The organism is Actinomycetota bacterium (assembly GCA_018333515.1).
Classification (GTDB): Bacteria; Actinomycetota; Aquicultoria; order Aquicultorales; family Aquicultoraceae; genus Aquicultor.
The window spans coordinates 1-112,220 of sequence record JAGXSZ010000001.1 but is presented as its reverse complement, the minus strand read 5'-3'; the positions used below and the strand labels follow the sequence as shown (position 1 = coordinate 112,220).

105 protein-coding genes, 1 pseudogene and 1 riboswitch are annotated in these 112,220 nt (G+C 54.2%); of the genes and pseudogenes, 91 read left to right on the top strand and 15 right to left on the bottom strand.

Annotated elements, in window-relative coordinates:
- The 7 genes from KGZ93_00530 to rlmH form a co-directional block, all read left to right on the top strand.
- The coding region (locus KGZ93_00530) for a glutamate--tRNA ligase (GenBank protein MBS3908111.1) at positions 1-462 on the top strand (462 nt) is incomplete at its 5' end.
- 127 nt (positions 463-589) lie between these two features.
- Positions 590-2,098 carry a cysteine--tRNA ligase gene (gene cysS / locus KGZ93_00525; GenBank protein MBS3908110.1) on the top strand — a complete coding sequence of 503 codons (1,509 nt, stop codon included), beginning with the start codon at positions 590-592 and terminating at the stop codon, positions 2,096-2,098.
- Positions 2,099-2,109: 11 nt separating this feature from the next.
- Complete coding sequence (gene rlmB, locus KGZ93_00520; protein MBS3908109.1) at positions 2,110-2,877, top strand: 23S rRNA (guanosine(2251)-2'-O)-methyltransferase RlmB; 768 nt, start codon at positions 2,110-2,112, stop codon at positions 2,875-2,877.
- Positions 2,874-3,380 carry an NYN domain-containing protein gene (locus tag KGZ93_00515; GenBank protein ID MBS3908108.1) on the top strand — a complete coding sequence of 169 codons (507 nt, stop codon included), beginning with the start codon at positions 2,874-2,876 and terminating at the stop codon, positions 3,378-3,380. The genes rlmB and KGZ93_00515 overlap by 4 nt, the downstream gene beginning before the upstream one ends.
- 239 nt (positions 3,381-3,619) lie before the next feature.
- Positions 3,620-4,243, top strand: a complete 624-nt coding sequence (gene sigH / locus KGZ93_00510) for an RNA polymerase sporulation sigma factor SigH (protein ID MBS3908107.1) — start codon at positions 3,620-3,622, stop codon at positions 4,241-4,243.
- 391 nt (positions 4,244-4,634) lie between these two features.
- A complete protein-coding gene (locus KGZ93_00505) occupies positions 4,635-5,888 on the top strand; it encodes a trypsin-like peptidase domain-containing protein (protein ID MBS3908106.1) in 1,254 nt (417 codons plus the stop codon).
- A gap of 10 nt (positions 5,889-5,898) precedes the next feature.
- Positions 5,899-6,366, top strand: coding sequence for a 23S rRNA (pseudouridine(1915)-N(3))-methyltransferase RlmH (gene rlmH, locus KGZ93_00500; GenBank protein MBS3908105.1), 468 nt, complete (start codon positions 5,899-5,901; stop codon positions 6,364-6,366).
- Between the two features lie 125 nt (positions 6,367-6,491).
- Here rlmH and KGZ93_00495 read toward each other — a convergent pair whose 3' ends face one another.
- From KGZ93_00495 to KGZ93_00485, 3 genes are all read right to left on the bottom strand, one after another.
- Positions 6,492-6,917, bottom strand: coding sequence for a BlaI/MecI/CopY family transcriptional regulator (locus KGZ93_00495; GenBank protein ID MBS3908104.1), 426 nt, complete (start codon positions 6,915-6,917; stop codon positions 6,492-6,494).
- Between the two features lie 168 nt (positions 6,918-7,085).
- Entirely contained in the window at positions 7,086-7,979 is an 894-nt protein-coding gene (locus KGZ93_00490; protein MBS3908103.1) for a deoxyribonuclease IV, read from the bottom strand.
- A 7-nt stretch (positions 7,980-7,986) separates the two neighbouring features.
- Positions 7,987-9,645, bottom strand: coding sequence for an arginine--tRNA ligase (locus tag KGZ93_00485; GenBank protein ID MBS3908102.1), 1,659 nt, complete (start codon positions 9,643-9,645; stop codon positions 7,987-7,989).
- 223 nt (positions 9,646-9,868) lie between these two features.
- Here KGZ93_00485 and lysA point away from each other — a divergent pair, with 223 nt between their 5' ends.
- From lysA to KGZ93_00315, 34 genes are all read left to right on the top strand, one after another.
- Positions 9,869-11,170: a diaminopimelate decarboxylase gene (gene lysA / locus KGZ93_00480; GenBank protein ID MBS3908101.1), complete on the top strand. Its 1,302-nt coding sequence runs from the start codon at positions 9,869-9,871 to the stop codon at positions 11,168-11,170.
- A 44-nt stretch (positions 11,171-11,214) separates the two neighbouring features.
- Positions 11,215-12,498 carry a homoserine dehydrogenase gene (locus KGZ93_00475; protein ID MBS3908100.1) on the top strand — a complete coding sequence of 428 codons (1,284 nt, stop codon included), beginning with the start codon at positions 11,215-11,217 and terminating at the stop codon, positions 12,496-12,498.
- A gap of 3 nt (positions 12,499-12,501) precedes the next feature.
- Positions 12,502-13,557 (top strand): threonine synthase, encoded by a 1,056-nt coding sequence (locus KGZ93_00470; protein ID MBS3908099.1) that lies wholly within the window; start codon positions 12,502-12,504, stop codon positions 13,555-13,557.
- An 82-nt stretch (positions 13,558-13,639) separates the two neighbouring features.
- On the top strand, positions 13,640-14,539 hold the full coding sequence (locus KGZ93_00465) for a homoserine kinase (GenBank protein ID MBS3908098.1): 900 nt from the start codon (positions 13,640-13,642) through the stop codon (positions 14,537-14,539).
- A gap of 599 nt (positions 14,540-15,138) precedes the next feature.
- Positions 15,139-15,948, top strand: a complete 810-nt coding sequence (locus KGZ93_00460; GenBank protein ID MBS3908097.1) for a metallophosphoesterase — start codon at positions 15,139-15,141, stop codon at positions 15,946-15,948.
- The gene (locus KGZ93_00455; GenBank protein MBS3908096.1) at positions 15,927-17,303 is read left to right on the top strand and encodes a 2,3-diphosphoglycerate synthetase; all 1,377 of its coding nucleotides are present in this window, start codon (positions 15,927-15,929) and stop codon (positions 17,301-17,303) included. The genes KGZ93_00460 and KGZ93_00455 overlap by 22 nt, the downstream gene beginning before the upstream one ends.
- Positions 17,296-18,249, top strand: a complete 954-nt coding sequence (locus KGZ93_00450) for a 2-phosphoglycerate kinase (protein MBS3908095.1) — start codon at positions 17,296-17,298, stop codon at positions 18,247-18,249. The genes KGZ93_00455 and KGZ93_00450 overlap by 8 nt, the downstream gene beginning before the upstream one ends.
- Positions 18,250-18,906: a fructose-6-phosphate aldolase gene (gene fsa / locus KGZ93_00445; protein MBS3908094.1), complete on the top strand. Its 657-nt coding sequence runs from the start codon at positions 18,250-18,252 to the stop codon at positions 18,904-18,906.
- A gap of 67 nt (positions 18,907-18,973) precedes the next feature.
- Entirely contained in the window at positions 18,974-20,377 is a 1,404-nt protein-coding gene (gene rho / locus KGZ93_00440) for a transcription termination factor Rho (protein ID MBS3908093.1), read from the top strand.
- A 185-nt stretch (positions 20,378-20,562) separates the two neighbouring features.
- Positions 20,563-20,811, top strand: a complete 249-nt coding sequence (gene rpmE / locus KGZ93_00435; protein ID MBS3908092.1) for a 50S ribosomal protein L31 — start codon at positions 20,563-20,565, stop codon at positions 20,809-20,811.
- A 57-nt stretch (positions 20,812-20,868) separates the two neighbouring features.
- On the top strand, positions 20,869-21,813 hold the full coding sequence (locus tag KGZ93_00430) for a DUF1385 domain-containing protein (protein ID MBS3908091.1): 945 nt from the start codon (positions 20,869-20,871) through the stop codon (positions 21,811-21,813).
- Positions 21,814-22,111: 298 nt separating this feature from the next.
- A complete protein-coding gene (gene prfA / locus KGZ93_00425) occupies positions 22,112-23,179 on the top strand; it encodes a peptide chain release factor 1 (protein ID MBS3908090.1) in 1,068 nt (355 codons plus the stop codon).
- Positions 23,179-24,054, top strand: a complete 876-nt coding sequence (gene prmC, locus KGZ93_00420) for a peptide chain release factor N(5)-glutamine methyltransferase (GenBank protein MBS3908089.1) — start codon at positions 23,179-23,181, stop codon at positions 24,052-24,054. The genes prfA and prmC overlap by 1 nt, the downstream gene beginning before the upstream one ends.
- A 1-nt stretch (position 24,055) precedes the next feature.
- A complete protein-coding gene (locus KGZ93_00415) occupies positions 24,056-24,709 on the top strand; it encodes a threonylcarbamoyl-AMP synthase (protein ID MBS3908088.1) in 654 nt (217 codons plus the stop codon).
- 114 nt (positions 24,710-24,823) lie between these two features.
- Entirely contained in the window at positions 24,824-25,282 is a 459-nt protein-coding gene (gene rpiB, locus KGZ93_00410) for a ribose 5-phosphate isomerase B (protein MBS3908087.1), read from the top strand.
- Entirely contained in the window at positions 25,279-26,532 is a 1,254-nt protein-coding gene (locus KGZ93_00405; GenBank protein ID MBS3908086.1) for a serine hydroxymethyltransferase, read from the top strand. The genes rpiB and KGZ93_00405 overlap by 4 nt, the downstream gene beginning before the upstream one ends.
- 107 nt (positions 26,533-26,639) lie before the next feature.
- Positions 26,640-27,149: a cytidine/deoxycytidylate deaminase family protein gene (locus tag KGZ93_00400; protein MBS3908085.1), complete on the top strand. Its 510-nt coding sequence runs from the start codon at positions 26,640-26,642 to the stop codon at positions 27,147-27,149.
- Positions 27,150-27,287: 138 nt separating this feature from the next.
- Positions 27,288-27,662, top strand: coding sequence for an AtpZ/AtpI family protein (locus tag KGZ93_00395; protein MBS3908084.1), 375 nt, complete (start codon positions 27,288-27,290; stop codon positions 27,660-27,662).
- Positions 27,663-27,774: 112 nt separating this feature from the next.
- Positions 27,775-28,047, top strand: a complete 273-nt coding sequence (locus KGZ93_00390) for a hypothetical protein (GenBank protein ID MBS3908083.1) — start codon at positions 27,775-27,777, stop codon at positions 28,045-28,047.
- A 31-nt stretch (positions 28,048-28,078) separates the two neighbouring features.
- Positions 28,079-28,915, top strand: coding sequence for a F0F1 ATP synthase subunit A (atpB, locus tag KGZ93_00385; GenBank protein ID MBS3908082.1), 837 nt, complete (start codon positions 28,079-28,081; stop codon positions 28,913-28,915).
- Between the two features lie 24 nt (positions 28,916-28,939).
- Positions 28,940-29,164 (top strand): ATP synthase F0 subunit C, encoded by a 225-nt coding sequence (atpE, locus tag KGZ93_00380; protein ID MBS3908081.1) that lies wholly within the window; start codon positions 28,940-28,942, stop codon positions 29,162-29,164.
- A 42-nt stretch (positions 29,165-29,206) separates the two neighbouring features.
- Complete coding sequence (atpF, locus tag KGZ93_00375; protein MBS3908080.1) at positions 29,207-29,695, top strand: F0F1 ATP synthase subunit B; 489 nt, start codon at positions 29,207-29,209, stop codon at positions 29,693-29,695.
- Complete coding sequence (atpH, locus tag KGZ93_00370; GenBank protein MBS3908079.1) at positions 29,692-30,231, top strand: ATP synthase F1 subunit delta; 540 nt, start codon at positions 29,692-29,694, stop codon at positions 30,229-30,231. Before atpF ends, atpH begins: the two co-directional genes overlap by 4 nt.
- Before the next feature lie 11 nt (positions 30,232-30,242).
- A complete protein-coding gene (gene atpA / locus KGZ93_00365; protein MBS3908078.1) occupies positions 30,243-31,760 on the top strand; it encodes a F0F1 ATP synthase subunit alpha in 1,518 nt (505 codons plus the stop codon).
- A 17-nt stretch (positions 31,761-31,777) separates the two neighbouring features.
- Positions 31,778-32,674, top strand: a complete 897-nt coding sequence (gene atpG, locus KGZ93_00360) for an ATP synthase F1 subunit gamma (protein MBS3908077.1) — start codon at positions 31,778-31,780, stop codon at positions 32,672-32,674.
- Between the two features lie 63 nt (positions 32,675-32,737).
- On the top strand, positions 32,738-34,150 hold the full coding sequence (gene atpD, locus KGZ93_00355) for a F0F1 ATP synthase subunit beta (GenBank protein MBS3908076.1): 1,413 nt from the start codon (positions 32,738-32,740) through the stop codon (positions 34,148-34,150).
- A 22-nt stretch (positions 34,151-34,172) separates the two neighbouring features.
- Positions 34,173-34,583: an ATP synthase F1 subunit epsilon gene (gene atpC / locus KGZ93_00350; GenBank protein MBS3908075.1), complete on the top strand. Its 411-nt coding sequence runs from the start codon at positions 34,173-34,175 to the stop codon at positions 34,581-34,583.
- 143 nt (positions 34,584-34,726) lie between these two features.
- The gene (gene murA, locus KGZ93_00345) at positions 34,727-35,986 is read left to right on the top strand and encodes a UDP-N-acetylglucosamine 1-carboxyvinyltransferase (GenBank protein MBS3908074.1); all 1,260 of its coding nucleotides are present in this window, start codon (positions 34,727-34,729) and stop codon (positions 35,984-35,986) included.
- Between the two features lie 379 nt (positions 35,987-36,365).
- Complete coding sequence (locus KGZ93_00340; GenBank protein MBS3908073.1) at positions 36,366-37,247, top strand: Fic family protein; 882 nt, start codon at positions 36,366-36,368, stop codon at positions 37,245-37,247.
- Positions 37,248-37,737: 490 nt separating this feature from the next.
- Positions 37,738-38,334: a hypothetical protein gene (locus tag KGZ93_00335; protein ID MBS3908072.1), complete on the top strand. Its 597-nt coding sequence runs from the start codon at positions 37,738-37,740 to the stop codon at positions 38,332-38,334.
- On the top strand, positions 38,331-38,735 hold the full coding sequence (locus tag KGZ93_00330) for a hypothetical protein (protein MBS3908071.1): 405 nt from the start codon (positions 38,331-38,333) through the stop codon (positions 38,733-38,735). Before KGZ93_00335 ends, KGZ93_00330 begins: the two co-directional genes overlap by 4 nt.
- 107 nt (positions 38,736-38,842) lie before the next feature.
- Positions 38,843-39,040, top strand: a complete 198-nt coding sequence (locus KGZ93_00325; GenBank protein MBS3908070.1) for a hypothetical protein — start codon at positions 38,843-38,845, stop codon at positions 39,038-39,040.
- A gap of 2 nt (positions 39,041-39,042) precedes the next feature.
- A complete protein-coding gene (locus KGZ93_00320) occupies positions 39,043-39,297 on the top strand; it encodes a type II toxin-antitoxin system RelE/ParE family toxin (GenBank protein MBS3908069.1) in 255 nt (84 codons plus the stop codon).
- Positions 39,298-39,678: 381 nt separating this feature from the next.
- Entirely contained in the window at positions 39,679-40,830 is a 1,152-nt protein-coding gene (locus KGZ93_00315) for a Fic family protein (protein ID MBS3908068.1), read from the top strand.
- 217 nt (positions 40,831-41,047) lie between these two features.
- On the opposite strand, the gene KGZ93_00310 is transcribed toward KGZ93_00315, so the two are convergent.
- Positions 41,048-42,109 carry a DUF3048 domain-containing protein gene (locus KGZ93_00310; protein ID MBS3908067.1) on the bottom strand — a complete coding sequence of 354 codons (1,062 nt, stop codon included), beginning with the start codon at positions 42,107-42,109 and terminating at the stop codon, positions 41,048-41,050.
- Positions 42,110-42,321: 212 nt separating this feature from the next.
- Between KGZ93_00310 and fabZ the strand changes: the two genes are divergently transcribed.
- From fabZ to KGZ93_00260, 10 genes are all read left to right on the top strand, one after another.
- Positions 42,322-42,744: a 3-hydroxyacyl-ACP dehydratase FabZ gene (fabZ, locus tag KGZ93_00305; protein MBS3908066.1), complete on the top strand. Its 423-nt coding sequence runs from the start codon at positions 42,322-42,324 to the stop codon at positions 42,742-42,744.
- A gap of 138 nt (positions 42,745-42,882) precedes the next feature.
- Positions 42,883-44,178, top strand: coding sequence for a nucleotide sugar dehydrogenase (locus tag KGZ93_00300; protein MBS3908065.1), 1,296 nt, complete (start codon positions 42,883-42,885; stop codon positions 44,176-44,178).
- Between the two features lie 22 nt (positions 44,179-44,200).
- Positions 44,201-45,217, top strand: a complete 1,017-nt coding sequence (locus KGZ93_00295) for a Gfo/Idh/MocA family oxidoreductase (GenBank protein MBS3908064.1) — start codon at positions 44,201-44,203, stop codon at positions 45,215-45,217.
- Positions 45,218-45,266: 49 nt separating this feature from the next.
- Positions 45,267-45,977, top strand: coding sequence for an N-acetyltransferase (locus KGZ93_00290; protein MBS3908063.1), 711 nt, complete (start codon positions 45,267-45,269; stop codon positions 45,975-45,977).
- 9 nt (positions 45,978-45,986) lie between these two features.
- On the top strand, positions 45,987-47,099 hold the full coding sequence (locus KGZ93_00285) for a DegT/DnrJ/EryC1/StrS family aminotransferase (protein ID MBS3908062.1): 1,113 nt from the start codon (positions 45,987-45,989) through the stop codon (positions 47,097-47,099).
- Between the two features lie 52 nt (positions 47,100-47,151).
- On the top strand, positions 47,152-48,216 hold the full coding sequence (gene wecB, locus KGZ93_00280; protein ID MBS3908061.1) for a UDP-N-acetylglucosamine 2-epimerase (non-hydrolyzing): 1,065 nt from the start codon (positions 47,152-47,154) through the stop codon (positions 48,214-48,216).
- Between the two features lie 49 nt (positions 48,217-48,265).
- Complete coding sequence (locus KGZ93_00275) at positions 48,266-49,303, top strand: DUF354 domain-containing protein (protein ID MBS3908060.1); 1,038 nt, start codon at positions 48,266-48,268, stop codon at positions 49,301-49,303.
- A gap of 16 nt (positions 49,304-49,319) precedes the next feature.
- Positions 49,320-49,817 carry a DUF4330 domain-containing protein gene (locus KGZ93_00270; protein MBS3908059.1) on the top strand — a complete coding sequence of 166 codons (498 nt, stop codon included), beginning with the start codon at positions 49,320-49,322 and terminating at the stop codon, positions 49,815-49,817.
- Positions 49,818-49,838: 21 nt separating this feature from the next.
- Positions 49,839-51,581 carry an O-antigen ligase family protein gene (locus KGZ93_00265; GenBank protein ID MBS3908058.1) on the top strand — a complete coding sequence of 581 codons (1,743 nt, stop codon included), beginning with the start codon at positions 49,839-49,841 and terminating at the stop codon, positions 51,579-51,581.
- A complete protein-coding gene (locus tag KGZ93_00260; protein MBS3908057.1) occupies positions 51,578-52,882 on the top strand; it encodes a hypothetical protein in 1,305 nt (434 codons plus the stop codon). Before KGZ93_00265 ends, KGZ93_00260 begins: the two co-directional genes overlap by 4 nt.
- A gap of 8 nt (positions 52,883-52,890) precedes the next feature.
- On the opposite strand, the gene KGZ93_00255 is transcribed toward KGZ93_00260, so the two are convergent.
- Positions 52,891-54,588, bottom strand: a complete 1,698-nt coding sequence (locus KGZ93_00255; protein MBS3908056.1) for an S-layer homology domain-containing protein — start codon at positions 54,586-54,588, stop codon at positions 52,891-52,893.
- Positions 54,589-54,650: 62 nt separating this feature from the next.
- Positions 54,651-55,667, bottom strand: a complete 1,017-nt coding sequence (locus KGZ93_00250; GenBank protein ID MBS3908055.1) for a sugar transferase — start codon at positions 55,665-55,667, stop codon at positions 54,651-54,653.
- 151 nt (positions 55,668-55,818) lie between these two features.
- Between KGZ93_00250 and KGZ93_00245 the strand changes: the two genes are divergently transcribed.
- Positions 55,819-57,081, top strand: a complete 1,263-nt coding sequence (locus KGZ93_00245) for an LCP family protein (protein MBS3908054.1) — start codon at positions 55,819-55,821, stop codon at positions 57,079-57,081.
- A 3-nt stretch (positions 57,082-57,084) separates the two neighbouring features.
- Here KGZ93_00245 and KGZ93_00240 read toward each other — a convergent pair whose 3' ends face one another.
- Positions 57,085-58,062 (bottom strand): glycosyltransferase family 4 protein, encoded by a 978-nt coding sequence (locus KGZ93_00240; GenBank protein ID MBS3908053.1) that lies wholly within the window; start codon positions 58,060-58,062, stop codon positions 57,085-57,087.
- A 411-nt stretch (positions 58,063-58,473) separates the two neighbouring features.
- Here KGZ93_00240 and KGZ93_00235 point away from each other — a divergent pair, with 411 nt between their 5' ends.
- The 14 genes and pseudogenes from KGZ93_00235 to KGZ93_00170 all read left to right on the top strand — a co-directional run bounded on the left by KGZ93_00235 (position 58,474) and on the right by KGZ93_00170 (position 70,797).
- Positions 58,474-59,679, top strand: a complete 1,206-nt coding sequence (locus tag KGZ93_00235) for an N-acetylmuramoyl-L-alanine amidase (protein ID MBS3908052.1) — start codon at positions 58,474-58,476, stop codon at positions 59,677-59,679.
- A gap of 80 nt (positions 59,680-59,759) precedes the next feature.
- The gene (locus KGZ93_00230; protein ID MBS3908051.1) at positions 59,760-60,374 is read left to right on the top strand and encodes a GerMN domain-containing protein; all 615 of its coding nucleotides are present in this window, start codon (positions 59,760-59,762) and stop codon (positions 60,372-60,374) included.
- Positions 60,375-60,459: 85 nt separating this feature from the next.
- Positions 60,460-62,187, top strand: a complete 1,728-nt coding sequence (locus KGZ93_00225) for a SpoIID/LytB domain-containing protein (protein ID MBS3908050.1) — start codon at positions 60,460-60,462, stop codon at positions 62,185-62,187.
- A 147-nt stretch (positions 62,188-62,334) separates the two neighbouring features.
- Positions 62,335-62,547 carry a hypothetical protein gene (locus tag KGZ93_00220; protein ID MBS3908049.1) on the top strand — a complete coding sequence of 71 codons (213 nt, stop codon included), beginning with the start codon at positions 62,335-62,337 and terminating at the stop codon, positions 62,545-62,547.
- Positions 62,548-62,575: 28 nt separating this feature from the next.
- On the top strand, positions 62,576-62,908 hold the full coding sequence (locus tag KGZ93_00215) for a hypothetical protein (GenBank protein ID MBS3908048.1): 333 nt from the start codon (positions 62,576-62,578) through the stop codon (positions 62,906-62,908).
- 505 nt (positions 62,909-63,413) lie between these two features.
- Positions 63,414-64,040 carry a sigma-70 family RNA polymerase sigma factor gene (locus KGZ93_00210; GenBank protein ID MBS3908047.1) on the top strand — a complete coding sequence of 209 codons (627 nt, stop codon included), beginning with the start codon at positions 63,414-63,416 and terminating at the stop codon, positions 64,038-64,040.
- 122 nt (positions 64,041-64,162) lie between these two features.
- Positions 64,163-65,680, top strand: a complete 1,518-nt coding sequence (locus KGZ93_00205; GenBank protein ID MBS3908046.1) for a hypothetical protein — start codon at positions 64,163-64,165, stop codon at positions 65,678-65,680.
- Positions 65,681-65,890: 210 nt separating this feature from the next.
- Positions 65,891-68,188, top strand: coding sequence for an S-layer homology domain-containing protein (locus KGZ93_00200; GenBank protein ID MBS3908045.1), 2,298 nt, complete (start codon positions 65,891-65,893; stop codon positions 68,186-68,188).
- Between the two features lie 182 nt (positions 68,189-68,370).
- Positions 68,371-69,078: an ATP-binding protein gene (locus KGZ93_00195; GenBank protein MBS3908044.1), complete on the top strand. Its 708-nt coding sequence runs from the start codon at positions 68,371-68,373 to the stop codon at positions 69,076-69,078.
- A 169-nt stretch (positions 69,079-69,247) separates the two neighbouring features.
- Positions 69,248-69,481 (top strand): CopG family transcriptional regulator, encoded by a 234-nt coding sequence (locus KGZ93_00190; GenBank protein MBS3908043.1) that lies wholly within the window; start codon positions 69,248-69,250, stop codon positions 69,479-69,481.
- A complete protein-coding gene (locus KGZ93_00185; protein ID MBS3908042.1) occupies positions 69,468-69,725 on the top strand; it encodes a type II toxin-antitoxin system RelE/ParE family toxin in 258 nt (85 codons plus the stop codon). The genes KGZ93_00190 and KGZ93_00185 overlap by 14 nt, the downstream gene beginning before the upstream one ends.
- A 37-nt stretch (positions 69,726-69,762) precedes the next feature.
- Positions 69,763-69,965, top strand: a pseudogene (locus KGZ93_00180) (DUF2283 domain-containing protein).
- 333 nt (positions 69,966-70,298) lie between these two features.
- Entirely contained in the window at positions 70,299-70,502 is a 204-nt protein-coding gene (locus KGZ93_00175; GenBank protein ID MBS3908041.1) for a type II toxin-antitoxin system RelE/ParE family toxin, read from the top strand.
- Positions 70,468-70,797, top strand: a complete 330-nt coding sequence (locus tag KGZ93_00170) for a helix-turn-helix transcriptional regulator (GenBank protein ID MBS3908040.1) — start codon at positions 70,468-70,470, stop codon at positions 70,795-70,797. The genes KGZ93_00175 and KGZ93_00170 overlap by 35 nt, the downstream gene beginning before the upstream one ends.
- A gap of 148 nt (positions 70,798-70,945) precedes the next feature.
- Here the strand turns inward: KGZ93_00170 and KGZ93_00165 are convergent, their stop codons facing one another.
- The 4 genes from KGZ93_00165 to KGZ93_00150 form a co-directional block, all read right to left on the bottom strand.
- Entirely contained in the window at positions 70,946-71,356 is a 411-nt protein-coding gene (locus KGZ93_00165) for a HEPN domain-containing protein (GenBank protein MBS3908039.1), read from the bottom strand.
- Positions 71,299-71,988 (bottom strand): nucleotidyltransferase domain-containing protein, encoded by a 690-nt coding sequence (locus KGZ93_00160; GenBank protein MBS3908038.1) that lies wholly within the window; start codon positions 71,986-71,988, stop codon positions 71,299-71,301. Before KGZ93_00160 ends, KGZ93_00165 begins: the two co-directional genes overlap by 58 nt.
- 741 nt (positions 71,989-72,729) lie before the next feature.
- Positions 72,730-73,092 carry a DUF5615 family PIN-like protein gene (locus KGZ93_00155; protein ID MBS3908037.1) on the bottom strand — a complete coding sequence of 121 codons (363 nt, stop codon included), beginning with the start codon at positions 73,090-73,092 and terminating at the stop codon, positions 72,730-72,732.
- Between the two features lie 2 nt (positions 73,093-73,094).
- A complete protein-coding gene (locus tag KGZ93_00150) occupies positions 73,095-73,340 on the bottom strand; it encodes a DUF433 domain-containing protein (GenBank protein MBS3908036.1) in 246 nt (81 codons plus the stop codon).
- Between the two features lie 303 nt (positions 73,341-73,643).
- On the opposite strand from KGZ93_00150, the gene KGZ93_00145 reads away from it, so the two are divergent.
- The 7 genes from KGZ93_00145 to KGZ93_00115 all read left to right on the top strand — a co-directional run bounded on the left by KGZ93_00145 (position 73,644) and on the right by KGZ93_00115 (position 88,480).
- Positions 73,644-75,731 carry a hypothetical protein gene (locus tag KGZ93_00145; protein ID MBS3908035.1) on the top strand — a complete coding sequence of 696 codons (2,088 nt, stop codon included), beginning with the start codon at positions 73,644-73,646 and terminating at the stop codon, positions 75,729-75,731.
- Between the two features lie 381 nt (positions 75,732-76,112).
- Positions 76,113-76,196: riboswitch (cyclic di-GMP riboswitch) on the top strand.
- Positions 76,197-76,358: 162 nt separating this feature from the next.
- The gene (locus tag KGZ93_00140; protein ID MBS3908034.1) at positions 76,359-79,991 is read left to right on the top strand and encodes an S-layer homology domain-containing protein; all 3,633 of its coding nucleotides are present in this window, start codon (positions 76,359-76,361) and stop codon (positions 79,989-79,991) included.
- Positions 79,992-80,073: 82 nt separating this feature from the next.
- Complete coding sequence (locus KGZ93_00135) at positions 80,074-80,643, top strand: hypothetical protein (GenBank protein ID MBS3908033.1); 570 nt, start codon at positions 80,074-80,076, stop codon at positions 80,641-80,643.
- A 358-nt stretch (positions 80,644-81,001) separates the two neighbouring features.
- Entirely contained in the window at positions 81,002-84,241 is a 3,240-nt protein-coding gene (locus KGZ93_00130; protein ID MBS3908032.1) for an S-layer homology domain-containing protein, read from the top strand.
- A 181-nt stretch (positions 84,242-84,422) separates the two neighbouring features.
- Positions 84,423-86,066, top strand: a complete 1,644-nt coding sequence (locus KGZ93_00125) for an S-layer homology domain-containing protein (GenBank protein MBS3908031.1) — start codon at positions 84,423-84,425, stop codon at positions 86,064-86,066.
- Between the two features lie 85 nt (positions 86,067-86,151).
- Positions 86,152-87,273 (top strand): S-layer homology domain-containing protein, encoded by a 1,122-nt coding sequence (locus KGZ93_00120; GenBank protein ID MBS3908030.1) that lies wholly within the window; start codon positions 86,152-86,154, stop codon positions 87,271-87,273.
- A gap of 172 nt (positions 87,274-87,445) precedes the next feature.
- Positions 87,446-88,480, top strand: a complete 1,035-nt coding sequence (locus KGZ93_00115) for an S-layer homology domain-containing protein (GenBank protein MBS3908029.1) — start codon at positions 87,446-87,448, stop codon at positions 88,478-88,480.
- Here the strand turns inward: KGZ93_00115 and KGZ93_00110 are convergent.
- Complete coding sequence (locus KGZ93_00110) at positions 88,477-90,156, bottom strand: S-layer homology domain-containing protein (GenBank protein MBS3908028.1); 1,680 nt, start codon at positions 90,154-90,156, stop codon at positions 88,477-88,479. The genes KGZ93_00115 and KGZ93_00110 overlap by 4 nt on opposite strands.
- Before the next feature lie 332 nt (positions 90,157-90,488).
- On the opposite strand from KGZ93_00110, the gene KGZ93_00105 reads away from it, so the two are divergent.
- Positions 90,489-92,627 (top strand): S8 family serine peptidase, encoded by a 2,139-nt coding sequence (locus tag KGZ93_00105; protein MBS3908027.1) that lies wholly within the window; start codon positions 90,489-90,491, stop codon positions 92,625-92,627.
- Positions 92,628-92,670: 43 nt separating this feature from the next.
- Here KGZ93_00105 and KGZ93_00100 read toward each other — a convergent pair whose 3' ends face one another.
- On the bottom strand, positions 92,671-93,549 hold the full coding sequence (locus KGZ93_00100) for a hypothetical protein (protein MBS3908026.1): 879 nt from the start codon (positions 93,547-93,549) through the stop codon (positions 92,671-92,673).
- 292 nt (positions 93,550-93,841) lie between these two features.
- Here KGZ93_00100 and csaB point away from each other — a divergent pair, with 292 nt between their 5' ends.
- The 6 genes from csaB to KGZ93_00070 all read left to right on the top strand — a co-directional run bounded on the left by csaB (position 93,842) and on the right by KGZ93_00070 (position 101,429).
- The gene (gene csaB / locus KGZ93_00095) at positions 93,842-95,587 is read left to right on the top strand and encodes a polysaccharide pyruvyl transferase CsaB (protein MBS3908025.1); all 1,746 of its coding nucleotides are present in this window, start codon (positions 93,842-93,844) and stop codon (positions 95,585-95,587) included.
- A 49-nt stretch (positions 95,588-95,636) separates the two neighbouring features.
- Positions 95,637-97,223: a murein biosynthesis integral membrane protein MurJ gene (murJ, locus tag KGZ93_00090; protein MBS3908024.1), complete on the top strand. Its 1,587-nt coding sequence runs from the start codon at positions 95,637-95,639 to the stop codon at positions 97,221-97,223.
- Positions 97,224-97,340: 117 nt separating this feature from the next.
- A complete protein-coding gene (locus tag KGZ93_00085) occupies positions 97,341-98,162 on the top strand; it encodes a purine-nucleoside phosphorylase (protein MBS3908023.1) in 822 nt (273 codons plus the stop codon).
- Between the two features lie 19 nt (positions 98,163-98,181).
- A complete protein-coding gene (locus KGZ93_00080; protein ID MBS3908022.1) occupies positions 98,182-99,438 on the top strand; it encodes an adenosylhomocysteinase in 1,257 nt (418 codons plus the stop codon).
- Between the two features lie 33 nt (positions 99,439-99,471).
- Positions 99,472-100,506 (top strand): S-methyl-5-thioribose-1-phosphate isomerase, encoded by a 1,035-nt coding sequence (gene mtnA / locus KGZ93_00075; GenBank protein MBS3908021.1) that lies wholly within the window; start codon positions 99,472-99,474, stop codon positions 100,504-100,506.
- Between the two features lie 107 nt (positions 100,507-100,613).
- Complete coding sequence (locus KGZ93_00070) at positions 100,614-101,429, top strand: AEC family transporter (protein MBS3908020.1); 816 nt, start codon at positions 100,614-100,616, stop codon at positions 101,427-101,429.
- A gap of 355 nt (positions 101,430-101,784) precedes the next feature.
- Here KGZ93_00070 and KGZ93_00065 read toward each other — a convergent pair whose 3' ends face one another.
- Both KGZ93_00065 and KGZ93_00060 read right to left on the bottom strand, forming a co-directional pair.
- On the bottom strand, positions 101,785-102,588 hold the full coding sequence (locus KGZ93_00065; protein MBS3908019.1) for a ComF family protein: 804 nt from the start codon (positions 102,586-102,588) through the stop codon (positions 101,785-101,787).
- Positions 102,581-102,832 (bottom strand): hypothetical protein, encoded by a 252-nt coding sequence (locus KGZ93_00060; protein ID MBS3908018.1) that lies wholly within the window; start codon positions 102,830-102,832, stop codon positions 102,581-102,583. Before KGZ93_00060 ends, KGZ93_00065 begins: the two co-directional genes overlap by 8 nt.
- Before the next feature lie 224 nt (positions 102,833-103,056).
- Here KGZ93_00060 and KGZ93_00055 point away from each other — a divergent pair, with 224 nt between their 5' ends.
- The 11 genes from KGZ93_00055 to secA all read left to right on the top strand — a co-directional run.
- Entirely contained in the window at positions 103,057-103,260 is a 204-nt protein-coding gene (locus KGZ93_00055) for a cold shock domain-containing protein (GenBank protein MBS3908017.1), read from the top strand.
- A gap of 205 nt (positions 103,261-103,465) precedes the next feature.
- A complete protein-coding gene (gene raiA, locus KGZ93_00050; protein ID MBS3908016.1) occupies positions 103,466-104,023 on the top strand; it encodes a ribosome-associated translation inhibitor RaiA in 558 nt (185 codons plus the stop codon).
- Between the two features lie 86 nt (positions 104,024-104,109).
- Positions 104,110-104,757, top strand: coding sequence for a hypothetical protein (locus KGZ93_00045; GenBank protein MBS3908015.1), 648 nt, complete (start codon positions 104,110-104,112; stop codon positions 104,755-104,757).
- Positions 104,758-105,060: 303 nt separating this feature from the next.
- Positions 105,061-106,365, top strand: coding sequence for an HD-GYP domain-containing protein (locus KGZ93_00040; GenBank protein MBS3908014.1), 1,305 nt, complete (start codon positions 105,061-105,063; stop codon positions 106,363-106,365).
- Entirely contained in the window at positions 106,343-107,587 is a 1,245-nt protein-coding gene (locus KGZ93_00035) for an HD domain-containing protein (GenBank protein ID MBS3908013.1), read from the top strand. Before KGZ93_00040 ends, KGZ93_00035 begins: the two co-directional genes overlap by 23 nt.
- A 114-nt stretch (positions 107,588-107,701) precedes the next feature.
- Entirely contained in the window at positions 107,702-107,953 is a 252-nt protein-coding gene (locus KGZ93_00030) for an AbrB/MazE/SpoVT family DNA-binding domain-containing protein (protein ID MBS3908012.1), read from the top strand.
- Positions 107,950-108,225, top strand: coding sequence for a hypothetical protein (locus KGZ93_00025; protein MBS3908011.1), 276 nt, complete (start codon positions 107,950-107,952; stop codon positions 108,223-108,225). The genes KGZ93_00030 and KGZ93_00025 overlap by 4 nt, the downstream gene beginning before the upstream one ends.
- Before the next feature lie 94 nt (positions 108,226-108,319).
- Positions 108,320-108,565 carry a response regulator transcription factor gene (locus KGZ93_00020; protein ID MBS3908010.1) on the top strand — a complete coding sequence of 82 codons (246 nt, stop codon included), beginning with the start codon at positions 108,320-108,322 and terminating at the stop codon, positions 108,563-108,565.
- A 202-nt stretch (positions 108,566-108,767) separates the two neighbouring features.
- On the top strand, positions 108,768-109,439 hold the full coding sequence (locus KGZ93_00015; GenBank protein ID MBS3908009.1) for a hypothetical protein: 672 nt from the start codon (positions 108,768-108,770) through the stop codon (positions 109,437-109,439).
- Between the two features lie 43 nt (positions 109,440-109,482).
- Positions 109,483-110,154 carry a hypothetical protein gene (locus KGZ93_00010; GenBank protein MBS3908008.1) on the top strand — a complete coding sequence of 224 codons (672 nt, stop codon included), beginning with the start codon at positions 109,483-109,485 and terminating at the stop codon, positions 110,152-110,154.
- Between the two features lie 333 nt (positions 110,155-110,487).
- Positions 110,488-112,220: preprotein translocase subunit SecA (gene secA, locus KGZ93_00005; GenBank protein ID MBS3908007.1), on the top strand; the 1,733-nt coding region annotated here is incomplete at its 3' end.

The following is a 112,220-nucleotide window of genomic DNA, read 5'->3' as shown; positions in this document are numbered from 1 at the left end:
CTGCCGTACCTGCGAGAAGCGGGCCTTATCGACGGGGACGAGCCGCTCGAAGACGAATTCGCGCACCTCGTCCAAATTGTCGAGGCGGTCCGCGGCAACCTAACCGTTCTCGCCGAGATACCGGCCTATGCTAAAATATTTCTGAGCGAGTTCGAGATAGAGCCGGAAGCGCGCGAGTGGCTCTCCCGACCCGGCCTGCTGGAAGTCCTCAACGAGCTGCGCGACACCCTTGTCGCGCGCGGCGAACTCGATTTCGATGCCGGCAAAGAGGTCGTCTTAAGCTTGCGCGAGCGTTTTAAGGAGCGCGGCATAACCGGAAAAAACCTGTTCATGCCGGTGCGCGTAGCTCTGACCGGCAGCGCAAAGGGACCGGAGCTGCCTTACATCCTCGATATCTTAAGCAAAGAAGAGGCGCTGGGGCGAATAGATACGGTCGTCGAAGAAGCCGAGAAGGCCCGGTAACAGGCCTAAATGAGAGTAATCGTTGAGCCAAAAATGAGAGGCGTGTTATCGTTTGCCGGTTCGATATTATGCCGTGTTGTGTCAATAATGAACAGAACGAAAATCAATCAGGTGGTGTCGATAGATAATGTCGCTTAAAGTCTTTAACACGATGACCCGGAAGAAAGAAGATTTCGTGCCGCGCGACGCGGGCAAGGTCGGCATGTATATCTGCGGCCCGACGGTGTACAATTTCATCCATGTCGGAAACGCGCGGACGTACCTCTCTTTCGACATTATCTATCGCTATCTTAGATATAAGGGGTATGATGTCACATATGTTCGCAATCTGACCGATGTGGACGACAAGATAATAAATAAGGCGCGTGAGGAGGGGGTCTCCCCCGGGGAATTAGCCGAGCGATTCATCGAGGGCTACTGGGAAGATGTCAAGAGCATGGGTCTGGCCGAGCCGACCTTGGAGCCGAAAGCGACCGAGCATATCGGCGAGATGATAGCGATAATCGAGCGGCTTATAGAAAAAGGCCACGCATACGCGGTCGACGGGGACGTCTACTTCGAGATAGCGAGCGCCGCCGAATACGGGAAATTGTCGCACCGGTCGCTCGATGATATGAGAGCCGGCGAGCGGGTGGAAATCGACCCGAGGAAGCGTCATCCTATGGATTTCGCGCTGTGGAAAGCGGCGAAACCGGGCGAGCCGGCGTGGGATAGTCCCTGGGGACAGGGTCGACCGGGCTGGCACATAGAGTGTACCGCGATGTCCGTGAAGTACCTGGGCGTCAACTTCGACATACACGGCGGCGGGAGGGACCTTATCTTTCCGCACCATGAGAACGAGGTCGCTCAAACCGAGAGCTATACCGGCCAACCATTCGCCAAGTATTGGCTCCACGGCGGCATGGTCAATATCGGCGACGAGAAGATGGCTAAATCGGTCGGCAATATCGTTTTAGTGCGCGAGCTGCTGCAAGGGACGAACGCGAATGTCTTGCGCTTGCTCGCGCTAGGCACGCATTATCGGAGCCCGATAGATTTCAGCCCCGACAAGCTGGTCGAGGCCGAGGCGGCTTACGAGCGGTTTCTCAATGCCAGGCGGCGTATCCGTCAAGCGCTGGAGGCGCCGTCGGTGACCGTGCTAGGCGAGAAGAGAGCGCTGATGGATGGCCTAAGCGCAGGCTTGAAGGGTGCGCGGGAGAAGTTTATCGAGTCGATGGATGATGACTTTAACAGTGCGGCCGCGATAGCGGCCCTCTTCGACTTCGTAAAAGAGGTAAATACCTTTATCGAAGCGTATGGTGAGATGACCTTGGACGCCCGGGAGCTGCTTGAGAAAGCCGACGCGCTTCTGGTAGCCCTATCCGGTGCGGTCGGGCTCGATTTGGGGTTGCCCGAAGCGGGCGACTTGGCGGATAAGCTTCCCGATGATCTCTACCGGCTGGCTTCGGAAGTTTTTGTAAGCGCAGTCGATGGGGCGAGCAAAGCGGAGCTGCTCGACAAGATATTGGAGCGGCGGGTAGATGCGCGCAACGGCAAAGACTGGGCGCTCGCTGATAAGATAAGAGACGGTCTGGCGGCCGCGGGTATCGAGATCGAAGATACGCCGCTCGGCTTTAGATGGAAGTTAAAGGCTTAGGTGGAATTGGTTTGGAGACGGTAGAAGGCAGGCGTACTGTCTATGAACTCTTGCGAAGCGCCGGGCGCGTCGAGAAGATACTCATCGCAAAAGAGTCGAAGTCGACAGATATTTTAGACAAAATAGAAGCCCTGGCGAGAAAGCAGGGCGTTCGCATCGATACGGTCGATAAGGATAGGCTCGACGACATAGCGGGCTCGCGGGTCCATCAGGGCGTAATAGCGTATATCTCGGCCTACGAATACCTACCCTTCTCTGAATTCTGCTCGCGGTTGGATATTACGGCTAAACCGGTCGTCTTACTTCTCGACGGCGTGACCGACCCGCAGAATTTCGGCGCGCTTATAAGAAGCGCCGACGCGACCGGAGCGGCGGGGGTGGTCGTCACCAAGCGACGTTCGGCGCCGGTCACCGCGGCTGTCCACAAGGCCTCGGCGGGGGCAACGGCTTATGTCGATATTACCCAGGTAAGCAACCTTTCCTACGCGATAGATGAATTGAAAGAGATGGGCTTTTGGGTCGTGGGCGCGAGCGAGAAAGCCGGGCGCGCCTATTATGATATCGACTTTAACATGCCGCTCGTGGTGGTTCTCGGCAGTGAGGGCGGCGGCTTGTCGCGTCTCGTCGCGGAGAAATGTGATTTTTTGGCGGCGATTCCGATGAGGGGTGAGATCTCATCGCTCAATGTCAGTGTCGCCGGCGCGGTCTTGCTCTACGAGGCGCTGCGCCAGAGGCGGGTCTCGGGGGAGCCGGAAGCGTCGGGCAAGGTATTTTTATGAAAAAACTTCTTATCGTGGATGGATATAATCTGATATATGCGACCGACCGTTATAACAAGTGGCGCGATAGCGACCTCGAACTCGCCCGCGTCAAGCTTATCGAGGACCTCGCGACGCTCAAAGCGCTCCGCGGCTACGAGGTAGTCCTCGTCTTCGACGCGGCGAAAACGAACGCGCGCGGGCGCGCGAACACACGAATTCTCGGAATCGACGTCTGGTTTACCAGGGCCGGCGAGACCGCCGACTCTATGATCGAGAGGATGGCGGCGCAGCTTACCTTTGAGGGAGATGTGATTGTCGCCACCTCCGACTACAGTCAGCAAAAAGTTATTTTTCGAAACGGCGTGTTGCGAAAGAGCAGTCGGGAGCTGGTCGCCGAATTCGAGTCGACCGCCCGCGATATCGAGGAAAAAACAACTAAACGCGCGCGCTTCCAGCTAGAAGAGCGCATCGACGGCGCTATTCGACGCGCGCTGGAGCAAATCGTAATGGGTGATGACTAGGCACCCTTAAATAGTCCGGCAAGTATCGACGATTACTCGAATGTCTTACCCTGACGTTCTTGACGTAAAGCGGTATGATGTCTATAATAAAAATTCGTTATCGATCATCCGCATCACGAGAGCGACAACAGCCCTGGGCAACCGAGGGCATGCGGGATGAGCCGACTTGCATTTCATCGTAGACAAAAGGAGAGCAGGCAGTGCAAGTACAAACGGAACCATCTCGGCACCATCCGGCGATATTTTTCGAGACACTTTCCGACCCGCAACTTGTCGTTGCGGCGCGCGAAGGCAATGACGCCGCTCTCGAGCATTTGCTCCACAAATATAAAAACTTCGTCAAGATAAAGGCGCGCGCCTATTTTCTTATCGGCGCCGACTGGGACGACCTCGTGCAGGAAGGGATGATCGGTCTCTACAAGGCCATCAGAGATTATCGAGACGATAGACAAGCGTCGTTCCGGGCCTTTGCCGAATTGTGCATAACCCGGCAGATAATCACCGCCATAAAGACGGCGACGCGCCAGAAACATATCCCGCTCAATTCTTATGTCTCGCTCAACCGGCCGGTCTACTTCGAGGATGAATCGGACCGGCTCTTAGCCGACCTGCTCTGCGGCGAAGAAATTACCGACCCTATCGATTTGATCATCAGCGGCGAGGAGATGCAGAGCATGAGGTCTAGTTTTAGCAGGATACTCAGCGAGTTAGAGGCGAAGGTGCTCAAGCTCTACATCGACGGGCGGTCGTATCAGGAGATAGCCGACGACCTAGACCGGCATGTCAAGTCGATCGACAACGCGCTCCAGCGCATTAAGCGCAAGATCGAGTCGCACCTCAGAAGCCGTCTCGCGGAGAGTTGATTCGTAAACGTTTTGACCGAAGAAAGCCCCGGCAACGATACCGCAAAGCCCTTTTCCGCAAAGCTTGCATGCATGGCAATCGATTAATGATTTCCGCCGCGCTGTTATTAACACGCATCGATTGGGGAAAAGCTATAGAGACATAGACGCGTAAGACAACTACCCAAAGAAGGCTCGCGTAGACTCGAGAACTAAGTCTTTTGTCGTGTGCGGGTTTATTTGGATACTGTCATTATGGGGACGGTTTTACTATAATTGTTTAGTACAGGCTTAAAAGATCATTACCCGACGAGCGCGTGTCGAGTCGCTGTTGACGGTAGCCAAGGGTAATGTGGCCGGTCATTTAGCGCCGTAGACGTGGTCGTCGGTGATTGTCGGAAAGGATGCGGAGATGGAAGAGCGAAGAGATTTCGAGGAAAAAGAGGTCGAGGTACGGGAAGGGCTATCCGAGCCTTTAGAGGTTGGCTCGGCTCCGTCGCAGAGTTCGCCTAAGACCGCGGAGAGTCGATTCCGCGGCGACGGCAAGCGCAATATCTCCGCCTTAATCATCGCGCTGGCGTTTGTCAGTGCCATAGTCGGCGGGGTGGTCGCGACATATCTGGTGCCGTATATGTACGGAAGCTCGCCTGCGGCTGTCTTTGGCGGGGGGTCGGGCATATCCGGCAATGGCGCAACTGAGATTATAGCCGTCGATAAGGGAGCGGTTTCGCCGGTAACGGCGGTCGCGAAGAAACTCCGGCCGTCGATAGTAAATATCAACGTACGTCAATCCATAGAGGAGCCGTTCCATCCCGATGTCGTCAGCGGTGCGGGCTCGGGCGTCATCTATAGGGAAGACGGATACATTTTGACCAATAACCATGTCGTTTCGGGCGCGAAGGATATATTCGTCACTGTCGGCACCGATGAGATAAAAGGGACCCTAGTCGGTGCCGATCGGGAGACGGACCTCGCCGTAATAAAAATAAAGCGGAAAGGACTTCCGGCTGCCGAGTTTGGCTCGACCAAAGACTTGCAGGTAGGAGAGATTGCCGTCGCCATCGGCAGCCCGTTCGGATTCGAGCACACCGTAACGTCCGGCATTATCAGCGCCCTGAACAGGACCGTGAGCATCCCTGATTCGCGCGGGAATGAAGTCACGACATATACCGACCTTATCCAGACCGACGCGCCGATAAACCCCGGAAACAGCGGTGGTGCGCTCAGCGATGCCAAGGGTAGGGTCATCGGCATAAACACGCTCATCATATCGAGCAGCGGCGTGACCGAGGGCGTCGGTTTTGCCATACCTTCGGAGACCGTGCGGAATGTCGCCGACCAACTAATCGAAAAAGGCAAGGCGAGCCACCCGTATATGGGTATCCAGGGGAGCAACATCGATGACGTGCTCGTCGACACCTCTGAACTCGCGGTCTCAAATGGCGCTATCGTCCTCGACGTGCTCAAGGGGACCCCGGCTGAAAAAGCAGGCTTGAAGAAGAACGACGTCATAACCGCGATAGACGGCGAGAAGATCGAGACGATGGACGAGTTGCTCGTCTTAATCAGGCAGAAGAAAGTCGGCGATAAGATAGAGCTGACCTACTACCGGGGTAAAGACAAGAAAACGGTAGAGCTTACCCTCGTCGAGAAACCGAAGCGGTAGCGGGGCGACGGTGCGGATAAAGGTCATCGTTATAGGTAAAATAAAAGAGCGCTATTTAAGGGAGGGCATCGACGACTACAAGACCCGGCTTTCCCGGTTCGCGAAAATCGAAGTCGTCGAGTTGCCCGAAGAGGATATCGGGCAGTTGTCCGAGAGCGAGGTAAAAGAGCGCGAAGCGGCTAAAATTCGCAAGCAGCTCTCCGGTTCGTGGTTTACCGTCGCCTTGGATCGCGGGGGAGAAGAGCTTTCTTCGCCCGGGCTGGCGCATAGGATAGAGATGCTGATGGTCGGGGGCACCAGCAGCATGGCGTTTATTATCGGCGGCCCACTCGGCCTTGCTGAGGAAATCCTCAAAGCGGCGGACATGCGCTTTTCGATCTCCAAACTCACCTATACGCACCAACTCGCACGGGTGTTACTTCTTGAGCAGCTCTACCGGTCGTTCAAGATAATCAGGGGCGAACCGTATCATTATTAAAACTAAAACGCCGTGCTCTTGGATGGAGGCTAAAAATTAAAGACCTGACCCCAAAATTACAAAATTAAAAAGCCGTGCTCTCTCAGAGAGCACGGCTTTTTAATTCTATCGAAAGTCTTGTCGGACTATTTTGCCGCGAGTTCTTTCTTTTTGTCCCGGATAGCCTGCTTGATTCTATCGAGTTCTTTCTCATCGATATCGCCTTTGTCGAGCAGAAACGAGACAACCGGAGCGACCCGGCCGCCCATAACCTTCTCGACGACCTGCGTGATCATCGAATTGGCCATGTCCTCCTGGCTTACATTGGGCGTATACATGTATGCGGTGCCGGAGCGGTCTTGTTTGAGCACGTTCTTATTGGCCAAGCGGCTCATCACGGTCATAATGGTCGTGTATGCTAAGTGCTTGTCGGGATAGAGTTCTTCGAAAACATCCTTGACGGTCGCGCCGCCGAGTTGCCATACGACTCTCATGATGTCGGCTTCAAGTTCCCCCAGGCCGGAACCTACCCCAACCCGGTTCTTTCTGATTCGGACTGTCTTTTTTGTCACGCAATACCTCCTAAATTACAGCTACATTGTTGTGATATTCGTACTGAAGCCCCTGTTTTAATAATGTAGCAGACGAGTAACTGTTCTGTATTATATTGTAGCGCTATTTACATGTCAATAAAGACAACGCTAAGCACATTATGACGCTAAAATAGTACTAGTGTCAAGTTATATTTGGGTATTACGCGAATAATCAAGGATATTTTCCGTTTTTCGCAAGCGGTTGCCTTTAATATCCCGGAGTACGGAGATGTTTTTAAGGTCATCGGCGACTGTCTGGCGCGGTGTCTCCAGGATTACCGGTTTACCGGTGAGCAGCGGATGGTTGAGCAGGTAGTCAAAACCGGCGTTTCCGATATAGCCCTCGCCGATGGCCGCGTGGCGGTCGTGCGCCGTGCCCAGCGGGTATTTCGAGTCGTTGGCATGGATGAGTCCGACGCGCGCCATGCCGAGCGTCGTATCGAGTGCGCGCAAGGTACCCTCCACACCGGTCTTAGTCGCGAGGTCGTAGCCGCCCGCGAACGCGTGACATGTGTCGAAGCATATGCCGAGGCGCTCGCCGCCGCCCGCAATCTCTATTATCTCGGCAAGCTCTTCAAAGGTGACACCCAAGCTCGAGCCGGCTCCGGCCATGTTCTCCAGAAGAATCGCCACGCCGGAGTCGTCCGCGGCGATAAGCTCGGCGAGAGCGACTCCGACACGACGCATTCCATCGGGCTTACTTGACGTGACCGAGCTGCCGGTATGGACGACATAGTAAGGCGCGCCGATTATATCGCAGACCCGCAAACCATTAGCGATCGCCCCCTTGGAGCGGTCATAGATTTTCTCATCGGGCGCGCCGAGGTTGACCAGATATGGCGCGTGGACGACGACCGGGCTTATCCCGTATTGAGCGCAGGCGGCCCTAAAGTCCGCCGCATCATGCTTATCGGGGTTCCAGCGGCCCCAGTTGCGAGGGTTGCCGGCGAAGATTTGGATGGTCTCGCAATTTCGCTTGCGCGCGCGCTCTACCGCCAACATGAGCGAGCCGGCGATAGAGATGTGCAGGCCGAGCTTCATGAGAGGTCTACATCCTTTCCGGCGCGGCGACGCCGAGCACCGTCAAGACGCCTCGCAGAACCGTCCGAGTCGCGTCGCAGAGGGCCATTCTCGCGGTCGACAACGCTTTATCGTCGGTGACGACCCGGCATTTGGTATAGAAGAAATGGAAGACCGCGGCGAGTTCTTGCGCGTAAGCGGTGAGCGGATGGAGCGCCCTCTGCCGCGCGGCGCGTTCGAGCACCTCCGGCCACTCGGCGAGTTTTCGGATAAGGTCGAACTCGGGCTCGGTCTCCAGCCGCCGGTAGTCGATATCGCCGGATAGGTCGATCTCCTCGGCCTCGGCGAACCTCACAATACTCGATATGCGGGCATGCGCGTATTGGACGTAATATACGGGATTCTCATTCGATTGCTCTTTGGCCAGTTCGATATCGAAGTCGAGCGGGCTGTCGGTGCCGCGCATCAGGAAGAAGAAGCGCGCGGCGTCTCGACCGACCTCCTCTAGAAGCTCGTCGAGCGTGACCATCTCGCCGGTCCGCTTCGACATGCGCACCGGCTCGCCGCCGCGCATTAAGTTTACGAGCTGCCCGATGATTATCTCCAACTTGTCGGCGGGGTAGCCGAGCGCCCGCACAGCCGCTTTCATGCGACCGATATAGCCGTGGTGGTCGGCGCCCCAGATATTTATCAGTCTATCGAATCCTCGCCCGAGCTTGTTTTTGTGGTAAGCGATATCGGCGGCGAAGTAGGTCGGCTCGCCGTTGGCGCGTATGAGCACGCGGTCTTTTTCTTCGCCGAACGCGGTCGCCTTAAACCAGACCGCCCCGTCCTCTTCATAGACGTAACCGCTTTCGCGCAGCCCGGCAATGGCTTTGTCGACCGCGGACGACGCGTGGAGTTCGCGCTCGCTAAACCAGGAGTCGAAGACGACCCCCATTTTTTCCAGTGTCAGTTTCAAATGCTCGAGGACCTGCTTATAGGAGCGCTCCAAGAAAAGCGATTCACGCTCGCTCTCCGCGATATCGAGATACGCGTCTCCTTCGGCCGCGCTTATCTCCCGCGCGATGTCTCTTATGTATTCTCCCCGGTAGCCTTCTTCGGGAAAGGGGACGTCTCGACCGAGGAGCTGGACGTATCTTGTCGCGACCGATTTGCCGAAGATGTTCATCTGATTGCCGAAGTCGTTGATGTAGAACTCGCGCTCCACATCGTAGCCCCGAGCGGTCAGGACATTGGCGAGCGTGTCGCCGACCGCCGCCCAGCGGCCGTGTCCGATATGCATCGGCCCCACCGGGTTGGCGCTGACGAACTCGACCTGGACACGTTCTCCCCGGCCCGCGGTCGAATGGCCAAACGATTCGCCCTCGCGCTCGATATCCCGCAAGACCTCGTAGAGCCAATCGTTGCTCAGGTAGAAGTTGATAAACCCGGCGCCGGCTATCTCTACTTTGTTGATAGATGTGTCATCGCCGAGTGCCTCGGCGATGACTTGCGCCACCGCTCGCGGGGGCATCTGGGCTTGGCCCGCGAGGACCATCGCTATATTGGTCGACCAATCGCCGTGCGCTTTCTCGCGCGGCCGTTCGAGAACGATTTGGGGTATCTCCACGGCGGGCAGTCTCTCATCGCGTTGAGCCCGCAGCAGCGCATCGCGTATCAGTTCGGCCAGTCTCTCGTTTATCATCTCTTACCTTTGCTTTTATGGATGCATCAACAAACAATCATTATATCACTTTGAGGTGGTTCAACTGAAGCGGATTATCGGTATTATCTTGTGGCCGCTTCGACGCTCAAGACCCTGCTCTACCTTTGACTATGCCGCAATCCTTATGTTAAACTTACTCAGTCGGCAGGCCGTAGCTTGTCATATTATTCTTCGCGGGGAATCGTTTTTCAGGAGGTTTATCTTGGTCTTGCCGGTTACATCAAAGGTTAATTCAAAAGGCCACTTGGAAATAGGCGGTTGTGACGCGGTGGAACTCGTCAAGGAGTACGGCACGCCGCTTTTTGTCATGGATGAGGAGACGATTCGCGGGCAATGCCGCGCCTATATGGCGGCGTTTGCGAGCAAGACCGAAGATTTCGAGGTCATTTACGCGAGCAAAGCGTTTATATCGGTCGCGATGTGCCGGTTGGCGCAAGAAGAGGGTCTGTCGCTGGATGTCATGTCCGGAGGCGAGCTGTACACCGCCGTAAAAGCGGGTTTTCCTGTCGCGAAAGCTTTTTTTCACGGCAACAACAAGACCCCCGCCGAGCTTAACCTGGCGTTGGAGCATGGGGTCGGCCGAATAGTCGTCGACGGTTTTCACGAACTCGAACTGCTCGACACGATAGCGGCTGAAAAAGGTATGACCCAGGATATTCTCTTGCGAATCACGCCGGGGATAAAACCCCAGACCCACAACTTTATTCAGACCGGCCAGCTCGATAGCAAGTTCGGGTTTGGCCTCCATGACGGCCTGGCGATGAGCGCGGTAAAAAAGGCGCTGACACTCGGCAATATCGACCTAAAAGGAATCCACGCGCATATCGGGTCGCAAATATTCGAACTCGGCTCGTTCGCCAAAGCGATAGAGATAATCATGGGGTTCGTCCACGATATCGAGGAAGAGACCGGCTTTGTCGTGGGTGAACTAAATACCGGCGGCGGCTTGGGTATCAAATACAAGGCGGTCGATGAGCCGTCGACCATCGAGGAGTACGCGGGTGTCATCGTCGCCGGCGTCAAAGAGCAAGCGGCGCGCCTCGGGCTCGCGGTTCCGAGAATCATGGTCGAGCCCGGCCGCTCGATAGTCGCGAATGCCGGAGTCACGCTTTACACGGTCGGCACCATCAAGGATATTCCCGGTATTCGCACTTACGTCTCGGTCGATGGCGGGATGTCGGACAATTTGCGCCCGATGCTATATGGCGCGGTATACGAAGCGCTCCTCGCTAACAGGGTGGAGGACGAAGCGCACGCGCTCGTGACGGTGGCCGGAAAGCATTGCGAGTCCGGCGATATTTTGGTGCGAGATACGATGTTGCCGTACCCGAAAGCGGGGGATATACTCTGCACGCCGGCGACCGGCGCTTATGGGTATATGATGGCCAACAACTATAATCGCCAGCCGCGCCCGCCGGTTATCATGGTAAAAGAGGGGGCGGCCCGCGTAATAGTTCGGGGTGAGACCCTCGATGACCTGGTCAGGCTCGATACCGGGCTTTAATAAGGGTAAGATAGTATTTTAATCTTAGGGGAATAGGAAGAGTCTTGAATAAGAAGATCGGCATCGGAATCATAGGTTTCGGCACGGTAGGCTCGGGAGTCTACCGGATACTGAGCGCAAAAGCATCGAAGCTGGCGCGGCGCTTAGGTGCCGACCTGCGCGTTGTCTTAGTCGCCGAGAAGGCGCGGGAGCTTCTCGAGGGCAAAGTACCGGTCGAGAAGCAGTCGGGCGACGCCAACGAGGTCATCAATCATCCCGACGTGGATATCGTGGTCGAGGTGATAGGGGGCATCGAGCCCGCTTACACCTTTATCAAAAACGCGCTCGAAAACGGCAAACACGTCGTCACCGCGAACAAAGCGTTGATGGCGAGCCGGGGCGGCGCGCTCCTTGAACTCGCCGAGAGAAAAGGCGTAGACCTCTTTTTCGAAGCCAGCGTCGGCGGGGGCATCCCGATAATACGACCGCTCAAATATTGCCTGGCAGGTAATACTATCTCTCGGGTGATGGGCATTGTAAACGGCACCACTAACTATATCCTCACCAAGATGGTCGATGAGGGGATGCCGCTCGCGGCGGCGCTCAAGGAAGCGCAGGATTTGGGATTCGCGGAGGCCGACCCTACGGCCGATGTCGAGGGCGACGATGCCGCGGCTAAGATAGCGATTTTGGCATCGATTGCGTTTAACAGCCGGGTCGTTCCCGAGCAGGTCTACACCGAGGGTATCATGGATATAACGCAGGCGGATATCGCGTACGCCAAGGAAATGGGGTACGCGATTAAACTGCTCGCGCTGGCCAAAGAGGACGAAGACGGGGTCGACGTGCGGGTTCATCCCGCGATGATTCCGGCGGACCATCCGCTCGCGCAGGTCTCCGGTGTGATGAACGCCATCTTTGTCGAGGGCGACGCGGTCGGCGAGGTCATGTTTTACGGGCCGGGCGCGGGGAGCCTGCCCGCGGCGAGTGCCATCGTCGGCGATGTCTTTGAAGTGGCGCTCAATATCAGCCTCAACAAAGTCGGCAGCGCGGCCTGCAGTTGTTTCGAGAGCAAGAAGGTCAAAGCTATCGATGAGGTAACGTCGCGCTACTATATGCGCTTGGAAGCGGCCGATAGGCCCGGAGTGCTCGCCAAAATATCGCAGGTCTTCGGCGAGGACGGCGTGAGCATCGAGAGCGTTATCCAGAAAAACACCCGCGGTGACGGCGCGGAACTCGTTTTCGGTTTTTATATGGTCAAAGAGAAGAACTTTAGGGAATCACTAAAGAAGATAGAGCGGCTGGATGTCGTCAATAAAATCTGTAATGTGATAAGGGTGGAAGAGTAAGTTATGGGCTGGCGAGGACTGATCGAAGAGTACGGGGATTTTCTCCCGGTGACCGAGGCGACCCCGGTGTGTACGCTCCACGAGGGCGATACCCCGCTGATTCGCGCGGAGAGCATTAGCAGGAAGCTGGAATGCGACGTATACTTCAAATACGAGGGGTTAAACCCGACCGGTTCCTTCAAGGACCGGGGTATGACGGTCGCGATAAGCAAAGCGCTGGAAGAGGAGTCAAGGGCGGTTATCTGCGCCTCGACCGGAAATACCAGCGCGTCCGCGGCGGCGTATTCGGCGCGTGCCGGCATCAAGTGTGTCGTACTTATCCCCGAGGGCAAGATAGCGCTAGGCAAGCTTTCGCAAGCGTTGATGCACGGCGCGCAGGTAATAGCGATACGGGGCAACTTCGACGCGGCCCTTAAGATCGTGCGCGACCTCGCCCAGGAGTACCCGATAACGCTGGTCAATTCGCTCAACCAATATCGGGTTGAAGGGCAGAAGACCGGGGCGTTCGAGGTTTGCGACGCGCTCGGCTCGGCCCCGGATTATCTCGCGATTCCGGTGGGCAACGCCGGTAACATCACATCTTATTGGCGGGGCTTTAAGGATTACGCGGCGGCGGGTAAGGTGGAGAGGTTGCCCAAGATGATAGGCTTTCAAGCGGCGGGTGCCGCGCCGATTGTCTTAGGACACCCGGTGGACCATCCCGAGACCATAGCGACGGCTATCCGAATCGGAAATCCGGCCAGATGGCAGGAGGCGGTTTCAGCCGCGCAGGATTCGGGCGGTTTTATAGATATGGTGACCGATGAGGAGATACTCGAAGCGTACCGGCTTATCGCGGCTACCGAGGGTGTCTTTGCGGAACCGGCTTCGGCGGCGTCGGTGGCGGGCCTGATAAAGATGGTTGAGACGGGGCGCGTCTCCAGGGGCGTGCGGGTCGTCTGTGTCCTTACCGGTCACGGGCTTAAAGACCCCGATACCGCGATAAAGACGGGCGGGAAAGTCATCGAGACCGAAGCGACGCTGACCGCGGTCGAAAAGGTCATCTTCGGGGCAGTGTAGAATAACGGCCGGGGTCGGCAATGCCGGCACTGTTTTTGGTCCGCGAACAAAATGAGTCGAAAAATAATCCGAGGGTAAGGTTATGGTACAGGCCATTGTGCCGGCTACGACTGCGAATCTGGGACCGGGCTTTGACGTCTTAGGCCTGGCCTTGAATCTATATAACACATTCACGCTCGCCGAAATCGAGAGCGGGCTGGTCGTCGAGGTCTCCGGAGACGGCGCCGAGCGTCTTTGCGGGGATGAAAATAACCTCGCATATATCGCCGCGAAGCGGCTCTTCGATGAGGTCGGCCACAGGGCCGGCGGCCTTCGTATCGGCATCGATATAGGGGTGCCGCTCGGGAGGGGGTTGGGGAGCAGTTCGACGGCGATCGTCGGCGGGCTGGCAGCCGCCAATGACCTTTGCGGCGGGCAGTTGTCCAGACAGGATATCTTTGCGCTTGCCGCCGAAATAGAGGGCCATCCCGACAATGTGGGCCCGGCCGTCTTTGGCGGCTTCACCATATGCTACGAACGTCAATCGGCGGTCCGAGCCGTTTCGCTGAAACCGTCGAAGAATATCAAGCCGGTGGTGCTCATACCATCGAGCATGCTGGAGACGAAAAAAGCCCGCTCGGTGTTGCCGAAAAGCGTCGCGATGGCCGATGCCGTCTTCAATATCGGGAGGTCTAGCATTTTAGTCGCGGCGCTCCTCGAAGGAAGGCCGGATATGTTAAGAGACGCCATGGAAGACCGGCTCCACCAGCCATACAGGGCGACCCTTATCCCGGGTATGGACCGGGTGATAGAGGCGCTTAACGGCTATCCCGATATCGGCGTGGCGCTGAGCGGCGCCGGCCCAAGCATTCTCTGTCTCGTAGCGAGGTCGAAAGAGGTCGAATATGTAGAGCTTATAAGCGGTGTGCTTGCGGAGCGCGACCGGGATTACGCGGCGGTTCCCCTGGAGTTCGATTTGGAAGGCGTAACCGTCAAGAGTTGACGGCGCCGGCCGGTAGCGCGGATCTCTCTGATTAATCGGTATTGATGTTGACCCGGCAGTTAAAACGAGTAAAATAGAGGGCAACCTAGGTTAAAGATTACAAGACAGTTTTGATGGTACGCGTTTGCGGGGACTTAACAAAAGCGAACTATCCGAAACCCTCGACCCATCCTGTGATTCCATACAGCATATTTTTGTCGGGCCGCGTGCGTTGTGGTCGCCCCTCGCGCGGGGGCGCGGATTGGAACAAACAAACAAACATCATAATTTGCTTGCATCGGTCGTAAAGGTACGGTAACATTGGTCGATGCTAAAGCTGGACAGACAGGAATCGAGATGGGTTTTTTAAAACGATTACTGCGCTCGTTTGTTCGAGCTGCGCTTATAGCAGTGATTCTCTGGTTTATCGAGTGGCTTGTAGAGCCAAAGACCGATGCCTAGCGCGCCTCGAAGTGGTTCCTCAGAATTGAGCATTTTCGCGTATAGCCGGCAATAAATCCTGTGATTTTATGCGTGTGTTTCTTTCGACAGAAGAACAATACGCGAAGGCGCGGCGCCTCGATGCGCCAAGAGCGCATCGAGAAAGGAAAGGAATTTTTATGGGCGATAAAGCCCCTATAACAATCGCACACATCTCCGACCTCCATATAGGGTCACAGTATTTTATCCCGAACCTATTGAGCAGGACCATAGAGGAACTCAACGAACTCAAGCCCGATGCCGTTATATGCACCGGTGATTTTACGGATGCGGGCTTTCGCCAGGAATACACGACGGCGCAGACCTTCTTATCGACGATAGAGTGTGAGCGCCGGCTCTTTATCCCCGGCAACCACGACTCTCGCAACGTAGGATACGTCCACTTCGAGGAGTTCTTTGGTGAGCGCGACCGCGTGCTCACGTTCGACCGCATGATGATAGTCGGTACCGATTCAAGCGAGCCCGACCTCGACAACGGCCGTATCGGCCGCGAGCGTTACGCCTGGCTGAAAGATGCTTTCGAAGACGACAGCTACTTCAAGATTCTCGCCCTCCACCACCACTTGCTTCCGGTTCCCGGCACCGGCCGCGAGCGAAGCATGGTCTATGATGCCGGTGATTTGCTTGAAGTCTTGATAGACTGCGGCATCGACCTCGTTCTATGCGGCCACAAGCACGTACCGTATGTGTGGAGGCTCGAGAGCCTGGTGGTAGTAAACGCGGGTACCGCTTCCAGCCTGCGGCTTCGCGGCAAGACGAAACCTTGTTACAACATCGTCGAGATAGACGAGCGTGACAACATCAAGATATTTCGGAAATATCCCTATGGGGGCCGTGAGCTTATCGCCGAGTTCTCTTGCGACGATAGGAATTACTGCAAGTGGGAGCGGGTCGAGGCTGATGTCGTATCGGGAGGTGGCCGGCCATAACTCGGGCGATTGCGCTTATCGACGGCGAACACTATCCTCCGGTGATCAAGTCCGCTTTGGAAACCCTCGCTAATAATCATGATTATAATGTGGTCGGGGCGGTCTTCGTCGGCGGCCTCGAGAAATTATCCGAAAAGGGCGAGTTCGATGACCTCGGTTGCCCGGTTATTAAAGACGAGGACACGCTGACGGCAATCCTGATGGCAATCGAGCGCTTCGACCCGGAAATCGTCGTAGACCTCAGTGACGAGCCGGTCATAGGCTACAAAGAGCGTTTTTTCTACGCCAGCCACGTGCTGACAAAGGGTATCCCGTATATCGGAGCCGATTTTTGGTTCTACCCGCCGGCTTTCCAGAAGGTCTTGCGGAAACCATCGCTAAGTGTGATCGGGACCGGCAAGCGCGTAGGTAAGACCGCGATTTCCGGCTTTATCTGCCGCCATCTCGATGAGGCGGGCTACCGGCCGGGAGTTATCGCGATGGGGCGCGGCGGGCCGCCCGCGCCGGAGTTGATTGAGGGTCGGGAGATCGAGCTGACCCCGGAATACTTACTCAACCTGGCGCGCTCGGGCAAGCACGCCGCCTCCGACTACTTGGAGGATGCTTTGACGAGCCGTATAACGGCAATCGGATGTCGTCGTTGCGGCGGGGGGCTTGCCGGTCAACCTTTTATTTCGAATGTTTCCGCCGGCGCCAAAATCGCTAACGCGCTCGACATTGATCTCGTCGTTTTGGAGGGTTCCGGCTCGGCGTTGCCGCCGGTCCACGCGGACGCGCATATTCTTACAATCGGGGCCGGACAGCCGATAGACTATATCGACGGATACTTCGGGACATACCGGGTGCTCTTGTCCGATTTGGTCATAATATCGATGTGCGAGCCGCCTATCGCGGACAAAGACAAGGTCGAGCAGTTAGACCAAGCGATAAGAAGTATTAAGCCGCAGGCGAAGATAGCGCATACGATTTTCAGGCCGAAGCCGCTCCGGCCGATAGCGGGAAAACGTGTGTTTTTAGCGACAACGGCTCCGCCCTCGATGAAGGGCAAACTCGTCTCTCACCTAGAAAAGACATACGATGCCGAGGTGGTCGGGGTGAGCACCAATCTTTCGAACCGCAAGTTGTTGCGCCAAGATATCGAAGCGGCCGAGGGGAAGTTCACGACGCTATTGACCGAATTGAAGGCGGCGGCGGTCGATGTGGTGACCGGCATCGGCTTCGGACTGGGCCTCGAAGTCGTGTATATGGATAATCTGCCGGTGGTTATCGGAGGCGATGGCGACCTGGAAGACCTGGTCACTTGGGTTGCGGACCGGGCAAAACAAAATTTTGCGGGCGGGAAGAGCAGTGATTAAAGACAACGAGAACAGATCGCAAATCGTAATCAGCGACGACCGGCACGGCTTGCCTTTTTCGAAGGGCCTTATAGCGTCCTCGTTAACGGCGACGGGCTTGTCTCCGAGCCGGTCGCACAAGGTGGCCAGGATCATCGAGCAGCATTTAATTGAGACCGGCAGGTTTTCGATAGGCGTTGAAACGCTGCGCCAGGTCGTTTACGAACAACTCCTTTCGCATGAGGGCAAAGGGTATGCCGATACTTATCGGCGTTGGCAGACGTTGCTCCATATCGACCGCCCGATGATAATTCTGATAGGGGGGACCACAGGTGTCGGAAAATCGACGATTGCGACAACGCTCGCTCATCGTCTGGGTATCACGCATATCGTAGCCACGGATGCGTTGCGCGAGGTCATGAGGACCGTTCTCTCGGAAGAGTTGATACCCGCACTCCATGAGTCGACTTTCTTGGCTTATAAGGCGATTAACCGGCCAATCGAGGGCGACCCGTTGGTAGCGGGCTTTCGCGAGCAGACCAAGGTCGTCGCGGTAGGCGTTAGGGCCGTCGTGGATCGGGCGATTAAGGAAGGTCTAAACATGGTCATCGAGGGCGTCCACGTTGTGCCCGGTTTTATTCGAAGCAGGTTGTCCGAAAATGCGGTCATCATACCGTTGATAATAACCGTCGACAACGAGGAACTCCACCGGAGCCACTTCTATGTCCGAGACGCGCAGACCGAAGGGTCACGTCCGTACGAGCGTTACCGTGATAATTTTGAATCGATTCGCAGGATCGGCGATTATATAGTAGATTTGGCCCACGAGTACGATATCCCGGTTCTGGTCAGCCACAGCCTGGATAAGACGATAATCGCGGCCCAGGAAGTCGTATTGAATCGTGTTTTAGGACCGGTCGAGGAAGGCGTCAAGGGTTTACTTGACGAGGCGAAAAAGGAGGATTAAATGAAACTTTTTATCGATACCGCCAACATCGAGCATATCAAGGAGATGAATTCGCTCGGGATTATCCGCGGTGTTACGACAAACCCCTCTCTTTGCAGCAAGGAGGGCGGGGATTTCAAGAGTTCGATTGCCGAGATAGCGTCGATTGTGGCCGGCCCCATAAGTGCTGAGGCGGTGAGCCTGACGCGCGAGGGCATCGTCGAAGAAGGCCGCGAACTGGCCGCCATCGCCCCGAACGTAGTCGTTAAAGTACCGATGATGGAAGAGGGGCTTGCCGCGACTAAAGTTCTGAGTTCTGAGGGTATAAGGGTGAACATGACACTAATATTCTCGGCGAACCAGGCGCTCTTGGCCGCGCAAGTCGGCGCGGCTTTCGTCAGCCCGTTTATAGGGAGGTTGGACGATATCGGCCATGATGGTGTCGAACTACTTGACAGCATCGGCTCTATCTATGATATTTATGGTATCAAAACCGAAATCATATCAGCCAGTATCCGGCATCCCCTCCATGTAACTCAGTCCGCGTTAGCGGGTGCGGATATAGCGACGGTTCCGCATAATATTCTAAGAGCAATGGTCAAGCATCCGCTTACGGACATCGGAATCGAGAGATTTCTCGAGGACTGGAAAAAACTTCAGGAGAACGCGTGCAAATAAAGAAATATTTCGCCCAACGCCAAAATAGACCAAAGAGCAATATCTAATCAGTAAAGAAGGTGAAGACGTGAACAAAGCACAACTTGAATCGAAGACATTAGTGGAGTTGCGGCCTATCGCAATGGAGTTGGGTATAAAGAGTGTCGCGACATTAAGGAAGGGCGAACTCGTCGAGGCTATTACCGGCGCGCTCGAAAAGACCGCGGCGCAACCGGTAAAGACCCAGCAACCGGCGCTTGCGGCGCAACCGGGCCGTGCGGCGATAGCGGAGGCGCCGGCGGCGGGGCCAACCGTGACCGGAACACATGCGGAAACCAGACGCCCGCCGAGAATGCATGTAGCCGAGGAGCCCCGAGACGAGAAGTTGCTCCTGCGTAAAGGCATCCTCGATATCTTGGGCGACGGCTACGGCTTCTTGCGAACGCAAGGGTACCTGCCGAGCGAGGGCGATATTTATGTTTCATTGTCGCAGATACGCCGTTTCAGCTTGCGTCGCGGAGACGAGGTCGAGGGGCAAGTAAGGTCGCCTAAGGATACCGAGAAGTACAACGCGCTCCTGCGTATCGAGGCGGTAAACGGGGCGGAGCCGGACACCGCGCGCACTCGCGCGCAGTTCGAGTCGCTTACGCCAATCTATCCGAACGAGAGATTTCTTCTGGAAACCAAGCCTAACGATGTGACTACGCGGATTATCGACTTGGTCGCGCCGATTGGAAAAGGGCAGCGTGGCCTGATAGTGTCGCCGCCGAAGGCCGGTAAGACGACCATTCTAAAGCAGATAGCCAATGCGATAACGACCAACAACCCGGAAGTCCACATGATGGCCCTGCTCGTCGATGAGCGACCCGAAGAGGTCACCGACATGGAGCGCTCCATCAAGGGCGAGGTCGTCAGTTCTACCTTCGACCAGCCGGCGGATAACCATGTCCAAGTCGCCGAACTCGTTCTTGAGCGGGCAAAACGCCTCGTCGAGCACGGGCGTGACGTCGTAATCATGCTCGACAGCGTTACCAGGCTGGCCAGGGCATATAACTTGACGATACCGGCGAGCGGGAGAATTCTCTCCGGCGGCGTCGATTCGACGGCGCTCTTTCCTCCAAAGCGGTTCTTCGGAGCGGCGCGAAATATCGAATACGGCGGCAGTTTGACGATTTTGGCTACGGCCCTGGTCGATACCGGCAGCAGGATGGACGAGGTTATCTTCGAGGAATTCAAAGGAACCGGCAATATGGAACTCCATCTCGACCGCCGACTCGCCGACAAGCGAATATTCCCGGCAATCGATATCGACAAATCCGGCACTCGTAAGGAAGAGCTTATTTTGCCGCCCGATGAGGCCCAGCTTATATGGAAGCTCAGAAGAGTGCTTCACGCGCTCGACTCGGGCGCGTCGATCGAGCTTCTCATCGATAAGATGAGGGAGACTAAGTCGAATACGGAGTTTTTAATGCAGATTTCGAAGTCGAGGTAATGATTCTTGCACCGATAGCCACTTTACCGCTATTTTCGGAGCAGACCTCTTTTGTTGTCAATCAAAACCTGTTATGTTATAACATTAGTGCGGTTTTAGCTAATTTTAACTAATTTTAACCGAGGTTAAAGTTCACGGCAGCGGGATATATTCTGCTGTGAACTATTTTTTTGGAGGTGAAAGTCGTGAGAAAAGGGATTCATCCCGACTATGTCAAGTCGCAGGTCTCCTGCTCGTGTGGCGAGACTTTTGAGACGCGCTCAACGAAGTCCGAGTTGAAGATAGAGCTTTGCTCGAAATGCCATCCGTTCTATACCGGAAAGCAGAAACTTGTCGATAGCGGCGGCCGCGTGCAGCGATTCCAGAAGAAATATGGTCTTGCCGTCACAAACGTCGAAGAGGAAGAGAAGAAAGCCGAAGAAGAGCAAGCTTAAGCAAGACGATATTTCGATAATCACACGTAATAATAAGGGCGATATAGGCTAGGTGCTATGGCTAAACCATATTTCGGCGGGCAGGCGGTCATCGAGGGCGTTATGATGAAAGGGCCCAAGCATTGGAGCCTTGCCGTCCGCTCATCCGATGATACGATTGTCTCTGTAGACGAACCATTCAAATCGATTAGCGAGCGCTGGCCTATTTTCAAGAAACCTCTTTTCAGGGGTATCGTTGTTTTGGCGGAGACCTTTGTCCTCGGCATCAAGACGATATCGCTCTCCGCGAACCTTTCCTTAGGTGAGGCGGAAGAGGAGATAAGCTCGAAAGAGATGGTGGCGACGCTGCTTCTGGCGTTCGCCCTCGTAATCGGGCTCTTCATGGTCCTCCCTTTTTACTTGACGAGGACGGCGAGCGCCGTAATTGAGGACCGCTTTCTCTTTGCGTTCACCGAAGGCATCTTCCGTATAAGCATCTTTGTCCTCTATATCCTGGTGATATCGCGCGTCAAAGATATTCAGCGCGTATTCCAATACCACGGCGCCGAGCACATGGTCATCCACGCATATGAGGCGGGGGAAGAACTCACCCCGCGGAATGCCGCCAAATACAGCCCGCTACACATAAGGTGCGGCACCGCGTTTATGCTTATAGTCATGGTCGTAGCCATCTTCAGCTTCTCGTTTTTGCCGACGACAAACGTGTTGAGCAGAGTCGCCGGCAAGCTTATCTTGATTCCGATAGTGGCGGGTGTCTCTTATGAGATTACGCGAATCGCGGCAAGATACGCGCATCTTTCGGTTATGAAAATCCTGATGTGGCCGGGGTTGATGCTCCAAAAACTGACCACCGGCACACCGGACGAGTCGCAGCTCGAAGTCGCGATTTACGCGCTCGATAAGGTGCTTATCGCCGAGGGTGTAAAGGAAGCCCCGGTCGAAGCCGAGACCGTAGACGAGCCATCACTTGCTGTCAGTGCGGACCAGCCATTCGCAACGTAGCTATTATTGGCGCCTTCCCGCATACTTATTTCCGTCGGCTTTAATAAATTTCGCTGTCGCTCCTCGCAATGACACCGCCTAATTTATGATTGATGGGGCAGTAGTAAAAGATAAAAATGTAGGGGCGGAGCTTGTCTCCGCCCAATGGGTAGGGCTGGAGTATGACCGGGCCGAGACAAGCTGTGGGCCGAGACAAGCTCGGCCCCTACGGGTTATTTTCAAACGGCCCCTTCCTGTTTACTGTCAATGACTCTTCCAGTATAATTAATAAGGTTATAGACCTAACAGGTGATTAAAGATGTTCGAAAAATTACAGGAAGTTTTAGACAGGTACAATGAAATAACGGAAAATTTGAGCGACCCCGAGGTCATAGGCGACCAAAACAGATATCGCGAACTCGCGAAGACCCACGCCGGCATGACCCCGCTCGTTACCTTGATAAACCGCCTCTATGAGCTGGAGAAGGGCGAGGCCGAAGCGACCGAGATGCTCAAGGGAGAGCAAGACCCCGAGATGCGCGACTTTCTCCACGCGGAGTTAAACACCTTTAAAGAGGAGCGGGAGAAGGCCGAAGAAGATATCAAGTTCTTGCTGGTAGCGGCGGATCCGAACGATGAGAAGGATATCATCGTCGAGATACGGGCCGGCGCCGGCGGGGATGAGGCGAGCCTCTTCGCGGGCGAACTCTACCGGATGTATTCGCGTTACGCGGAGGCGCATAGGTGGAAGACGGAGGTGCTGAGCACCAGTCCGGCCGATGTCGGCGGCTTCAAAGAGGTCATCTTCGAGATTAAAGGGAAAGGCGCGTACAGTCGCTTTAAATACGAGTCCGGCGTCCACCGGGTGCAGCGCATTCCTGTGACCGAGTCGGGAGGGCGCATCCATACTTCGACGGTGACGGTAGCGGTCCTTCCGGTGGTCGAAGAGGTCGAGGTCGAAATCGGTCCCAACGATGTCAAAGTCGATGTCTTCAGGGCGGGCGGCCCCGGCGGCCAGTCGGTAAACACGACCGACTCGGCGGTGCGCGTAACGCACTTGCCGACCGGGTTGGTCGTCTCCTGCCAGGACGAGAAGAGCCAGTTGCAAAACCGCGAGCGCGCGATGACGATTTTGCGCGCGAGGCTCTATGAGAAGATGATGGATGAGCAGAACGCCGAATTAGCGGCGGAGAGGCGCTCTCAGGTCGGGACGGGTGACCGCAGTGAGCGAATTCGCACCTTCAACTTCCCGCAAGGCAGGGTTACCGACCATCGCATATCCTACACCGTCCACAATCTCCCCGCCATTTTAGAGGGCGAGATAGACGATATTATCGACGCGCTGGCCGCGGCCGACCGCGCGGAAAAGCTCAAACAGGTGGTGTGATGCCTTTGGCGGCCATGACCATCGGTGAGGCGATAAAACAGGCCGCCCTGGAGCTGGAGGGCGGCCCTTTGATAAGCGCCCGGGTCGAAGCAGAGCGAATCGTAGGGGAGGCGCTCGGCCTCGAGCGGTCCGACCTCTACTTATATAGCGCGCGGGAGTTGACCGCGAGCGCGCAGGCTTTTATCACCGGGGCGGTAGCCGAGAGGCTCGGCGGCAGGCCGCTCCAATACATCTTGGGGCACCAGCACTTTCGTTATCTCGACTTCGTCTGTCGCGAGAATGTCCTAATCCCGAGGCCGGAGACCGAGCGCCTGGTCGAGGAGGTATTAGCCGGACTGAACGATTTGCGCACGCTCGGCTTGCCGCTCGTGCTGGATATCGGCTCCGGTACCGGCGCAATCGCGCTGAGCATCGCGCATGAAAACGATGTCGTGCGCGTTGTCGCGGTCGATGTCTCGGATGCCGCGGTCGCGCTCACCTGGGAGAACGCGGAGCGCCACGGGCTCTTAGACTGCGTAACGGTCGTCCAAAGCGACCTCTTCGGAGGGGTGCAAGATTACCGTGGGTGTGTCGACATAGTCGTGTCGAACCCTCCCTATATTAAAACCTCCGACCTGGATGGTCTCCAAGGTGAGGTCCGGCGCGAGCCGCGGCTCGCGCTCGACGGCGGCGAGGACGGCCTCGATTTTTACCGGGCAATAATAGAAGAAGCACCGGCGTTCATCAAACCCGGCGGCCTGCTCTTCTTTGAGATAGGTTTCGACCAGGCGGCCGACGTCACAGCAATCTGCCAAGCGAGCGGCGGCTTCAAAGATATCGAAGTCAGAAAAGATTATCTCGAAAACGATCGCATTATTAAGGCGAGAAGGATTTGACATGGCCGCCTTTAAAGAGCGGACGACCGAATTGATTGCGGTGGACCCCGATAATCCGGACGCCGCCGACCTGCGTGCGGCGGCGAAGGCCGCGCGCGAGGGCGCGCTCGTCGTATTCCCGACGGACACCGTCTACGGTGTGGGCACGAGCGCGCTCGTCCCGGAAGCGGCGCGCGACATATACGCCGCGAAAGAGCGCCCCGCCGACAAGCCGCTTATCCTGCTAATCGCCGACCCGGAAGATGTTTATAAGTATGTTACCGGGGTCGACGACGCCGCCAGGGAATTGATGCGCGCATACTGGCCGGGCGCGCTGACCCTTATCTTCAAGAAGTCGCCGGTCGTGCCGGCGGCGGTGACGGCGGGCGGCGAGACGGTCGGTGTGCGCTGCCCAAATAACGCGGTCGCGAGGATGTTGATACGGTCGGCAGGCGTCGCTCTTGCGACGACCAGCGCGAATATAGCCGACAAGCCGAGCCCGAAAAACGCGGGGGAAGCCGGCGCGCTCGCGGGTCGTGTCGACTTTATCATCGACGGGGGCGAATCGCCTCTCGGCATCGAGTCGACGGTTCTGGACGTCTCGACCGCAAGACCCGAGTTGCTTCGCGAAGGCTATGTGACTTGGGATGAGTTAAAGGAAAAACTCGCGCTGTGAGGCTGCCCTTTACAAGCCCATAAGCAGCAGGTATCCTTTTTAACAGGGATTTATTGGCGCCGCGGGCACGCGCGCCGTTTTACGGAATGCGTAGCTTGGAAAGGCGGGAGAGGTTTGAAGGTCGTAATAGGGTCCGACCACGCCGGATATGATTTAAAAGAAGAACTCAAAGAGGTGCTCAAAGAAGAGGGCGTCGAGTTTTTGGATGTCGGCACCATCAACGGCGACGACTCTGTCGACTACCCGGACTTCGCCGAAATGGTGGCGCTAAAAGTTGTCGCCGGGGAGTATGACCGCGGGGTTATCGTATGCGGTACCGGGGTCGGGGTGGCCATTGCCGCGAACAAAGTCAAAGGAGCCCGCGCCGCAAACTGCAACGAGACGGTATCCGCGCGCTTCAGCCGCGAGCACAACGACGCCAACATCCTAACCTTGGGGTCGAGGATAATTGGCGCGGCGGTCGCGATAGAGATATTGAAAGTATGGTTAGCTACCGGCTTCGAAGGCGGCAGACACGCCCGACGGGTCGAGAAGATAAGTATGATAGAAGAACGAGCAGGGGTGAGCGAATGACATTAAGGGAAAGCGATTCGGAGATATGGCAGGCCATCCAGGACGAGCTTGAGCGCCAGCGGCACACACTCGACCTTATCGCGTCTGAAAACTATGTGAGCGAGGATGTAATCGAAGCACAGGCTTCGGTCATGACCAATAAATACGCCGAAGGCTACCCGGGACACCGCTATTACGGCGGTTGCGTGCATGTCGATACGGCGGAGACGATAGCTTGCCGGCGCGCCAAGGAACTCTTCGGCGCGGAGTACGCCAATGTCCAGCCCCACTCGGGCGCCCAGGCAAACACAGCGATTTACCTGGCGTTGCTCAAGCCGGGCGACACGGTCATGGGTTTGATGCTCCCGCACGGCGGCCACCTTACGCACGGCAGCCCGGCCAATATCTCGGGCCGGATATACAACTTCGTCGCTTACGGGGTCAACCCCGAGACCGAGCAGATGGATTACGACGAGATTCGAAGGATTGCCCGTGAGAATAAGCCGCGTATGATAGTCACAGGCGCGAGCGCTTATCCGCGCATCATCGATTTCGAGGCGTTCCGCTCGATAGCCGACGAGGTCGACGCATACCTTATGGTCGATATGGCGCATATCGCGGGATTGGTAGCAGCCGGGGTTCACCCGAGCCCCGTACCCCATAGCGATGTGGTATCTACCACGACGCACAAAACGCTGCGCGGCCCGCGCGGCGGTTTGATTCTGGCGCGCGAGAAGTACGGCAAAGCGCTCGATAAAGCGGTCTTTCCGGGGACGCAGGGCGGCCCCATGATGCATACGATAGCGGCTAAAGCGGTCTGCTTCAAAGAGGCCATGGCCGGTGATTTTAAGACCTACGCCGAGCGGGTCGTGGTTAACGCGCGCGCAATGGCCGAGGTTTTGGCGGGGCGCGGGTTTCGGATATGCTCGGGCGGCACCGATACGCACCTGATGCTAGTCGATTTGACGAGCAAAGGGATAACCGGGGCCGATGCCGAACAAGAGCTTGGAATGGTCGGTATCGTTGCTAACAAAAACACCATCCCGTTCGAGACGCGAAGCGCCTCGGTAACGAGCGGCATCCGTTTAGGGACGCCGGCGATTACGACTCGCGGCTTAAAGGAAGATGAGACCCGATTCTTGGCAAACCTTATCGCCGACACCCTGGAGGGCATGGGCGATGAGCGGGTACACGGGAGGGTCGCGGCCGAAGTTAAACGGCTCTGCGAAGAGCACCCTGTCTACAGCAACCTCGCTGCCGTAGGGCGCTAGAAAGACGTTGATAACGGTTTGATCGACTGTCACGGCGGATGACGCGGCGGATAGGTCGCGCGTCGGCCCACAAAGCGTTGGAGAGGCTGGGAGGCGCTGGGATAAGTATGGACTATGATAACGGGCGGAGCGGCCCGCCTCTCTCGGAGCGGCCTTCCGATTCGAGGCCCTCTTGGGACGAGTATTTCTTAAACATCACCAAACAGGTCTCCCAGCGCGCGACCTGTGTCAGGCGAAAGGTCGGGGCGCTTCTCGTGCGCGATAAGCGCATCCTCGCGACCGGCTACAACGGCGCGCCGTCGGGTGTTCGGCACTGTATAGATATCGGCTGCTTGCGTGAGATTCAGGGTATAGCATCGGGCGAGCGCCACGAACTCTGCCGCGGCCTTCACGCCGAGCAGAACGCGCTTATTCAGGCGGCGCTCTACGGCATCGCGGTCGGCGGGGCGACGATTTATTGCACACACCAACCGTGTGTGCTCTGTGCTAAGATGCTTATTAATGCGGGCATTAAAGAGATATTTTTTGAGCAAGGCTATCCCGACCTGCTCGCGCAAGAGTTGCTGGAAGAGGCTGGGGTCAGGCTTTTGCGGATTTCCTTTGACAACGGCAGCTGATTATATTTTGATTATTTATTAGCGATGTAGCGCAGAAACCGGCAATCAAGCTATTGCATGCGCCTTTGATTTACTTTATTATAATTCAAGGATCGGTGTTCGTAATTAATGTTACAATCAGATGATGGCCGCTGGCCGATGTGGGAAACCCGACACGCTTCGGATGAAGATGTCGAGAGAGCCGGCAAAGGCGACCGCGGCGAAAATAAACCAACCGAACACAAGGATTCCGACAAAAAAATAACGACAAGCAAGGACGTTAGTTCGAGGAAAGCCAACTCGTCAAAGCGTGAGTTGGTAAAGCTTGGGCATCTGGGGACCGAGCTTTTGGCCGCTGTTCTAGTCGGTACGCTCATAGGTTGGGCGATAGGGCGGCTAGCGCCCCGGTACGCGACCGCCATTATGATATTGAGTATTATATTCGGCGCGGCGGCCGGTTTCTTGAATATCTACAGAGCGGTCATCGAGATGGAGCAAGAAGAGGAGCGCCAAAAACGTGACTTCTCTAAGTAGGAAACGTCCAAGCCCACGGTACAAATCTCTTTTCGATACTAGGGCGATTTTACTGCACGGCTTGCCATTCTGGATAGCAGCGCCTATCATAGGATGGTATATTAATGGGTGGTTGGGGCTTAAAAGCTCGCTCATCGGGCTTCTTGTGCTCGGTCTGTATGTAGGAAGCACCGTCACCGCCACCAAAAAGTCCCAGAGGTTCTCCGCAAAAAAGGCGGTCGCTTTTGCGGTAGGCGGCTTTTGGGTGCGACTTATCGGTCTTTGGATAGTCGTATTTTCGTTGTCTCGTTTTCTTGAATTGAACCTGACACTGCTTCTTTCAACGGTAGCGGTCGGATTCACTGTGGTATTGGCGATGAGCGTTAAGAACTGGCTGAGGGATTAACGTTTGACTCAAAACAGGAAAGGAGAGATATATGGCAGCAGAGCAAGTAGCCGGAGCCGAGCAATCCAGCGAAGCCGGCGCGGTAATGTCTCACATACTCGAGGAGTTTAGTCTCTCGAACGAGTATGCCTTCAAATTTTTCGGCATCCCATTGCCGCACGGCCCCAGTATGCACCTTTTCGGTCTTGATTTTTCCATAAACAAAGCGGTCGTCGTCGTATGGTTGGCTACATTTATAACGATTGGCCTTGTCTGGTACACGGGCAGGGGCGGAGGGCTTGTCGCGAGGGGCCGGCTGAGAAATTTCATCGAGGCGATGGTGCAGTTTGTAAAAGTCGATATCGTCGAAGCGAACATAGGTACGCATGAGGGGAAGAAATGGCTTCCATTCATAGGCGCGCTCTTCTTTTTGATTCTATTCAGCAACCTACTGGGTCTTATTCCCGGCTCAAACTCCCCGACCAGCAACATCAACATGACCGCGACGCTCGCGATCATCGTCTTCCTCACCTTTGTGGGTGCGGGAATGGTGAAGCAGGGGCCGTTCGCGTATATGAAGAACCTGGCTCCGCACGGTATGCCGGGATGGCTCTACGTCATCCTTTATCCATTAGAGATATTCAGCCAGCTTGCTAAACCGCTCTCGCTGGCCTTGCGACTCTTTGCTAACCTGCTGGCGGGGCATATACTCATTCTGTCCTTGCTGGCTCTGATAATCATGTCCGGCAGTATCATCGTCGCACCTATCCCATTCGCATTCTCCATTATCATGTATGCGTTTGAGATATTTGTCGCTTTTATCCAGGCATATATATTCGCGGTATTGTCAGCGATATATATTGGCGCAGCTATCCATCCTGAACATTAGGATTAACGAGAGGAGGTTACTTTTATGGAGATCAATCTTGCACATTTGGGTGCCGGCCTTGCTATCGGCCTCGGTGCTATCGGCCCCGGAGTGAGCGTAGGCATCATAGCCGGTAAGGCCCTCGAAGGCATGGCCCGTCAGCCGGAAGCCAGTGCTACCCTGAGAACGACGATGATCATCGGTATCGTGTTTGCCGAGGCTATCGCTCTTTATAGCTTCGTCGTCAGTATCCTGCTGTTCTCTAAGTAGGAAACGGGCTGAACTTTTCTGGAAGGAGTAAGTGGGTTACGGATGATTGAATTAAACCAACCACTGATAATCTATGTGACTTTAGCTTTCATCGTGTTGGTGATTGCTTTAGCCAAATTTGGTTTCGGCCCGATCGTAAGCATGTTGGATGAGCGCGAGAAGACGATACGCGAATCCATCGAGCAGGCGGAGAACGCTCGGCTTGAGGCGGAGCGCATGCTCAAAGGTTATGAGGAGAGATTGGCCGAGGCGCGTGCCGAGGCGCATAAAATCATCGCCGAAGGCAAGCAACTTGGCGAAAATCTTAGAGCTGAGATTAAAGCCAAAGCTGATGAAGAGGTCAAGCTTATGATCGCGAAAGCGGAAGACCAGATCAACCGCGACGTAGAGCAGGCGATCAAAGAGTTAAGGACGGAGGTAGGCGACCTTAGCGTTACCTTGGCCGCAAAAGTAATCGAGCAAGAGTTGGATAAAGCCGCGCACGAGCAGCTTATCGAGAGTTATCTGAGTGAAGTGGGTCGTTTGTCATGAAAGACGAGCGGGTAGCGAGGGAATACGCGGAAGCGCTATTTGACGCGGCGATTAGCGATAACGCGCTTGAGAAAGTCGCCAAAGAGGTCGAACTCGTGGGCGACTTGCTCACCGACCCGGAGTTCGAAGGGTATTTTCATTCGGCAAAAGTGGGCGGTGAACAGAAAAAGAGCGTTTTTAATAAAGTCTTTCTACATGAAGTATCGGTTATGACGCGCAACTTTTTCTGGATACTCTTCGACAACGGTAGGGAGAACTTGTTCTTTGAGATAAGAAACGAGTTCGACCGTCTCTTGGACGAACATCAAAAGCGGGTTATGGCCCGGGTCATCACGGCGATACCGCTCTCCGATGACCTGCGAGCGAAAATCCAAGTTAAGCTCGAAGAATCTACCAAGAGGGAAGTAATACTTGAAACCGTTGTCGACCCGACAATCCACGGCGGAATGATAGTCTACGCCAACGGGCAGATCATCGACGCCAGCGTAAAATCACGTTTAAGCGACTTACGCGACAGGCTAATTCAAGCGCGGTAAGGAGTAGGTTTATGAAAATAAAGTCGCGAGAGATCGCCTCTCTGTTGAGGCGGGAAATCGAAGAGTATGAACCTCAAATAGAGGTCGAAGAGGTTGGAACGGTTCTGGAGGCCCGAGACGGCATCGCGATAGTCCACGGCGTACGCGGCTGCATGGCGATGGAGATGCTCGAGTTCCCCAACGGCGCGTTCGGTCTTGCCCTCAACCTCGAGGAAGACAATGTCGGTGTCGTTATTATGGGTGACTACCTCGACATCGCCGAGGGCGATATCGTAAAGCGCACCGGCAGGATCGCCGAGGTCCCGGTCGGCGACGGTATGCTCGGCCGTGTCGTCAACTCGTTGGGTCAGCCGATCGACGGCAAAGGCCCGATAACACCGGAGGCACACCGCCCGATAGAGTGGCTGGCCCCGGGTGTTGTCCACAGGCAACCTGTTAAGGAGCCCTTGCAGACCGGCATCAAGGCTATCGACTCGATGATACCCATCGGTCGCGGACAGCGCGAGCTTATCATCGGCGACCGCAGAACCGGAAAGACCGCGATTGCGATTGACGCAATCATCAACCAAAAGAACACAGGCGTTGTCTGTGTCTATGTCGCCATCGGCGGCAAAGCATCGACCGTCGCGCAGGTCGTCGAGACCTTAGAGCGCCACGATGCCATGAAATACACCATCGTTGTAGCCTCTCCGGCCAGCGACCCCGCGCCGATGCAGTATATCGCACCGTACGGCGGCTGCGCTATGGCGGAGCACTATCTCTACAACGGCAAGCATACGCTGGTCATCTATGATGACTTGAGCAAGCAAGCTCAAGCGTATCGCCAGATGTCGCTATTGCTGAGACGCCCGCCGGGCCGCGAAGCATACCCGGGCGACGTCTTCTATCTACATTCGAGGCTGCTGGAGAGGGCGTGCAAGCTCAGCGATGAATTGGGCGGCGGTTCTCTTACGGCGCTGCCGATTATCGAGACGCTCGCGGGCGACGTTTCGGCGTATATCCCGACGAATGTCATCTCGATTACGGACGGCCAGATATTCCTCGAGTCCGACCTCTTCTATTCGGGCGTGCGCCCGGCGGTCAACGTCGGTATCTCGGTATCCCGAGTCGGCGGTAACGCGCAGATCAAAGCGATGAAGCAGGTAGCAGGACGTTTAAGACTCGACTTGGCGCAGTTCCGTGAACTGGAAGCGTTTGCGCAGTTCGGCTCAGAGCTGGACAAAGCGACGCTGGCACAGTTGGCGAGAGGCCAGCGCATGGTCGAGTTGCTGAAGCAAGGGCAGTTCGTGCCGATGGTGGTTGAAGACCAGATCATATCTATCTTCGCCGGTGTCCGCGGCTTCCTTGACGACATCGACGTGACAAAAGTCGGTGCGTTCGAGAAAGGCCTACTCGAGTTCGTCCGCGGCAATTACGCGGACTTGGCGAAGAACATCGTCGAAGAGAAGGTCATTTCAGAAGAGAATGAGAAAGCGCTCGGCGAAATCATCAAGGAATTCAAGACATCCTTCGTCGGCATGGCTCTATAGCTTGGGGATGATTATCCATGTCAAAGGCAAGAGCAGTACTTAGCAGAATAAAAAGTGTCGAGAGCACGCGCCAAATCACCAAGACTATGGAGATGGTGGCGACCGCTAAGATAAAGCGGGCGCAATCCCGAATCGAGGCGGCACGGCCGTATGCGATAAAAATGGTCGATGTCTTAAACAGCGTCGCCCAGCATGTCGGGGCGGGCAGCCATCCGTTGCTCGAGGTTCATGAAGAGACCAAGAATGTCGTGATTATTCCGGTCACTTCCAACCGGGGGCTCTGCGGGGCGTTCAATATGAACATCCTGCGGCGCGCGGAGGCGATATACCGCGACGAGACGGCCCAAGGCCGCGAGGTATCTTTTGTAGCCGTCGGCCGCAAGGGCGCGGGTTATTTAAGATTTGCCGAATATAACATTATCGCGGCGCATACCGAGTTTACCGACCGCCCGACCTTTATCGAGGCGAAAGCGGTTGCGGATAAAGTCGTCGAGATGTATCAGGAAGGCTCCATCGACAAGGTCTACATTGTGTTCAATCATTTCAAATCGGCGCTGGAGCAAAAGCCGACGACCCATCAGCTACTCCCCGTAAAACAAGCGGAGATATCGGGTGGCGGCGGCGGCGAGGCCGAAGCGGGCGGGACGAGTGTCGAGCACGAGTTCGAGCCGGACGCGGTGCGAGTGCTATACGATCTATTGCCGCGCTATGTCAATACAGTCGTTCTTAGGGCGCTGATGGAATCGGCTGCGAGCGAGCACGCCGCGCGCCGGATAGCGATGAAGAACGCGACCGACAGCGCGACAGAGATGATAGAGAATCTCACCAGGTGGTACAACCGGGCGAGGCAGGCGCAAATCACGCAAGAGATCGCTGAGATTGTCGGCGGCGCCAATGCCCTGCAAGAGGCATAGATCTGTTTTGTAAGTTTATCGATGCCGACATGTTCGGCAATAGAATTGAGGTGAAGAGTTTAAATGGGCGTAGGTAAAATTGTGCAGATTATCGGTGTCGTTCTAGACGCGGAATTCGATGCGAGCGAGTTGCCTCCGATATATAACGCGCTCAAGATTTCGGCTGAGACGCCCAATGGGACAGTTGAGGTCATTGCCGAAGTGCAGCAGCACTTGGAGGGCAATAAAGTACGCGCCGTAGCGATGTCATCGACCGACGGTTTAGTAAGGGGCATGGATGTTTTGGACACCGGGGCTCCGATAACCGTACCGGTCGGCGACGGCACGCTCGGGAGAATTCTCAACGTTTTGGGTGAGCCGATAGATACCGACACGCCGGTTCCGGCAGCGGAGCGGTATCCGATTCACCGCAAGCCGCCGGAGTTCGACCAGTTGAAGCCGACCGCTGAGATTTTGGAGACCGGCATCAAGGTCATCGACCTTCTGGCACCTTATGTAAAGGGCGGTAAAATCGGTCTCTTCGGCGGAGCCGGTGTAGGCAAGACCGTTCTCATTATGGAGCTTATCCATAATATCGCGACCAAACACGGTGGTAACTCGGTCTTCACAGGGGTAGGCGAGCGCACACGCGAGGGTAACGACCTCTGGCTCGAGATGAAGGAGTCGGGCGTTATCGACAAGACCTCGCTGGTCTTCGGCCAGATGAACGAGCCCCCGGGCTCGCGTCTACGTGTCGGCCTGACCGGCCTTACCGTCGCGGAATACTTCCGTGACCAGGGAAGAGACGTTCTTCTCTTTATCGACAACATCTTCCGCTTCACACAAGCGGGCTCCGAAGTATCGGCGCTCCTCGGGCGTATGCCGTCAGCGGTAGGCTATCAGCCGACGCTCGGCACCGAGATGGGCGACCTGCAGGAGAGAATCACATCGACCCGGACGGGTTCTATCACGTCGGTACAGGCGATTTATGTCCCCGCCGACGACCTGACCGACCCGGCGCCGGCGACCGCGTTTACGCACTTGGATGCGACGACCGTTCTCTCGCGCCAAATCTCGGAGCTTGGTATTTACCCGGCGGTCGACCCGCTCGACTCGAGTTCAAGGATTCTCGAGCCCGGCGCCGTCGGCGAAGAGCACTACACGGTAGCCCGTAATGTGCAGCAGATTCTGCAGCGCTACAAAGAGCTTCAGGACATCATCGCGATTCTCGGTATGGACGAGCTTTCCGAAGAGGACAAGCTTATCGTTATGAGGGCGAGGAAGATCCAGAAGTTCTTGAGTCAGCCCTTCAACGTGGCCGAGGCGTTTACCGGTCAAGAGGGTAGGTATGTGCCGCTTGCCGATACCATCCGCGGCTTCAAGGAGATCGTCGATGGTATGCACGACTCGCTGTCGGAGCAGGCGTTCTATATGGTCGGCTCAATCGAAGAGGCCATAGAGAAGAATGCGGATATGGCCGCTCAGGTGGCTTCGTAAGGGGCGTTTACTGGAGGTTTAAATGGCTGATCGCAAGCTTCTATGCGAAGTGGTAAGCCCTGAGAATATCGTCTATAGTGGAGAAGCCGACATGGTAGTCGCTCTCGGCGTCGAGGGTGAGCTGGGCATTATGCCGCGGCACATCCCTATCGTTACGCCGCTTGCCCTCGGTGAGTTGCGTATACTCAATGGCGGGCAGCGCGATTTTGTTTCCGTGTTGGGCGGTTATCTCGAGTTTAGGAATGATAAGCTCACAATACTTGCTGATGCGGCGGAGCTTTCGCACGAAATCGATATTGCCCGCGCCGAGGCGAAACGCCTCGAGCGGGAAGCAGAGATAGCCGAGGCGAGAGCATCAGGTAAGATACTCCTTGAGGCCGAGGTAAGCTTGAGAAAAGCGCTTGTCAGGCTCAGGGTGGCACAAAAAGGCTAACCAATGCTGGAATAACTTAATAATCGGAAGCCAGAGAAGGATTTCAAGGTTAGAGCCTGAATTCTTTGTCTGGCTTCTGCGTTGTTGAGCGATATCGGCTATACTATAAGCTCCACAGTTGAGGAGATTTAAGGTAATGAGCAATGAGTAATGGTTCGAAGTTCGTCGTCGAGGGCGGCAACCGGCTCTCTGGAAGAATAAAGGTGGGCGGCGCGAAAAATTCCGCCCTCAAGCTGATGGCGGCGGCTTTGTTGACGGAAGAGACGACGATTCTCACGAACGTCCCGATAATAAACGACGTCAAGACGATGGCTGCGGTGCTCGAAAGGTTGGGCGCCAGGGTCGCGTATAGTGAGCCCGGCGTCGTCGAGATAAAGCCGACATACCCGCTTTATCCTGAAGCCCCTTATGAATTGGTAAGCCAGATGAGGGCCTCTATCATCGTCTTAGGGCCGCTTTTAGCGCGCCTTGGAAAAGCCCGGGTCGCTATGCCCGGCGGTTGCAATATCGGCTTGCGTAAAATAGACATGCACATACGAGGCTTGGAGGCGTTCGGGGCGCGGTTCGAGGTAGGCCACGGCTTTATCGAGGCTTACTCGGAGAAGCTGGTGGGCGCGAAGATAGCCCTGGACTATCCGAGTGTGGGCGCGACCGAGAACCTGTTGATGGCGGCTACGCTGGCCGAGGGCGAGACGGTAATCGCCAATGCCGCCAGGGAGCCGGAGATAGTCGACCTCGCCGACTTTCTCAACATGATGGGCGCCAGGATAAAAGGCGCCGGTACTTCTACTATCGTGGTCGAGGGGGTCAATAAGCTGCACGGGGGCGAATACCGTGTCATGCCCGACCGTATCGAGGCCGGGACATTCCTGGTCGCCGCCGCAATCACCAAGGGCGACGTCGTGCTCGAAGACGTATCCCCGGAGCACTTAGAACTCGCCGTCAGCAAGCTCCGCAGTATCGGGGCTATCGTCAAGGTGGGCGTGGGCGAGATTCGAGTCATCGGGCGCGACGCAATCCGCCCGGCGGACATAGCCACGCTGCCGTATCCGGGGTTTCCTACCGACCTCCAGACGCAGTTCATGACGATTTTGGCTATCGCCGAAGGGACGAGCATCATCACCGAGAATATCTTTGAAAACCGCTTCATGTTCGTCGCGGAACTCAACCGGATGGGCAGTGATATCAAGACCGAAGGGCGTCATGCCGTCATTCGAGGCGTGGCCGGTTTGAGCGGGGCGCCGGTAAACGCGCCCGACCTGAGGGGCGGGGCCGCGCTGGTCGTCGCCGGCCTGGTCGCCGAAGGCGTCACCGAGATAGCCGACATCTACCACATCGACCGGGGCTATCACGATTTTGAGCAGAAACTGCGGGCGGTAGGCGCGAGCATCGAGCGAGTGTAGGGGACGTTGCTACGGGAGCTACGTGAGTTACGTGAGGAGGCAGGGGACGTTGCTACGTGAGCAGGGCGGATTCTTTTGATCTGAAGGAAACGCTGCTTCTATGTAATCGTTTAACATGAGTGAGTAAGCGTAGACGTAGCAACCGTAGCAACGTCCCCTACGCCCCTACTCCACCCGCGTCAAATAAAAAGCTATCCATGCAGTGGAAGAGCGCCTAACACGCCGCGCTGGAATCATTGAAGAAGTCGCTGTTGCACCAAGCCTTTGCGGGCGAGTTGTAGAACATTGATCGATAGCCATAACCGTTAAAACCAGCGATTTTGTGACCAGTATTCACGGTTATATTGACAAAAGCGTGAAAAACCTATAATTTAACGGTATGGCAAAGATCCTGAATGTCTACAATAAGATCAATACCCTTCGGGAGCGATACTACAGGGCGTCAATAGGCAAAGACGCGCTTATTAGAATTATCAACGAGGCTGAAGTTGCCGAACAGGTATTTAACTCAAACGCCATCGAAAACAGCACCCTCACTTTAGAAGAAACAGAAAAGATTCTGCTCCAGATCGACCTCGATCGATATATCTCCGAACGTGAAATATTTGAGGCGAAGAATCTCGCCAGAGTCGTAACGTATATAGATACTAAGGCCAAAGAGCAAGAACTTTCCCTAAACGTCATTTTAATGCTGCACAAAATGCTTATCTCCAATATCCGCGACGATATTGCCGGCAGGTTTAGGCAAGATCAGGAATACGTTCGCGTAGGGAGTCATATCGCGCCTGACCCTCAGGTGGTCGTCGGTCGCCTCGAAAAAATGCTCGCGGAGTTCAATGCCGAAAGTCATATAAATATCATTAAGCGTGTAGCAAAGTTGCACCTCGTCTTTGAACACATTCATCCGTTCGTTGACGGTAACGGCCGTATCGGGCGTGTCGTTAATAACTATTTGCTGATACGCGAGGGCTTCGTTCCGATCAACATTAAATTTATTGAGAGAAACAAATATTACGAGGCTTTTCAGGAATTCGACTTAAAGGGTTCGACCAAGATCATGGAAGCGATAGTAGGCAAAGCCCTCACCGGCAGCTACCATAAACGGCTTGCATATTTGGAGGGCGCGGAAATAATGACGCTTGCCGATTATGCGAAAAAGTTTAAATTATCGCACCCAAATATGATTAATAAGGCAAAAAGGCAGACCATCGAAGCGTTTTTGGAGAAGGGCATCTGGAAGATCGGAGTTCCCAATAAGTAAAATAAATAATATGAACGAAGCCGAAACCAGAGCCGGGAATAGGGGATTCTCCTAAGTCCCGGTCGACATACTTTAAGGTTAAATAAGTCGGTTGCAAAGGGAGTTAGATATTGATCCGTATAAGACGTCATGATAAAACAGCGTTTCGTGTCAACAGCTACAGCTAGCACTGGTTATATCCGCAAGTTACGAATTCTAGCAGGCGTCTTATATGGACACAAGCAGCAATTTTGGAGTATTATACGGATCAGTATAAACATAGTTAGCGCAAAAAAACGGCACACAGCAGAAAAGCAGACCAGAAACGGCTGAGGCAAACTATTGGAAGCACTTCAAAGGTGGTTAATTCGGGGTCGGAATGAATAGGCCTTCCAAACAATGGGAACTTCTCCTGGGTGAACTGTACTGTCGAGTCCGTGATTGTCATCTTTGTCCAAGGATGGATGCAGAAAAAACTCTGCGTCGAGCAGATGCCGTTTCGGTTGAGGAAATGGACGTTCTCATCGTCTCCCAGTCGCTAGCGGCAAATCAACTTAGGCGGAGCGGTGTCAATTTCTTTAAAGCCGATGGCACTATTGGAGCGACCGGGGTTATATTGGATCGGTTTCTTCGAAAGTTCGGCAGAACAGTCCATCCGCCGAATACTGTCGTACTGTCGAATGGAAATGTAATTTCGCGGCGCGAGGAAGGATTGCGGTCCGTCTACAACACTGAGATTGCCCAATGTTATCCAGGGAAAGCACTCGGGAAGAGTGGCGATAGGCGTCCCACACCAATTGAGCTAACCACTTGCACGAACCAGGGATTTTTACTGGAAGAACTCCAAATCGTCAACCCAAAACTCGTCTTACTAATGGGAAGCGCTTCGTTTGAGGGTTTCTACGAGAATATGCTCGGACTCACTCCTAGCTGCGGTCTGACTCAAGAAATTGATAATATAGTGAAAAATTGGGAAATCCCCAATTTATGCGTTTCAGGCACAACGATAAAAGTCTTACCGATTCAACATGCATCCGGGGCAAACCCTAGGTTCTCGAAGATGGCAAATGATCCGCTCTTAATCGACTTGATACGAGGAGCGTTATGACACGGTCAGCAAGTGAATGGATTCCACTGATTCAAGAGGTTCTTTCGCCTGATTTATTGAAGTCAGCATATGTAATAATCAATAAAGGAAATCCAATGTATGGTCATTGTTATGCCGCCACCGAGGCGCTGTATTACCTTTTGGGAGGCAAGGAGTCAGGATGGCAACCATGCAGGGGAAAGGATGCTGAAGGTGTTACGCATTGGTGGTTGAGAAACGCCGATGGCCAAATACTTGATCCTACTGTTGAGCAATACACCACAGTAGGGAAGAAACCTCCATACGCGTCAGGAAGAAACGGTCCTTTTCTGACTCAACAACCGTCAAAAAGAGCGAATGAAATAATTGCCCGCGTGAAAAGGATTAATGAACAGAATAGAATCAGGCCGGGGAATACATAAAACTGGCCAAGAAAGTGCTAACCAGGCAATGCAGCCGACCGGCTGCGCCGGCGGCTGATTGCTACGTTAGGTGCAATGAAAGTTCCAATACAAGGAGGCGAATCGAAATGGCAGTTCTCAAGCATCAATTTGTAGTCGACGACAGTGGGAAGAAGACAGCGGTCATCTTGACTATCGAGGAATACGAAAAACTAATCGAGGAGGCGGAAGAGTTGGAGGTCATTCGAGCGTATGATGCCGCCAAGGCGGCAAAGGACAAAGCGATTCCGTTCGAGCAAGCTGTCACTGAAATTGAGCGTGGCTGACAGTGACCTACACGATCACCATTTTACGGCGAGCACAGAAGGAACTGTCCGATCTGCCGCAGGACTATTACACTCGGGTACGAGATGAGATTCGAAAGCTGGCGGAGGAGCCGCGTCCGAACGGATCGAAAAAACTGGCTGGTCGATCCGGGTGGCGAATCCGAGTTGGTTCTTATCGAGTGGTTTATGAAATCGATGACGCGAGTTGCTTGATCATCATTATGCACATTGGTCATCGCCGAGATGTTTACCGATAGCCGTAGCAGCTAACAAGGCGCTAAACACGGACGCGCAAAGAACGCGCGCCGGTCAGTTTAGTCGTTCGGCCAAGGGAAAATATGACAAAACAAAGCATCCTTAAAGAATTGATAAGAATTCAGAGCCTGTTGCGCAAACTCTCCTTAAATTAGCAATCAATCAGTACGTAAATTGTCAAGCGATTGTAGTATAATAGCAGTATAGCAAGGCAATCCTACCAATGGGAGGCTATATGCCCTACAATTTCATCGGCGCCGATCGGAATCAAACCTACCCTTTAACGGGAATCATAAATGCGACAGGTTTGTACGCATGTCTTGACTCAATGTATACAAACTACCATACTTTGTATACATTTATAAAAAGACGCCAACAAACTTATGAAAACTGTTGAAATAGGCACAATGAGAACTCAGCCAGGGGGCTTTAAGGCCTTTATTCCCAATCCTTTTCCGCCAAAGGGTGGCTTTGACCTTGACCCAAAACTCTTGAAGAAAAACAATGAAGCGACTCGGCTTCTCGGCAAACTCGATGGTATCACAATGCTTCTTCCCGATGCCGATTTCTTTCTCCTCATGTACCTGCGAAAAGACGCTGCTTCTTCAAGCCAAATCGAAGGCACAATGGCGACTATGGTCGATGCGATTGAAGCTGAAGTAAGAGTGAGTGGAAATATCCCGACGGACGTCGATGATATTTTGCATTACATCAATGCTCTTAACTACGGAATAAAGCGACTTACTGAAAATAATTTTCCCATGGGACTCCGGTTTGTGAGAGAACTTCATAAGGAACTCATGCGCAAGGCGCGGGTGACTCATGTTTCTGATCCGGGAGAATTTCGTAAAAGCCAGAATTGGATAGGCGGCACTCGTCCCGACAATGCTCGTTTTGTTCCGCCGCCCGTTGCCGATATGCATAAATCGCTTGGTGAACTCGAGACTTTTATTCATACAGACGATGCAACGCCTACGGTAATAAAGACGGGTCTAATCCATGCTCATTTTGAGACTATCCACCCATTTTTGGATGGTAATGGCAGGACGGGGAGGATGCTGGTTACTTTCTATCTGTGGAAAGAAGGCTATTTGGAAAGACCGGTACTGTTTTTGTCATCATATTTCAAAAAACATCAGAAGCTTTATTACGAAAAACTCGAGGGCTACCATAATGGAAAGATTTCCGAATGGATAGACTTTTTCCTTGATGGCGTAATTGAAATAGCCAACGAAGCCATAGACATAGTCGGCAAAATCACTGCTTTGCGTGAAGAAGACATGGCTAAAATCCAGGCGCTTGGCAAACGCGCTTCAGAAAGCGCCGCTATGGTTTTGCCAAAACTCTACGGCCAGCCGATTGTGAATACCGCCATCATTCAGCAATGGACAGGTTTTACTCGCGCGGGGGCGCAAACAGTTATTGACCGATTTATTGAAATCGGGATACTAGCGCCAAAAGATAAGGACAGAAAATACGGTCAGTCGTACGTGTATAAAACCTATCTTGATATTTTCATCGGGAGTAACAATTGAAATTTATAAACGATGCGGAAACCAGAGCCGGGGCAGAAGGTTAAACCACTCTCTTCTCAATTGCTTCATTCACGTATTTAGGATAGGGAAGTCTATACTTTCCAACATTCATTCGCAACACACCTGTTGGCGGCCGGTTATCCGCGAACGGTCGTCTTCCCTCGTCCCGCCCATACCTCAAACCCCACACCCACATCGCTCCAGCCGCCAACCACACCTACTGGTAATCGACCTTCATCGTCGTGGGGTCTACCAGCTCTATCCATATTTGCCCCCGGTTGAACCTGATTTCGCTTCCCGCGGAATCGAAGTAGCGCGTTATTTCCGATACCGTTTGCCGTTGCCAAGTGGCAAAAATGACCCTGCCGTCTTGAAAGACTATCGCTTGGCCGGTCCCGCGCAGGTTGAGCTGCAATCTTCCCTTGGGGTCATCGGCTATCTTCGAGATTGGGACGTATTGGACGACGACGTTCTTCGCCGATATCAGTTTGTCGTTGGCGGCATCTTTATGCGGTTGTCCCGCCATAAAGCGGTTATAGGTATTTTTGTTGCGGTCGTATTCGTAGTGGACCTTAAACTCGGGCTTGGAAAAGTCTATGTCGATAGATGCGTTCGACGGGCGCAACTCGGGCGCGTCGTCGTCCTTGAAGTTCGGCTTCTGATAGAAGACCTGCGAATCAAAGCCCCGATCCTCCGCCTTGCTCCATAATTTCTCGGTAGACGTGTAGAGGTTATGCGGCGCCTTGCGGTTCCTTACGCGCCGGTAAGCCTCGCTGTTGGCGAACTCATCGAGGTCGGCGACGCGCAGGTTCTTTATGACGCTGTAGACGGTCGCCGGGCCGCCGCAGTGGACATACAATGCATCGTACGCTTTGGCGAGGTCGACGAAGTACTCGCGCGCGCTCCGCACCGGGCCAATCGTGGCGACATCTTCGTGGAGAAAGACCGCCATGAATCGCGTAATGCCGCCCTCGGCGACGGTTTCATAAACGACGCACGCGTCGCTCAAACCGGATTGCGGACGCGCGTCGACGTGGTTTTCAATCATGACTGCGAGCGGGCGGCGTGTCGCGTTAGGCTCGTGGGTATATTCGCCGTCTATGGGGCAGGGGAACGCGGGTTGCGGGGCCACCGTCGTCGGGGTTGTCGGCTGCGCAATCGCTTGCTCGTCCTCTAAGACCGGTCGCTCATTGACGAGCGGCCAAATAACGGCAGCCGAAACCGCTGTCAGCAGCAGCAACGATAGTAATATCGCTAGTATGATATAGATTGGTTTCATATAATAAAGCAGCTCTCAAACTATACTGTATGCAAGCCCCTCGCGGGACTCTTCTGTAGGATATACCTGGTCGAACCATTAGTCAAGCCGCCCCAAGCGTTAGCGATAAAGTCCCTGCCGGGCAGCGGCCCTTAATAAAGCCATAATAATTTGATTCATATCGCTAAAATGACTAGAATCGTAAGATAGATAGATAATTGGAGGAAAAGCCGGTGCTTGGAATAGAAGAGATAAAGCGGATAATACCGCACCGCTACCCCTTTTTGCTCATCGACCGGATTCTCGAATACGAACCCGGCAAACGAGCCAAAGGCCTTAAGAACGTCACGGTCGATGAGCCGTTTTTCGCGGGGCATTTCCCGGATTACCCGGTGATGCCGGGCGTCCTTATCGTCGAAGCGTTGGCCCAGGTAGGCGCGGTAGCTATCTTGAGCCTCGAAGCGAATAAGGGAAAAATCGCATTTTTCGCCGGTATCGACGGGTTCCGCTTCAAAAGGCAGGTCTTACCCGGAGACCGGCTCACCCTCGAGGTGGAAATCACGAAGTCAAAAGGACCGGTCGGCAAAGGCAAAGCGGTCGCCGCCGTCGACGGGCAACTCGTCGCCGAAGGGGAATTGACTTTTGCTGTAAAATAAGTAAGTTAATAACGTCTGATGCGAATTAAAACACCAGACACCGTAACGCCGATGCGTTAAAACCAAAGAGTGTTTGTCGATAGCAACGGGCAATACGGCAACGGGCAATACGGGTCAACAGACAAGTAGGAGACAAAGATGTCGCTTGCAGAGAGAATAATTTCGCGGGACGCGCGCGTCGGCATAATCGGTATGGGCTACGTCGGATTGCCGCTCGCCGTCGCCGTCGCCGGGGCGGGTTTTCGGGTGACCGGAATCGACGTCGACAGGGAGAAAGTGTCCAGTATCAACGAGGGCGGAAGCTATATCCCGGATATCGATTCGGCGCTTGTGGATAGCGCGGTAAAGGACGGCCTGCTCAACGCTACCGCGGATTTTTCTGTGCTTAAAGAGATGGATATAATAAGTATTTGCGTGCCGACGCCGCTGAGCGAGATGCACGAGCCCGATATTAGCTATGTACGGGCGGCCACCAACGAAATCGCCAAATACCTGCGGCCCGGTCAGATGGTGATACTGGAGAGTACCACCTATCCGGGGACGACCGACGAGGTAATCCTCCCGGTTCTCGAGGAGAGCGGCCTTACCGTCGGCGAAGGCTTCTATTTAGGCTTTTCTCCGGAGCGCGTCGACCCCGGCAACAAGAATTACGGCATAGGGAATACCCCGAAGGTCGTCGGCGGCGTGACTAGCGTTTGCACCGACCTCGCCGGCTCCTTTTATTCGCAGTTCGTGCGGATGGTCGTGCCGGTCTCTTCGACCAAGGCGGCCGAGATGACCAAACTTCTGGAAAACATCTTCCGGTGCGTAAATATCGCGCTCGTAAACGAGTTGATGCTCTTATGCGACCGTATGGACATCGATATCTGGGAGGTCGTCGAGGCCGCGTCTTCCAAGCCGTTCGGCTTTATGCCGTTCTTTCCGGGACCGGGTTTGGGCGGGCACTGTATTCCGATAGACCCGTTCTACCTCTCCTGGAAGGCGCGTCAATACGACTTCCATACCGAGTTCATAGAATTGGCCGGCAAGATGAACGAGAGCATTCCGTACTATGTCGTCGCGAAGATAGGGGACGCCCTCAACTCGCACGAGAAGAGCATTAAGGGCTCGAACGTGCTCATCCTGGGCCTGGCATACAAAAAAGATATCGGCGACACGAGAGAGTCGCCCGCCATTAAAATCATAAGCTTGCTCGATAAAAAGGGAGCGAATGTAAGCTACCACGACCCCTTTGCGGAGCGGGAGATTATCGAGACCAAGACGTACGCGTCGGTCGAGCTGACGCGGGATACCGTTTCGGCGAGCGATTGCGTCGTGGTCGTCACCGACCATACAGACATAGACTACGGTATGGTCGCCGACAACGCCCGGCTGGTGGTCGACACCAGAAACCGGATGAAACGCTTTGCCGGCAATCATATCGTCCACATTTAACTACGGCATTCAGGGGGAACAATTGGTTAACGTAGGAGTTATAGGATATGGCTATTGGGGGCCGAATCTGGTGCGCAATTTCGACCGGATGCCCGGCGGTAATCTGGTCGCTTGCTGTGATTTGAACCCCGACAATCTCAAAAAAGTCAAAGCGCTCTACCCTAAAGTGGAGGTCACGACCGAGGTCGACGATATTTTGAAAAACACCGCAATCGACGCGGTTGTCATCGCGACCTCCGCGATTACCCACTTCGATTTGGCGAAGCAAGCGCTCGAGTCGGGAAAACACGTCATGGTCGAGAAACCGCTGACGCTGGCGAGCAAGACCTCGCGGCAGTTGATAGACATCGCCGACAAGGCCGGCTGCATCCTGATGGTCGGGCACCTGCTCGAATACCATCCGGCCGTCGACTATATAAAAGGCCTAATCGACGACGGCTCGCTCGGGGACGTCCACTATCTCTACACCCAACGCCTAAACCTCGGGCAGGTCCGCAAAGACGAGAACGCGCTCTGGAGCCTCGCCCCGCATGACATCTCGATTATGTTTTACCTGCTCGGCGGAGCAGAGCCGGTCGAAGTATCGGCGCGCGGCGAATCCTATATCACCGACGGTGTCGAAGACGTCGTCTTCTGCAACGTCGCTTTCAAAGACCGGGTCATGGCCAATATCCATGTGAGCTGGCTCGACCCGCATAAGATTCGAAAGATAACCGTCGTCGGCAACAAAAAAATGGCCGTCTTCGACGATATGGAAAGCTCCGAGAAGGTGCGTGTCTTCGACAAGGGCGTCGGCTCGAACCCTGATTACCGCGCCTACGGTGAGGATATGACGCTTCGTTTCGGGGATATAATAATACCCAGTATCAAGATGAAAGAGCCGTTGCGGGCCGAATGCGAGCACTTTATCGAGAGCATCCAGAGCGGGCAGAGCCCGCGAAGCGACGGCCACGATGGGCTGAGGGTCGTAAAAGTGCTCGAAGCGGCGCAGGCGTCACTTAAGAGCGGCGGGAAGCCGGTCAGAATCGCGGAGGGATAGGTTGAGCGGATTCATTCATGAGAGCGTCACGGTTCCGGCTTCGGTCACGATGGGCGAGAACGTCGTAGTCTTGGCCGGCGTCGAGCTTGGCGAAGACGTAGCCATCGGGCATAATGTCGTAATTTATGAAGGAACTGCGCTCGGACGCGGCACGGTCGTCGGTGACGGCGCGGTCGTAGGCAAGCAGCCGAAACCGCCGAAGACGAGCACGCTATCGTATAGCGAGCCGTTTGCGCCGCTCGTAGTCGGCGAAGGATGCACTATCGGCTCGGGAGCGATCCTCTACGCGGGCTCGACGATAGGGGACAACTCGATGGTCGCGGACCTCGCCTCGGTTCGTGAGAGCTGCGAAATCGGCGACTACGCGCTTATTGGACGGGGTGTTTGCGTCGAGAACGGCGTAACCGTCGGCGACTACACGAAAGTCCAATCCAACGCTTATATCACCGCCTATACGGTCCTAGAAGACCGGGTCTTTATCGCCCCGTGTGTGGCGACGACCAATGACAATTTCATGGGCCGGACTGAGAAGCGGTTTGAATCTATCAAAGGCGCCCACGTAAAAAGAGGCGCGCGCGTAGGCGGCAACGCCGTTCTGCTTCCCGGTATCGTCATCGGAGAAGAGGCGTTTATCGCGGCGGGCTCCGTCGTCACAAAAGATGTGCCGGCAAAGAAGCTGGTCATGGGTGTTCCCGCGAAGGTCGTGAGAGACGTCCCCGATGACGAGCTGCTCACGGCTAAAAACAATAGTCTTTCCTAAGGAGTGTATATGTCTATTCCATTACTCGATCTTAAGGCGCAGTATGGCGAAATCAAAGATGAACTGGAAGCGGCCGTCTTAGATGTGCTGCGCAACACGCAATATATTCTCGGTCCGAAGGTCGCCGAGTTCGAGAAGGCGTTGGCCGATTATTGCGGCACTCAATACGCGGTCGGCACGGCGAACGGGACCGACGCGCTCGTCCTCGCGCTCGACGCGCTCGGGGTCGGGCCGGGAGACGAGGTTATAACCAGCCCGTTTACCTTCTATGCCAGCGCCGAGTGCGTATCGCGCCTCGGCGCCGTGCCTGTATTTGTCGACATCGAAGCCGACACCTACAATCTCGACGCCGCCCAGCTCGAGGCGAAGATAACCACGCGGACCAAAGCGATAATCCCCGTTCACATCTTCGGCCAGCCGGCCAAGATGGACGAGATAAACCAGGTTGCCGACGCGCATGGCCTAAAGGTCATAGAAGACGCGTGTCAGGCAATCGGAGCGGAGTACCGGGGCGGGAAGGTCGGCACGCTCGGCGACGCGGCCTGTTTCAGCTTCTTCCCCAGCAAGAACTTAGGGGGCGCCGGAGACGGCGGGGCCGTCGTCACCGACGACGAGGAATTGGCCGCCAAAGTGCGCGCCCTTCGCCAGCATGGGAGCACCAAGAAATACTATCACGGACTCATCGGCTACAATAGCAGGCTCGACGCGCTCCAGGCCGCGATTTTGCTGGTAAAACTGGGACGCCTCGACAGCTGGAACGACGCCCGCCGCGAGAAGGCCCGGCGATATGACGAACTCTTCGCCGGCGCAGATATAGATTTGGTGACGCCGGCGGCGCTCGATTATATCAAGCACGTCTACCACCTCTACGTCGTCCGGGTGCCGAACCGCGCGAGTGTCGAAGCCGTCCTCAAAGAGGAGGGTGTCGGCTGCGGCGTCTATTATCCGGTCCCGCTCCATCTCCAGGAGGTCTACAGCGGTTTAGGCTACAAACTCGGCGACTTGCCGGTCAGCGAAGCCGCCTCCCGCGAGACGCTTGCGATACCGCTCTATCCCGAACTCACGCCCGAGGATATGGAGCGCGTCGTCGAACTCGTAAAAATCACGGTCGCGGAAGCGTAAGCGGGAATATAAGCGGTTTAACTTAGAAATTCAAAGAATGGGATTGAGTCGGATGCAAAAAATCGTAACAATCGTGGGCGCGCGCCCCCAATTCATAAAGAGCCTTCCCGTCTCTAATCAAATCAGGAAGAGCTGCCGCGAGGTACTGGTCCACACCGGACAACATTATGATAACAACATGTCGGACGTCTTCTTCGAAGAGATGGGGATACCGGAGCCGGATTATAATCTCGGAGTAGGCTCCGGCACGCAGGCCGGGCAGACGGCGCGGATGCTCGAACGCATCGAGCGCGTTCTCCTCGACGAAAAACCGGACGCCCTCCTTATTTACGGCGATACCAATTCGACGCTTGCCGGGGCGCTTGCCGCGTCCAAGCTCCATGTACCGATAGCCCACGTCGAAGCCGGGCTGCGCTCCTTCGATAAAAAAATGCCCGAGGAGATAAATAGGATTGTCGCCGACCACCTCTCCGAAATACTTTTTTGCCCGACGCGGACCGCGGTCGACAACCTTAAAGAAGAAGGCGTCACCGAAGGAGTCGAACTGGTGGGGGACGTGATGTACGACGCCGCGCTCCACTTCGGCGCCATCGCCGATTCGAAATCCGATATTCTGAATGCGCTCGGTGTCGCGGCGGGGGATTATCTTTTAGCGACAATCCATCGCTCATCAAATACCGATATCGTCGACAACCTTAAGGTGCTGCTCGAAGTCTTTGTCGAGTCGGGGCGGAGCATCGTCTTCCCGGTCCACCCGCGAACACGCAAAGTAGTCAGCGAGAGCGGGCTGCAAAAGATAATAGCCGGCTCGAAGGTGCGGATGACCGACCCGGTAGGCTATATCGACTTCTTAAAGTTAGAGAAGAACGCCGCCAAGATTTTGACCGATTCCGGCGGGGTGCAAAAGGAGGCCTTCTTTTTCGCGGTGCCCTGCATAACGCTGCGCGACACCACCGAATGGGTCGAGACGGTCGAGGGTGGGTGGAACGTTTTAGTTCACGTCGACAAAGAACTGATACTCCGCAAGATAAGCGATTTCGCGCCGACCGGGACGCCCGCGCAACTCTTTGGCGACGGAAAAGCGGCCCAGTATATCGCGGAACGGTTAACAACTTAGCGGAGTAACGCTATAATCATAGAACACAAGCAATTTGGGAGCTTAACTGTTGAAACCTAACGTCACAGGCGAGAAGAGATTGCGGATTTGGATAGATATAACCAACACGCCGCATGTCCTTATTTTCAGGCCCATAATAAAGGCGCTCACCGGGCAGGGACACGAAGTATTGGTCACGGCGCGCGAGTTCGCGCAGACCAGCCAGCTTCTGGACAGGTTCGGTATCGAGCACACGCTCATCGGCAAACACCAGGGCAAAGAGATTTACCGGAAGATATACGGGCTTGCCTCGCGCACCGGCAAGCTGGTGGCGTATGCGGCGGGCAAGAAGTTTAACCTCGCGGTGAGCCACGGCTCGAACGATTGCGCTGTCGCCTCGTTCTTCTTGCGCGTCCCGCATGTGACGATGTTCGATTATGAATACGCCAAAGCGATGCACAACATCAACCTGCGGGTATCGACGAAAGTCTTGATACCGGAGATGATTCCGTCCGAGCCCCTCTACGAGTACGGGGGGACCGACGCGAAAATAGACAAGTATCCCGGCCTTAAAGAAGAGTATTACCTGGCCGATTTCGAGCCGGACGATACGGTGGTAAAAGAGATCGGGCTCGACCGGGGCAAGATAATCGTGGTCATGCGCACACCGCCCGATGTCGCGCTCTACCATCGTTTTCACAACCCCATCTTCATGGATGTCCTCAAAAAGTTGGCCGCCCGCGACGATGTCCGGGTCGTGATGTTGCCCCGCACGCCCGAGCAACGCGAAGAGGTGCTCAAGCTAGGCCTAGCCAATGTTTTTATCCCGGACAAGGCGGTAGACGCGCAAAGCCTTATCTACTATTCCGACCTGGTAATAAGCGCCGGCGGTACCATGAACAGGGAGGCGGTGGCGCTAAATACGCCGGTCTATACCCTCTTCGAGGGGAAGATGGGGGCAATCGACACCTGTCTCATAGCGGAAGGCCGGATGAAAAAGTTGAACGACCCGCAAGAACTGGTAATCGCGAAAAAACCGGCCTACGGGCAGGGCAAAACTCGTGACATCAACGTTTTGTTGGATAAGATAAAAGAGATAGCTAAATAAGGAGGAAACTTTCTTCATGGCATTGATCGACGAAAAAGGAAGGCTTTTCGGGCGGGTTAACCTCATAGACGCGGCGCTCATAATCGGCGTGCTGGCCTTAGTGGCGCTCGCTTTTGTGGTTTTAAGGGGACAGGGCAAAGTCGCGACCGTGCCCGAGAATAAAACCGTCACTTACACGATGATAGTAAAAGCTATTCGGCTCGATGTCGCCGGTTACATCAAAAAAGGCGACCTCGTCAAGAAGCAAGTGACCATGGGGCCGGTCGGAAAAATCGTCGACGTCGAGATTAAACCGGCTCAAGCGGTGGTCGATACCGCTGACGGGAGCAAAGTGCTGACCGTCTCACCGACTGAAAAAGATGTTTTTATCACAATCGAGACGAAGGGCCGTGCCGGCAGCGATATCATAGCGACCGGCAACGAGGTTCTGCGGGTAGGCGACAGGTTCAATATCGTCACCAAGTGGTTTATAGGAGACGCTGTCATCATCGGTATGGATGTCGCCGGCGACTAGCCGCGGTATAGGGGTGAAATCTTGTCCGAACTAGTTGCGGTACGCTCCAAAGCTTTTCCACATGTGTATATTATCGTCGCCGGCGCGGCGGTACTTCTCGGCATGCTCGGAGCGTCTCTGCCGTTCTCTAAGTTTATTCTTATCATCGCGGGGGCGATTGTCGCGGCTTTCGCGCTTGCCAACACCACATTCGCCATTGTCCTTTTGGTCACGGCGGTTCCGCTGGTCGGTTTTGGCGTCAACTTAGGTCCGGTTCCGATCGACGCGGTCACTATCTGCACGGCGCTTGTCATCATCTCGTACGCTATTCATAATTTAGGCACCGGCGACAAGCGACCGTCGGTCCCGTACGCTTGGGCGTTCCTGGCGTTCCTGGTCTTTGGGGCCGTCTCGGCGGTCGTCGCGCCATCGACGGTCGAATCGGCCGCGGTCATAATCCGCTTCATCGGCTATTTCGCGCTTGTCTACGCGGTCGGCTATTCGGTAAGGTCCCGGGAAGCGCTGACCTGGATATTAATACTCATGATAGTCGCCGGCGCAATCACCGGTCTTTACGGGATATACCAATACACTTACGCGCCGCAGACGGCGAAGATAGGCCTCTACGATTTGTCCGATGAGGTCGCCGCCAGGGTCGGCTCGACCTTTGAAAACCCCAATTTCTACGCGGAATATCTCGTGCTTATGGTGCCGCTCGGCTTGGCGTTGGTGCTGGGCTCGCGAGGGTTGTTTCGCCGGTTTGCAATGGGGGGCGCGACGCTGCTCCTCTTCGCCGCGCTCATCCTTACCTATACCAGGGGCAGTTGGATGGCTACCGGGATAGGCGTTATTCTGATGTCGTTGCTGACGAACGCTTGGCTGGTTTGGGTCTGGATAGCGCTTTTTGCGGTCGCGTTCGCCGCCGCGCCCGGCGTCGCCAGCCGCCTCGCCAGTATCACCAATATCACCGGAGGTACCGCCGGTTTTCGGATGAAGCTTTGGCGGATTGCGGCCGGCATCATCCGGGAGCACCCGTTGATAGGTGTCGGCATCGGCAACTATTACGATGTCTTTACCGAGTACATCTTCCGGCATCCCGAGTTGAGTGTCGGTTGGGTCATATACGGCGCGCACAACTCCTACCTTACGTTTTGGGCGGAGACAGGTATCTTCGGCATCTTATCGTTCGTCGCCATCATCCTTATCTCGATAAAATACGGCCTCTATCTCTCGCGCGCCAAGGCCAAAGACAGGTATCTCTCCTGGATAAACTCGGCTATTGTCGCCGGCGTAATCGGCTTTGCCATAAACAGCCTGACCAGCAACAGCTTCCATCACCCGCAGCCCGCGGTCTTCTTCTGGCTCCTCCTTGGCTTACAGGTCGCCATAGACGGTTTGGGTCCTGAGCCGGCGCATCACGAGGTCTCCCCATATGCCGAGGGGAGTTCTATTCTGCGCAACCTCAACCGGGCCAAGGCTACTCTTTCCGCCGCTTACCAGGCGCACGCAATCAACCGGATTATCCTGTTCAGCGGCGGGATATGGCGGAAGAGCGGCCTCATGGTATGGCTCTTTAAGAAACCGGCGACCCCGTCGCTCGCGGTCGGGAGCACGTTCTACGCCCCAGTGAAGCGGACGGCACGAGCGTTTCGCGGCTGGGGAGAGGCCACGCTCATGGCCAAGTTTGCCGCGGAGGTCGCCGAAAGGCCGTTTGTCGCGTCGCTGCTCTTTGCGGGAATCGCTCTGGCGGTCTGGGCGCTCTCAGTACCGGCGGTCGGCCGATGAGAGAAGGGCGCGTAAATATCTTCTCTCCACAGGTCTTCTTGCCGCTCTTTGTCTCAGCGTTTTACCTCGCCGGTTTAGCGCTGGTAGAGTTCTCACCCCGGGCGCTCTTCATAATCGTCACGGGGCTACTATCATATTTGCTCGCCGTCTACGCGGCGCAACGAATTCCAGACGATAGGGGAGCGCTCAACAAGAGCCAAGCGTTCGCGTATTTCGAACGGCTGCTCTTGTCGTTGCCGGTCGTATTCATTCTCGACCTCGCGCTCAAGCAGGTCGCGCCGCTCGCACTGCGCGCCCCGCTCTATCTCGCCCTGATGACCGCGCTCTTCTATGTTTTGGGAAAATCAAAGGTCAAGGTTACCGGTATGAATTACCTCGGTCTCGGCCTTCTGATGATATGCGCCTATGTGATTCCGGCGTTTGCCGTGTATGGGCTATACGGCTCGTATCTCAATCGCACCGGCGGGTTGATGCCGGCGTTTCTCGTCGGGATAGGGACGATAGTCACGGTCTACGGCTTGATGAAGATAGCGGAGGCGCTCGATACGCGCCGCCTGCTCCTTATGGCCGCCCTTATCGCGGCCGTAATCGGCCCACTGATGGCGGCCGGCGTCGGCTACCGCGCTTACGCCATCATCTACATCATGCCGCTCGTCTTCGAGTATTACCTGGAACGCAAGAGGCCCGTCGATTTCAAGGCGGGCGCAAAAGCGGCGGCTGTGGTCGTTCTCATCTTCATCTACACCTATCTCGCCACCTCGGTAGCGCGCGGGGTGATGTATAACCTGGCTCCGCTCGATTCGCCCAACGCGCCCGCGTTTGTCGTCGAATCCATGGAGAAGGGCGGCTACACCTACAGCGATATGGCGCTCAGCGGCTCGGAAGTGGGGCAAAAGTTCATCACGCGCCCCTTCTTCACCTACAAGGTCTTTCTGGGGGTCATCGAAGACAGCTATCCGTGGGGGCGGTCGCACGGGCGGTTGACCCTCTCGCTCATGCCCGGCGTCAACCTGGGGCGCGCTACGACCATCAGTATCCTGGGCAAGCCTTTCTCGACATCCTTTTTCGGGCTGGCGGTCCTGGAATTCGGTATTCTCGGGGTTATCCTCTACTCGGGGCTTCTCGGGATATGCCTGGCGACCGCGGCGCGCTTTCGCGACCCCAAAGTCTACGCGTTGATGCTGACCATCGTCATGCTATGGCTCGATACCGGCCCTTCGGTATGGTGGCATTGGCTGCCGTTTACAGCCGCGCTGTTGGCGTTTGGTTCCCTGGTATTGAGACGAAGAGAGGCCTCGTAACGCACCCGCTATTTGGAGAGCAGTTTGTAAAAGACGAGCGCCGCTTGCTCGCGGGTGAGCTTAAGCTCGGGCCTGAAGAAGTTCGGCCCGTATAGGCCCATCAGCTCGTTGCCGACAGCCAGGCCTATCTCGTTATAATACTTATGGTCCGCGGGCACGTCTTTCATGACAGGTTTTTCGTCGATCGGCGTATTGTACGCGGCGCCCAGGATTGCGGCGGCCTCATCTCTGGCGACCTCATCATCCGGGCCGAACAGCCCATCTTTGCCGCCAAGGTCTACGCCTCGCTCCTTGAGCGTTTCGATGTAGCCCCAATTGGAGCGGTCGCGCCCGACATCCCGGTAATACCCGTGGAAGACCCGATTTGGAGACCAGTTCTTTATCCGGCAGAGCCAGACCGCGAACTCGGTCTTGGTCATCACATTGTGCGGGCCGAACCAGCCGTTTTCGTTGGTGACGATTCCCGCCTTGCTGAGCGCGGTTATCTGCGTAAACGAGCGGTGTTCTTGCGGGATATCTATGAAGTTGTATTTAAGGTAATTATTGAACTTATCCGCGTACTCCTTGAACGCCGCTTCGCCGGTGAAGTCGTAGAGCCGGTAGAGGAGCGTGGTGTGGATCTTGTGGTATTCAAAACTCGCCTTATTGCCTTTGACGAGTGAATAGTTCGACCAGTAACCGAGGTCGTACTCGCCCAAGTGCTCTTTCGCCTCGGCTATACCGGCGTCGAACAGTTTAAGCGCCTTTTTATTGCCGGTACGCTCGTGGTAATCGTGGAGGCTGTCGAGCGTAAACAGAAACCCGTTGAGAATCTTGAGTTGGTCGGTCGCGGCCACCTCTAAATACCAGTTGCCGTGCTCGTCATAGTCGGTGACGCCGCCTTTATCCCAAGGTACGCGGAAGGAGTTTAAAATCTTTTCGCCGGCACGCAGGTACTTCTTTTCGCCGGTTATTTCGTAGCATTTTCCGGCGAGGTCGAGGATGAGGCCTTGCGCCATCGCGGACCTCCAGGGGGCGGCGAATTTGCGCGACCCGAATTCGAGGTCGAAGTGGTTTTCCCAGATATAATAGGCGCCGACGCCCGGGAATGTCGGCTCTATCGCATGGGCAAGGAGTTCGTCGGTGATTGCGACGAATTTCTCGTGGTTGCCTTTGGAGTAGTGCTCGAACGCCATGTTGGCGGTGGTAACCGGGTTGAAATGGACCCCGTAGTTCGGGTAATAGACATACGCCAGATTAGCGCCCTCGTAATCTTTTAAAATCTCCAACTTCTCCGACGCCGTGTTTCCGGCGAGGAAATAGCTTATGGTCTTATCTATATCCTGCATGATTATTTTGATGCGCGTCTGAGCTTCGGGGGTGCTCTCGTCGATTCCGGCGATGAGGTCGAGGCTGTATTGGAGTTCCGCCGCCTCGCGTCTCCGGCCCTCCTCGTCCAAGTCTTTCTTGACCCGCACCGCTTTTTCGAGAGTAACGGCGCCCGGCTCGTTTTCTACCTCGGCGCCTTCGACGGATATCTTTGACTTGCTCGACAAGGCGCTCGGGTTGAGGAGCGGCAGGGAAGGCCGCTCCAGAACCGGCATCACGTTATTGGCGAGCGAGTCCGGGTAGAAGTATGCCAGCGCCAGCACCGCGAGGAGCGTGGCCAACAACAACTCTTTTATTCTAAATGCGTGACGCTTTTTTACTTTATAATAATAGAGCATGGCTCTCCCAAACCCAAACCGCGTCCTTTTTATTCTAAGTCTCTACCCACAAAGGGTCATTTCTAAAAAGCTCCCCGTCGCGAGAGAACCCGCCATAAGGTCAAGAGCATAACTTTAAGGTCGAGAAAGAACGATTGGTTGTCGACGTATTCGATATCCAGCGCGAGGCGCTCGCCGAATGTGATATTGCCGCGCCCGTTGACCTGCGCCAGGCCGGTTAGGCCGGGTTTTACTTCGAGGCGTTTGAGGTTGTCGTCCGAGACTTCCAGCTCTTCGGGGACGAGCGGCCTCGGTCCGACCAGGCTCATCTCACCCTTAGAGATGTTGATGAGCTGAGGTAGCTCATCGAGGCTGGTCGTTCTCAAGAACTTTCCGAACGGGAAGACCCGCGGGTCGTCCTGAATCTGGCAGACATCTTCGTCTTGGGCGCCGAACAATTGGAACCGGTCGATTATACTGTCCGCGTCGGGTATCATCGTCCTGAATTTTATGATATTGATGATGCGCCCATGCCGGCCCACGCGTCTCTGGTGGAAGAATATCGGCCCCGGAGAGGCGAGTTTTATGCCGATGGCGATCGCGAACATTATAGGCGCCAGGAACATCAAGGCCGCTATACTTGCCGCGAAGTCAAGGACCCGCTTTATCAGCGGGTATATGATCATATGTTTTTGGCTGGCCGGCGCGTAATGCGCGCGCTGCTCGCCGATGATGCCGCCGAACATCAGCAACGTCAATATGGGGATATAACCGACGAGTACCTTTATATGGAAGGGATACGGCAACAGCGACGGGACATCCTGCGCGGATATATTTATTCTTATCACGCTAAACAAAAGGTAGCCTAATATGCCGATTATCCAGCCGTCGGTCTTCGAGCGCCAGCCGGCCCAATATCCGCAGAATACCGCGGTCAAATAATAGGCTCCTATTAGAAGTATGACTTCGATTTCGTTGGCGACCGCCGTGTCGCCGATTTCGGTCTGCCGCAGGAGCCGGTTGTAAAGGAGCACGAATCCGTGGAATAAAACAAACGAAAAAAGGCCCGATTCGATTATCGCTCTGATTTTAGTGAACATGAATTCTCCCGCATAATAGGCTCTATTATAGTTTAATGGGCTTCAATGCGCATATCAAGACAGGCGAGGTTTGTGTTTAGAAAGAAACCATTTGAGGGATGATGTGTTTTTATGATAATCTGACGATTGAATTCTTTATTGGAGGATTAGTTTGTACGAGGGAAAGCACTCAGCGGCAAAACCGCGCAAGCGTGATTACATTCGGGTCTTTACGCTCTGGGCATTGATGATAGCACTCTTCGTCGGCGCCGGGAGTTTTGTCTTCGCCAGAATTCTCGAGGAGAGAATCCACACCGGCACGCCGGCCCACGGCGCGGATGAGGAACTCGCATGTAACGCCCCCGAAGAAAACGAGCCCGCCACTTTTTTGCTTCTCGGCAGCGACACCAGGGGCGGAGAAGACGAGCGGGGTCTTGCCGATACCATCATGGTGTTGAGGGTCAACCCCGACAAAAAAATCGGCTATCTCATCTCGATTCCCAGGGACACCAGGGTCGATATTCCCGGCAAAGGCAAGCGCAAAATCAATGCCGCGTACCAGTACGGCGGCCCCGACTTAATGATAGAGACAGTCGAGGATTTTCTAGGGCTAGACATCAACCATTACGCGGTCGTCGATTTTCAAGGATTTAAAGATATCATCGACGCGCTCGGCGGTATCGATATCGACGTGGAGAAGAGGCTCGTCGACGATCGCCACCAAATCGATATACGCCCCGGCTACCAGCATCTCGATGGGGAAGAAGCGCTCAAGTATGTCCGCATTCGCAGGGTCGATGACGACTTCGGGCGCATCGAGAGGCAGCAGAAATTTCTCAAAGCCGTGATGGACAAGCTTCTGCGGGTGAGCTCGCTTTTGAGGATACCGCAGCTTGCCGACATTACGTCGCGAAACCTTAAGACCGACCCCGAACTCGGCGTTACGCGGATGATAGGATACGGCAAGAACTTCAAATCGCTGGGACGGGAAAACCTCCACATGGTCACGGTGCCCGGTACGCCGCAAGAAATCGGCGGCGGAAGCTATGTCATCGCCGATGAGGGTGAACTCGCCTGGATACTCGAGCGAATCCGCTCCGACCTGCCGCTCGAACTTACCGAAGAAGAAAAAGAGAATCTTAATATCCGGGTCGAGGTTCAAAACGGCAGCGGCACAGCCGGCATCGCCCACAAGATGGCCGAAAAGCTCGGCGCGTTGAATTTCAAGATACGCGAGGTGGGGAACGCGCAGAGCTTCACCTACTACGATACGCAAATCATCGCCTCCGAAGAGAAGGCCGAATTGGCGAGGCGCGTCCAGTCGAAATTGGGTTTTGGACGTGTGGTCGTCGAGGGAGCGAGTTCCGAAACAATCGATGTCCTGGTCATCGTCGGCAGGGACTACAGCCGCATGATAGGCGAGTCCGACGACTAACCCCTAACCATCCGTATACAACTTAGCCAGGCGCTCGGCGACCGCGATATAGTCATGGTACTTTACGACCCACTCTCGCCCCGCAAGGCCCAGCTCTTCGCGGAGGTCGGGTTTTTCCAATAGTTCCTCTACGCGCTCGACTATCTCGTCCTCGGTTTTGGCGAGCGCGAGCGGCGGCGCCTCAGCGTACCAGTCCTGATACTTGAAATGGCAGACCACCGGGCGGGCGCAGGCCATCGCCTCCATCTCCGACATCCCCATGATCCCCAACTCGAATTGTCCGACGACGACCCGATAATTCGGGATGAGGCGCGCCAACTCTTCGTGCGTCATTTTGGGGATGAAGTTCACAAAACCGCAATCTTTAAACCTGTCCAGGTCGGGACCCCACGTCAGGGCGTCGATGCTCAGGCCTGGGTTGTCTTTTTTGACGCGCTCGAGTGCCCGAAACGCGACATCGACCCCTTTAATCTTGTCGATTCTGCTGATTAAGAGGACCTTGTTCGCGGCGCCCTCGAAACCCCGGGGCTCGAAGAGTTCCGTGCGAATCGGGTTGGGTATGAAGATCGCGTCGGCCCGCGCTTTCTCGGCGTGGACCTTCAAATCAGGCGTGGAATAAAAGACACGCTCGGCCCGGTCGAGACTTATTTTCGTAACCGCTTTGAAAAGGGGATGGTAGAGGTTTCGCCGGATATCGGTCCCGTGGCAGTGGAGCCGGTACGGGTAACCGCCGAGCACCCCGAGCATGCCGAAGTAGGCGTAGTGGATGTGGACGATATCGAAGCGCTCGCGCGCTATCTTTGAGCGAAGCGCCCGCATATCCGCGATACGATTTGAGACGACCTTCAATTTGCCCAATTTGCCGCTGGTGTTTATGCCGGTGTACGGCTGGTATAGAGAGGCGTCTATACCGATTTTCCGCAAGCCCTCCACCAGGCCCGCGGGCACGTTTGCGACGTTGTTGACGTGTAATACTCTCATTTTACAGGGCCTTCTCTTAAAGTTGGGCATGATATTGAGGTTTTACCAAGCTACGATGAAATTTTAAAGGGTTCGCGGGGCCGCGTCTAGGGGATGAGGCGAGTTATGAGAACCGGGCCGGCGCAATTGTTTCTCGTAGCTCAGGGCTTTAGCCCTGATTGCTTGCCCGGTTTGCATAGATAGCGGTTGCGGTTGGCAATACAATCCGTTGCTGTTAGAATATTGAGAAGTACGTTGGCCAAAAGACATCTCTTGCGCCGATGATTATCAAAACCTTGCTTTTGGTATGTATAGAACAACCGCTCATGATTTAAGTAAATGTAAAAATTTGCCGATGTTTTTGTAGTAATTCAATGCCGCATGTATCTCTGTCGAATGAACGGTAGTCCGCTTGTACCAGGAGGTTTTGCAATGGTGAAACGAGGGCCGGCAGCACTGCTTCTTGTTTTAAGTCTTATTTTTGCGTTCGCTCTTCCCGCGCATGCTTCGTTTAGCGATTTATCCGGCAACGACGAGTATTACAACGCTGTAGTCGACCTTACATCGAAGAATATCATCTCGGGATTCCCGGATGGCACCTATCGTCCCCTCGACCCTTTGACCAGGGCGCAGATGGCTAAGCTTATCTGTTTGGCCAAGCAGTACCCGCAACCGACCGCGGCCGCGGACGTCTTCAAAGACGTCCCGTTCGACCACTGGGGCACGGATTATATCAAAGCGAGTTCCGCCGCCGGGATTGTCCGCGGCTACACGGACGGGACATTCAAACCCGAACAGCGGATTACCAGGGCCGAGTTGGCGCGCATGTTGCGCCGTGCTATCGAAATGCCCGTGATTTCAACGAGCACTCCAAGTTTTAGCGATGTCGCGTCGGGCTACTGGGCGTACGGTGAGATAAAGACCGTCGCTTACTACGGCATCATGGGTGGTGCGAACGGCAAATTCCGCCCCGCCGAATACGCGACGCGGGCCGAGATTGCTCTGGCTGTCCACAACATGCTAAACGCGAATTTGACCCCGCCCGAACAGCAGCCGTCGCCGCCGCTGGATGACGGTAAGATAATTGTGGCGATCGATGCCGGGCATGGCGGTAAAGACCCCGGTGCGGTAGCCAAGAGCAACGGCTTGAAAGAAAAAGATGTCAATTTAGCGGTCGCTCTGAAAGTGCGCGACCTGTTGAAAAACGCGGGCATCGAGGTCGTCATGACCCGCGAGACCGATGTATTTTTGGATTTGAGCCAACGCGCTACGCAGGCGAACAACGCCAACGCCGATATTTTTATCAGCATCCACCATAATGGAAATGTCAACCCCGACGTGGACGGCACCGCCGTCTTCAGCCACCCGAATTCGCAAGAGGGCGCGCGCCTCGCGAAAAGCATCCAAGACGAGCTGGTCAAAGCGTTTGGTTGGGCGGGAGTCAAAGGCAAAGACGACGGCATCAAGACCGCGGATTTCAAGGTCTTAAGAGAGACGCTTATGCCCGCGGTTCTATGCGAGTCGGCATTCTTAAGCAACGCGGATGAAGCGGCGCTCCTGGCGACCGATGAGTTTCGCCAAAAAGAGGCCGAGGGGATATTCAGGGGCATCGCCAAATATCTCGGATTATCGATTTAAAGCCAGGCCGAGTGGTACCCCGGTAAAATTATGTATTATAATTGAAGCGCAACAGTAAAGCTTAAGTGAAAGGAACTCCAGTGAAGAGGACCATTACATTATTGCTAATCGTTGCCTTGGTTTCTCTACTAACAGTACTTGCGACCGGCTGCGAAGACGAGGCTAAGAAGAGCGCCCCGGTGAGCGAGGCGCAAAAGTATAATGTCGCGACCGATGCCCAAGAGAGCGCGGCGACCGAGAGCGGCGCCGACGCGGGCAAAGCAATAGCCGGCGCCAAGAGCGCCAAGGCCGTCGACATCACGGTTTACTTCAGCGATGACCAGTCCGAATACCTCGTTTCCGAGACGCGCCACATAGCCGACACCGAAAACCTTGCGATATCCGCGATGGAAGAGCTTATCAAAGGCCCGACGGAGAGCGGGCACTATGCCACTATTCCATCGGAGACCTCTATTCTCGGCATTGACATAAACGACCGCATCGCCTATGTCAGTTTTTCGAAAGAACTAATCGATAAGCACTGGGGCGGCAGCTCCGGCGAGCTTATGACGATAACGTCTATCGTCAACACCCTGACCGAATTCGACGATATCCAAAAAGTCCAAATACTCGTCGACGGAAAGACCGTCGAGACTATCGCAGGCCACTCGGATGTAAGCAGACCTCTTGCCCGGGACGACACGAAGATAAAGTAGGACGGGACGTCGCCCTCGATGCCCGACGCGGTTCGTCAATCATCATTTATGCGGCAATATTAGGAGTTCAGCGAGGAGTTCAGCGATGCGCAAAAAGTCATTTATCTTAATCGTCTTAGCAAGCCTGGTCTTTCTCTACGCAACGCCTGTTCCGGCGGCTGCCGCTGACTATACCTTTAAAGGCTACGGCTTCGGGCACGGTATCGGCCTGTGCCAGTGGGGCGCCAAGGGGAGGGCGAGCGCGGGGCAGGCCTACGAGCAAATCCTTACCCACTATTACCAGGGGACGCAAATCACGAGCGACTACAATGTGCCGCCTACGGTTCGCGTTCGCCTCTTCGACAAAGCGAATCTTACCAAAGTCTTCTTCGCGGGCGAGAACTCAACGACGATAGATTTTGTCAACACCGACGGTACTTATGCTTACCAGGGCGCCGTAGGCAAGTGGTCGGCAATCTCCAACGAGCGGGGCCTTTTAAGCCTCATCGGCCCGGACGGCACGGTAGGCGCCGAGAACCTGGCGAGCCCCATCATCGCCACCAACGCCGCCGACAACATCATCGTCTACAATGCGAGCGCCAAGCGATTCCATTCTTATAAGGGAAGCATGTACGTCTATTCGACCGGCAAAGCCTCGCTCTATGTCGTCAATTACATACAATTCGAGCCGTTTTATCTCTACGGGCTAGGCGAGGTGCCTTCGAGCTGGCCGTATGATGCACTTTATGCGCAAGCTATCGCGGCGCGCTCCTACGCCATCAAGAACATGAAGCCGCAGGCCGCCTTCGACCTCTACGACTCGGTATCGAGCCAGGTCTACGTCGGTGTCGACAAGATAAACGAGACCTCGAAGGGGACCAATTGGGGCGCGAGATGGAAGAAGGCGGTCGACGACACCGCGCGAAAAGTAATCACGCATAACGGGTCGCCGATATCGGCTTATTATTTTTCGAGTTGCGGCGGGCACACGGAGAACATCGAGCTTGCCTGGACTAACTCTAGCGCTCAACCTTACCTTAAGGGCGTAAGCGATAAAGACTCGTCAGGGAAGGCCTACTGTCAGCAGAGCGGCAATTCGAGCTTCTCGTGGACAGCCGCTTTTAGTAAAGCGGACCTCGAGTCGAAGCTTGGAGTGACCGGGTTCTCCGGCGTCGGGATAACAAAGACGGGTGTGTCGCCGCGCATCGCCAAACTGGATATCTTAAAATCCGACGGCTCGAAGACGACGATGGCCGGGAGCACCTTCCGCTCGAAGCTCGGCCTGAAGAGCACCTGGATATATCAGATGGGCGGCGTCTTCCCGGATGTGGCGCTCGACCACTGGGCATCCGCGCAAATCACAAATCTCGTGGAGCGCGGCGTTATCGGCGGCTACCCCGACGGCTCGTTCAGGCCGGAATCGCCGGTTACCAGGTCGCAGTTTGCCAAGATGCTCTGCTTGGCGCTGGGCATATCGAGCGCGGGCGCGAGCGAATTTACCGACTCACAGGGACACTGGGCCGAAGGTTATATCCAGGCGCTTGCCCTGCGCGGCGTCGTCGGCGGTTATCCGGACGGCACCTTCAAGCCCGAGGCCCAAATAAACCGCGCCGAGATATGCGCCATCATCGCGCGGGCGCTCGACCTCACGCAGGGGCCGACGCCGGCCGCGTTCCCCGATATCGCCGACCACTGGGCGGCGCCGAACATCCGGCTTATAGCCTCCAACGGCATTGTCAACGGCTATACCGACGGCAGTTTCAAGCCCAACGCGAGCGCCAAACGCTCGGAGGTCTCGGCCATCGTCTACCGCATGTTCGGGTTTGCGCAGTAGTCTGTGTCCTATACGGCAGGCAGTCCTTAAAATTGAGCTGATAATAAAAATAATAAAAATATCAAAAGCATAAATATGCAAATATATCTTGCAATGTGGATAGTTTTTGGGGCATTATCTTAATATCGTTCAACGAAGGAGAGCGGCATGAGCCCGGAAGATAAGAAAGAGTTTTTGGAATTATTTAAGCAGAGCTTTGAGCGCATAGTATTGCCGACAATAGTCGATATTCATAGGATTTTAGACCGCATTACACAGTTTGATTGCAGTGAAGATCAACTTGACGACAACGGAAAATGCTTGGTCGACATCGAGCACAAGCTAAACACAGTCGTCGACGAGCAGGACAAGCAGGCATAGAAATAGATTTAGGCATTGGAGTGAGCCGATGAATTCAGATGACAGAAAAGAAATCATCAACATCGTCAACCAGGGTTTTGAAGCAGTCATTCTGCCTTATTTCGCTCGCGTCCAAGAGGGTATCGACGCAATACGTGAGGACGTCGCAGTCATAAAGGATACGCTGCAAGACCACGGCAACAGGCTTGCCAAAATCGAAGTCCGGCAGGAAAACCACAGCTACCGTTTAAGCCGTATCGAAAACATACTTGATGACCATAGCGATGAATTTGAGCGCGTTAATCAAAAGCTCGACGCGGTCGTTGACCGGCAGGACAAGCAGGACGCGGATATCAAGGGGTTAAAAGGGAAGGCCGGTTAAGCTGCCCTGGGGCTTAACCGAACCCGCGCTGTTCGCCCAGAAGATACCGCTCTTTATGTGCGGGAAGTTTTTATCAGTGACCCCTTTACTATCGTTGCCGTACACGCTATTCTAATATATCACAAAGTTAAATTTACGTGAAATCGCTTTTGTAAAAGACGCTTTTAAGGTAGAATGTTTTACTGTGCGCCTTATGCGACATACGCTCGCAAGGGCATAGGATTTTGAGCAATCGAAGTCGAATAAAGTCAATCAAAGTAACTGTAAATAGTCCGGAAAGCCAGTGCGGTCCATGCTGCGACAGGTGGGCGGAAGAAACATTCATACCAGAAATCGTCGAGCGATTATTAGCGGCAAGTTCTACGACACGGAGGGGCTTTCGTGACACCCAGGGAAAATTTGTTATCTTTTTTCATAAAGAGCAGTATCTTTTCCGCTGCTTCTTCGTCTATTCGTTTTGGAAGGGTAAGTTTTCCAGCGGCGAGCATCGGGTATAGGAGAGGTTATGAGTAACCTTAAAAACCTCGATGTGCTGGTGATGAACGCCAAACAGTTGGACGGGGACGCTCTCGCCACACTCTATGACGACTTCCTTCCACATGTGTTCCGGTATGTCTATTATCAAGTGAACAACCGGGCTGTCGCCGAGGATTTAACATCCGAGACGTTCTTGAAGATGCTTACGGCCGTCCCTGATTTCAGGGAAGGGGGAGATTCGTTCTACCCTTGGCTCTTGCGAATCGCCAAGAACACGACCTTCGACTACTTGAGGTCGAAGTCGAGGCAGACGCACATCTCACTCGATGAAGAAATCGAGGAACTTCTCTTTGACAGGCGCAATAAATCCGATCTTGAGCACACGGTCATCGCCGCGCTCGATGCCGAAGAGGTCAAGAAAGCCGTCGGCAAGCTTACCGATGAACAGCAGCAGGTGCTGTTACTCAAGTTTACGATGGGCCTTTCAAACGCCCAGGTCGCGCGGGTGCTCGATAAGACCGAAGGTTCGATAAAGTCGCTTCAGGTGCGGGCGCTCGCCTCGATAAAGAGGTATTTCGAGTCTAACCGGCGCCTTGAAGAGCGGGTCGAGCCGGCGGCGATTATCGGCAAGACCGAGCCGGTAAAGAAGGCGTAAGATGAGGTTTTACGGTTAAACGTAGCTCAGTAAACGTAGCTCAGGGCTTTAGCCCTGACCGTCAGCCCTAAAGGGCTGAGCTACGAGGCTGAGGCTATAACTATAAGAACAAGGGATACAGAGTGGAAAAGGCAAACGCGAACAACAAAAAACTGGAGAACGCGCTCGACTACAGCATAAAGCTGTTGAACTCGGGCGCTTCGATAGAAGATTGCCTGAAGCTCTACCCCAACCAGCGCCGCGAACTAAAAGAGCTGCTGGAGGCGGCGGCCACGCTCAAGTCCGCCTACCCCGGTTATCCCGAATTGCGCCCATCGAAACTATACGCGAAGACCGCGCGCGCCGAGTTTCTCTCCGCAATCGAAAACGGCGTGCCCGCTACACCGAGGGCGAGAGTGCGCGAGCCGCAAACTACTAAATCCAATCTCTTTGTTATAAATAGTTTCTTCCGCAAGGCTATTCTTAGCTCCGCGGCTGCCGCGGCGGCGATAGTTATAGCGGCGGGCGGTTTGGTCTACGCATCCGGCGACAGCATGCCGGGCTCACCGCTCTACGCCGCCAAACGGACGGCGGAAAAAATTCAACTAGCCCTTGCGCTCAACCCCGAAGGCAAGGCGAAACTCCACTATGATTTTGCCCAGAGAAGGATAGACGAGGCCAAAAGTATGGCGAAATCGGGTAAAGACGCCCAAGTCGCCGACATCTCGCGAGAGGCGAAAGAAAGCCTTGAAGAAGCGGGTAAGGTAGTGAAAGTAGTGCCGCCGGTCGAGAAAGACAAGCTTACCGGCGAGATAGACTCTATAGATAGCGCCGCCAGAGAGCGGACGGCAAAGAAACTCGCGGACGCCGCGGACGCCGATGGCGTTAGCGAGGCGATACCTGAGACAAAGGCGGCCGGACTAACAAAGAACAGCGCCGGCGATGATGAGAACACCGCAAGCGCCGAGACGCCGATGATGACGGCGAGTGTCAAGAGGTTGGTCGAGAAAGCGACGGCGGGCTCGTCGAGCAGCAAGGCGTCGGCGTCACTCGCCCCGTTCACCGTGGAGGGCCTCGATATTTCTGATAAATACATCAGCCCGAACGCGGACGGCGCAAAAGACTCGATAACCGTGACCGTAAGCGGGGCGGCGGCCGACAAGTTCAAGGTCGAGCTGTACAGGGGCGCGGTGCCGGTCGCGACAATCGCCGAGCAGACAGCGGGACGAAATCTGGAGTTTGTCTGGGACGGCAAGGATATCGACGGCAACATAGTCGCGGACGGTGAATACTCCGTTAAGGTCTCGGGTGGCGGCGGGCAGGCGGCGAATAAGAAAGCCAAAGTCGTAGTAGACACCGTAGCTCCCGCGATAAAACTAATCGAGCCTCCGGCCAATATCGAGACGGCCGTCTCGCGGCCAAGGTTTGTCTGGGGGGCCGACCAAGACATCGAATCTAGCGACCTATACCTGAGCCTCGACGGCTCGACGCGCGAAATCGCCGGCATCACCAATGGCTTCTATCTCATGGATAGGGATTTAAGGCCCGGCGCGTGGACATGGATTGTCGTGGCGCGGGACAAGGCCGGGAATATAAACAGGAGCGAAGCGCGGGCGCTGACCATCGCGGAAACCGAGGATGATAGCGCACCCGATGAGTAAGACGGGCACGCCGCGTTTCTCGGGTATGCAGAAAAGTTTTTACGTTAATTATTGGACAGACCGTAACTATTTTGGTTGTCTGTCGTCTAAATAAGTGTAAGGCAAGACCTTGTATGGGATTGCCTTTATAATTTTATTCCGTCGCGAGGGGAGGTGGAACATATTAAGACAAACATGTTAAACAATGTAATTCGAAGGGAAGGTGCTTTAATGATTAAAGGAAGAAACAGAATTGTTGCCATGACACTCGTTGTCGCGATGATCTTGACAATGGTTCCGGTAGCGGCGTTCGCCCATAAGGTTAACCCTGTACCCGCAAAGCCTAATGTCGCAATCGGGGCAATAAGTGGGGCAGCCGCCAACGTAACGGTTGAGGAAACATTTACAACCGAGTTTCCGGTAGCCGATACAACGGTCACCGTCACACTCAAGGATCGCAATGGCACCACTGGCAACGTCACCTTTGCGAATATCCCGTCAGTTAGCGGCTCGGGCGCAAAGAGCATTCAGCTTATCAATTCGCATACTCTGCAGTTCAAGATTAACGGCGATAGTGCGAAGACCGACAAGATTGACTTTACCAACATCAACTACGCTGTACTTGCTACTACGCCAACCGGCGATGTCAAGTTTGAAGTTGCTATAGGTTCCGAAACCAACACATATAGCAACGCGACGATCGTGCACGGTGTTGCGGTAGCGCGCGTCGGCGACAAGACGTCGCTGAGCGCAACCGGCAACAGCCTCTCGGTAGCCGGCATCAAGCTTACAGAGAGCGCGGCGGCGCAGTTCCAGGGTGGCAACAAAATCAAGCTCAGCATCGAGAACGCCGGTGTAACCTGGACTCAGGTTGCGATAACCACCGTTACCACCAGTACGGCGGGCACGAGCCTAGAACTCGGGACCATGACGATAGTCGACAGCGGTAAAGCACTCGAGGTTACCGTAAACAAGGCGAGCACCGAGGCCAGCACAATCGAGTTCGGCGCATTGAAGCTCGACGTTTCAAACACCGCGGCAACCGGCGATATTAAAGTCGCGGTAACGAGCACAGGCCCGGCGCCTATCAACCCGACATCGGTCGCCGTTGCCAAACTCGATGTTTCCGGCACGATCGCAGCCGCCGCAACAGCGACCAGTGTTACAACCGGTAATGGCAAGGCAGCCGGACCTATCACACTAACTGAGAGCCAGGCAAAATCGTTCTCGGCCTCTTCAGGCACTAACATACTGAAAGTAAAGCTAAAAACCGGAACCTTCCAGTCGGCTCCGACCGCTGCGGCAACCGGCGGCATTACATTCGCTGTCGGTAGCAACACAACAAGCTCAACGGCAGGTTCACTCAGCCCTGATTTTACTGAGGCAACCTGGACGATTAACGCCCAGAGTTCTAGCGCCGGCGTTATCACCATCAGCGGTCTGATGATCAACATTCCGGCCGGCGCAACCGGGGATATTCAGGCCGATGTAAGCGGCGGCGGTATTAGCGGCACCAAGACTGTTACAATCGCAACACTTGGCACCACCTCTATCGCAACTGTCGCAGCCGCAAGCAAGCCTGCAATGAAGGTCAACACACCGAACCAGGCGGCCGGCGACATCACCATCACCGAGGCCGCTGCTGGAAGCCTTGCTACAAGCGGTGTTATTTATCTAACCATCTTCGGTCAGAACACCACCGACAACGCAATCATCTTCGGCGCGCTTCCGACCGTTAAGGTTACAAGCGGCGACCTAGTTGTCGGCACCGTTGTCGCGGCGAGCACCGTAAGCACAACGGCGACAGCCGAGAAATTCACGATCAAGATCCCGGTTACCACAAAGAGCGGTACCGCAAGCACTATCAAGATCAGCGGTATCAATTACGATATCAGTGCTAAGGGCGCTTCAGGCGACATCGTTCTCGACGTTCGTTACATCGCAACCGACACCGGCTTTGCTAACGCGACCAGGCTCGCAACGGTCGCAAACGGCTTCATCGGCGTTGTCGCCCCGAAGTTCGCTGACGTTCTATCGACACACTGGGCGTTCAGCTTCATCGAAAACCTCGTAGCCAAGGGCATTCTCGCCGGTTACGCTGATGGCTCCTTCAAGCCGAGTGGTCACATCACGCGCGCGGAGTTCGCGAAGATAGCTGTTGTGGCTAAGGGCCTTGGTACAAAAACCGGCTCATCCTTTAGCGATACCTCAGGCCACTGGGCAGCGGGCTACATCGAGGCTGCCAAGGCAGCAGGCATCATCGGCGGCTACGCTGATGGTACCTTTAGGCCAAATGCGATGATCACACGCGCTGAAATCGCGAAGATCGTTGTTGTTGCGGCTGGATTTACAATCAATACCTCGGGCGCGGGCTTCAGTGATATAGCTAGCCATTGGGCGAAAGACTATATTCTGACCGCGGCAAACCAAGGTGTTGTCGGCGGTTACGCGGATGGTACCTTCAAGCCAAACGCACATGCAACTCGCGCGGAGGCCAGCAAGATGGTATCGGTCTGGGTTAACAAATAATCCAACCAAATAATCGAGTTTGCAGCGCAAGCTTCACACCTTGATTAGAAAAGAACGACAAGAGAGCGCCTCACCCGAGGCGCTCTCTTATGTCCCGGCGTATTTTCTCTTAATTAAATGTGAATAATACGTTTCTGTAATCGTGAACTTTTCAGTGCTGAAAATAATTCTAAGCTTGCAAAATGAAAGCCGATATTTCATATTACATCATCGATGAAATCCAACGCATGCCGTCACTCTTCCCACTTCTGCGGGCATTGGTGGACCAAAAGAGAGCAGGAGGGCGATTTCTTATACTCGGCTCAGCCTCTCCCGCATTAATAAAACAAGCCTCGGAAAGCTTGGCCGGCAGGATAATCTATCATGAGTTGACGCCGTTTACAATGGAAGAGACAGGGTACGACAGCATTCAAAAACTCTGGTTGAGGGGTGGGTATCCCGAAAGCTATCTGGCTCATTTCAATACCAAGAAGAGGTTGATAAAATCACCGAAAGTATTTATCCGTGATTCGGGATTGCTTCATGCATTGTTAGGAATCAGGACATTTGAGGACCTGCAGGGTCATCCGGGACTGGGCAGCTCTTGGGAGGGGTTTATCGTCGAGCAAATAATCGGGCTTATACCAAAGAATTGGCGGGCATTTTTTTATCGCACGAGCGCGGGCGCGGAAATTGACTTATTGCTGCTTGATGCTGGAAATAGACCTGTTGCGGTGGAAGTAAAATATTCCGCAAGCCCAAAGGTTTCAAAAGGGTTCTGGATTGCGTGCGACGATCTATCTTGCGGGAAGGGGTTTGTCGTTTATCCGGGGGAAGAATCATATCCGATCGGAAACAATGTCTTTACGTTACCGGCCAAGGACTTGAGAGCGGTCATTGAAGGAGTTTAACACTTCTCTCTCAAAGGGATTATTCTTAGATCATGGGGTCTTAAGTATTAAAGTAAAACCATGCCTTGTAAACCACGTCTAGACGCGCCAGGGCTCGTCCCCTAAATTAACCTTGATGTCATAACGTCATAGCGCTATGATTTATGATATAGAACCAGGAGGTGACGTTATGACTACCCGAACAAAACGAGCAACTATATATTTAGATCCCGAACTTCATAAAGCGCTAAAGTTAAAAGCGGTTGAAACATTCCGGTCGGTATCGGAGATTGTTAATGATGCCGTTAGGGAGGCGCTTAGTGAGGATGCCGAAGATATCGCAGCGTTTGAAGAAAGGATCAAAGAGCCTTCGATCAGCTATGATGAAATGGTTAAGAGATTAAAAGAAAATGGCCGTCTATAGAATTTACTTTAAAGTATCTGTCGAAAAAGACTTCACCCAGATACCGAAAAAAGATATTAAGAAGATTCTAAAACGCATTGAAATGCCGGCCGAAGAGCCACGACCTACCGGTTGCGAAAAGCTGACCGGTCAAGATAGATATCGTATACGGCAAGGACGATATCGTGTCGTCTATTCAGTTGCGGACAACGATCATATGGTTTGGATAGTTAAAATTAGCCATCGTAAAGATGTCTACCGGTAAAGTGAATGTCGAGGGTTTGAGGAGGAGGAGGACAACGATGAAAATTAAGTATTTCAGTGATACCGACACGGCTCTTGTAGAATTTTCAGACAATCCGATTGAGGAAACGAGAGAAATCTCAGACTCTATATTGACCTTGATGCTGACGGCAACACGGTCAGTATGACGATTGAACATGCCAAAAAAACAGCACATTTGCCGGATGTTACATATCAGCAAATCGATAAAGAAACCGCCTAAATCCAGGCACCGGTCTTGAAAGTTTGTAAAAGCACAGAGTTTCTGCCTAATTTGGCGGTGGATAACTGAATAGAATATCAGCATATAAAGGAGCCTGTTTTTAAACAGTTTTGGGCTTATCTTAATAGAAATAGCCCGCTTTTTAGGTGACAATATATAGCACCTATGCTATATTGTACCTGTGAATCAGTGGTGCCTGATCTATTACGAAACCGCAAACGGAAGGTGCCCTGTTGTGGAGTACCTTGGCGCCCTCGAAACTAAAGAAGCTACTCGCATAACTTACGACCTCGACCTTTTAGAGTCGTTTGGCTTGGGACTAGGGGCGCCCACATTAGAAGCATTCGCGGTAAACTGTGGGAGCTGCGCGCCACCGGGCGGACACAGCACAGGGTTTTTTACTTCGCCGCGTCGGAGAAACGCCTGGTGTTATTACACGCCTTCACCAAGAAGACAGTAAAGACGCCGCCAGTTGAGATTGAAACAGCCCTACGAAGAATGAATGACTACAGGGAAAGGATGGAAAGTGAAACATAAAGATTACATTGCCGAAAGGGAGGCCCGGGACCCTGAGTTTAGGGAAGCACGCGAGGAGCTTAAACCCCAATATAAGTTTCGCCGAGCGATGATAGGTGCAAGGCTTGCTGCCGTACTGACTCAGGAGGAACTCGCCGAGCGCATGGGAACAACCCAATCGGCGATAGCAAGGCTTGAAAGTGGAAATCAGATGCCAACACTTGACACTCTTTTCAGACTGGCAACAGCGCTTGGTGTTGACTTCACCATCACGCCGGAGAAATCCCTGACGGCCAATCCGCACGAGGCAGCATAAGCGATATACATCCGCGAAGGGGTAGTTTGGATTTTAGCGTGAACTTTTCAGTGCTGAAAATAATTCTAAGCTTGCAAAACGAAAGCCTACATTTCATAAAACAAGGGCAGGGGGTGGCGTGATTATACTTAGTATTTGCTCAAGGGATTTACCTTACCAAGCCTTTAGCCCATCTATATATTCGGGATGCCTGGGCGACCATCGTTTCTACACCATCTTTCCTAATTGGCTTACTTTCATATTCCGCCTGAGTCTTCTTCGTTAAGATCTCAGTGATTTGTTTGATTTTGGTATCCAACTCGGTGACGTCTTTTAGGGGCAATGTCTTAAGGAGGTTTACAACCGTAGCATGATTTTCGCCTTTATGTCTGCAGCTAAGGAATTTTGCCGTAAGCGCATCGCAACTCGAAATTGTGGAGTGAACTGCGAGCACGGCGGCACCTTCATGATTGTTTTGTTTGAGCAGTTCTCTGGCGCCTTCAAGAAACCTTCTTGCTTTATTTATGAAGAGTTTTTCTTCGCCCGGATGTGTCGCCGCTGTCTTTGCTCCTTTTGCCAAAGATCTAGAACCTCCTCAAGGTCTTCTCCGTAAAGTTTCTTACCATAATGAGCTACTTCTTTTACGAGATTTAGACTCAATAGCTCATCGCAGTTTTTGCGCCTGTTGCAGTAAAAACTCATTATGTGAAGATGGTTACCAAAATGCTTACTTACTTCTTCTCTCACGGGATCCAATAACTCATCGAGTTTTGATTTATCGATGTCATCCTTGAATAGAAGAAATAGATCGATATCGCTATCAGGGCTCTCATCTTCTTTAACTATGCTTCCATAGAGGGATGCATGGATTAGTTTATTGCTTATGTCCTGGTTATCCCGTAACGCATGAGTTAATCTACCCTCAAGTTCTCGCATTACCGATTGTTCAGCTTCGAATAAAGCAGCTAACGGTTGATATAAGATATTGTTCTTGTTTAAAGAATAAAGATTGCTTCTTCCAACGTGTTTCACAGTAAGAATATCGCTACCTTCAAGCGCTTTTAAGTTTAGCCTGGAGGTAGCATGGGGAAGGCTGCTTAACCTAGAGATATGCCTACCTGTAAATTCACCGGGGAACTTAAAAAGCGTTCTAAGAATCTGAATTCTTGCCTCATTTGTAAACAATTGATCTAACGGTCGATTTATTTTCAAAGGATGCCTCCGCAACAATCATAACTTATGGCTATAATATTGTCCATATGATTAATATCGTAACCATGTGGACAATATTTAAACATAAATTGAATTCGTTATGACAAAATTGAGATCATCCGACAGTCGTGGCCGCCGATCGGCATATAAAAACGATTCCAACCCAGGTACCGGTCTTGAAAGATTGAATGTCGGGGTCAGACCTCGACAGCCTCCTCGAACAGCTAAAACTAATTCTTAGTGTCCCGTCATCGTGTCATTAATATATGCGCATGATGAGTCTGCCGTCACTATTGTCTTAATCTAAAAACTTAGCTAGGGAAGTAATCGGAGAGTGATAGCTGGTGTTATTGATAAAGTTCTTATTGAACAAGCAAAGGCCTATGGAACACGCACTTTTAGCAATGAACTCGCCCAATTTACCAACCACTTGAATCGAATTGAAGTAAGCCACTAATTTAGACGTATCTTTCAAAATCAACAAATGAGACTTCGCCCCTAGCTTCAACGAGGGAGGCGCAGTTCAGAAACGGTCGGTAGAGCGCCTGCCTTGCACGCAGGAGGTCATCGGTTCGAGCCCGTTATCCTCCACACCGAAACTAGAAGCCCTGTTAGAAATGCCAGAACTTCTGGTCTTAGTCACTACTGTCCGGTAAAGATTCCGGCCTAGGGGACGTTTCTACGGATATCGCACAACAAAGCCCGGAAGTCTTTTTCATTGAATATTAGAGCTATTACCGTTTACTTTCTAATCCTCAACCTCCCATTTTTATAAACGCAAAACTTGTTTAGAAGTTTATCTGAGTGCTCGTCTAATATCTTATTCATAATTTCGATTTTTTCGTCGGATTTCGCATCTTCAAGCCTTAACAGCAAAACCCCTCCGTGAGGCAACCTGGAATTAAAAACTAGCTCCCCAAAGTCCTTGTCCATCGTAATAACCATGCGGTTTTCAAAGACAGCCACTTTCAGTATTTCTTTGTCGAGCATACGAGGGTCTATATCTCTTATGCTTTTTAAGTCGTACCCCTGATCTTTAAGCCATTCTTCTAACCTTTTACCTACTCCCACATCCACTAAAAACTTTAAGTTTTTGTACTGCATCCTTAAGCGCCTTTGCCAATTTCAAAAACTTGCTCCTCGGTTACTAGCTCAGCAGCGTAGAGTAAAACAGCTTTAATATCTTCAGGCTCTAATTCAGGATAGTCGTCAAGTAATTCCTGAGTGGAAATTCCACTAGCTAGTGCTTTTAAGATTTGCTCAACAGTAATTCTTAAACCCCTTATGGTTGGCTTGCCAACCATAAGGTCGGGGTTGATAGTGATTCTTTCCAGTAGCTGCTGACCATTCATCTCTTTACCTCTTCTGTCTTTATGATGGAGAATTATGCGTAAGTTTTACTTAAGAAAGCGTTTCCTTATGTATACAAAAGCTTTAATTTTATACTAGCTTTTGTAAAAAAATAAGACAATAGGCGAAGGACCTCTGGCTTTCTGAAGTATCCGGTTACCGGTTCAAATTGTGAATTTGTGCCGCTTATCTTGTTAGTAAGATTTGATCATACTATAATTGTTAAACAAACGCATGCCAAACGATATATATTCTTCTTTTGAGGTAGCGATATACCGCAGCCTTACTTATTAAGGAATAAATCTATGGTTAAAGTTCAGATGCTAGGAAAGTTTGCCATATTAACTCAGGATGGCGAAGTTACGATTCCTGCCGGGAAGGTACGCCAACTCGCTGCATATGTCTTCTGGAAGCAAGGTGAATGGGTCAGGCGCGATGCGCTGCGCGGTATGTTTTGGGGTGACGTCGATGAGCAAAGGGCGGCGGGCAGCCTGCGCACCGCACTCCATCACTTAAGGCAAGCCCTTAATAAGGGTGGTGCTCCGCAGGATGTCTTGGAGATACACAGGGATGCGGTGCGTGTCCCTTTAAAGCGGGATTTTAGCTCCGACGCGTCGATCTTCGAAGCTCGGGCCATGGAAGAGGTTCATGGGGATACACCGGATATCAAGTCTCTGGTGGCGGCGGCCGGCATTTACCGGGGAGACTTTCTTGAGGACATGAACGAGGATTGGTGTTTGGCTGAACGCAGGCGCCTCTCCGATATCCATGCCGGGGTACTGCGAGAACTGGTCCAACGTCTTGCTGTTTCAGGTCTGAATCAGGTAGCCGTCTCGTATGCTCATCGTTGGCTTGCCATAGATCCGTTGGATGAGAGGGCGCACCGGTCCCTAATGCGTCTCTATGCCGCTATAGACCAACCGACCCGCATAGCGGAACAATTTGAAAGCTGCCGGCAGATACTAGATGTGGAGCTGGGTATCCCCCCGAGTGAAAAGACAATAAGCTTATATAAGAAGATAGGCCCAGATCTAAACGATTATTCTACTAGATCAACTGGCGGTAGTCGGCACAACGAGCTCCATCGGCAAGAGCTTAAGTCTCATAAAACCGAGCGCCTCTCAGATGATCCGCTACGCAATGCCAGCTTTCTTCTGGTATATGGTGAGGATAAGGCCCTGCAGGGCGATATCGACGAAGGTATGAAAGCGCTTGAGAAAGCGTTATCTATATATAAGCGACACGGGGATAGAAAGGGCGAGGCGCAGACCCGGCTGATTATAAGCGGTGCTCTTTTGTTTACGCCGGTGGAACCCAAACCCGGTAAAGCACTCGCATATATCGAGCCGGCACTTGTGTATTATCGTGAAGGCGAACAACCGTCTGACCTGTGTCGGGCGCTGTTGCTTGCGGCTGACGCCAATTGGCAGGTCGGACGTTTTGGCAGGGCAGCAACTTTGGCACATGAAGGTATGGGTCTAGCGCAAGCGTTTAGCGACAGGGGATCAGAAGCCAGGCTCTCTTTAATTCTTGGGTTAGCGCTTAGAGATCAGCATCGTCTGCAGGAGGCAAAGGCGGCATTTGATAAAGCCATTCAGTCTTTAACTTACTTTACGGACGCCCAGGACATTCAAAGAGTTATTTTCGAGCGTGCGCTTTTGGCACACTTAATGGGAGAGCGGCTGGTGGCAGAGCGATTCTTACGCGAGACGCTCGCCATAATCGGCAAGGTCACACCTTCGCCAAAGGTCGAGCAGCTCGAATTTGTGGCTCGCGCAAATTTATCGTTCACGCTATACCTCATGAACGAGCGGGACGAAGCGGTGGCGCTATGTCCGCCCCCTGAAGCAGGGAAGTACAGCCCAGGACACCTGGGGTTATTAACTTCACTTGTTCTTGCGGATTCGAACCCTGGGGCGTCCGTAAAGGTTTTAGAGGAGTGGCTGAGAGGTAATATTTCGCAACTCCCGTCGTATTATGTTGAACCAACAATTGTGGTAATGGTGTGGCAGTTGCATGGCTTTGGCATGGCCAAAGAAGCGGCGCGATGGGCGGCGGTAGGAATACGCTTCGCGCGCGCCAAAGGCTGGCCCCGGTGGACGTCGCCGTTTTATAGCTACCGGGCATTAGCCCTAGCCCGGATGGGGCGACTGGAGGCCGCAAGTATCTGCATTCGCCGGGCTGAAGAGAATGCAGATGAGGCTTGTTATTCTACGCCGGCCTGGGTTGCATGGGCTAATGGTCTAGTTTCAAAAGCGAGGGGAGACATCGATTCCGCGACCCGGTATTTGAAGCAGAGTATAGACTTATTCAACCACATGAACGATCGCTTTCGTGCGCGACAGGTCGAAATTGATCTGCGGGAATTGCCCGCAACCACCCTAATTACCTAACCCTCCTTAGATGTCCACATGTGCCCGATGTATGGCCGGGCCATGCATAACGTTAAGCCTCAGCACAACTACTACAGCATCACACATGCATTGATTAGAACTTGTCATTCTAAGGGAGCGACAGCGACCGAAGAATCTCAAGCTACAGCTCAACGCAGCATGTATGAGATTCTTCGTTTCGTTCAGAACGACAATTCATAAAACATGTGATGGAGCACTACATGCCGGACTTATTTTTGAAAAAATCAAAAACTCGCAGCACAAAGATATCATTTTTAACGATTATTTAACGATAGCTTGATATCCTAGCAGTCAATGGCTATTTGCCTAGATAACTGAGCCCTAATGATTTAGGATGATTCAGCTTATTCAGGTCACACTAAATGATTGGGTAGCAATGAAGGCATGTCTCTATGTGGTCACTTGGACATGCTGGAGCTAGTAGTGAAACCGACCCTCAAGTTTTAAGGGTCGGTTTTTGTATTTTATAGATAGAAATAGAAGGATCGAAATAGCATCAAAGCGTTTTGTAAAGGAGGGTTCGCTAAGCAGATTCATATAGATAAGGGCTTTTAGCTCAGCTAAGGGTTGCAAGCCATGTAGTTTTAACTTTAAGGAGGACCATAAATGAATGGAAGAAGTAAGTTAAAAGGGAGGGTAAGATACCGCAAGCTACTTGCAGTTATCACAATTCTCTCCATGTTAACCGGCATCCTACCCGTCTTTCCCGTCTACGCCGGTATCGATCATACCGCCACCAATGTCGCTGAACTGGATGCTGCGCTGGCAGGGGTAGGCGCTGGAGAAACCAGGACTATTAAACTGCTTGCCGATATAAATTACAACCAGGGCATCAGCATCACCGAGGGCAGAAACATCATTTTTAACTTGAATGGTTTTAATCTGAATGTCACTAATAGCGGTGGTGAGGGGCTTAAGGTAACGAGCGGGAGCGTTGGCTATTCCGGAGCGGGCGCGTTCAACGTCACCGGTACTTCCTGCGGGGTGAGCGCCAACGGCAGTAGCGCCTCGGCAACTGTGACCAACGCTACGGCAACCGCAGAGGGCGGAAATGGCGCAGTTGCCATCAACGGCGGAAGCATTGTCGTCAATGGCAATGCGCAGGGCGGATACAACGGAGTCAGCGTCGCCAATACCGGCAGCATGGCTGTTGTCAACGGCAACGCCACCGGTATTACCGCTTCCGACAGCAGCGGTGCAAGGGCCAGCCATGGCGGAAGCGTCACCGTAAATGGCGGTACTGCACAGGGCGTGATGTATGGCGCTTATTCCAACGGTAGCGGCAGCCTTATCACGATCAACGGCGGTGATGCCATCGGTACCGGTCCCTACAGCCACGGTGCGCATGCCGAGATAGACGGAAGCATTCGTATAGACGGGGATGTACAGGGCACACAATACGGCGTTGTTTCCGGTATCGACACCTCTGTTGTCGTTACCGGCAATGTTACGGTAACCGCTGCGGCGAACGGATTCGGCGTGTATGCAGAACGCGGAGGCAGGATTGAAGTTGGAGGCAATGTCGTGGCAAACGGCTCCAGCCTGGGCGCGTATGCCACCTACAGCGAGATTACGATTGACGGTGCAATCCTGGCGACAAATTATATAAAGGTTTATGATCATAGCACTGAAGCATTTGTTTATAAGGACGGGAGCGCGGGCAGCCGCACAATTCCCACAACCAAGGCCGGCTATTATACCTATTCCGAAGGCACCAGCATCGTCTGGGTCAAGGAAGAATTAACCATCGAGCCTGCTCCTAACTATATTACCACCAACTTTGACAGTATGTTCATGTCCCCCGGACAGTGGCCCCAGATTTCTGTTACAGCTTTTTATACAGGCAGTAACAAGGAGGTTACCGGTGACGCTGAATTTGTTAGCAGTGATACCGGTGTGGTACTGGCCAGCCATACCGACCCCAACTACCCCGACAAGGATGGTAACGGTTGGACCCTGGCTATAGCCTCCGGTAAAGCCACTATTACTGTTAGTTATGGCGGTAAGATAAAAGAAATCCCTGTAACAGTTATCGATAAGACAATTGAACCAATTTTTAACGGTTATTCCCCCGGCGATACGCCAGGTACTTACATAGCCAACTGGGGCTATAAGAACAACAATACCTTTGAAGTCTCTGTGTCGGATGAAAACTCCTTTTTCGATTTGCCTCCAACCGACACCAGAAAACCTATCACTACTTTCAGCCCTGGAGCTGTCGATGATGCCTTCCAGACAGAGTTTACCGATGATCTAACCTGGACTATTAAACAGCCTAACGGTGTCGAGTATAATGCTACAGCGGCGGCCAGCATTTGCGAAATCGACGGCACGGGCTATACAACGCTGGACAACGCGCTGAACGCGGTGCCGGAAGCCGGGGCAACGGCGACCACGATAAAGTTATTGCAGGATATCAATTATATCGGCGGCATCACGGTGGCTAATAAAAAAATTACCTTTGACTTAAACGGCAAAACGTTGTCGGTTGACAGCACGGCGGAAATAGGACTGACTGTTACAAACGGCAGTGTAATCGATATAACAAACCCCGGCGCATTCAATGTTACGGGCAGTAAAACGGGGCTGTATGCTTACAAATCAACCGTTAAAGTCACCAATGCCAATAGTGGTACGAATTTCGGAGTTAATGCCAGAGATAATAGTGATATAACTGTGACAAATGATGTAACATCGGCTTCATACATGGCTGCGTCTGCCAGCGGCGGAAGTAAGATTAGCATAGGAGGTAATGTTTCAGGCGCTAATTATGGTGTTTACGCCCAAGACGCCGGCACTGACATTACAGTTACAGGAAACGTTTCAGCGACTAATTATAGTGGTTGTGGCGCTCATTCCAGGGGTGGTGCAACTGTTACGATTCACGGCAATGTCACTGCAGCAGGCAGTAATAGTACAGGTGCAAATTTAAATACAGGCGGAACATTAACCGTTGACGGCATCATTACCGCCCAAAGTTATATTAAGTTCGGAACAGTTGTAAAGACTGCAGCGGATATAACGACCCCCACCACCAAGGACGGCTACAGCACTTATACCGATGGCACCAGCACCGTCTGGGTCAAGGAAGCTGCTCCGGCGGACACCACCCCGCCTAGTGTTCCTACAGGCTTGGAAGTGACTGACCGTACCACATCCAGCATCACCATCGCCTGGGATGCTTCCACAGACGCCGGCGGCATCGCCGGCAATGATATTCAAATGAAGCAGGGCAGCGGCGGCACTTATTCCATCGTTGGATCGACCGGCGGAGATGAAACCGGGTTCACGAAGACCGGTTTGAGCGCTTCTACAACCTATTATTTCCAGGTGCGGGCCAAGGATGAGAATGCCAACGTCTCGGATTGGTCCGCTGAGATAAGCGCCACCACCAGGAGCAGTGAGGGCGGCGGGATATCGGTTCCTTCAGCCCCGCTCAACCTGAGGCTCGCATCGAACGAGGACGCGATCCATCTGGTGTGGGATCCGGTGAAAGAATCCAACATCAAGGGCTATCACATCTATCGCAGCGAGAAGGGCTCAAGCAGCACGCCAATGCGCTTGACAGAAGAGCCTCAAAAAGACGTCCAGTTCAAAGACCGTTCTGCCACGACCGGAACAACCTATATCTATTACGCTATTGCGGTTAACAACTACGGGTGGGAGAGCCTGAAGTCGAACACCGTAGAAGCCGCCCTTGCCGTACGGGGCATCTTAGCTATGTCAGACGTCCCATCCAACGCGTGGTATAAAGATTACGTCGAGAAGCTTCTTTTAAAAGAGGTTCTCGATGGCTATACCGATGGCGCGTTTAGGCCGAATGGCAAGATAACGAGAGCCGAGTTTGCAAAGATGCTTGTGCTTGCCATGGGGTGGGAGGTAAAGAACCCGGATAAAACATCGTTCCCAGATGTGGCGGAATCTTCCAGCGCGTACGAGTACATCGAGACCGGTGTGGAAAAAGGCGTTCTTCAAGGCTACAAAGAAGACGGCACCTTTAGACCCGATCGCTTTATATCCCGAGAGGAAATGGCAAAAATCATAGCCATGACACTGTCTCTTCCAGAGGCCGAGGCCACATTTAAAGACATCGATACATCCTGGGCGAAGGAGTTCATTAAGGCTTGTGCTAAAGCCGGTATTATCAACGGCTATCCGGGGGATAATACCTTCAAGCCGAAAAACCATACGACCAGAGCTGAGGCGGCAGCGATGATCGCCAGGATGCTTAAGGATTAATCACTTCAATTGATAAGCGATAAAACAGGGGGCCTAGAAAGGGCCCTCTATTCTAACTGATGGAAGGGAAGGAGATTTTAAATTGAAAACAAAAAAAATGCTAATCATGTTTATTGCCCTGGTTTTTGTGCTTGCACTATTGTCCGGCTGCGGTGACGCACCGAAAAGTGAGAATACAAGTCAGCCGCAGGCCGGCAATGAGGGCCAATCGACAGCGTCCACACCGAAGGCTGAAACGCCGCAGAAGGAGGCCAAAGTTTCGATTGTTCCTCCCGCTGGCTGGAATACGGTGCAAGGCTCGACCGTGGCGGTACAATACTTGAAAAACGGCGCCAGCTTTATGGTGGTGGAAGACAACTTTAATCAGGGCAAGACCCTGGAAGATGTTGTTAAAGAAGCAAAAGCCGCTATAGATGGCGAGTTTCAAGATATTAAATACGAAGGTGAGACGGAGGCCATAACGGTTGACGGCAAGGATGCCCGGAAATTCTTCTTTACATCCAAAGCATACGGTATACAGATGAAATATGAATATGTCTATCTTTTTGTTGGCGAATCGCTTTATCAGATTACATTCGGGGATGCGGCGAATACGTTTGACTCGCTTGCCGCAGATTACGAGAAAATCCTTTCAGATATTCGATTCCAGTAAAATTATGCGACTTTTTGAAGAGCTATGGTTTTGAAATGAATTTCACATATGCAACAGCACAAAGCGCTATAATAGCCATCAAGTAGAAGGATTCTCGCCGAATGCGATCTTTCCAGGGAAGAATTCTTAGAACTGCTAAGTTAACACCCCATCCTTTCGGCTAGTAGCCCTCCAGTCATACCCCTAAATAGGCACCGTGCTACCACACGGTCACTATATCTAAAACCACAGGTAAGAGCAGTATGCGCTAGGGCATATAAAATGTGCTTTTTCTAATGGCGTTTATCGTTAATTCCGCTGGGCAATAGTCTCTCTAGCTTTAGTATTGCGCGATATCGAAGAGGGGAGATGGCGGTCGATGACTAAGTTACGTTTTTTGGATGCGCGCTTACAGCGTTATGCGCGCAAAGGTCGTTTAGCGATATTAACCATATCGTTTGTCTTATGTGCGATGGTAGCCACAGCTATAGCCGCATCCGGCGGAGGGTCGGGAGGGGTGCTCGCATCATCGGTGCCGGAGACGACCTCGACGCCGTTTGCTCTGGCCGACCTTACGGCGGACGCCGTAATCGGGTTCAATTATATGCCGGAGACGACCGCCACAATCGAGATCTATGACGGGGTATTAAAGACGGGGACAGCGGCGGCCCGTACAAATAAGGATGGATATTTCGAGGCGAAACTCGGGGGTTCCGGTATAGACATCAAGAACGGCAATCGTGTAGTCGTAAAAGCGGGCAAGCAGAGTACCGTCTTTACGACGAATCTTTTCGCCGCCGCCGATTTCAATCCCGGGGTCGTCTCGGGGAAGACCGATGGCGGGAGCATTGTTTGCCTCACCGTTAGACCCGCGGATTCGAATGTTGATACCCATACCATCACCAATGCCGATAGCTCAGGCTCTTTTAGGGCTATTTCAAATTTTAGCCTAAACGACCGCATATGGGTCTCCTCGCTCCATCCCAACGGCAACCTGACGCAAATGGAGCTTATCTTCGGCACAGCGAGCCGAGCGCTTTTTCAACCGATTGTCTACGCGGGGGATACGACTAAAACGGCGGGGGATACGACTAGAACGGCCGGGGTTATCGAGATAAGAGAGATCAAGCCGACTTCGCTCACCTCTACGACTACTGCAAACGAGGTGACGGTAAGGCTTCTCACCCCCGGCGTGACCTTCGCGTCGGGGCCGAACGCGACACCCTTGAGACTTCAGCTCGCCGACCCGAAGGCGCTCTTGTCGGAGGGTAACACCAAAGCCACATGGCGTGTAAGTCAATCGACCACCACCACGGCGGGGAGCATCATTCTTAGCGACATTGAATATAATGTCGGTACATCGACGGCCTCCGGGCCGGTCGAGCTTAAGGTCGGGGGCAGCGCCGGCGTGACATCGGAGACCGTAAGCAATGCGAGGGTATTTCCTTCATCGAGCAAAACGAATTTCGACCTCGCTATCAAGGTTGTAGATACCGCTACCCCTACCGGCGACTCTTTAAATGGTGCCAGGGTGAGAATCCTCAAAGGCGACGGCGTGTTCACGCAGCAGTACAATCCGACTTCCGGGTCGTTCCGATTCGACCTGCCCGCCGGGGAGTACGGCATCTATATAACGCGCCTCGGCCACGAGGCCATTCGCACAACGATTGACCTTACCGAGAATACAGCGACCGTCTTCGGGCTTAACAAGACCGATATAGGCGTAATGGTCCCCGAAGGTGCCGCCAACATCGCTTTTGAGCAAATCGAGTCACTGCTGCAGGATATGGGCTACCGGGTGTCGGTCATTACCGAAGACGACCTCGCGGACGCCGGGCGACTGAAAGCTAATCTCAAAGCGCTCTTTATCAACTCATCGAGCGTAGCCTTTTCAAGCGGCAGTGTCTCGGCAATCAAAGAGTTTGTCGAGGACGGCGGCTCGCTCTATATATCGGATGCATCATTTGGCTTGATGAACGCGGCCTTTCCGGGAAAACTCACGTTTAAGGCCAATCCGTGGATTACGGTCGCGCAGAAAATCAATGCGCGCGTCGAGGACGGCGGCTTTGCGGATTACCTAGGACTGACCAGCCCGGCGAATTTGACACTCGACTTCAGTAAAATTGCGCCGTGGGTCTCAATCGATAAAGTTGCACCTGAGGTGGATGTTTATGTTTCCGGCAATATCAAAACAGGCGCAGGCGGCTCAACCGTCCTCAACAATAAACCTCTGGTTGCGGGTTTCAACGAGGGGCTGGGACGCGTCCTCTACACCAGCTATTACGCAAACCCTGAAAACGGCGCGCTCGACGAAAACGGCCGCAAACTTCTCACCTATTGTGCTCTGAGCACGCTCGCGGGACGAGAGATAAGCGCTATGCAGGCTAACCTTAAGGCTGAAGGTTATGCTGTGGAGAAGATAAATGTCGGCCGTTTAAGCGCCGGTGAGACATCGACGGCTTGTGGAATAAACATAGGCGCGGCTAAAGATGTAAAAGCAAGATTGGCCGTGCAGTCGGGCGAATACGTGTTGAGTGTGTTGCAGCCTGACGGCAAGTTACATGCGGCAACCGCGAAGAACTCGTCTTTAGCCACCGTCTCTGTTACGAACGCGCCGCCCGGAGAATGGAAATACTGGGTTCAGGCGAACGATGCTGGCAACGGTTTACCATATGTTATCGGCATTGGGGTCAGACCGACGCCGCCGCCGCCGGTTAAACCCGGTCCAAACACGGGCGGCGGCCCCTCCGGCGGCAGTGGCGGCCCTTCGGGCGATGACAACGACACACCCCCGGCGGTTTTGCCGGAGCCGATCGGTTTGAAGGCCGAGGCGGGTAACGGAAAGATAACACTTACCTGGAACACCGCAACCATGCAATCGTCGGCGCCCCGGATAGCCGGTTACAATATCTACCGGGGAACCGAGGCCGGCCTGGTGGCGCGAATCAATAGTTCGCCGCTGACGACGACATCATATTCCGACACGGCGGTCGAGACGGACATCACTTACTATTATTGGGTGACTACCGTCGGCTCAGACGGCAAAGAGAGTGCGCCCTCCGACTACGCGACGGCTTCGCTCACCGCGGTCTTGCCCGACCTTACATTTAAGGACACGCCGGCAGCCGCCTGGTACATGGCCTATGTCAAGAAACTGGTCACGGCGGGCATTATAGACGGGTATAGAGATGGGCGTTTCCGTCCGAATGCCAACATAACACGCGCCGAGTTCTGCAAAATAGTATTAGCCGCGTTGGGCGAGACCCCGCTGGGTGGTGCGGCGCCGTCCTTTAAGGATACCGGCGGGCACTGGGCGCAAGGCCATATCGAGAAAGCTAAATCGCTAGGCTTTATCGATGGATACAAAGATGGGCGTTTCCGTCCGAATGCCAACATAACACGCGCCGAGATATGCAAAATAGTAGCGTATGCAAAACAATATCGCCTCGGGGAGACCTTCAACGCGTTCCCGGACTGCAACGGGCACTGGGCCGAGATTTATGTCGCGACCGCTAAAGAAAACGGCGTGGTATCCGGTTTCCCGGACGGCACATTTCGCCCGTCGGCCAACGCAACACGAGCCGAAGCAGCCAAAATGATAGCGGTGATGATGGAATAGCAGGGTTGAGCGCCGATAACAGTGCTTCGCCCATAGATGGTGATAACCGACTCTGAGCGGGTAGTCCTTAACGCGTATCCTTATTAAAGCCCCCCGAATATGCGGCCGATACAAACATATGGGTTTATTTGACAGTTCTCATGTTTTTGATTGGCGTAAATCGGCTTTTCCGGGGGCTCACATGCATCGAAAGAGACTATCGCTTACCATCGCAGCAATCTGCGCTACGGTGCTGCTGTCGATCTCGTTTACGGCAAACGCCGTCTCAAGCGGGAGCATATCCGGCAAGACGACCGCGGCCGGAACCGGAACGGCGATTCAAGGCATGTATGTCGAGGCCATGCCGGTCGATGCGACCGGTAATTTTGACCCCGCGAGGAGCGGCACCTATAAGACTTTCACCGACTCCGCCGGCGCCTACGCGATAGGGGGGCTTCCGGCGGGAGGCTATAAGGTAATCATCAATGCCGCGCTCGCCCAAAACGATGACGCGCGCCAATATATATTCCAGCTCTATAACGGCAAGCCTACTTGGGATACCGCGAACGTAGTCGGGGTCGAAGGCGGTGTCGCCACCAATAACATCGACGTGTCGATGTACGTAGGCGGAAGAGTGACCGGCAGAGTGACCGGTGCGCCCGCGGCGACGGTCTTTGCCATACCGGTGCTCAACAGCGGCCTTCTCGATGTCAACAGGTATATGCGCCAGGCTTCGATCGATGCTTCGGGTAACTATACGGTCATTGGTCTAGCGTCCGGCTATTATAAGGTTCAGGCCTACCAAATCGGCTATATGGACGCATATTATAATAGCAAGACGACATTCGAAACGGCCGACAAGATCTTTGTCGGCGCCCCAAACACCGTGCCCGGCATCGACTTCACCATGGTCGTCGGTGAGAGCGGAGGCGGACCGGGCGGCGGCGCCGGCGCGGACGGCCCTGTCGGTGGCGGAACCGGCGGAGGAGCAGGCGGCGGCGGAGGCGGCGGAGCAGAGCCCGGAGGCAAACCACCGACGCCGACCGGCTTAAAAGCCTCGTATAAAGAGGGCAAGGTTACGCTTACCTGGAATCCGGTGACCGCGACCGGCCTCACCGGATATAATATCTACCGTGCCGAAGACGTCAAAGCGGCGGGCGCCAAGCTCAACTCGGGCGATGTCGGTGCGGCAACGTATGTCGATGGGACGGTCGAAGGTTTGAAGACCTACTATTATTACGTGACGGCCGCAGCTGGCGGGTCGCTCGAAAGCGACCCCAGCGTCAGGGTAGCGCTCGTCATCGATGAGCTGCTCGAGCCGGTGCTCTTCAAGGACGTCGGACGCGAACACTGGGCCTATGCCTTCATCGGTCGCCTGGCGGCGATGAAAATAGTCGGCGGCTACAGCGACGGCACGTTTCGCCCCGGCAATAGTGTGACCAGGGCCGAGTTCGCGAAGATGATAGTCGTCGCCTCGGGCTGGACGCCGGCGACTCCCGCTTCGCCGTCCTTCAAAGATGTCCCGGCGAGCCACTGGGCGTACTCCTACATCGAGACGGCGAAAGCGCGCGGTGTTATCGGCGGCTATCCGGGCGGCGTCTTCAAACCCGGAAACAACATCAAGCGGGCCGAGATATGCGCGATGGTCGTCCGCTCACAAACATATCCTGTCGATAAGAGCGGCACCGGGTTTACGGATATCGACGCCAGCCATTGGGCTTACGAGATGGTAATGACCGCCAAGAACAAGGGCATCGTCGGCGGCTATCCGGGCGGCGTCTTCAAGCCGGACGGTCTCGCATCGAGGGCCGAGGCGAGCAAGATGATTTATTCGGTTATCCAATAATAATGTGGTATCTTTCTAAGCAGGCAACCGTTTAACTATTTATATGTAGCAAGATTTGGAGCCTAGACCCCAAAAAGGAGAACCCATGCGTCACAGCGAATATCGAATCAAGAGAAGTGCTTGGCGAATTAGAAGAAGCGCTTTACCGCTATTTTTTTCCCTCTGTCTTTTATTCGCTTTTGCGACCCAGGCGGCGGCGGCCACGGTAATTCCTATCGTCTTTCCGGTCAACGGGGAATGCGGTTTCACCGATACCTTCGGCGCCCCGCGCGGCGGCGGCACCCGCACGCACGAGGGCACCGATATCATGGCGGCGAAGATGACCCCGCTCGTAGCCGCGGTAGACGGCGTCATTTCACGGCTCAACAACGGCGAGCAGACCAGCACCGCCAACGGCCTCCCGTACTACAACCTCATGCTCAAGGGCGACGACGGCAACGCCTATTATTATGTCCATCTCAACAACGACACGCCCGGCACCGACGACGGGATGGGCGGGCCGCGGAACGCCTATGCCCCCGGGATAGTCAACGGGTCGAGGGTGGTAGCAGGGGAGCACATAGCATACGTGGGGGATAGCGGGAATGCCGAGGAATCGAGTCCGCACCTCCATTTCGAAATTCACCAGGGCGGCTATAAGAATCCAATTAATCCGTATCCGTCGCTGATGGCCGCCAAGGCGGGCCTTTTCAAAGACATCGGGACGGACGATTGGTGTTTTCAATACGTTTTTTCGCTGGTCAAGAAAGGCGTGGTTAGCGGCTATGGCGACGGGACCTTCAAGCCGACGAGCGCGGTCACCAGAGCGGAGTTTATAAAAATGGTCGTCACGGCGAACGGCATCGATACGCTTACCGCGCATAATGGATATTTCCCCGATGTCTCATCCGCGCATTGGGTCTCGCCTTACGTCGAAGCCGCTAAAGCATTGAACATAATCAGTGGTGACGCGGCCGGCAATTTCAGGCCGGATGTGATTATAAACCGCGCCGAGGCGGCTAAAATCGTCGTCAATGCCGCAAACGCCAACGAGAACGCCTCCGGAGAACTCTTCTCGGACGTCGCATCGGACTTTTGGGCGTACGTGCCGATAATGACCGCGCGGAACTCCGGCATTATCAACGGATATCCGGACGGGACGTTCCGGCCGGTCGGCGGCGCCAGTCGAGCCGAGTCCGCCAAGATAATCTTTTCGATAAGCCCGTAACTGTTGGCGAGTCGAGCCCGTTACAACAAGCGAGCGGTCTATAAGTAGGCGCTTGCACAATAAGTCAAGGGCTTTACTATTTGTGAGAACTATGCAATCCTTAGACTTGCATGCAATCCTTATACTTGCTGAAAGAACAGACGTGTCAATAGTCGCAGTTTAAGACATACTTATGGAAGCAGCCGTTTTCACAGCAAAGGAGGATACGATTATTGATCGAATAATCACCGCTTTGGTCATGATGCTCATCTTATCGATTGCCGCACCGGCTACCTCTACCGCTGCGACCTTCGAAGAGTTCGCGCTTCTCGATTTGATAAACGATTACCGGGCGGGCAAAGGCCTTGGAGAATTGGTTCTTTCGGAACGCTTGACGCAAGCCGCGGCCGGCCACAGCCGCGATATGGCCGCAAAAGATTATTTCTCCCACAAATCTCTGAGCGGCGCCGACTTTTCCGACCGGATAAAAGCGGCGGGTTATACCTATAATACCGCCCTCGGCGAGAATATCGCCGCCGGTCAATGGAGGGCGGCCGACGCTTTTGCGGCCTGGAAATCGTCGCCCGGCCATAATACCATCATGCTCGGTAAGGCCTATAAGGCGGTCGGGCTAGCCAGGGCATACGACGCCGACGCCAAATACCAATGGTACTGGACGGCCGATTTCGGCGGCGTGGTCGATGTCTCGGTACGCGCCGCGAAGTATTCCGAGGCCGACAATTGGGCCTATCAATATATCCAGTGGCTAATCAAGCAGGGCATGCTCTCGGGCTATCCCGACGGCTCGCTCCGTCCGGAAAACCCTATCACACGCGCCGAGTTCTCGACGCTGGTTGCGAAATCATTTAAAATAAGCGCCGGCGGGAGCAAAGTCTTTCGCGACACGAAAAGACATTGGGCCGGGGACTATATCGCGGCCCTCGCCGACCTAGGCTATATCTCGGGATACGGCGACGGCTCGTTCCGTCCGGACGGCCTTATCACACGCGCTGAGATGGTGAAGATGCTTGTTCAGGCCGGGGGGTTGCGGGCGCGGGCGGGCGCGTCGAGTTTTTCAGATGTCAGTGACCACTGGGCTCGGGATTATATTACGATAGCCGCGTCGAACGGGATTATAAACGGGTATGCCGACGGTACGTTCAAGCCCAACGCCGGCTGCCTGCGCTCGGAGACCGCTACCTGCGTCTATAGGATGGTAAACGACTAATACCACAGCAGCGCATTGTTTATCGCGCGCTCGCCCTTGTCCTCATTGGGGTAGTTGCGGACAGCTCCGTTGAAGTAGAGGGTGCTCGAGCCCCCGCCGTCGAGGTTCATGGCATCGACGGCGCCGTGATACTTCATCTCTTCGGCCAGCTCCGTTAAGGTCATCCCCACGCTATAGAAGCTCATCCGGCCGTCGACGACGAGGGCTATGAGGTTGCCCTGCGGGTCGATGCCTATCGCGGTTCTCGGATGCCGCTTCGAGACGATGCGCGACTCGAACCCTTCGTTTTCGACGCTTACCCGGCCATCCCTGACAAGACGCGGACCTCCGCCGATAGCTTTGGTGTCGTCGCGCCAGGACGGCTTGAGATTGAAATTGAGCCTGACGGTGGCGCCTATCCAAATGTTATTGGTCAGGAAGGTCTTGCCCGAGCCGATTCCCGAGAGGACTATCCCGTCGAGCGGGATGGCCTTGTTTCCCGTGCCGTACCTCACATCTACGACCGTTCCGATTATCTCGCTCCCCGGAGTAACCGTTTTATCGACTCGCAATTCGACTTCGGTGCCGTTGCCGTTGGTCAGTGTCGACGGACCGTAAAAAGGCGTATACGCGACTATCGTGTCCTTGGAGGGCACCATATCTCGCGCCTTGTTGACCCATGATATGACGCCGGTCTTCTCGACGCCGCTCGTCGTCTCGAAGGTAAGCGAAGCAACGAGGGACGCCCTATCTATAAAGGTACTCCGGTCGCCCGAGAAGCCGAAGTGCGACCGCTCGTTGATAGGGGAGGAGAGAATCTGCCCGTCGACGAGGAGCCCGCTGCAGCCGCTCTTGCCGTCGCTCGAGAAGAAATCGGCGTTAACGCCCGCTATGGCGTTTTTGCGTTTGGCGAGTGAACTCAGCTTTTCGAGACCGAGGAGCCGGTCTCCGCCCAGCCCCGGATTGGTAGCGGCCGCCGCGTATTTCGGTATTTTCAAGACATGAATACTGAAAGGCCCCGAGTTTTGAAAGCGGCGGTGTTTTTCGTACGTTATCTCATTTACCGTTGAGGTTTCGATGACAAAGTCTTTGCCGACGAGCGAACGGTATATGAGCGCGGCGGCCTCGGCTCTGGTGATGGGTGCGTTTGGGCGGAACGTGCCGTCCGGATAACCGGTGATTATGTAGTTCTCGGCGGCGGCCTCGATGTACGGTTGACCCCAATGGGCGCTCGCCACATCGGTAAAGGAACCGGTGCCGATACTCGCGAGGGAATAACCTTTTGCCTGGACGAGAATCTTCGCTACTTGCGCTCTGGTGGTGGCGTCGTCGGGACGGAATGTCTCATCGGGGAACCCGTTCATCCAGGTCGCTCCGATGGTTTTTGAGATAAACTGAGCCGCCCAGTGGTCACTGGATAGGTCGTTAAAATCTACAGAGCCGGTCGCTTGCTTGAGCAGAAACGCTTCGGAAAGAAGTTTTGCCAACTCGCCCCGGCGCAAACCGTCCGCCGGCCTGAACCGGCCGTCTTCGCCGCCCCTGATTATGCCGTGGTCGGCGAGCGAGAGAATCTGTTTGGCGGCCCAATAATCTTTATCGACGTCTGAAAAAGAGCTGCCGGGCGCGGCGAATGCCGCCGGCGTGAAGCTGAGTATTAGGGTTGCAAGCAGCGCTATCGCGGAAATAGTGCGCCTCATGATATCACCTGTTATTCGGGTTTTCTAGAATCCGGTCAGTCGTTTTCCTCGCGGCCGGTTGTCCGGCAGCCGCTTGGGCTAAACTTCGGGAAAAAAGGACTATTGCTGTTCACAGCGGTATGTGCCGGATACGGCAGATTGCTATGTCAAAAGACATGGTAACATTCTTAGACGATAAGTTCAATGATAAAGTTACGCAAATATGATACTAATAATGAAGGCGCCCTATTGCCTAGGGCCGTCTTTTGCCTTAACATTGGACTGCGATATATGTTAGAATCGTTACATTTATAGTTGCAGCTGTGTTACGTCGAAGTTTAGGTGGTTGATAGATGGGCTTTCCACATGGCGGGAATTTGCGCAAGACCGCAATCCTCGTTTGTTTCTTCCTGATACTGTCCTATCTCAGCTTGCCCGTCGCGGCGGTCGGAGCCAATCCCGCCGGCAACACCCGATACGCGGCAGGTGTGACCGCAAGCAATGGTGCGCACACGAAGAGCGTCGGCGCGGCCTCTGAGGGTGCCGCCAGGCCCGGTGAACTTCTGGTCCGCTTTAAACCCGGCGCCGACCGGGCGGCAGCCGAAGCGCTTCACAGAGAAGTCGCCGCCCGCCCGTTGTCGACTATTAAAAGACTCGATATCGTGCGCGTGGTTATCGAGAGCGGTGCGGTCGATGAGGCGGCCCACCACTACATGAATAGCGGCCTGGTTGAGTTCGCGGAGCCCAACTACAGAAGAAAAGCGACCAATTTTGTACCGAACGACCCGCTCTACGCCGACCAGTGGGGCTTGCCTAAGATAGGCATGGGCAAGGCATGGGAGTTAGCGGGGTCGGCTCAGACGCAGGTAAAAGTCGCGGTGCTCGATACGGGAGTCGATGCGAACCACGAGGACCTCAAAGATTCGCTGGCGATAAATACATCCAACGGCGGCAAGGTCTTAGGCAGACGCTTTTTTGTCGACGGGAGCGGAAAACAGGGGAGCGACGAAAATTTTACCGATGAGGTCGGTCACGGGACGCACATCAGCGGTATTATCGCGGCCAAGACCGGCAACGCGCTCGGGGTTGCGGGGATAGCCTCGACCGCCCGGATAATGCCGGTAAAGGTCTTGGACGATATAGGTTTCGGCGACGATGTGAGTATCGCGCTGGGCTTGATGTGGGCGGCCGACAACGGCGCGCGAATCATCAATATGAGCTTGGCCGGGCCGACGCCGTCGAAGACGCTCGGCGAAGCGGTCAGGTACGCGCAAAGCAAGGGCGCGCTTATTGTGGCGGCCATCGGCAACGACGGGAGCGGCGTCTCCAACTACCCGGCAGCCTATGAAGGTGTTGTCGCGGTGGGCGCGGTGGACAGCAAGGACGCTTGGATTCACAAGTCGAATTTCGGTCGGCACATCGATGTCGTCGCGCCCGGTCTCAATATTCTATCGACCTTTTTAGCGTCAAAATCATATGACGGAAAGGCCTACGAGGTGAATAGCGGCACTTCGATGGCGACCGGTTTCGTCAGCGGGCTCGCCGCGCTTTTGCTCGCCATAAACCCGGCGCTTACACCCGAACGTGTCGAGGGTATTATGAGCGTTAGCGCGGACGACCTCGGCGTCGCCGGCTGGGATCGCTACTATGGACACGGGCGCATAAATGCCGGGAAAGCCGTTCAGATAAGCACTATCGGCACGAAACCGGCGGTAGCGATTGTCTCCCCGGCGAACAACACGCAAATCACCAAATCGATTATGCCGGTTTTAGTCAATGCGTCCTCGACAAGCACCGACATCGCCTTCGTCGAGTTTTACCTTAACGGCGTTCGGCAAGGCACCGTTGCCGCGCCGCCGTATGTCTTCAACATCGGCACGGGCGACTTGTTCGGCAAGAATACGATAAAAGCGCGGGCTTACGACAAGAACGGCAATACCGCAAGCGCCGAGATAACCTGCTATAAGCAGACCTTCTCCGACGTGGGGTCGGAGTACTGGGCATTTGAGGACATCGAAATTCTCGCATCGGAAAAAGTCCTCGCCGGTTATCCGGGAGGTATTTTCATGCCCGCCAAGGCGGTCGGACGGGCGGAATTTGTCAAGATGCTCGTCGAATCACTCGGATTTTCGAAGAAATCCTCTTACAGCGGTTACTTCAAGGATGTTTCATCCGCGCACTGGTCGTGGCCGTATATCGAGGCCGCCTATGACTTGGGAATAATCAGCGGTTATGGGGAGAACGTCTTCGGGCCCGAGGCGCGGATAAAACGCGTGGAAATGGCCGCGATATTATTGCGCAGCGGGGTCTATTCTCTTAATTACTCGGGGACGGCCTTTAACGATGTGTCTCCCGGGCACTGGGGGTTTGTTTCGGTTATGTCGGCCCGCAACGCCTCTGTCATCACGGGTTACCCGGGGAATTACTTTCGACCGGAGCAGGCGATGAGCAGGGCTGAGGCGGCGCGGGTCATCAAGAACTCGTTGTATTAGCCTGAGCGGGCTATGGACTCCCAAGTTACACGGTCTTGTCTGTTTAAAGGTTGCCGGATGCGCCTGCCGACTGTACGGTGACGGTCCTTAGGTTGGTGTTCCAGGAGACCCGAGCACCGAGGCACTCGGCGATGAACCGCAAGGGGACGAAGGTCGCGCTCGCCTTCATCGACGGCAGGACATCTAAGATGACAGGTTCACCGTTGACGAGGGCTATGTTGTCGCCGATGGTAAGCTCGATGTTGATACCGTTGTGGTCAATGGTTATTAAATCGCCCGCACTATCCCATGCAACCGCGCCGCCGAGTTCCTCGAAGAACTTTCTAACCGGCACCAACGTGCGCCCTTGACGGATAAACGAAGGGGGGTCGGCGCAGAGCAATTTGTCGTTAATGTAGACGAGCAGGTCGTAATTGGGGTCGCGCGATACGAAAAACATGCTCTTGGGGTAGGCGATGAATTCTTGCGCGAACATCTTCCCGTACGGTCCGCCATCGACCGAGCCGATGCCGACGTGCGTATACTCTGCCTCCAGCATGTTCGCCTTGTGTGTCGGGCTCCCCATAAGCCCCTTGAACGCGGCCTCGACCGAGGGTGCGCCTGCGAGGTTCTCACCCGCAAGGAGCCATCCGTCGGATACACCGGACGCCAGAACCCGGTCGAGCAGAGACCCGGAGATCGGAGAATCATGGCTGAAGAAGTCGTGCGTGATCATCTCTTGGCCGTAGCGGCGGGCCATGAAGGTGAGTTTAGGGTCGATTTCGAGTGCCTTCAGGCCATTGGCGCGACGCTCTTTGTTGACGAGGTTGAGCATGTATTGCTCGTCGGCGGTTAGGCTGACAGCGCCCGCGGCTCCAACCGCCAGGGATGATATCAAGACTACCAGCGCCGCGATTAGAGCGATACGTGGCCGGAAACTCACTACAACCATCCTCTCGACTTGCCTTTTGCGAATTGTCCATGCTTTTCAGGGTATGTGCGCCGCATGCAAAACTTACGCCGCGCCGCCGGTTTTATCCGACGCGCGGGCGAATGATATAACTACGGTTATATATCGGTTCCAGAGGTGGCGACTTTAATGGGAGTTGGGAGCCGACAAAAACCACCCCGCATTTTTAGAGTTCCGCTAAAAAAAGGCGCAAAGTAAACCCTCTTTTGATAAGATTATTTAATCGAATGAACCGCCGACATGATCGCCGCAGTCTAAGGTAGTTATGAAAAAAGTACTGATTTCAGGATATTACGGGTTTGGCAATACGGGTGACGAAGCGATACTCTCGGCGATGGTCACGTCGCTCAGGAGCGAAGTGCCCAACGCTGAAATAACGGTGGCTTCGTACCGTCCTCTTGAGACAGAGGCCAGGTATGGAGTCAAAGCTATTCCGCGCTCGGTCGGTTCGGTGCGCCAAGCTTTAAAGAAGAGCGACCTTTTTATCAGCGGGGGCGGCGGGCTTTTGCAGGATGTCACCAGCGTGAGAAGCCTTGTCTACTACTGCTCGCTTCTTTTGCTGGCGCGCGCCGAGCGCGTCCCCATAATGATTTACGGGCAAGGAATAGGCCCGCTGAACAGATATTTCAGCAGGTTTCTCACCAAATTGGCGATATCGGGCGCGAACGTGATAGCGGTTCGCGACGAAGGCTCTAAAAAAATACTCCAAGAAATGAAAGTCCGTCGCGAAGTGGTCGTCACCGGTGACCCGGCGCTCCTTCTCAAGCCGGTACGGATGTCGAGGCTTAAAGGATTGGACCGGCCTGTCGTAGGTTTCGCCCTGCGGGCCTGGCGCGGCATAGAGTATGGGCGCTTAGCGGCGGCCGCCGACAGCATCAAGGCGCGCACCGGGTCGAGCATCGTGTTCATCCCGTTTCATACGAAGCGAGACGACTCGGTGGCCGAGCAGATAACGGCGCGGATGAAAGAACCCGCCACTATTATAAATGGAATCGAGCTGCCGTCGGAGGTTATGGGTGTCATCGGCGAACTCGATGTTTTGGTGGGGATGCGCCTTCACTCCAATCTCTTCGCGGCGCTTCAGGGCATCCCGTTTCTTCCGGTGGCTTACGACCCTAAGGTCGATGAATTTTCTAAAACCGTCGGCGCTCACGCATCTGTAGCCTGCCGCGACCTCGATGAGCGAGAACTCGTCCCCGAAGTAGAGCGGCTCTTGGCGCTCGGCGGTAATTGGGGCTATTCGATAGAGGAGGCGCGCGGCAGAGCGAGGCGGAACGCACTGCTCGCGAAGGAACTGCTCAAGGAGCGCTACATCCTGGGAGTTCGCTTCGACGCCTTCGAGATGGATGAGGCGATAGCGGCGATTGAGGACTTGATAGCCGAGCGTAAGCCGCATCTTATCGTTACTCTCAATGCCGAGATGATGGTCATGGCCAAAAAAGACGACGCGTTTAGGAAGGTTTTGCACGGCGCGCATCTCGTCGTCCCCGACAGCATTGGAATAGTATGGGCGGGTAAGCTGCGGACTCGTGTTCCGGGCATCGAAATGATAGAGGAAATGGCTAAAGTAGCCGTGCGCAAGGGCTACCGCATATACATGGTCGGCTCCGAAGAAGGAGTCGCGCAAGAAGCCGCGCTGAAATTGCGGGAACGTTACCCGGGCCTCAATATCGTCGGCATCGAGAGCGGCTATTTTTCGAGTCAAGAGGAGCCCGGTCTCATCGAGCGTATTAGACGGGCCGAGCCGGATATCCTGCTCGTCGGCTTGGGCATGGGCAAGCAGGAGAAATGGATTGCCGGGCATCTGCGCCGGCTCGGTGTCCCCGCGTGCGTCGGTGTCGGGGGGAGTTTCGATGTCATGGCCGGGCAGGTAAAACGCGCGCCCGAATGGGTGAGGAGCGCCGGCTTGGAGTGGCTCTACCGGTTCGTTCAGCAACCGACGAGATTCAAAAGGATTTTAGCGCTACCGAGATTCGTCTACCTCGTCATACGTGAGCGGGGCTTGATGTAGGCGCGTCTACGGTGAGTGCGCAGGCCGGAAGAGGGCGAGGAGATAATACATGAGCAAAGGCAGGGCGCTTGCGCTCTCGGCGGGCATAGTGACCATAGCGACTCTTTCGGGCCGGATATTCGGCTTTGCGCGCGAGATGGTCATTGCCAACAAGTTCGGCGCCTCCGCTGAAACCGACGCGTTTATCGTCGCGTTCACCATACCAAACATCATATACAGTCTCGTCGTCATGGGGGCGCTGAGCGCCTCGTTCATACCGGTATTTAGCGGGTTGCTCGCCAACGACGACGAAGAAGAAGCGTGGCGCCTGGCGCATACGATTCTCAACCTCTTATTGATTGCGTTCGGTCTTATTGTGGCGGCATTGATGGTCTTCGCGCCGCAGGTAGTCCTTTTGGTATCCCCGGGTTTTGGCTCCTCGGGTGAACAGTTAGCGTTGGCGTCGAGCTTGTTGCGAATTATGGCCCCGGCCCTCGTATTCCTCGGTATATCCGGGCTGATGGCGGGGACGCTAAATTCATATAACCATTTCGCCACGCCGAGCCTGGTCGCGCTCGTGCAAAACGTCATCATGGTCGCGGCTATTATCTTTCTGGCGAAGCGGATGGGTATCTACGCCGCCGCCATCGGGTTTCTTGCGGCTTCACTTTGCCAAGTGCTAATTCAGCTGCCGGCGCTGTTGAAACGAAGATTGCCGTATCGGGCGGTGCTCGATTTGCGAAGCGAGCGGGCAAAGAGCGTCGCCAAATTATTCTTGCCGGTGCTGGCCGCGCTAGCCGCCGGTCAGTCGAATCTTATCGTCGACAAGTGGTTTGCGTCGTTTCTCGAGACCGGCAGCATATCGTATCTCAATTACGCGTTCAAGGTAGGCAGCCTACCGTTGAACACGCTCGTCGCGGCAATCGCCATCGTCTTGTTTCCGACGCTTTCCCGGCAGGCCGCGACGAGGGATATGGAAGCGCTGCGCGATACGATTTCGCTCGGTGTTCGCATTATCGCGATGGTGGCGGTGCCGGCATCGGTCGGTCTTTTTGTCTTAAGCAAACCGATTGTAGGCCTGTTATTCGAGCATGGGGCGTTCGGGCCGACCGCGACGGTCGCGACGGCGACGGCGCTTGCCGCGTACTCGTTCGGCTTGGTCGCCATGGGCCTTAATATGCTGCTCATCCGGTCGTTCTACGCGCTCCATGACGGTGTGACTCCGCTCAAGGCGTCGCTCGTCTTTATAGTCTTGCTGATAGCGCTCGACATAGTTCTTGTCCGCCCGTTCGCGCACGTAGGCCTCGCTCTCGGCTACACAATCGCCGTGAGTGTCATGGCCTTGGTTATGCTCGGCGCGCTTAGAAAGCGCCTCCAGGGCTTGGACGAGGCGAAGCTGCTGGTCTCGTTCGCGAAGACCTCCTTGGCGGCGGTAGTGATGGGGGTGGGGGCGTGGTTTACGGCATCTTACCTGGGCGCGACGCTTGCCGGCGGTACTAAGCTTGCCGAGTTGACGGTCGTAGGGGTTGCGATAGGCGTAGGCGCTCTTTTATATCTCGGTGTCCTGGTTTTGGCGCGGGCCGAAGAGATAACGATAATCCGGCGGCTGATTAGCGGTAAAATCTCCGGCAAACAGGTCGCCGCGGACAACGCTTAAGGGAGTATGTGCCCCGGCGGCGGGTTGACAATCAAACCTAAAACCAACATGCTTTTGTTTATGGCCGATAACCGATAAGAGAAACTGATAGATGACTAATTCGAGCGGGGAATGCTGATGGAGCTGGTAGAGCAGCTTAGACGAAACCTCAAAGAGACGCTTCGTTACCTCAAAGAGCGGGTTGCGGGGACCGTCGATATTGGGATAATCTTAGGGTCGGGCCTTGGCGGTTTGGTCGACGAGGTCGAAAACGCCAAACGCTTTACCTATGACGAACTGCCGCATTTTCCGAGACCGACGACCGAGGGCCATTTCGGCAACCTGGTCATCGGGATGCTGGCCGGCAAGCGCGTAGCCGTGATGCAGGGGCGCTTCCATTATTACGAGGGCTATACTTCGGCGGGCATATCCTATCCGGTCAGGGTTTTGAGCGGGCTCGGCGCGAAGACTCTGATAGTCACGTGCGCGGCCGGCGGTCTCAACCGGGATTTTGCGCAGGGCGATATAATGGCCATTAGGGACCATGTCAATATGATGCCGACCAACCCTTTAATGGGGGCGAACGACGACGAGATAGGGCCGAGGTTTTTGGACATGACCGAAGCCTATAATAGTGAATATCTCGCGTTGGCGCACCGCGTATCCGAAGCGGAGGGCATACCGCTCAAGGAGGGCGTCTATGTCGGCCTGCTCGGCCCGGCTTACGAGACGCCCGCGGAGATAAAGTATTATTCGACGATGGCGGATGCCGTCGGTATGTCGACCGTGCCCGAGGTGCTAATAGCGCGCCACGCCGGGTTGGATGTGCTGGGGTTTGCGGTGATAACCAATGTCTCCGGCGGGCGACACACGGTCAGCCACGAAGAGGTCATAGCCGCCGCGCGGAAGTCATCGGAGTCTTTGGTCCGTTTGATAATAAAAGTCATAGAGAAAATGTAAGCCGCAAAGGAGCGATAGTATGAAGTATGATGTAAAAGACCTCGGTCTCGCGGAGACCGGGAAGAAGAGAATCGAATGGGCCGACAAAGATATGCCGGTGTTGCGCCTCATCCGGGAGCGGTTTGAAAAAGAGAAGCCTCTCAACGGCGTAAAGCTGGCCGCCTGCCTCCATGTCACGTCGGAGACGGCAAACCTGATGCGAACGCTAAAGGCCGGCGGGGCGGAGGTCGTTCTGTGCGCCTCGAATCCGCTGAGCACGCAAGACGATGTAGCGGCATCCTTGGTCAAGGACTACGAGATACCGGTCTTCGCCATAAAAGGTGAAGACGACAAGACCTATTATGAGCACATCCACGCGGCGCTCGACTTTCATCCCGAAATCACGATGGACGACGGCGCCGACCTCGTATCGGTTTTACATACCGACCGGGTCGACCAGGTCGGTGAGATTATCGGTGGAACCGAGGAGACGACGACCGGTGTTATTCGTCTCAAGAGCATGGCGGAGCAGGGAGTCCTGCGCTACCCGATTATCGCGGTAAACGACGCCCAAACCAAACACTTCTTCGATAACCGCTACGGGACCGGACAGAGCACCGTCGATGGCATATTGCGGGCGACGAACATTTTGCTCGCCGGAAGAACCTTAGTGGTGACCGGATACGGCTGGTGCGGCCGGGGTGTCGCGATGCGCGCAGGCGGCATGGGGGCGAATGTCGTCGTCGTCGAGATAGACCCGCTCAAAGCGATAGAAGCCGTTATGGACGGCTACCGCGTGATGCCGTCGATAGAGGCCGCGAAGATCGCCGATTTATGGGTAACGGTCACCGGCAACCTCCATGTCATCGACCGCGCGCATTTCGACGCGATGAAAGATGGGGCGATAATCGCGAACAGCGGGCACTTCAATGTCGAGATAAACATCGCGGCGCTCGAAGAGATGTCCGAATCGCGCAGAGAGGTCCGCGAGTTCGTCGAAGAGTTTTTGATGAAAGACGGCCGCCGCATCTATCTGTTGGCCGACGGCCGCCTGGTAAATCTCGCCGCCGCCGAAGGGCATCCCGCCAGCGTTATGGATATGAGCTTCGCGAATCAGGCCTTGGCCGCCGAGCTTATGCTAAAAGAGGCGAAGAAGATGGAGAAAGACGTCTTCGGCGTGCCGAGCGATATCGACCAGGAAATAGCGCGGCTCAAACTCGCTTCCATGGGCATCGATATAGATGAGCTGACGGAAGAGCAGTATAAGTACCTTCATTCGTGGGAGATGGGGACATAAGACGAATTCGCGAAAATTTTTGGAGGCGTTAGTGTGAAGACAATCGAGTGGAAAAACGGAAAAGTCGTTTTAATAGACCAGACGAAGCTTCCGCTTAAAGAAGAGTATATCGTAACCGACGACTACCGGAGGGTCGCTGAGGCGATAAAGATTCTTAGCGTGCGCGGCGCGCCCGCAATCGGCGTCGCCGCCGCTTACGCGGTTGCGCTGGCGGCCATGGAATCCCAGGCAAAGAAGACCGGGGATTTTTTGGATGAACTCGCCGGAGCGACAGGGCTTATCGGGGCGACGCGCCCGACCGCGGTCAACCTCTTCTGGGCGCTTGAGCGAATGAAAGAAAAGGCCGGCGCCAATTCACATCTCGCGGTCGGCAGGCTAAAACGGGTTCTCAAGGAAGAGGCGGATTTAATCGCCGCCGAGGAACTCGAGATGAGCAAAAAGATGGGCGATTACGGCGCCGAACTCATCGCCGACGGGGATAACGTCCTCACACACTGCAACGCGGGGGCGCTGGCGACAGTCGATTACGGCACCGCGCTCGCGGTTATACGCTCGGCCCACAACCAGGGCAAGAAGATCCACGTCTACGCCGATGAGACGCGGCCGCTCCTGCAGGGCGCCCGGCTTACGACGTGGGAGTTGATGAGGGAAAACATACCGGTCACGCTGATTTGCGACAATATGGCCGGCCATTTCATGAGCCTGGGAAAAGTCGACAAGATAGTCGTCGGGGCGGACAGGGTGGCGGCCAACGGCGACATAGCCAACAAAATCGGCACGTACTCGGTGGCGGTTCTGGCGAAAGAGCACAATATCCCGTTTTATGTCGCGGTCCCGGTTACGACCATCGACACCTCGATTCCGGACGGGAGCCACATACCGATTGAAGAGCGCGAGTCGCACGAGGTGACGGGGTTTGGCGGCTCACAGGTCGCGACCGAGGGCGTCACCGTCGCCAATCCGGCGTTCGACGTTACGCCCAACCGTTACATCACCGCCATCATTACCGACCAGGGTGTCTTGAAGCCGCCTTACGATAAGGCAATCGCCGGACTTTTCGAGAAGTAGACGCTATCAACGAATTAGCGGGCATCATCCTGTCAATACTAATACTCATCTCGATCGGGTTCTTCAGCAAGCGGGCCGGTCTGCTTAAGCGAGCGGATAATGCGGTTTTGAACAACATCATCATCTACATCACGATGCCGGCGCTCATATTTCGCGCCGTTTTCGAATCCGAACTAACTCTGTCCATCATCAAGATATCTTTGCTGGCTTTGGTTGTCGTCGCCGTCAGTATGCTGACGGCGTTTGTTGCGGGGCGTTTCGCCTGCCGTTCGCGCCCGACGTTCGGGGCGTTTGTGCTTGTCGCGGCGGTCGGCAACACCGGCTATCTGGGATTCCCGCTTACGATGGAGATATTCGGCATCGAAAACCTGATAAAAGCGGTCTTCTACGACCTCTTCGGGACGGTGATCATCCTCTTTACCGCGGGCCTGGTAGTCGCCGGCAGGTACGGTGGGCGGGAGGGGAAGATTAACATGGTGCGGGAGATTCTCCTCTTCCCGCCGCTTCTGGGGTTGGTCGCCGCATTCTTGTTCAAAAGCGTCGGTTTGCCGAAGTTCTTTCTCGACGTCATCGGGTTTTTGGCGGGAGCGACGGTGCCGTTGATAATGATCTCCATCGGGCTGGCCCTTGAGGTCGGGCAGGTCCGCCGATACAAGCTCGAGATAGGCATAGTCAGCGTGATAAAGCTCTTTGTGGCGCCGCTGACGGCGCTGGCCGGCGCGACATTGTTCGGGTTGAGCCGCGTCGACCTCGGGATAACCGTGCTGGAGGCATCGATGCCTGCGGCCATGTTCTCGATGATAATCGGGCTCAAATACGGGCTGGACAACGACTTTCTGCCGGCGGCTATCGTCACGACGACGATGATTAGCCTGGTAACGATACCGGCGTGGCAATATGTCTTAAGCCTATTGGTGGGTTAGCGCTAGAAATAAATGCTTCTCAATCATACGGTTGCCTTTAGCCGTTTGTTCTATGTCGGTGGGTTAGCGCGAGAAATAAATGGGCTTCTGCTTAGCTGACCTGGTCTTTGACCCCACACTCGCCTGCCGGAGGCCTCGCAGCCGTTTTAGAGCCACTGATACCTCTCTCGTCCTCCTGGAACGGCAGGGCTTACTCCTAAGACGCACCATGCTCAACAAAAGTCAGATATAGATAGCTTTTGCCTTACGTGGATCCTTTTGCCTGCATCTAGCTTGGATTATCCGGCGCAACACTGGGCGGCGCCGGGGCAACCACAGACCTAAACAGAAACCCAAAGTCATAACCTACCTGATTTTACCCGTATTTGCGAGAATCCACAACCGCGCGCCGACGGTCGCCCCCGGAGCCGTCGAGCGGTGTCCTGGCCACGGTCAGCACATAAACCACTGCGGCGCCGCGTTGTTTAAGGGCGCTAGCGCACTCGCTCGCGGTGCTCCCGGTCGTGTAGACGTCGTCGATGAGGAGTACGCGCTTGGGCACTTTACCGAAAGCCCGAAAAGCCCCCTTGACGTTGTCCGCGCGCCGGGCGAAGCCGAGGCGGTGTTGCTCCGGGATGTTCTTGACCTTTGCGAGCCCGGTGTAGAGCGGCTTATTGTGTCGGCGAGCCAGCTCTTTTGCGAGTAAGCCCGATTGGTTGTAGCCGCGTTCGGCTTCTTTGAGTTTAGAGAGCGGGACAAACGCGACGGCGTCGACGGCGTCCATCAGATGACCCGCCTCATCGTCGATGAAGAGGCTGAGATACGCCGCAAGGCGCTTGCCGTTTTTATATTTAAACGAGTGAATCGCGCTCTTCAGGCTGCCGGTATAGGCGCCGCCCGAGCGCGCCGAGGTGAAGTGGAGGTGCTTGCCCCGGCATTCACGGCAGTCGGCGACCGGCCGCACGCAAGGTTTGCCGCACTTATCGCAGACGGGGTCGGCAATACGCGAAAAGCTGTCCGTGCAGCTCACGCAGAGCGGCCCGTTCGAGGCGCTCTCGCAGACTAGGCAGACCTGCGGGAAGACGAGTTCGGGAAAACCGCCGAGCAGGCGGCGCAAACCCGTCCACGCACTGCGAAAAGAGCGCGGGGCACCACTCCCTATAGGGTTATGGCTATCCATGCGGTTTTGCCCGCGCCGTCGGCTTTGGCCCGGTCGAGCCGGACTTCATAATGATTGGCATATAAACACAATAGCACAAACCAGCACAAACCGATTGGCCAATGGTAAGAAGTTTTTTATAATATTGTTTTGAAATATCAAGCGACAACACGCGCTTGAGGAAGAAGAGGCGGCGAGCGAATATACCATGTTCCGTATAGCAGTCAACGCGCTTCGCTAATAAGGGCATGTCAAATTCGCGCAATAAGAAGAACCCCTACGCGGCGTGGTATGCACGCCACCGGTCTGCGGATGACGGTTGTCGTCAAAGCACCCATATTAATATGGCAATATTTACCTGGTGATTGAGTTTCCTGGGTGGTATGTATGTAATTATAGGTACTATAGATAGCACTTTCGTTTTGTAGACGGGTTCAAAGTGGTATCATATACCTAGGTTGTTGGTTTGTATGGATTTAGGAGGTGCACGTGCTTCAGGGAACGGTCAAATGGTTTAGCGCGGAGAAAGGCTACGGATTTATCGAGCTGGAAAGCGGCGATGATGTCTTCGTACACTTTTCTGCCATTCAGGAGGAAGGCTTTAAAACCCTCAACGAAGGCCAGGCAGTCATGTTCGAGGTGGTTGAGGGAGATCGCGGTCCTCAGGCTTCAAATGTCCAAAGACAAGTATAAACATTTTGAAGTCACTGAAAACCAACAACAACACCCCATGTATTTCATACATGGGGTTTTACGTTAGTGGTATGCCCGAGTTAGTGGTGCGCCCGGCGGGGTTTATGCGCCGGCTGTCAACGGGTCAACCCGCGTTTCCTCATCTGTAGTTATTCAAAGTATAAGAGCTGTCGGTCGACACGAGCATAGTTAGGAGTGTATGCGCATGGAAATAATCGTAAAAGGCAGGCATATGGAGGTAACCGATGCTCTTCGAGCGTATGCCGAAGAGAAAATCGGGAGAATAAGCAAGTATTTCGACAAAATCATCAAAATCGAAATCGCTTTCATAGATGAGAAGAACCCGAGCATCGAAAAATCGAAGACCATAGAGGTGACAGTCTTCCCGAAGGGGCCTATCCTGAGGGCCAAAGAGTCCTCGACCGATATGTATGCCTCGATCGATATGGTCGTCGACAAGCTCGAACGGCAAATCAAACGATATAAGAACAAACTCTCCAAGAGCGCCAAAGGCTCTCCGAAGCCCGGTGAGATGAGCGCGGCTCTCGTCGCGGTCGAAGAGGAGTTCGAAGGCCCGCGTATCGTCAAAGTCAAGCAGATTGCGGTCAAGCCGATGGACGCCGAAGAGGCGACCCAGCAGATGGAGCTTTTGGGGCACGATTTCTTTGTCTTCACCAACACCGATACCGATGAGGTAAACGTCGTTTATAGGCGTCGCGACCATAACTACGGTTTAATCGAGCCGATTTCCGGCAAGATGTAACGCCGGTCGGGCAATTTGCGTTATAGTTAAAGGGAAGCACATATCGAAGAAATTGTTGGCGGCAAGACGGCGGAAGAGGAACCCAAATGAACCCGACGATAGACAACGTCTCGGTCGAGGAGATCGAGGGCTTGCTCTGCCAAATCGAAGAAATCAAGGCGGCACGAATCGTAGTCGGTCCGGGTCGCGGAATCGAAGAGATTCATATTCTAGCGAGTTCGGGCAAGGGGCCCAAGCAAATCTCCCGCGACATCGAATCGATGTTGATGGCGCAATTCGGCCTACCCGTAAACCACCGCAAAATCAGTATCGCCCAGCTTGGCTCCGCTGAGCACAGGGTGCCGAGAGCGCGGCTGAAACTCGATTCGGTCCGGCACGAAGTCGATGACCGGAGGGCACGAGTCGCGGTGACTTTGCGCCACGGCGAGACCGATTACGAAGGCCTCGCGGAGGGGGTCGCATCGAGAGTAGGCAGGCTACGGCTTGTCGCGAGCGCCGCCTTAGCCGCCGTTGAGCGGATAATCGCAGGGAACGAGGCCTTCGCCCTCGAAGACATCACCGCGATGGCTTTGGGTCGCGATACGGTCGTCGTTGCCTCGGTGGCGTTACTCGACAGTAGCGGCGATGAGACATATGTCGGTTGTGCTATAGTAAAAGACGATGAGCGCGAAGCGATAGTAAGAGCGGTGCTCGACGCCGTCAACAGGCGCTTGGAACTCTTGATAACCTCATAGCGTTAGCGTTGATTTCTGGACCGACATCAAAATGTTCGAGACAAAGGTGAACAATCGATTAGTTATTGAGCGGAGCGGTGCTGACCCTTCCGACAGCGAGCGGGGAAGGGGAGAGAACCTAAAAGGAGGTCTCTTTGTTGAAAGCCCGTATTCTGATGACACTCGTTGCCCTCGCAAGCTTGATTCTGGCCGGCGGAGCCGGCAGCAGAATGGGTTGATTTTCTTTTGATGTCGGTCCTTTTTTATCTATAGCAAGAAGGACGACCGGCTGTCGGTTCGACTATTATCACTCAAAGAGATACAGTGAAGGACATCACTTCCAAGGCGAGAATATTTTTTTATAGCGTATATGCGGCGGCATTTGTGGTTTTGCTTGCAAGCTTGATAACCAAGCCCGCTTTATCGTGGGCGGATGTCGCTTTTTTTGCGTTGTTCATTTTTGTCGCCGATTCTTTCACCATCCCGCTACCGAAGAATGCTTCGATTTCAGTCAGTTTCGCCGTTATTTTCGCGGCGGCGCTTCTCTTCGGCCCCCAGGCCGCGGTAATCGCCGGCCTCATAACGGTAATCAATATCGGTGACCTCAAGCGCAAAATCCCCTGGTACAAGATGGTATTTAGCGCGTGTAATTATGTCATATCGGCCTATGCCGCCGGTTATGTCTACATCTTGACCGGGGGCTCTATCGGCGGGATAACCGTCGCCGACTTCCCGTACATAATCGTGCCCGTGGTCTTTGCGAGCACGGTCTTCTTCGCCCTAAACACCGGCCTTATCGCCCTCGGAGTCGGCCTTTTGAACGACGAATCACCCGTTGGTATCTGGCGTTTCGACTACCAGTGGCTCATCCCGAACTACTTCGCCCTCGGTGTGCTGGGCTTGGTTCTGGCGCAGATATACTACCTGACCGGCCCGGCGAGCTTCGTCCTTTTGATAGTGCCGCTCCTCATCGCCCGGCAGACCTTCCAGGTCTATATGCAGCTGCGAGGAGCGTATCTCGATACGGTCAAAGCCTTGGTCCAGGCGCTGGAGGCCAAAGACCCGTACACGCGCGGCCACTCGGAGCGCGTCGCCAAGTACGCGGAGCAAATCGCGCGCGAGCTAAAACTGCCCGAAGACCGGGTGGAGACGCTTCGCTACGCGGCGCTTCTGCACGATATCGGAAAAATCGGCATCGCCCGCAAGATTCTCAACAAGCCGGGAAAGCTCAACAACGACGAGTTCAAAAAGATACAGTCGCACCCCAGAATCGGCGCGAGCATCCTAAATGATATCGATTTTCTCGAAAAAGCGATCCCCGCGGTCTATTACCACCACGAACACCTCAACGGACGCGGTTACGGGGAGGGCCTGGCGGGAGAGCGCATCCCGCTTCTCGCGCGGATTATGACGGTCGCCGACAGCTTCGACGCGATGACCTCGACGCGCTCATATAGGCCGGCGATGAGCGTCGAGGAGGCGGCCGAGGAATTGATGGCGTGCTCTAACCGGCAGTTCGATAGCGAAGTCGTCGAGGCTTTCATGCGCGCGCTCGACCTGTCGATGGAGAAGGCCGGCCCCGAGATAAAGGAGTTGCAGCTAAGCATTGGAGTCGAGAATCCGGCATAAGGCGAAAATATATAGGAGTGTCGTAATATCGTTTGGCGTCATCGCGCTCGCGGTCTACGCGATGCGCCTGACCGCGGATAATCTCGCCATGGTCGGTTTGTTCGCGCTCGCGGCAATCATCAGCAGGCTCCTCGATATCCGCCTGCCGCAAGGGGGCAAGGTCCACATCGACACGGCGGTAATCATCGCCTCGGTCTTGCTCTTTCCGCTGCCGCAGGCGCTCCTCATCATCGTAGTCGGTGTCGTCGTATCGATGCTGGTGCAGCGATTGAAGTTAAAGTTCACAGCGACGATGTACCCGCTTTCGCAGCTCGTTTTGATTGTTATAGCGGCCGCCCAGGTCTTTTACGCGGCCGGCGGCGAGACCGGCAAAATCGAGCCGTTTTACGGCATAACGGCGCTGGTATTGCTCTGCGGCGTCTACACCTTCTTGATGCTCGGCCTCGACCAACTGGCTATCTCTATCAACCGGGGAACACCGTACATCCCCGCGTTCATGTCGGCGGTCGAGTTTTTGGCCCCGTTTTATTTAGCGCTCTCATCGCTCGGGGTGCTTCTTGCGATAATGTACGGGGGCATGGCGTACTGGGGGCTGCTCATATTTTTTGTGCCGCTTCTGGTGACGCGCCTCTCTTTTAAATCTTTTCTCGACATCCGCAGGGTATACCGGAAGACCATCGAGGCGTTGGCGAATACAATCGAAGCGCAGAACCCGCGCCGGCGCGGCCACGGCCAGCGGGTAGCGAGTTACTCGGTCGATATAGGCAAAGAGATGGGGGTGCACGGGCGCGACCTCGAGTTAATCGGCTACGCCGCGCTCCTGCACGACATCGGCATGCTCGGCGTCGACGAGGACTCGCTCGACCACCTGCTGGAGCAGGCGAGCGCGCAGAGCGGCGAAGCCCCGCACGCCATCATCGGCGCGGAGATAATAGAAGAGGTCGATTTCTTAAAAGACGCGGCCGACATGGTCCGCAAGCACCACTTCCCGATAGATAAAGTCGGCTCGCCCTCCGAGCTGTCGCTCGGCGCGCGCATCATCAACGTCGCCAGCTCGTTCGACAAGTTTACCCGCGCGGACAACCCCGACGAGCGCCTCACCGCCTACCAGGCCATAACCCGCATCAAGAAAGACCAAGCCATAGTCTACGACCCCAAAGTAGTCCGCTCCCTCATCAATGTCCTCCGCAAACAGGGGAAGTTGATGGAGTTTGTGAGCTAAGCCGGACGCATGCGGAAAGCATCTAACTAAGAATTCCTAAATAATTCAGTAATTCGGATTAACGGATTGACGTATATGCAGCATATCCGTCATAATTGTATTGAGGTGGTAATCTTGATAAGGCGATTAACGGAAAGAAGCAGCATTAGTATCCCGAAAGAGAATCTTGAGCGTGTAGGTGTGCAGCCGGGGGATTATTTCGAAGTGTCGGACGACGGCAGGCGGATTATCCTCACGCCGAAAGTCGTTGATGACAAGTTTTCAGAGAAAGAGTGGGAAGAACTTGCGTCGTTGGCTAAAAAGGCCGGCAAAAAATACAAGACGGCAGCCTCAGCTAAGAAGCACCTCGAAAGGCTGTCCGAGTGAACTACGAGTACAAACCTTCCTTTGAGCGAATGTTCAAGGAGCTTGAACCGGGCGCAAAAATACGGGCTGTTAACGCGATATTCTCACTAATCGACTTCTTCGAGACCGGACAACGAACCGTCGGTCTCGGACTAAAACAGCTCCGAGGCGATTTTTGGGAAATCAGAGTCGACCTCAAAATCCGAGTTCTTTTTGTTTTCGAAAGTGATACTGTCAGCTTCATAGTCGTCGGAACCCATGACGACATCTCGAAATTTCTTCGCAGGTCTTAAAAAGAAGTTACAAAATCGTACGATGCGTATTCATCCATTGAGATTTGATATACCGATAGGCGTTAAGTGAGATAAGTCTGCAACGTTGTAAGTTATGTGCTATGATAACGATGTTGTTGGTGGTGAAGGATTAAATATGGAAGCTAATCGGATAACTGGCCGAGAGAAACAAATCTTAAGGTTAGTCGGTAAGGGTTTCTCTAATAAAGAAATAGCTTATGATCTTAGCCTAAGCATCTATACAATTGAGAACCACCTCAGTAAGATCTACCGTAAACTTAATGTGAAAGATCGTTTTGAAGCTGTTGAGACGGCTAGAAAAGAAGGCATCTTTCGGTAATTTCTAAAGCCTGCGTCCATCCATCCCATCCCATACATTCTTTCAAGCACAAATTTATTTGCTCTAAACTACGAGCGCTTATAGCTGAATGTAGCCAATATTAGCCGTTGCACAATAGAAATATATTGCTAACCTAATACATAGGATTAAGAGGAGGCGCTGCTATTTCAAGAAACGAGAGGCAAAAGGAAGGGGTTTTATTATGAGAAGCCTTTATTGGCGCATATCATTAAGTCTGCTGCTCTTATTATTGCTGCCTGCAACCGCTTTCGCATTACCTTACGGTGAAGCCGCTTATGCGACCAACTCTACTGGTAGTATAACTACGGCTTGGGGGACTTTTGCTAAGAATTGGGTTATGGATAACCCCACACTGCAATCCCCCGATGGTCAGCACGTGAACTCGATATACATCAGGTATGATAGTAAAAATATAATCGAAATCGGCTGGTATAGAAGCTATCCGTCTTCATCGACAAACCCGCAGGGCTTTACGGTACGTCTAAAGAATGATGTCTACGAATTTAAAGCGCTGGGCGCAATGACAAAAGGCACGTATGCCAACTTTCAGATAAACAATGTGCCGGGCACATATAGTTTTGAAACCTGGATCAACGGAGTTCGGATGTACACATGGACCAATAGCGGCTTTACATCTGGACGAACTAGAGTAGGGGCTGAACGCAGGTACGGTGGATCGGGCGGTGACACCAATTATGCCAATTTTCAGGAGCTTAAATATAAGGGTAGCAGCGGTGCATGGGGATATTGGTACAAAATTAATGACGAGTATTTAGGCGGTCAAGAGGATGTTTGGTACGATGTGTTTCCGAACGATGCTGCGTATAGCTTAATCATTGATAGGAACTCTTAGGTAAAACTAATGTTTCGCAGGATGATGGGGAAGGATGAATTCTATGATGAAAGAGATTAGTAGGCACAAATTGTTAATATTAGCAGGTTTATGTTTACTGGTTGCCTCAGCGCTAGCATTTACAGTTTTTAAATCTAGCATTGCACCCAAAGAAGAATCCAAAGTTGCGATTCAAACAGAAAATAAAACAGAAGCGCTCGTAAAAGAAAGAAAGAATGCATCAATTAAAGCTATTAAAAGGCCAAATGAAAACATGCTTATGATTGAAGGCACAATGAGCGAAGACGGTACTAGAGTTGCCAGCTTTAACGAAGCGCTATCTAAAATTAGCGCAAAACCAAAGCTGCCAGACGCGGCTGTTGCGGGAGAGCCCAAAGCAGTATATGTTCTACACCTTGCCCCCACGCCTGAAGAACAAGGGATAGGTATCGAGTACGAAAACGGTATTTACATTTATATCTACCCTAACAAATATCCAGCGCCTGATTATGATAGTGATTCAAAGACTTTGCCTGGTGTCAAGCTTGGAAATATTAACGGATTTAAAGGAACTATCCATGAATATACCCAGAGAGTTATACCAGTACTCGGTGAAGTGCGGGAATCAGCTCATGTTATTTGGTATGAAGACGGCATTGAGTATAAGATATTTGGCGACAAAGAGGGAAAGGTAAGACTTAAGGATTTACTGCCAATCGCGCATTCAATGCGATAATCAGGCAAAGATATTAAAGCAAATAGACCTACGCAAAGGAGTAAGCTGCTTGAATCTAGGTAGCTTACTCCTGTCTATGCTGATTTTTTGCACGTTCCTTTGCCGGGGTTCTGCGGTTAGTGACAAACGCCGCCCCAAACAACGCCAGGGGGTGTTCTTAATTGCTGGCTTAATATGTGATATATTGCTACCAATCTTCCCCAATGACCATACGCGCGAAAAGTGCTACAATACGTGTGGTTATTTGAAAATCGCGCGGCGTCCGATATTCTGGATTAAGATTACCGACTGCTGTATCCTTGGATGTGATATCACAATTGGAGATGAAGAGAATTGTTTAAGGCACTCGAGAAAGTCCTCCGCATGGGGGAGGGCAAAAAATTTAAATTGCTCGAAGATAAAGTGGCTATGGTAAACGCTTGGGAGCCCGAAATGGCCCCGCTCAGCGATGCCGAACTCAAAGCGAAGACCGCTGAGTTCAAAGCGCGGCTCGCCGAGGGTGAGACGCTCGACGACATTCTGCCGGAGGCCTTCGCCGTTGTGCGCGAAGCATCCAAGCGCGTCCTCAACATGCGTCACTTCGATGTCCAGATAATGGGCGGCACGGTCCTTCATGAGGGCAAAATAACCGAGATGAGAACCGGTGAGGGTAAGACGCTCGTCGCGACGCTCCCCGTATATCTCAACGCGCTGGAGGGCAAGGGCGTCCATGTCGTCACCGTCAATGATTACCTGGCCAAGCGCGACAGCGAGTGGATGGGGCGGATATACGAGTTTTTGGGCTTCAAAGTCGGCTTGCTCCAGAACGACACGCCGCTCGAGGTAAAAAGGGAAGCCTATCGGGCGGACATAACCTACGGAACGAACAACGAGTTCGGCTTCGATTACTTGCGCGACAATATGGTCAGCCATATCGAACAGCGCGTCCAGCGCGGTCGTCACTTCGCCATAATCGATGAGGTCGACAGCATTCTCGTCGACGAGGCTAGGACGCCGCTGATCATATCGGGCCAGCCGGAGCAGTCGGCCGACACCTACTATACTTTTGCGAGGATTATTCCCAAGCTCAAAAAAGGCCGCGACTACGACGTCGACGAGAAGCACCGCACCGTCGCGGTGACCGAGGAGGGCGTCGCTCGCGTCGAAGAAGCGCTCGGCATCGACAACATGTACGACCACGTCAACAGCCAGCTCGTAAACCACCTGCAGCAGGGGCTCAAAGCACAGGCGCTCTTTAAGAAAGACGTCGACTATATCATCAAGGACGGCGAGGTCATCATCGTCGATGAGTTCACCGGTCGCCTGATGGAAGGGCGCCGCTACAGCGAGGGCCTGCACCAGGCGATAGAGGCGAAAGAAGGCGTTCGCATCCGCGAGGAGAACCAGACGCTTGCCACTATTACCTTGCAAAACTATTTTCGCATGTATGAAAAACTCGCCGGTATGACCGGTACGGCCGCGACCGAGGCCGACGAGTTTATGCACATATATAAATTGGCGACGGTCGTCATTCCGACTAATAAGCCTATGGTCAGAGATGACATGGCCGACCTTATCTACAAGACCGAGGAGATCAAGTACAAGGCGGTCATCGACGATATAGTCGAGCGCAACAGACAAGGGCAGCCGATACTGGTGGGCACCGTCTCAATCGAGCGGAGTGAGCTTCTCGGCAAGATGCTCAAGCGCCGCGGCGTCAAACACGAGGTGCTCAACGCCAAACATCACGAGCGCGAGGCCGAGATAATCGCGCAGGCCGGGCGGAAAGGCGCGGTCACTATCGCGACGAACATGGCAGGTCGAGGCGTCGACATCGTTCTCGGCGGCAACCCGCCCGAGCCGGGCGAGGCCGAAGAGGTCTTGGACGCGGGCGGCCTTCATGTTATCGGCACCGAGCGCCACGAGTCGCGCCGTATCGACAACCAGCTCCGCGGCCGCTCGGGTCGCCAGGGAGACCCCGGCTCCACCCAGTTCTATCTCTCGCTCGAAGACGACCTCATGCGTCTTTTCGGCTCGGAGAGAATCGGCAACATTATGGAGCGGCTCGGCGTCCCCGACGACCAGCC

What these genes read in the sequence shown, in the direction of transcription:
- cysS (MBS3908110.1), top strand. Translation starts at nt 590, where the DNA reads ATGTCGCTTAAAGTCTTTAACACGATGACCCGGAAGAAAGAAGATTTC.
- KGZ93_00515 (MBS3908108.1), top strand. Translation starts at nt 2,874, where the DNA reads ATGAAAAAACTTCTTATCGTGGATGGATATAATCTGATATATGCGACC.
- KGZ93_00505 (MBS3908106.1), top strand. Translation starts at nt 4,635, where the DNA reads ATGGAAGAGCGAAGAGATTTCGAGGAAAAAGAGGTCGAGGTACGGGAA.
- KGZ93_00490 (MBS3908103.1), bottom strand. Translation starts at nt 7,979, where the DNA reads ATGAAGCTCGGCCTGCACATCTCTATCGCCGGCTCGCTCATGTTGGCG.
- KGZ93_00485 (MBS3908102.1), bottom strand. Translation starts at nt 9,645, where the DNA reads ATGATAAACGAGAGACTGGCCGAACTGATACGCGATGCGCTGCTGCGG.
- KGZ93_00470 (MBS3908099.1), top strand. Translation starts at nt 12,502, where the DNA reads ATGGGCTGGCGAGGACTGATCGAAGAGTACGGGGATTTTCTCCCGGTG.
- KGZ93_00465 (MBS3908098.1), top strand. Translation starts at nt 13,640, where the DNA reads ATGGTACAGGCCATTGTGCCGGCTACGACTGCGAATCTGGGACCGGGC.
- KGZ93_00460 (MBS3908097.1), top strand. Translation starts at nt 15,139, where the DNA reads ATGGGCGATAAAGCCCCTATAACAATCGCACACATCTCCGACCTCCAT.
- fsa (MBS3908094.1), top strand. Translation starts at nt 18,250, where the DNA reads ATGAAACTTTTTATCGATACCGCCAACATCGAGCATATCAAGGAGATG.
- KGZ93_00430 (MBS3908091.1), top strand. Translation starts at nt 20,869, where the DNA reads ATGGCTAAACCATATTTCGGCGGGCAGGCGGTCATCGAGGGCGTTATG.
- prfA (MBS3908090.1), top strand. Translation starts at nt 22,112, where the DNA reads ATGTTCGAAAAATTACAGGAAGTTTTAGACAGGTACAATGAAATAACG.
- prmC (MBS3908089.1), top strand. Translation starts at nt 23,179, where the DNA reads ATGCCTTTGGCGGCCATGACCATCGGTGAGGCGATAAAACAGGCCGCC.
- KGZ93_00415 (MBS3908088.1), top strand. Translation starts at nt 24,056, where the DNA reads ATGGCCGCCTTTAAAGAGCGGACGACCGAATTGATTGCGGTGGACCCC.
- KGZ93_00405 (MBS3908086.1), top strand. Translation starts at nt 25,279, where the DNA reads ATGACATTAAGGGAAAGCGATTCGGAGATATGGCAGGCCATCCAGGAC.
- KGZ93_00400 (MBS3908085.1), top strand. Translation starts at nt 26,640, where the DNA reads ATGGACTATGATAACGGGCGGAGCGGCCCGCCTCTCTCGGAGCGGCCT.
- KGZ93_00395 (MBS3908084.1), top strand. Translation starts at nt 27,288, where the DNA reads ATGTGGGAAACCCGACACGCTTCGGATGAAGATGTCGAGAGAGCCGGC.
- atpB (MBS3908082.1), top strand. Translation starts at nt 28,079, where the DNA reads ATGGCAGCAGAGCAAGTAGCCGGAGCCGAGCAATCCAGCGAAGCCGGC.
- atpE (MBS3908081.1), top strand. Translation starts at nt 28,940, where the DNA reads ATGGAGATCAATCTTGCACATTTGGGTGCCGGCCTTGCTATCGGCCTC.
- atpF (MBS3908080.1), top strand. Translation starts at nt 29,207, where the DNA reads ATGATTGAATTAAACCAACCACTGATAATCTATGTGACTTTAGCTTTC.
- atpH (MBS3908079.1), top strand. Translation starts at nt 29,692, where the DNA reads ATGAAAGACGAGCGGGTAGCGAGGGAATACGCGGAAGCGCTATTTGAC.
- atpA (MBS3908078.1), top strand. Translation starts at nt 30,243, where the DNA reads ATGAAAATAAAGTCGCGAGAGATCGCCTCTCTGTTGAGGCGGGAAATC.
- atpG (MBS3908077.1), top strand. Translation starts at nt 31,778, where the DNA reads ATGTCAAAGGCAAGAGCAGTACTTAGCAGAATAAAAAGTGTCGAGAGC.
- atpD (MBS3908076.1), top strand. Translation starts at nt 32,738, where the DNA reads ATGGGCGTAGGTAAAATTGTGCAGATTATCGGTGTCGTTCTAGACGCG.
- atpC (MBS3908075.1), top strand. Translation starts at nt 34,173, where the DNA reads ATGGCTGATCGCAAGCTTCTATGCGAAGTGGTAAGCCCTGAGAATATC.
- murA (MBS3908074.1), top strand. Translation starts at nt 34,727, where the DNA reads ATGAGTAATGGTTCGAAGTTCGTCGTCGAGGGCGGCAACCGGCTCTCT.
- KGZ93_00340 (MBS3908073.1), top strand. Translation starts at nt 36,366, where the DNA reads ATGGCAAAGATCCTGAATGTCTACAATAAGATCAATACCCTTCGGGAG.
- KGZ93_00335 (MBS3908072.1), top strand. Translation starts at nt 37,738, where the DNA reads ATGGACGTTCTCATCGTCTCCCAGTCGCTAGCGGCAAATCAACTTAGG.
- KGZ93_00330 (MBS3908071.1), top strand. Translation starts at nt 38,331, where the DNA reads ATGACACGGTCAGCAAGTGAATGGATTCCACTGATTCAAGAGGTTCTT.
- KGZ93_00325 (MBS3908070.1), top strand. Translation starts at nt 38,843, where the DNA reads ATGGCAGTTCTCAAGCATCAATTTGTAGTCGACGACAGTGGGAAGAAG.
- KGZ93_00315 (MBS3908068.1), top strand. Translation starts at nt 39,679, where the DNA reads ATGAAAACTGTTGAAATAGGCACAATGAGAACTCAGCCAGGGGGCTTT.
- KGZ93_00310 (MBS3908067.1), bottom strand. Translation starts at nt 42,109, where the DNA reads ATGAAACCAATCTATATCATACTAGCGATATTACTATCGTTGCTGCTG.
- KGZ93_00300 (MBS3908065.1), top strand. Translation starts at nt 42,883, where the DNA reads ATGTCGCTTGCAGAGAGAATAATTTCGCGGGACGCGCGCGTCGGCATA.
- KGZ93_00290 (MBS3908063.1), top strand. Translation starts at nt 45,267, where the DNA reads ATGGGCGAGAACGTCGTAGTCTTGGCCGGCGTCGAGCTTGGCGAAGAC.
- KGZ93_00285 (MBS3908062.1), top strand. Translation starts at nt 45,987, where the DNA reads ATGTCTATTCCATTACTCGATCTTAAGGCGCAGTATGGCGAAATCAAA.
- wecB (MBS3908061.1), top strand. Translation starts at nt 47,152, where the DNA reads ATGCAAAAAATCGTAACAATCGTGGGCGCGCGCCCCCAATTCATAAAG.
- KGZ93_00270 (MBS3908059.1), top strand. Translation starts at nt 49,320, where the DNA reads ATGGCATTGATCGACGAAAAAGGAAGGCTTTTCGGGCGGGTTAACCTC.
- KGZ93_00260 (MBS3908057.1), top strand. Translation starts at nt 51,578, where the DNA reads ATGAGAGAAGGGCGCGTAAATATCTTCTCTCCACAGGTCTTCTTGCCG.
- KGZ93_00255 (MBS3908056.1), bottom strand. Translation starts at nt 54,588, where the DNA reads ATGCTCTATTATTATAAAGTAAAAAAGCGTCACGCATTTAGAATAAAA.
- KGZ93_00250 (MBS3908055.1), bottom strand. Translation starts at nt 55,667, where the DNA reads ATGTTCACTAAAATCAGAGCGATAATCGAATCGGGCCTTTTTTCGTTT.
- KGZ93_00240 (MBS3908053.1), bottom strand. Translation starts at nt 58,062, where the DNA reads ATGAGAGTATTACACGTCAACAACGTCGCAAACGTGCCCGCGGGCCTG.
- KGZ93_00235 (MBS3908052.1), top strand. Translation starts at nt 58,474, where the DNA reads ATGGTGAAACGAGGGCCGGCAGCACTGCTTCTTGTTTTAAGTCTTATT.
- KGZ93_00225 (MBS3908050.1), top strand. Translation starts at nt 60,460, where the DNA reads ATGCGCAAAAAGTCATTTATCTTAATCGTCTTAGCAAGCCTGGTCTTT.
- KGZ93_00220 (MBS3908049.1), top strand. Translation starts at nt 62,335, where the DNA reads ATGAGCCCGGAAGATAAGAAAGAGTTTTTGGAATTATTTAAGCAGAGC.
- KGZ93_00215 (MBS3908048.1), top strand. Translation starts at nt 62,576, where the DNA reads ATGAATTCAGATGACAGAAAAGAAATCATCAACATCGTCAACCAGGGT.
- KGZ93_00210 (MBS3908047.1), top strand. Translation starts at nt 63,414, where the DNA reads ATGAGTAACCTTAAAAACCTCGATGTGCTGGTGATGAACGCCAAACAG.
- KGZ93_00200 (MBS3908045.1), top strand. Translation starts at nt 65,891, where the DNA reads ATGATTAAAGGAAGAAACAGAATTGTTGCCATGACACTCGTTGTCGCG.
- KGZ93_00195 (MBS3908044.1), top strand. Translation starts at nt 68,371, where the DNA reads ATGAAAGCCGATATTTCATATTACATCATCGATGAAATCCAACGCATG.
- KGZ93_00190 (MBS3908043.1), top strand. Translation starts at nt 69,248, where the DNA reads ATGACTACCCGAACAAAACGAGCAACTATATATTTAGATCCCGAACTT.
- KGZ93_00185 (MBS3908042.1), top strand. Translation starts at nt 69,468, where the DNA reads ATGGCCGTCTATAGAATTTACTTTAAAGTATCTGTCGAAAAAGACTTC.
- KGZ93_00170 (MBS3908040.1), top strand. Translation starts at nt 70,468, where the DNA reads ATGACTACAGGGAAAGGATGGAAAGTGAAACATAAAGATTACATTGCC.
- KGZ93_00155 (MBS3908037.1), bottom strand. Translation starts at nt 73,092, where the DNA reads ATGCAGTACAAAAACTTAAAGTTTTTAGTGGATGTGGGAGTAGGTAAA.
- KGZ93_00150 (MBS3908036.1), bottom strand. Translation starts at nt 73,340, where the DNA reads ATGAATGGTCAGCAGCTACTGGAAAGAATCACTATCAACCCCGACCTT.
- KGZ93_00145 (MBS3908035.1), top strand. Translation starts at nt 73,644, where the DNA reads ATGGTTAAAGTTCAGATGCTAGGAAAGTTTGCCATATTAACTCAGGAT.
- KGZ93_00140 (MBS3908034.1), top strand. Translation starts at nt 76,359, where the DNA reads ATGAATGGAAGAAGTAAGTTAAAAGGGAGGGTAAGATACCGCAAGCTA.
- KGZ93_00130 (MBS3908032.1), top strand. Translation starts at nt 81,002, where the DNA reads ATGACTAAGTTACGTTTTTTGGATGCGCGCTTACAGCGTTATGCGCGC.
- KGZ93_00125 (MBS3908031.1), top strand. Translation starts at nt 84,423, where the DNA reads ATGCATCGAAAGAGACTATCGCTTACCATCGCAGCAATCTGCGCTACG.
- KGZ93_00120 (MBS3908030.1), top strand. Translation starts at nt 86,152, where the DNA reads ATGCGTCACAGCGAATATCGAATCAAGAGAAGTGCTTGGCGAATTAGA.
- KGZ93_00115 (MBS3908029.1), top strand. Translation starts at nt 87,446, where the DNA reads ATGGAAGCAGCCGTTTTCACAGCAAAGGAGGATACGATTATTGATCGA.
- KGZ93_00110 (MBS3908028.1), bottom strand. Translation starts at nt 90,156, where the DNA reads ATGAGGCGCACTATTTCCGCGATAGCGCTGCTTGCAACCCTAATACTC.
- KGZ93_00105 (MBS3908027.1), top strand. Translation starts at nt 90,489, where the DNA reads ATGGGCTTTCCACATGGCGGGAATTTGCGCAAGACCGCAATCCTCGTT.
- csaB (MBS3908025.1), top strand. Translation starts at nt 93,842, where the DNA reads ATGAAAAAAGTACTGATTTCAGGATATTACGGGTTTGGCAATACGGGT.
- murJ (MBS3908024.1), top strand. Translation starts at nt 95,637, where the DNA reads ATGAGCAAAGGCAGGGCGCTTGCGCTCTCGGCGGGCATAGTGACCATA.
- KGZ93_00085 (MBS3908023.1), top strand. Translation starts at nt 97,341, where the DNA reads ATGGAGCTGGTAGAGCAGCTTAGACGAAACCTCAAAGAGACGCTTCGT.
- KGZ93_00080 (MBS3908022.1), top strand. Translation starts at nt 98,182, where the DNA reads ATGAAGTATGATGTAAAAGACCTCGGTCTCGCGGAGACCGGGAAGAAG.
- KGZ93_00065 (MBS3908019.1), bottom strand. Translation starts at nt 102,588, where the DNA reads ATGGATAGCCATAACCCTATAGGGAGTGGTGCCCCGCGCTCTTTTCGC.
- raiA (MBS3908016.1), top strand. Translation starts at nt 103,466, where the DNA reads ATGGAAATAATCGTAAAAGGCAGGCATATGGAGGTAACCGATGCTCTT.
- KGZ93_00045 (MBS3908015.1), top strand. Translation starts at nt 104,110, where the DNA reads ATGAACCCGACGATAGACAACGTCTCGGTCGAGGAGATCGAGGGCTTG.
- KGZ93_00020 (MBS3908010.1), top strand. Translation starts at nt 108,320, where the DNA reads ATGTGCTATGATAACGATGTTGTTGGTGGTGAAGGATTAAATATGGAA.
- KGZ93_00015 (MBS3908009.1), top strand. Translation starts at nt 108,768, where the DNA reads ATGAGAAGCCTTTATTGGCGCATATCATTAAGTCTGCTGCTCTTATTA.
- KGZ93_00010 (MBS3908008.1), top strand. Translation starts at nt 109,483, where the DNA reads ATGATGAAAGAGATTAGTAGGCACAAATTGTTAATATTAGCAGGTTTA.